Origin of the sequence: Bacillus sp. R86525 (assembly GCF_042466195.1) — a bacterium.
Taxonomy (GTDB): Bacteria; Bacillota; Bacilli; order Bacillales; family Bacillaceae_G; genus Bacillus_A; species Bacillus_A nitratireducens.
Window position 1 is genome coordinate 2476612 of record NZ_JAXHPX010000007.1, and the last position, 115343, is coordinate 2591954.

The window sequence follows — 115343 nt, forward strand, 5'->3', positions numbered from 1 at the left end:
AATTGCAAAAGGGCTTATGGAAAAAGCATTAAAAGATAGCCCGTTTGGTAGTATGGCTGAAGGGGATAGTGATGCCTCTGAAATGATGGATGCTATGCTGAACTATATGCCATTACGAGCATTAGTGAACTTTAGCGCAGGTGCTTTTACAGAAGAAATGTTGAGTGAAATCATTGGGCTATTGAACGATGCACAGATGAATCGATAAGTATGAATGAACTTTTTATCCCATATTAATGGCCCGGAAATGCCCGATTGGTTTGGGTTAATAATCAGTGGGGATGGACAAAATCCCACTGATTAAATTTTTACTATATATTTGAACATTCTTTGGTGAATTTTATTTCATTGTAGGACGTTTCTCCAACATGCAAAAAGGCAAATGAGAGCTAGTATCTCATTTGCCTTTTTTTGTACTTATTCTGCTAATGTAGAATGATATGCCTGTCTATCATCTTTAATCATCACTTATAAATATGAACGATGAGCTGGCCATGAACCTTGGAGTTTACGAAGTTGTATAATTTGTCCTGTATGATAAGCATCGTGCAAAAGGATATTCATATATTGTTGCCAAACAGGTAGAGAAGGACTTGGTTGATCCAGTTCTGCTTCTTGAAGGGATGTTAATGAATATTGTAAGGCATCATGTACTTGAAGCGTTCGCTTCACTGTTTGCTGCCAATCATCCTCATCATTAGGTCCACCTTGGACAAACGTGTCATCATTATTTTGTGGAGCAACAAATGTGTCATCTTGATGTAAGCGAGAAAGTAAGCGCTCTTTAAAGGTTAGTAAATGGTTTGCATTTTCCCAAATCGTATTACTGGCCTTTCCTTCTGGTTGCCAACATGCTTGTGCAGCGGTAAGATTCTTTAACGCTTCTGATATCGGTGGGTACCATTCTTCATCGTAAAAAACTTGTTTGACTCCATTTTGTAATATTTCTTTTTTACCCATTCATATAGCCTCCTTAACTATGAGATAGACCAACAATAAGTGTTAGATAAGTAGGTACGTTTCTAAAAGAACAATATGACGCCGTTGTAGCAATTGCAGAAATAAACTTATTCTTTCTAAATCATTTTTCTTACTGCAATAAATTCTCCTTTCTCATCAAGAAACCTGCCTCATAGTTGAACATGAAAAGTAACTGCAGCTTAAATTTTAAAAATTGCAGTGAAATAAATTTTGTAATGTTTCAAAATTCTAAAAATATAGAAGGTATAATTCGATAAATGTAGAATTTAATACATAGCAAATAAGGAGGGGATGAAATGGAAGTCTTTCACGTAACGAGTAGAAAAAGGGAAACGTACAATGTTCAAATGAAGTATTCGATACTTTTCGAATGTGCACTTGGCATTGCAGCAATTACTCATAAGAGGTTAATCGATACTCTTGAAAAGCCTCAAAGCGAATGGGAAGAAATTAAAAAATCTTTACCTCATGAAATGATAGAGCATTTGCAATTTGTCGAGAAGCACAATACATGGAAAGCGTTGCTACAGTTACTGTATGATGGAGATTTTACGGATTTATCTCAGTTTGTTCATAATATCAATTCGCTATCGGAAGTAGATTTTAAATATGTGTGCTTACCGTTTTTAGGAGAAATCCATCAAGAAAAAAGACATTTAGCAGCTAGCGGAGAAGTTTCAGCAGCACAAGAACTAATGGAATTAACACAGGAACATCAATTTTTCTCTGCGTATATTGAGTTTATATGTAATACAGATGTGCAAGTATTAAAAGGGCATTTAATCGCTGTTATGACAGGATGGTATGAAATTGTTATTAAGAAAGAGGAAGAGCAACTACTTTCTATATTAGAGCGAGATTATGAAGCGAAAAATGAAATGAGTAAAAAGATGAAACCGGAAGAGTTTGTCGAATGGGCAACAGGTGGAGTTATATACATGCCAGAACCAAGTGTGCATCATGTACTTCTTATCCCGCAAATCACATACAGACCGTGGAACATAGAAGCAGATATTGAAGACACGAAAGTATTTCATTATCCGGTCGCAAATGAAAGTATTCATCCGGAAGATCCATATGAGCCGAGCTATTTTTTAGTTCATAAACATAAGGCGCTCGGGGACGAGGCGAGATTGCGTATTGTAAAACTACTATTTGAACAAGAGCGTACACTGCAAGAAATAACGGAAAGATTACAACTAGGAAAATCGACAGTACATCATCATTTGAAACTTTTACGTTCAGCAAAGTTAGTTGATATTCATGATGGGAAATATGTGTTAAGAAAGAAAGCATTGCAGTCTTTAGCGAAAGAATTAGATGCATTTTTGAATAGATAATATACAACGAGAATGTACATAAAGGGAGGAATTTAATAGAAAAGTTGGTGAGCTATAGTGAAGAATGTATTGAAAAATCGTTCGTTCTTTTTTATGTGGATTGGCAGTGCAATTTCAGAATTAGGTGGGGCTTTTGGGACGTTATGTAATTCAATTCTCGTTTATGAATTAACAGGATCAAAAACAGCATTAAGTAGCATGTGGTTACTATATTTTATCCCGTCTCTCATATTGCAACTTATAAGTGGCCCATTTATTGATAAATGGAGCCGAAAGTGGATTATGATTTTTTCGCAATGGATGCGAGCTTCGGTTTTCTTATTGCCGTTAGTCATGTTAGTTACTAGTAGTATAGAAGTTTGGCATGTGTATGTCGTACAAATTATAATTGGGCTTATTACGCCGCTTTATACACCTGCAAGCCAAGCAATTACACCAAGCGTTGTAAGTAAAGAGCACCTTCAAGAAGCGAATGGATATATTGATGGAATGACCCGTCTTATGATGTTTCTTGCACCAGTATTAGGTGGTATCGTCATTAAATTTATTGGAATCAAATTAACAATAATGTTCGTATGTGTTTGTCTATTCATTAGTGGAGGATTGTTACTTTTCATAAAAGAAAAAAGGGTAAAGCAAGAATTGAGAAAAACGTGGCTAGAACAGTTTCTTCACGGTTTTACATATTTTTTCACAAAACCAATAATCGTTTGGCTCGGTGTCTTTCTTACTTTCGTGCAATTTGGGGTTGGGGTAACGATAGTTACAAATCTTCCTTATATAAAAGATGAGCTGTCAGCGGGGTATGCGGAGTATGGTTATTTTATGGCCGGTTTCCCGCTTGGCTATGTAGTTGGATCAATACTAGTTGGAAAAATAACATATAAAAGCCGGCGTATACTTATGCTTGGAGGATTGTTTTTAGGAGGACTAACATACATTTCTCTAGGGTTCAATCATAGTATAGTAATTGCGGTGTTCATTGAAATAATTGCAGGTATTTGTATTGCATTTTTCAATGTTCATAACACGACAATATGCCAACAAACTGTCCCAAATAATATGATAGGAAAAGTATTTTCAGTGCGACTATTTTTCATACGATCAGCTATGCCGTTAGGGGTGTTATTAGGAGGCATACTGAGTGAAATGTGGGGAGTGAGAACACTATACTTTATCATCGGTACGATTATATGTGTCACTTCTTTAATAGGGATATTGCTACCGTATTTTAAATTTTTAGATGAGTCGATTGAGGAGAAGTCAGCATAATTCTAAAAATTTGAAACTTTATAATTGAAAATAATTATCATAATCAATTATAATAGGAGAATACTAGTATTCGTATTACAAAGAGGGAGTGGGATATATGTTTATCGAAACGAAGACATTTACAGTAAAAGAAGGTACATCTAATATAGTTGTAGAGCGTTTCACAGGAGAAGGAATTATTGAAAAATTTGAAGGATTCATTGACTTAAGTGTTCTTGTGAAAAAAGTAAGACGCGGTGACGAAGAAGTTGTCGTAATGATTCGCTGGGAATCTGAAGAAGCATGGAAAAACTGGGAAACAAGTGAAGAACATTTAGCTGGACATAGAGCCGGTCGTGGTAAACCAAAACCAGATCATATCATTAAGGTTGAACATGGGGTTTATTATGTGAAATCATCAAAATCGGCTTATCAACAGTCGTAAAAATACATTTGTTTAATTATATTCTTTCAAATATATAACCATCTATCTGCTTATTGATAGATGGTTATTAACATTGAATAAAGAGAATGATTTGCATGTGATGTAAGAATAATTAACGGATAAGTTAAAACTAGAAATGTTATAATATAAATTCGATCAGTGAGTAAAATTAGGAGGAACAATAATGGTTCAATCGATAGTTCATATCGCATTAGTAGTAAAAGACTATGATGAGGCAATAGAATTTTATACAAAGAAACTAAATTTCACATTAGTTGAAGATATTTATCAGCCAGAAGAAAACAAACGGTGGGTGGTGATATCTCCTCCAGGTTCAGTCGGCACCACAATATTACTAGCTAGGGCATCTAAACCAGAGCAAGAGCCCTTTATTGGTAATCAATCAGGTGGTAGAGTATTTCTTTTCTTAAATACTGATGATTTTTGGAGAGATTATAATGAAATGATTTCAAGAGGAATAGAATTTGTGAGAGAACCGAAAGAGCAAGCATATGGAATTGTTGCAGTGTTTAAGGATTTATACGGGAATTTATGGGATCTGTTGCAACTAAAGGATGATCACCCAATTGCACAAAGAATTAATAGAAAGCAATGCGACTAAGCATTTCACAAGTATGTGAAAATAAAATAGAGCTTGGTATGTAAAAATTAGCAGTATTTATTATGGATATGTATGAGGAAAAAATATAATTCAAAATCGTTTAAAAGGTGTTTGCGTATTTTAGAAACTGAGAAATATCAATATATTCTTATAGGAATTATATTACGTGCTCAATAACTTGGAGGGTAAAAATGATAGAAAATCTTTCGTTTATTACATATGAAAACCATAAAGAGTTAGTACATAAAATTCTAAATGAATATATAGCTAGGAATGAAGAGAGTGGATTAATGCTCATCGGATCTATAGCAAGAGGTGACGCATACCCCGAATCCGATTTAGATGTATACGTCCTTTTAGAGAATGGACAAAAGAAAGATTTTCATTCTGAAAAGAGAGAAGGTATTTTAATTGAATATAAGTATGCAGACTTTAAAAGAATTCAATTAAACTTTAAAAATAATCCAATGGAATTATACTCTTTTCTAGAAGGAGAAATTTTATTTGATAGTAACGGTGAGTTGAAAAGGTTAAAGGAAATAGCTCAACATAAATATGAAAATTATTCTGTTTCTAGTGATAAAGTAAAAGGCATTTCTCATTGGTTACATAGTTCGCTAATTAAAATTCAGGCTGCTTTGAAAGCAAAAGATGAATTAAAAGCTTCATACATAGTTCACACATCAATGTGGACATTGCTAGAGGGAATATGGGCTATTAATAACAGACCAACACCTCCAGCTGGGTCTGCTTTAAGGTATATTCAAGCATTATCTATTAAACCGACTAATTTTGATGATTTACTTAATAAAGTGTTTTTAGGAGATACGACAGAGCGGATTTCTTCAGCAATTTCTTTGATTGAGTGGATTTTACTTAATTTGGAGAGTAAATAATAGGGCTATAACACTTGTCAACTTATATAGGTAAATCGATACTCCATGTCGAATTGTTCATATGATTGCATTCCTTTCGAAAAACGTTCTAAGCTATAGGAAAAAGCATAAGACTATAAAAGAGTCTTAGACGGTATATCTTTCTTTACATATGTAAGTGTTATCAATATGAGTATATATACCCTCTGCTTAAAAGGAGATGAGTAAATGAAGTTAAATCATATGAATCTATGTGTTGATGATTTATCAGAAGCGAGACATTTCTTTGAAACATTTTTTGATTTTCAATTTTTGGAGCAAAAGGGAAAGGCACTAGTAGTGATGAGTGATGAGAGTGGATTTATACTTGTGCTAAGCGATCCAAAAGCATTTAAGGGAAATAAGGAAGTTATGTATCCGGAAGCTTTTCATATTGGTTTTTTAGTGGATACTTCAAGTGAAGTTGATCATGCATATAATCGTTTAGTAGCTGGTGGCATTGAAATAGACAAGGAACCGTATGCAATGAGAGGTAGTAGTTATGGTTTTTATTTTACAATGTTTAATGGATTGTTAATTGAAGTGTCTTGCCTTGACTATAGAGAGGGTAAGAAAGTTCCAAAGCTTAATGGTGCTCATCAAGAGTAGTTGTTTTAAGATGTAAATATAGCCCCTATCCAGTTTGGAAAGGGGCTTGATCATTTTATTTGTATGATAAGTGAAAAACAAACTGTTAATAAACTAGAGCGTATTCATCTTAAAGCCAATATTGTATGTTTAAAATAAAGTTGTATAAAAAGGTCTATTTTTTAGAGGAATTGCTTATGCATAAAAGAACTCTAATTTTTTTGTGCTGTTGCTAGAAAATTTAGAGAATCAATCTTATTTTTGATGCGATGAGGTGCGAAACTATTATGAGTAGTACAGTGATATAAATAGGAGGTTCTCACTATGACAACTTCATATAAAGCTATGGCATTCCAGCTGAAAACGGAACGACTCGACCTGAATATGTGGGAGGAATCCGATGCAGTCTGGCTGAGAAAATTAATTGGCGAACGTGGTGTGGACATGCCAACCATTGACTCTGTTCGTAGCTATCTTATTGAGATGCGCAAGAAAGCAGCTGAAAATGGTATTTCTCTTCTCACTATCCGTAGGCGAGACGAAGGCGATTTCATCGGATACTGTGGCTTAATTATCGGTCGTTCAACGCTTGAAGAGCCGGAGATTGCATACGAGTTGTTCCGTAGTGCTCATCGCAAGGGTTATGCGACAGAGGCAGCATCCGCTGTACTGGAGGCTGCGATTGCTACGGGGCGCCAAAGACTTTGGTCGACTGTAGGTGCTTGGAATGTTGCGTCCTTCCGAGTACTAGAAAAGATAGGATTTGAGCGGCATCACAGTACGTGGGACGAGCGCGGTGAGATTGTTTGGAACGTACGCGATCTGTAGAAATCTGACCAAATTCGGAATAATAAAAATGTAAAAGAAAGCCCATATGTTAGGTTACTCAGTAATCTAACATATGGGCTTTCTTTATAGTAAATATTGATTTTGTATATATTTAAGTGTAATAGTCTGTCTTTTACCTTAATTTTTCACATCATCATAAAGTTCCAGCGCTTCTTTCACATTCAATCTATTTTTCACAATGCCATGAATTGCTTGAATCATCGCAGCTGGATGTTCGGATTGCCATATGTTTCGGCCCATGTCTACTCCGATTGCGCCTTCTTGGAGGGCGTTGTACGTAATGTTTAATGCGTCTTCGATTGAATCTAGTTTCGGACCGCCCGCGATTACGACTGGAGCAGGGCATGTGCTCGTTATTTTTTCGAATCCTTCGCAGTAGTACGTTTTAATAATGTCAGCTCCCATTTCAACACATACGCGGGAGGCAAGTGCTAGAAAGCGAGCTTCACGTTTTTGCAATTCTTTCGCAACGGCGGTAATGCCGAGTACTGGCAGTCCGTAATCGTGAGCTTCTGAAACTACGTTTGCGAGATTTGAAACAGTTTGTGTTTCATAGTCTGATCCAACAAAGACAGAAACACCAACGCCAATTGCGTTTTGTTTTACTGCTTCTTTTACAGGTGTAACAATTGTTTCATTCGCTAAATCTTTACCGACGACGGTTGCCCCGCCTGATACACGCATAACCATCGGTGTGTTGCAGTTTTCAGGTATACAGGAGCTGAGTACACCTCGAGTTAAAAAGAGGGAGTCTGTATAAGGAAGCAAGTTTTTTACTGTTTCTAACGGTTGTTCTAGTCCGTGAATTGGTCCTAAGAAATAGCCATGATCAATCGCTAACATTACCGCTCTACCATCAGGTAAAATTGTATTTAATCGATTTTTAAATCCCCAAGTCATGTGAAATCACTCCTTCGTTAATGTTGGATTTTCCGTTTGTACAGTATCTTTATTTGGTAAATGTGGTGACTTGATAAAGACAGCTTTAAAAGGTTTGTCAGAATGGTTAATTAGATAGTGAGATTCATGAGGGCGAACTTGTAAGACATCACCTTGTTTAATTGGGACTCTTTCATTATTTACATAGAAGTCTATTTCTCCTTCTAATGCATAAAAGACTTCCTCGCACGTTGTATGATAATGATTTTGAAACTCTTGCCCAGGCTGAATGACGACAAGCCCAAGATCAATATTCGGACCTTGTATTAAATATTTCGGGCCGTTATCACCGAAGCGATAGGAGAAATCATTTTCATTCGCTTTTAACATACATTTCACTCCTTTATGTAATATGTTACAGAGCACCGGGTGCAATCCACATATGTGAGGTGAGCCCTTTATCGGCTAAAGCGAGCTGACTGTTATACACAGTTTTCCATGTTTCATAGAATTCCTTATATAGTTCATGATTTTCAGTGACTGGCTCAAATGTTTTTTCCCACTGTACAAACTGTTCGGCAGTCTCTGCCATAGATGAATATATGCCAGCACCAACCCCAGCAGCAATTGCAGTTCCTAAAGCTGCTGCTTCTTTCACAACTGGTACTTTCACAGGAATTCCGAGTACGTCTGAAAGAATTTGTGGCCATAGTTTTCCTTTAGCAGCACCGCCAGCAAAAACGACTTCGGAAGGGAACGTACCTGTGAGATTTTCAATTAGTTTTAAGTTGCCAAGTGTAACGAAGGCCGCATTTTCTTCAATCGCGCGGAACATGTCTTTCTTCCCGCATTTGTCAGCATCTAAGCTTAAATTTAAAAAAGAAGGTGCGGCGTGCCGCCAAGAAATGTAGTTCATGACGTTTGAAAAAGTGGGGATAATCCCATGTGAGCCTACAGGTACTTCGTTCGCTTGTTCTTCTAATAATTCATAAGCATCTATACCGAGTTTTTCAGCAAGTTTCTTTTCTTCTTGGCAAAAAGCATCTCGAAACCATCTCATAACAAGGCCAGGGAAGAAAGCGATTGTTTCGTATTGCCATAGGTTAGGAATGACGTGGCAATTTACACGAATCGTCGCATTTGGATCAGTTTCTAATTTTGTTATATTTACCTCTTGTTGCCAAAAACTGCCCCCGCATATAAATGTTTGTTCAGGTTTTACAACTCCAGTTCCAAGTGATGCCATTTGTGCATCTCCGCCGCCAGCAACGACAGGAATTCCTTCATGTAATCCTGTTAATTCAGCACTGCGTTTTGTGATATTCCCGATAACTGTACCAGCTTCATTTACTTTTGGAGCAAAGGCTAGAGTAAGACCGCATTGCTCAGCAACCGAGTTATCCCAAACTCTATTTTGTAAATCGAATATACCGGACGTACATCCGTTTGAAGGATCAATTTGTAGTACGCCGCACAATTTATATAAAATCCAATCGTTTAACATCGTGAAAGAATGAATGTTCCTGTACACGTCTGGTTCATGTTTTTTAATCCAAAGTAAGCGAGGTAAAGCACATAATGAAAAAGTTTGACCGGATTTTTTATATAAATCCACTTCAATTTCGGAACGAATTTGTTTTAGTTCACTAACTTCTGCTGATGCACGTCCATCAACATTTGCACAAGCCCATATTTCTTGCCCGTTTTTATCGTATAAAACAAAGCCCTCACGCATACTCGTTGCACTAATACCTTTAATAGAAGAGGGGGACGTATTACTTTTTTGAAGAACATCCTTCGTACACTCTTGAACGAGTTTCCAGTTTTCTTTCACATCAAAATTCATAGAACCAGGGTAACGACTATCTGATTTATGAATCCATTCTTTTTGACTAACAGCAAGCTGATTTCCTTGTAAATCAAAAAGGACTGCTCGAATACTTCCTGTACCAGCATCGTAAGCTAATAAAGAGGACATTAAGAGTCACCTTCCTTTCTTAATAAGGAGAGGGCAGTTTCTTCATCGGTAATTAATGTATGAATGAATTTTCCTTTTAAGGCGCCGTAAATTGCATCTATCTTTTCTGTGCCGCCAGCTACACCAACGACATGCTTCATATTTTTAAGAACAGAGAGTGGTGTGCCAATAAGACGGTTATGATGGGGGAGTTCTAATTGTTTTCCGTCAGTATTATAAAATTGTCCTAAGATATCTCCGGCCCCGTTCTGACTACGTATATATGTCATTTCATGTAGCGTTAATTTTTCTTCTTTCACAATAGTGGCATCTTGAGATAAGCTTCCAATGCCAACTACTGCTGTATGGGCAAGTGAAGCGACGTGAAGCATATCTTTCACACTCGGCTCTGATAGAATACTTTGTGCCATTTCGTTAGTGGATGCTAGAAAAGGGGTAGGAATGATGTGAAGATCTCCTTGCATGTAGTTCAAGTAGTTTTGTTTTCTCGGAATATAATGGTTAACACCACCTGTAAGGGTAACGATTGAAAGATTCATAGAAGTTTCAAAATGAATGTTTTCTAGCATTTTACTTATCGTTTCGCCCCAGCCGATGCCGAGTAAATTTCCTTGTTGCAGATGAGTTTCTAAATATTGTGCAGAGGCTTTTCCGAATGATGATGCATAATCTTCAGTTGGTGTTGGAATAACGAAAGCATCTTTTAGATGGAATTTTTTCATAAGGTCACGTTCAATGCTTAAACAGTGTAAACCAGTACCTTTTACGTGAAATGTAACGACACCTTCCGTACGTGCTTTATCTAACAACCGAACAACTTTATTTCTTGAAATGTGGAGAAGTGAAGCTATTTCGTGTTGCGTTAGTTGATCTTTATAGTAATACCATGCTACTTTTGTTAACAAATTTTCATCAAAGTTCAGCTGTGACATGCTCTTCATCCCTTTCAACAATTGACCACTGCTTAAACATATGTGTTCGTTATTTTGTTTATTCCAGTTGAAACGATAAAGAGAAACTTTAATCAGTGTGGGGATTCATCCCCACACTGATAATTAGTCCAGTGAAAAAAGTGTTCTAGATATGAAAAAAGGAATATACAATGCTACAAAACAAGTAGAACAAAAAATCATTTTCTCAAAAAATGTTCTGCATAAAGGTAGGTGACATCATGTGGAGAACGTGCCCTTATTACAAGTTACAAAGATGAGTAAATCATTTGCAGATCAACTCGTATTAAAAGAAGTCAATTTACAATTAGAGCGTGGAGACGTATACGCTTTAGTCGGTGGAAATGGTGCCGGGAAATCAACGTTAATGAAAATATTAACGGGTTTGCATTCATACGATTCAGGTGAGATGTTTGTGAAAGGGGAAGTACAACAGTTTTCAAACACAGCAGAAGCGCATCAACATGGCATTTATTTAATACCACAAGAGCCCCTCATATTTCCTCATATGACAATTGAAGAGAACATTTGTATCGGAATGAAAGCGAAAAAGAAAGAGCTTCGAAATAAGATTAATAAGTTGCTAGAAGAATTAGGGTGGAACATTCAACTTCATGATCTAGGGTTATCGTTATCCATTGCCCAGCAACAATTAGTAGAAATATTGAGGGGATTAATAAGGGAAGCTGAGATTCTTATTTTAGATGAGCCAACATCGACATTAACAACTCACGAAATTAAGAGTCTTTTTGTGTTGATAAAAAGTTTAAAAGAAAAAGGAATTGGCATGATTTACATTACGCATCGTTTTCCAGAAATCTTTGAAATTGCGAATAAAGTAGCGATTTTGCGTGATGGTATGATTGTTAGCCAGGGAAATGTATCGAGTTATACATATGACTTGCTAATGGAGGGGTTATTGCCGAAAGGTTATAGACTTGAGGAGAAGAAAGAAATCGCAGATGAAGAAATAGAGCCTTCGGAAATAGTATTAGATGTCACGAATGCGTCTAGTTACGCGTTTCAAAATGTATCATTAACTGTACACGCTGGAGAAGTTGTTGGGATTGCAGGTATCGTCGGATCAGGTAGGACGGAATTAGCCGAATCAATATTTGGATTAATACCTTTGAAATCAGGTTCCGTCTTATTAGAGGGGAAATCCATTACGAAGTATTCGGTACATAAGAGAATAAAAGAAGGGATGGTGTATGTGCCGGAGGACCGGGCAGGGAATGGCATATTTTCAATTGCGTCTGTTAAGGAAAATATAACATCTGCATCTTTACACAGTATGAGTAGCTTCTTTTTAAATAACAAAAAAGAAAGCGCTTTATCCGAATCGTATATAAAACAATTTCGAATTGTTGTCCCTCATATAAATGAAGAGATGACGTCTTTATCAGGTGGAAACCAACAGAAGGTTGTACTGGCGAAATATCTTGCGTGTAATCCGAAGGTGATTATTCTTGATGAACCGACCCGCGGTATTGATGCGAAAGCAAGACTAGAAGTATACGAAACGATACAAAGTTTGAAGAGAGAGGGACTTGCGATCATATTAATTTCTTCAGATGTAGAAGAAATTGTTCAATTAGCAAATCGTGTATATGTCATGAGAAACGGAGAATTTGTTTCTCATTTAGAAAAGAAGGAAATTAGTATTGATGAAGTTACACGCCTTGCGTACGGAGGAAAGGGAGGTGTAACGGAGTGAAACGTGTATTTAAAATGCATGAGATGTCTATTATTATTTTATTACTTCTTTATATAGCCTTCGTTGGAGTAATGAATCCTAGTTTTATTCAGTTTAGCTCATTATCTTTAATGCTCAAATCAAGCGTTATTTTAGTTGTTTTGGCAATTGGTCAATCTTTCGTATTATTTACGAAAAATATTGATGTATCAGTAGGATCTATTATGGGCTTAAGCGCTGCGGTTTGCGGGATGTTGTTAACAGATGGATACAGTGCCTTTATTTCAATATTTGCGGCAATTATAATTGGTGCTCTTATTGGTATGGTAAACGGAATTGGCGTTACGAAATTTCGAGTGCCAGCTATCATTATGACATTAGGAATGCTCGGGATTATTAGAGGTGCAATGTTAATATTTACGGGCGGAAAGTGGATTGAAGATATTCCGAATGAGTATAAACAAATTTCTTCTATTATGATGCTCGGTATTCCGGTAACCGTATGGACCGTTCTTATCATATTGCTGCTACTATATTTCTTTTTAATGAAAGTACAAATTGGAAGATATTTTTATGCGGTAGGTGATAATGAAGATGGTGCAAGGCTTATTGGAATACATGTAGATAAAGTGAAAATATACGCGTTTATCATATCAGGCATAAGCGCTGGGCTCGCTGGATGCATATTCGTAATGAATATTGGGTTCGTTCCAAATCAAACAGGTACAGGGATAGAATTGCAAGTGATCGCCGCTGCTGTTTTAGGTGGTATTCATTTAAAAGGAGGAACAGGTTCTATATTTGGAGCGGCATTAGGTGCATTCTTTTTAGAAGTGATAAGCAGTTCACTTGTCTTTTTAAAAATACCTGCATTTTGGAATAGTGCTATTTCAGGATTTTTACTTTTACTCATCATTATATTAGATAGTGTCTTAAAAAAATGGAAGAAACTCCGACAATTAGAAGACAGGAGGGTGAATCTATGAGGGGAATACGTAGTTTGTATAGATGGGAAGGGGTTCTTTTCTTATTGCTTCTCGTAGAATTCATTTTCTTTAGTTTCATAAATAATGATTTCTTAAACATTAGTAACCTCCTTTTTAGCATGAACGATTTCCTCATTATTTCAATTGTGGCTATTCCGATGACATTTGTCATTGTAACTGGTGGAATTGATGTATCAGTAGGATCTATTATGGGGCTTACTTCGATTCTTATCGGCGTACTTTGGATGAATGGCATACCTATACTGTTGGCAGTTATCATGGCGCTCGTAGTAAGTTGTATAGCCGGCGGATTAAATGGACTTATTATAAAAATGACAGATGTAGAACCTCTTGTCGTTACACTTGGAACGATGTTTTTATATGCAGGAATCGCCCTTGTTATTTCAGGTGGTTCGGGGGCAGCGGGCTATGAAGGAATTAGTGGTTTACCAGATTCGTATGTGCAACTGGCAAATGGTAGTTTTATCGGTATACCTAATTTATTATGGCTCCTTGTCATTTTAACGATAGTATTTACGATATTTTTTCACCATACAACATACGGTCGTCACGCAAAACTAACTGGCGCAAATGAAAGTACGGCGAAATACTCCGGGATTCGAACGAAGAAAGTAGTGATTATTGCATACGTACTTTCTGGGTTAGGAGGTGGATTAGGAGGGGCTTTCTTAACAGCGTATTTCGGTTCTGCTCGTGCTGATATTGGAAGTGAAACGATTTTGCCAGTTATTACGGCAGTTGTTTTAGGCGGAACACTTATTACGGGCGGAAAAGGGAGTATTATTGGGACAGTACTAGCGAGTATTTTTATAGGGCTTATGCAGTACGGTTTGCAAATGACTGGCTTAACGAATGAACAATCCAATGTAGTAATTGGTATTATCCTTATTCTTTCAGTTATTATGAGACATTTCAAATTACATCAATTCTTAGCGGGGAAAAGACGGAATTTGCATAAGGGGGAAATGTCATGAAGAGAAAACTGGGGATTGTTATTATTATGTGTATTTGTTTAATCGGTTTAATCGCTTGTTCTAGTCAAACAGCGGATAAGAAAAAAGCAGATGTAAAATTTGCGTTCATTCCGAAATTAACAGGAGTTGGCTTCTTCACATCAGGCGGTGAAGGTGCAAAAGAGATGGGGGATAAGTTAGGTGTACAAGTGAAGTATGATGGACCGTCTGAGGCGAGCGTATCAGGGCAAGTAAAATATATAAACAATTTTATTAACCAAAACTATGATGCGATTATGGTTTCATCTACGTCAGTTGATGGTCTCTCGCAATCACTGCAACGTGCAAAGAAAAAGGGGATGACCATATTAACGTGGGATTCTGATGTAGATCCGAAAGACCGTTCATTTTATATTAGCCAAGGTACACCAGATCAACTTGCAAACTTATTAATTGAGATGACTTCCAAGCAAATTGGAGATAAAGGGAAAGTAGCATTCTTTTATTCTAGCCCAACAGTAACAGATCAAAACCAATGGGTAACGAAAGCGAAAGAAATTATTAAAAAGAAATATCCGAACTGGGAAATTGTAACGACGCAATATGGTGAAAATAATGCACAAAAATCTTTATCAGTAGGGGAGAGTATTTTAAAAACGTATCCGGATATTAACGCAGTAATATGTCCAGATGCAACGGCACTTCCAGCGATGGCGCAAGCGGCTGAGAACTTAAAAATGGATAAAAAAGTAGTCGTAACTGGATTTTCTACACCGAACGTTATGCGTGATTATGTAAAACGAGGAACAGTAGAGCAATTTGGTTTATGGGATGTTAAACAGCAAGGTGCACTCGCAACGTATGTTGCAAATGAAATTGTTGTAAAAGGGAAGAAGTTAAAAGTAGGGGATAGCTTTGAAGTAAAAGGAATCGGAAAAGTGAAAGTAGAACCAAACTCTATTCAAGGGTATGACTATGAGGCAGACGGAAATGGTATTATCGTATTACCTGAACGAGTTGTATTTACGAAGGATAATATTGATAAGTATAGTTTCTAGTTGAGAGCTAAAATGAACTTGTCGTTTCTTGTGGGTAAGTCGATATAAATTTATCTACTATTATTTATTCGCAAGACAAAGTAAAAAAAACGTCCGAATATATCGGACGTTTTTATTATGTCGTTTTTAAAATCTATTTATTAATTGTGAACAGCTTCTTTTTCATTTAACCCAAGTGTGCGTCCTGTTGAAGCGTGAAGCTCTTGGAACAGTCTTGGATTTTGCGTAAGTGACACGCCGTAAGAAGGGACCATTTCTTTGATCTTTGGCTCCCATTCTAGTATACGTTCTGGGAAGCACTTTTCTAATACTTCAAGCATAACGTGAACAGCAGTAGAAGCACCTGGAGAAGCACCAAGTAACGCAGCGATTGACCCGTCAGATGCACTTACAACTTCTGTACCAAATTGCAGTGTTCCTTTACCACCTGCATCAGTATCTTTTATTACTTGCACACGTTGACCAGCAACTACAATATCCCAATCTTCACTTTTCGCGTTCGGAATAAATTCACGTAATTCTTCCATACGCTTTTCGTGTGATAGCATAACTTGTTGGATTAAGTATTTTGTTAATCCCATTTCTTTTACACCAGCTGCTAACATCGTTAAGACGTTATTCGGTTTTACAGAACCGATTAAATCAAGATTTGAACCAGTTTTTAAGAACTTAGGTGAGAAGCCTGCAAATGGTCCAAACAGTAAAGCTTTTTTGTTGTCTATATATCTCGTATCAAGGTGAGGTACAGACATTGGTGGAGCACCAACTTTAGCTTTTCCGTATACTTTTGCATGATGCTGCTCTACAACTTTTGGATTTTTACATACCATAAATAGTCCACTTACCGGGAATCCTCCAATATGTTTTGACTCAGGAATACCAGTCTTTTGAAGTAGAGGTAGACTACCACCACCGCCGCCGATAAAGACGAATTTCGCAGTATGATGTTCGATTTTGCCACTATTCATATCGTGAACTTTTACTTCCCACAAACCATTCTTCGTGCGTTTAATATTTTCAACACTATGTTTGTAGTTTAGCTCAACATTTTTAGTTTTTAAGTAATCAAATAACATGCGCGTTAACGCACCGAAGTTAACATCTGTTCCAGAGTCAATTTTCGTTGCAGCCATCAGTTCATTAGAGTTTCGACCTTCCATAATAAGTGGAAGCCATTTTTTTAATGTGTCAGGAGCATCAGAAAATTCCATTCCTTGGAATAGAGGGTTTTTTGAAAGCGCTTCAAAACGGTTTTTTAGAAACTCTACATTTTTTTCCCCTTGCACCAAACTCATATGAGGTAGTGGCATAATAAAATCTTGTGGATTACGAATTAAGTTTTTCTTAACAAGATACGCCCAAAATTGTCTTGAAAGTTGAAATTGCTCATTTACTTTTACAGCTTTACCAATATCTATAGACCCGTCAGATTTTTCGGATGTATAGTTAAGCTCACATAGCGCAGAATGTCCTGTACCAGCATTATTCCATTCGTTAGAACTTTCTTCTCCGGCATTTGTGAGTTTTTCAAATACTTTAATTTCCCATTCAGGTGCCAATTCTTTAAGTAATGATCCTAACGTTGCGCTCATAATTCCAGCGCCAATTAAGATAACGTTTGTTTTTTGCTGCATGTTGCTCATGATAATCTCTCCATCCCCTATATTGGCAAAAAAGAGTAGGTGTTTTTATATCTAAGCCGTAAAAAGAAAACACCACCTAGGCCCCACCTAGGTATTTACCTTTTTTGTCTCAATTATATAACCATCTCATACTCTATTATAATAATTAATAGACTAAAATATCTAGTGTTATCTGATAATTTTAAACTATTTAACGCTTTATTTTGTAGAATTCTTCTGCCATAAGGGTAAAAAGCATTGTAGTAAAGCGGAATTTGGAGAAGAATTCCAGTTTGATGTTATCTCAAAAAAACTTACTAATACTTTTATTTTTAAGTTTTAATCTTTGGGAATTTGTAAGAATCTGTTTTTATTACATCTAATTTGAAAAAATAGAGTAAATAACAAATTAATGGTAAGATTATTCTGAAAATAAAACAGGAGGGATACCAATGCTTACAAAAGAACAAATAGCAAATTTATTTCGGAATTTTTCTGAGAATGAATGTAAAGGATCAAGTGATTTATACGAGTATTTATCAATAAAAATTTCTGAAGATGAGGAAGTTCTTGAGTTAGCTTCCTACGCACAACCTGGTCAACCAATCCCAAACGTATTATTAGGTGCAGTCCATTATTTATTGTTAAAAGGAAAAGAACACAGTTTAAAAAGGTATTATTATAGTTTAGTTGAAGATGCGGATACAAATTTTGAAAATGCCTTTCACCAATTTAAAGATTTTTGCCATGTATATCGTGAAGAAATAATTACTTTATTACAAACGAAACTCGTTCAAACTAATGAAGTAAGACGATGTGCCTATTTGTATCCAAGTTTCTGTTACATATTTAATAAAGTGAACAAACCGTTAGCGTTAATAGAAATTGGTACAAGTTCTGGATTACAACTATTTTGGGATCAATATCGTTACTCATATGGAATGGAAGAAGTGTATGGAAATACACAATCGAATGTTCATTTAACCTCTGAAATAAGAGGGGAAAATATGCCGTATTTGCTAAAACAAAGTCCACCTGTCGTAGAAAGAATCGGACTAGATTTACACGTGAACGATTTAAATAATGACGAAGACTATTTATGGTTACGAGCGCTTATTTGGCCAGAACATAAAGAAAGACTGGTACTATTCGATCAAGCAGCAGAACTTGTAAAAGAACAATCAGTGCAGTTAATTGAAGGAGATGGTGTAGTGCTTCTACCATCCATTGTAGATCAAATAAGAGAAGATGCTGTGATTTGTATTTTCCATACACATGTAGCGAATCAAATACCAGAAGATGTGAAACATACGCTAGAAAAACAAATTAAAGAAATCGGTGCAAATCGTGATGTATTCCACCTATATAACAACATGTGGGACCGTGACCTTCATATTGATTATTATATTAATGGAAACGAATATTGTGAAACGGTTGGGGAAACAGAAGGGCATGGAAGATGGTTTAGTTGGGGATTGGGGGATAAGACTTTATGCTAAAGTAAACCTAATAATTATGGGTTTCATCACCAAAATTCGTAATAAAAATAGCTGATGGAAGACACTCCATCAACTGTTTTTTACTTTTCATAAAACTCATTAGGTATCTAAGGTAAGCGTCAAATATTCCTCACCTACAAGTTGTAAATAGCCCATGAGATTCATCTTCTTACATCTAAGGATTTAAAGAAATTGGATTATTAAAACCTGACAGGTGTCAAAAAAGAACCTACCGGTTAATCAGCTATATTACTGGTTCAAGAAATTATTACTTCAAACGGAAGAGCCGAAGGAAAGTAAATGTTTAAAATGAATATATAATACATGCGAGAAAGAGCACAATTTGATAGGGGGGGCTTCCAAATGCATATGGATGAAAGAATGAATTTGCAGTTAACAAGCCAGGCTCTTCAGGTAATGAATAACGGAATTGCTGTCATAAGTCATGATGGAATCATCACATTCAGCAACCAACCATTCTGCAGCATGTTACATAAAAAAGAAAATGAAATAATAGGTAAGCATATATCAACGATTATTCCTGATCGTAAAAAGCTAGTATTGAATCAAAATGATAGTTTGTACAAGTACGAGTGTAAGGTGGGCAACCAAGTATTGATTATGAATGAATCCCGTGTATATCAGGGCGGGAGAGAAGATGGATCAATTGCCATTTTGGAAAACAAGGAAAAAAGTATACAATCCTTGGAAAGTATCATCAGTCGATATGAAAATGCCTTGAATTTACTGTCGGAGTGTATTCTAGGGGTAAATGAACAAGGGATTGTCAATTTTTTAAGTGGTTCTTATGCACAATTTTTAGGGATTGATGATCCAAAGGAAGCGATAGGTAAGCATTGTACGGAGGTTGTTGAGAATACGAGGATGCATATTATCGTGAAGACGGGACAGGTGGAAATTGGGCATATCCAGCGCATAAATAATCGGAATATTATCGCAACTCGCATACCTATTGTTAAGGACGGTGAGGTTATTGGTGCGATTGGTAAAATTATGTTTCATGATATACAGCAGTTTAAAGCTTTGGGGGATCAGATTAGTGCAATGGAATCAAAGTTATCTTACTATCAAACTGAATTACAGCGGTTGCAAGAAGGCAGGTTGTCCTTTCAAAGTATTATAGGAGAGAGTGCGAAAATGAAAGAAGTTAAAACGATGGCCTTGAAGGTTTCTAAAAGTCGGTCTACCGTTTTGATAAGAGGAGAGAGCGGTACAGGGAAGGAGCTCTTTGCGCATGCGGTACATCGTGCAAGTCCGCGTGCTAGGGGTTCATTTATTCGTTTGAATTGTGCTGCGATTCCGAGGGATCTTTTGGAGGCTGAATTATTTGGATACGAAGAGGGGGCTTTTACAGGAGCGAAAAAAGGTGGTAAGCCTGGGAAGATTGAGTTGGCCCATAAAGGAACGTTGTTTTTAGATGAGATCGGTGATATGTCTTTGGACATGCAGGTGAAGTTGCTACGTGTGTTGCAAGAGAAAGAGATTGAAAGAATTGGTGGTACGAAAATTCAAAAGATTGATGTCCGTTTCATTGCGGCGACACATCGAAATCTTCGTGAAATGGTGCAAAGAGGGGAATTTAGGGAGGATTTATATTATAGGTTGAATGTGTTTGCGATCGATATTCCTCCGTTACGAGAGAGAAAGGAAGATATGATACATATAATGGAATTTTTAATTCGGAAATTGAATGGGGAGCTGGGTAGTAGCGTTCTTTCATTGGATGAGAGAGTAAGGGATATATTCATGGAGCATGATTGGCCAGGGAATATTAGGGAGCTAGAGAATGTGTTAGAACGAGCGATGAATGTTATAGAAGGAATGATTATTCAAGTGCATCATCTTCCTGTCTATTTGCGGAAAAAAGATTTGGAAGAAGAGTTATATCATGAAATATTTACGGTGGATCAAGAGAAGAATGAGATGAGTTATTCACTGCAGGAGGAAGTGGAATCGGCTGAAAAACGGGCGATTACAAGGGCTTTGGAAAAGACAGTTGGAAATATAAAAGAGGCAGCCAAGCTTTTAGGGATTCATCGGGCTAGCTTATATCGGAAAATAGAAAAATATGGAATATAGTAAAGGGCAAACAGGCCCTTTTTTGTTTGGTTTGCAGTAATATATACTGTCTCTTTTTTGCAACACTTTCTTATAGATGCGACATGATCGTAATCATTTGTAGCGCAAGTGCGACATGTGAAGGTGGACATGTAAGGGAGACTTGGGGTATGTCACTGAAGGAATAAGGGAATAGAGAATGAGTCGATTTTTGGCATGTTTCTTGCTATATAAATAAAAAAGATTATAGCAAGAAGGGATGGAATTCAATGCTGGAAAATCACAGTTTGCCGCATTTTATTATGCAAAGTATTGAAAAAACACCAAGTAAGGTGTATTTACAATTTGAAGAACAAAGAGTTACGTATGAGGAGCTCTATCATCGAATTACAAAAGCTGCAGCGGGATTTTGTGAGCTCGGTATTCAAAAAGGGGACAAGGTTTGTATTATGCTTCATAATACTCCTGAGTATCTGGATGTATGGTTTGCTTTATCTTTTATGGGAGCAATTGTAGTGCCTCTGAATGTGCATTTAAAAGGAGAGGGCCTACAGTATATTTTATCTCACTCTGATTGTAAGCTAATTATCGTTGAGAAGGAATTTGTTCCTCAAATTGCTTCTTGTTTGTCTTTTACACAAAGGGACATTCAAATTGTTGCTTACGGAAATAATGAAAGCGTAATCATTACGAGCGATGGTAAAGAACGGCTCGTAATCGAATTGAAAGATGTACTGAATACAAATAATCATCACCTTCCAACTGAATTTGTTTCCTCCTCTTCTATTAACAGTATCCTTTATACCTCTGGAACGACTGGATTACCTAAAGGGGTCATGTTAAGTCATTCTGCCTATGTAAATTCTGCGCAGTCATTTGCCGCCTATATGGTTGGCGCAAGTTCAAAAGATGTCTTATTTACAGCGCTTCCGTTATTTCATATTAACGCCCAGGCTCATACAGTACTCGGAGCTATTTCTTCCAATGCGACGATTGCTCTTGGCAAGCGGTTTAGTGCTTCTAGATTTTGGGATGAAATTCGTGGTCATAGAGCAACCATTTTTAATTCTTTAGGATCTATGATTCCTATTCTCTGCAAGCAGCCAGAAAAGGAAAATGATAATGAAAATTTTGTAAGGGTGACAGCTTGTGCTGCTACGCCTAAGGAATTTTGGAAGCCGTTTGAGGAGAGGTTTGGCGTCCAGATTGTAGAGGGTTACGGATTAACGGAAACGACGGGTTTTTGTGTAACGAATCCATTGAATGCCAATAAGCCGCCTTCTATTGGAAAGCCTTATTCTTACGTAGAAACGAAGATTGTCAATGAGGATGGAAATGAAGCGCGGACTGGTGAAATTGGAGAGATTTTTATACGTTCCTTACAGGGACAAGCATTCATGGAAGGCTACTATAAAATGCGGGATAAAACAGAAGAGTCGATGAAGGAGGAATGGTTCCGTACAGGAGATCGTGGTTATCTAGACGAGGAAGGTTACTTATATTTTTGCGATCGAATCAAACAGTGTATCCGGAGGCGTGGAGAAAATATCTCCTCTTGGGAAATCGAAAAGGTAGTGAATAATCACCCGAAAGTACTTGAATCAGCGGCCATCGGTGTTCCATCGGAAGTGGGAGAAGAGGATGTCAAATTATATGTGATTGTAAAGAAAGGAGAAACGATGTCCCATGAAGAGATTATAGATTGGTGTCAAGAACGTATGGCTTACTTCATGGTGCCGCGATATGTTCAGTTTAGTGAAACTTTTCCAAAAACCGCGACGGAACGGATTCAGAAGTTCAAGCTGAAGGAGGAAGGAATCGGTACTGCTTGGGATAGTGAAAAGGTCGGCTATGTAATTAAAAGAACGAGTTGATGTGCTGACGGTAGTAAAAGCATCTCATTACATATTGGAAAGAAGGGATTGAATTGGAAAATAATCGGGTTGTTACATGGTCCAAAGAAAAAGGAATCGCGACAATCATCATTGATAATCCTCCTGTGAATGTATTGAGCGGTGATGTGGTGGAGCAACTGACGGTAGTGGTCGATGAAATCGAACGGGCTGATGAAGTGATTGCTGTACTTTTAACTGGAGTTGGAGAAAAGGCCTTTGTTGCAGGAGGGGATATCAAGTCATTTCCGGACTGGATTGGGAAAGGGAGTGAATATGCAGAGGGAAAATCATTGTGGCTTCAGAATCCATTAAATAAAATAGAAAGATTGTCTAAGCCTGTAATCGCTGCTATTAACGGATTAGCGCTTGGGGGCGGGTGTGAATTAGCTTTATCATGTGATTTACGGATTATAGAAGAACATGCTCAAATCGGGCTTCCGGAAGTGAAGTTAGGCTTGTTTCCAGGTGCGGGAGGAACGCAACGTTTGCCTCGATTAATAGGAACTGCAAGTGCGAAAGAAATGATGTTCACTGGTGAGCCACTCACTGCCGAAGTAGCTTGGCGAGTTGGTTTGGTGAATCATGTTGTCCCGCGTGGCGAATCGCTGAATAAGGCGAAGGAACTAGCCGTGAAGATGGCTCGATTTTCCCTTCCTGCTTTATCTTTGATGAAGCAATCTATCAATAAGGGATTATCTTCTTCTCTTGAGGAAGGACTAAAAATAGAAGCTGAGAATTTCGGACATGTATTTCAAACGAGTGATGTAAGAGAGGGAGTGGAGGCTTTTATAGAAAAAAGGGTACCACTTTTTCATCATAAATAAAAAGCTATGACAATAATATGCAAAAAGCAATGCCTGCCTTTGGCAGGCATTGTAACAATATATACAAACATAAAAGAATGTAAAGTTAAGAGAATCTATTTTATTGAGGGGGATTACGGTTATGGATTTACTGATTGTATTGCTATCGCTTGGCTTGCTTATATTTGTGGCTTACCGAGGATTCTCAGTCATTTTATTCGCTCCGTTATGTGCATTGCTAGCTGTGTTTTTAACAGAGCCGGAGTACGTTTTACCGTTCTTTTCCAATGTTTTTATGGTGAAGATGGTCGGATTCATAAAATTATATTTTCCTGTGTTTTTGCTTGGAGCGATATTTGGTAAAGTGGTAGAAATTACTGGAATAGCAGAAAAGATCGCAAAAATTATCATACGTTTTATAGGTGTGAAAAGAGCGATTCTTTCCATCGTGTTAATGGGAGCGATTCTTACATACAGTGGTGTCAGTTTATTTGTCGCAGTATTTGCGATTTATCCATTTGCGGCGCAATTATTTCGTGAGGCGGATATTCCGAAACGTCTCATTCCAGCGACAATTGCATTCAGTGCTTTTACGTTTTCGATGGATTCGCTTCCTGGATCTCCTCAAATCCAAAATGTTATTCCAACTACGTTCTTTAAAACAGATATTTATGCGGCTCCTACATTAGGAATTATAGGAGCATTGTTTATCTTTATATGTGGCATGCTGTATTTGGAAAGGTGTAGGAAGAAAGCTGCTGCTAAGGGAGAGGGGTACTTTGGTAAAGGCGGTGCCACTTCTGAACTTGCTGCCACAACTAGCGCACAATCGGTGCAAGCGCCAATTGCTTCCAGCGATGTTATTCCAGCTAGTTACTGGGTAGCTTTTCTTCCGCTTGTACTGGTTGGAGTGATGAATAAAGTCTTTACAGAATTCATCCCCGTTTGGTATACAAAGGGATTTGATTTTGCATCCATTGGTTTGAAGGAGTACGGAACGATTGATATGGGACAAGTCGTGGGTATTTGGTCAGTGGAAATGGCACTTCTTATCGGAATATTGGCTGCTATATTATTAAACTTCCAAGCGGTAAAAGAACATTTTCAATCTATTACAAGCGTAGGCGTAAGTGGTTCAATCTTAGCTGCTATGAACACTGCAGCCGAGTATGGATTCGGTGCCGTTATAGCAGCTTTACCCGGATTTGTCATGATCCAAAATTCTTTGACAGGGACATTTTCAAACCCTTTAATTAGTGGAGCGGTCATGACGAATATTTTGTGCGGTCTGACGGGATCAGGTTCGGGTGGAATGAGTATTACATTAGGTTTAATGGCAGAAAAATATATTGAAGCAGCAGCGAACTTTGATATTCCGTTAGATGTGCTGCATCGTGTAATTGCGATGGCAGCAGGAGGTATGGATACTTTACCTCATAACGGAGCAGTTATAACCTTACTTGCGGTTACAGGATTAACGCACCGGGAAGCTTATAAAGAGATTTTTGGTATTACGATAATTAAGACATTAGCCGTTTTCTTCGTTGTTGGAGTGTATATGATGTTTTCTATTGTATAGGAGGGAGGTTGATTGGCTGTTATAAATAACGCAGCCATCAAGTTTATATATAATGGTAAACAGAAACAGCCATCATTCCATGAAATGACGGCTGTTTGTATGTTTTCAATGAATTTCACAAAAAAAACTTCAATTGTAGATTGGAATTGAACTATCCACTTAGTTTAGAGGAGGGGGATAAAGCCCATGAATCATTATTACTTACGCTAGGTATGCTAGATACAGTTGTCGTTCAAAATGGCTCGTTATTAATCCCGTCTGTGCGCACTAAATTTAGTGATGATGCAAAAGTTACAGATGAGGATACAAAGCAAGCTCTTATCTCTTTAGTTCAAAGTGTAGTAGACGAAATAAGGGAATAATGATTTGTTTTATAAAAAAGGCAATACTACTGGTAGTTTATAAGTAGTATTGCCTTTTCATTTTCTTTTGTTTGAAATTTTGTACTATTGATTAGGAAATCATGTCACCTATTTTAAGGTTCAGATAAAATATATATTAATGTACGCTCGGGTTCACGTCTTTTTTCGTCTTGGTCAAATAAATAACTAAGCTCAAAATTGTTACGAGGAAGATTACGCTAGTTCCCACGGTACCGAGACCAAGACCACCGGAATTGTGGGGCTGTGATAAATAATCTCCAAAAGAGGCGCCAAAAGGACGAGTTAAAATATAAGCGATCCAAAAGGCCAACACTGCATTTAATTTGAAACGGTAGTAAGCGATGGATACAGCCCCAATTAATGCGGCAAATATGAGCGCTGAAATCAAGTAACCTAAGTTGAGACTCTCTGCTACGAGATCACCAGCTGCAGTACCTAATGCGAAGGTGAATAGGATAGCCGACCAATAGAATACTTCACGTTTTGTTGTGTAAATAGAGTGAATGGACAGTGTTTTTTCACTCACATACCAAGCAGCAAAAGTTGCCAGTAGCAAAAGAGTGAAAACGATGGTTGTAGTCTCTAAAGCGATTCCGAAGTTGTCCGTAAGATTGTCGGTGACCAGCGTGCCAACAACACTAATTAGCAAAACAGTGAGCCAGTAAACCGATGGAATATACTTCTTCAACCTGAACTGGAAGAACAGTGTTATAAACAAGAGAGCACTCATAACAAAGGTCGTTTTAGTCAAGCCGAAGTTCAAGTTGGTATTTAAGAAGTCCGCGCCTGTTTCGCCCACTGTAGTTGCCATGATTTTGATAATCCAGAAGAAAATCGTGACTTCTGGAACTTTGCTCAGCAGCTGCCAACCTCGTAATGAAACAGAATTGACTTCATCAGGAAGAGGGATATTATCTCTATTTTTATTTTGGTCCGGCTCATAATTTTTCATATATGATTCCTCCTTACTAGTTATTTATGTATAAACTGAGTGTAACTAATAAGAATGAGATTCAGATGAAATTAGGATGAAAAGAACATTAAAAAAAGATGAAAAAAGAAATGAAATACATCCAGCATAGAAAAAACGATTCTTCCCATAATTTTCATGGAAAGAATCGTTCCTTTTTTACTAGAAATATAAACTATAAATTTCAGTATTGACTATTAAAAGGGCGGAATACTTTGCGGGAAGTTGAAAATGTTTTTTGGGTCATATTTAGTCTTTACTTCCATTAACCGATCAAAGTTACAGCTGTAGTAAGCATCCGGCCAATCTTTAATGGAGAGGTCGGGTGTATTAACGTAAACGCCTTTTGTGTATGGTAACATTGCTAATCGGAAATCTTCGGTCCATCGAATGCTTGCGGCAGCACCTTCTTCTTGATCCCAAGTGGAGAATATTGACATGTTCGAAAGTGCTTTTCGATAAAAATATGCTGTAGAATCGTTCGATACGTCTGCTACGGCTCCGCCTAAGCCATGGAAAAATAGAGAGGTTGTTGCATGCTGGGGGGAATTGTTTAAAAAGTGATCGACGATCGTGAGTGCTTCTTCTGGCAATGGTGCATACAAATATGGACCTACACTTTTAAATGGTAAAGGCTCTATAGGCTGTGTTGCAGCGATTCGTGTTGCAGCTTCTACCCAAGGTATTTCATTTATAGTTACTGTTAATGGTAAACCGGTTTGTAATAATGGCTGTAGAAGCGCTTGCAATTGTTGGACTGGACCTAGGAATACTCCTTGCATCAATAACGATGGTTCCACCCCTGAAGACATGAAGAGGGTGCTTGTAAATCGCTTATCAGCGCAAGGAAGAGTGTATTCTTGCCAAGACTTTAGTACAGGTTTTAAATCTTTTAAACCCCAACTAATTTCCGCAAATCCCACTGTATTAATTTTATGTGTTCGAAACTTGAAGGAAGTACATATTCCAAAGTTACCACCACCTGCACCTCGATATGCCCAGTAGAGATCCGGATTATGATTAGCGTTGGCGCGTATAATACAACCGTTTGCATCAACCATCTCTAGCTCAATTAAATGATCAAGAGTTAATCCCCATGAACGGGAGAGTATACTATGTCCACCGCCTAATGTAACACCTGCAATACCAGGAGTAGGACAAACTCCACTTGGCACAACTAATCCCTCAGCCGCGAGCGTTTCGGTTAAAGAAAGGTTTCTCCATCCAGTCCCGATAGTAACAGTCCCACCATTATGATCTATTTCTAATTGCTTCATTTCACTTACATCAATTACAATTCCAGCATTGTTAACGGATAACCCTTCGTAATTATGACGACCAGAGCGCATACGCATAGGTACGTTATGCTGTCTCGACCAGCGAACTGCATTTCCTACATCCTGTGTATTTTGAGCAAAGACAATGATTAATGGGAATTTGTTGAAAAATGTGTTGAATTCCTCTCTAGCGGAATTATATTCTGGATTTCCGGGAGTTACGATACGTCCTGTAAGTTCAATATTTTGATTACTCATTAAAGTCTTCTCTCCTTGTCACAAAATAAAATATCTAAAATGTTATTCGTCAGGTGTAAAATCAAATAGAAAAATAGAACTGACTATACGTTATAAGTAAATGAATGAGTGAGGGTGATTATTCCTAGAATGGGATTTTCGGGTCTATCAGGGAATCGAGATAATAAATAAAAGGCAACACTACATGTATCTCAAATGCAGCATTACCTTAATAAAGTTAAATATATATACTTAAAATTTCCCCAGGTAATCCATCAATCTCACAAACTACATCTGATGTAAAACCAACGTTAATTAATATTTTTCGAGAGGGGATATTATTTGGATCGATAATTGCCTTTAGTACGTTTACATCTGTCTGTTTCGCTATTTCAATTAATCCTCTTGCAATATAACTACCATATTTTTTTCCCCAGTGCTCTGGCAAAATCATATACCCAATTTCAGCTTCTTTTACATGATCTTCATTCACTGTTACATGTCCAAGGCCGATAAATTCATTTGTTGCACTGTCATAAACTTTATAAGACCCAAACAGTTTATGTTTTTCATTGCGCCTTAACAATTTTTCATAGTCGTTTTGTGCCTCTTCTAGCGGAATAGCACGCTCTGTAATTTGTGCCATCACTCTTTCATTTGATACGAGCTGGAAGTATGGATTAAAATCTGTTGCTTCAAATTTTTTGAAATGTAGTTTATGCATCGGATTCCTCCAAACGAATTTTTAATTGTTCTTCAGAAAAGATAATCGACAGTTAAATAGTAATCTCTATTTGATTACCTTCAGGATCACCAATTACACTTTCATAATAGCCATCTCCAGTGAAACGTGGTCCATTTAATAAAGGATAATCTGCTTCTTTTAACGTTTTTGTTAGTTCATTTACACGTTCTTCACTACCAACAGAGAAAGCCATATGTGCATAGCCAGTTATATTTAGGTTAGGCTCGTTTTCTATGCCTTTCTTACGCATAATTTCAAGGCGTGCTCCAGATTCGAACGTAATAAAATATGATTCAAATTGTTTTGCTTCGTTTTGATATAAAGAGTTTGCTTTGCCGTTGAAATACTTCGTATAAAAAGTACGCATTAATTCTAAATCATTTACCCAAATTGCTATATGTTCGATTTTCATTGGTTTCACCAATCCATTCTGTATGTAAATTAAAAAATATGTACTCTGTAATAATTAGCGAAGGTGAACAACACTAGTTAGATGTTCACTGTATTAAATTTGCAATCATATTGCAAGAAATAAGAATGGACGTTAGGAAAAAGCGGATTGTAATGAAAAAATTTATTAATGGTATTAGATAATTTTTAAGTCATAACATGCATACAATGTCTAATTAAGTGAATTACGTACGTCAAAATTTCAAATAAGGAGGGACATTTGTGGGGCAATTTGGACAAATGGTGATTGTCGGTATTTCCATGTCTTTTATACTGTCTATTATGATATTAGGGTCTACATATTATAATCCTCGTCTTTGGTTAAATGATTATCCGAAAGATATTCAAAAAGTAGTTTTACCAAAATCGATAAATGAAAAAAAACAAATGTTTTATTTCGGAATTATTTACAATATTATTCTCTTTGGAACACCTTTTATTTCTACATATATACTACATCACCATGGGAAATTATTGTATATTGAGGCCTATTTACATTCTTTTGGGATTGTAATGATTTTCAATTTAGTAGATTTATTAATAATCGATTGGCTTATATTTTGCTGGATTACTCCGAGGTTTGTTGTTATTCCTAGTACTGAGGGAATGAAAGGATATAAAGACTATAAGTTTCACTTAAGAGGTGCAATAGCTGGAACGCCATTTTTAGCAATTGTAAGTTTATTTTTGGCAGGAATTGCGACAACTATCTAGTGTGAAATAGAAGGTCATGAAGAGTTTATAGAAGATAAGGAGATTTATAATGTATAGAATTAGAAATGAGAATTTGATAATATTGGAGTAGAAAGTTTTAAAAACAGTATATTAAGTGGTATTGATATACTGTTACAAATGTTTTGATACTCTGTGGAATTCCCTAATTTTATGGAAGAATTTCAAAGAGCTCAAAAAAACGTAATGGAGGCTAATATGAAAAAAGTAATTGGTGCAGCAACAGCAACGTTTTTTGGATTGGGGGCATTTACTACAACTGTTACCGCAGAAACGATCGTAACAGCAGATGTACTCAATGTACGTGAAAAACCGACTACAGAATCAAAAGTTGTCGAAAAAGTAAAAAATGGGCAAGAGTTAAAAGTCATAAATACCGAAGATGGGTGGTCAAAAATTGAGTTAAATGGTAAAGAAGTATTTGTAAGTTCAGAGTTTACAAAAGACATTTACCATGTAACAGCAAATTTGTTAAATGTACGTACTGAAGCAAACACAGAATCAGAAATTCTTGGCAGACTGAAACAAGATGATGTAATTGAATCAGCACATCAAGTAAAAGATGGATGGCTGCAATTTGAGTATAAAGGAAAAACAGCTTATGCAAATGTTTCTTTCCTATCAAGTACAGCACCAATTGAAAAGAAAGCTGAAGAGAAAACGAAACGAGTAGCGAAAGTACAAAAAGCAGTTAAAGCAAAGGAAGAAGTAAAAACGCAGAAAGAAGCAAAAGTACAAGAAATAGCAAAAGCGAAAGAAACAACAAAAGAGCAGAAAGAAGTGAAGGTAAAAGAAATAGCAAAGCCTAAAGAAGAAGCGAAAGTAACAGAGAGAGTAAAAGTTAAGGAAGAAACGAAAGCAGAAGAAATAGTAAAGCCTAAAGAAGAAGCGAAAGTAACAGAGAGAGTAAAAGTTAAGGAAGAAACGAAAGCAGAAGAAATAGTAAAGCCTAAAGAAGAAGCAAAAGTAACAGAAGAAGCAAAAGTGCAAGAAATAGAAAAAGTAAAAGAAGAAGCGAAAGCGCAAGAAATAGCAAAGGCTAAGGAAGAAGCAAAAGCACGAGAAATAGAAAAAGAAAAAGAAGAAGCAAAAGCACAAGAAATAGCAAAGGCTAAGGAAGAAGCAAAAGCACGAGAAATAGAAAAAGAAAAAGAAAAAGAAGAAGCAAAAGCAAAAGCAAAAGCAAAAGCACAAGAAATAGCAAAGGCTAAGGAAGAAGCAAAAGCACGAGAAATAGAAAAAGCGAAAGCAAAAGAAGCAACAAAGACACAAGAAGTATCTAAAAATAACACACAGTCTGCTAAACGTGAATTAACGGTAGTAGCGACAGCATATACTGCTGATCCAAGTGAAAATGGTACATATGGTGGACGTGTTTTAACTGCGATGGGTCATGATTTAACGACAAATCCTAATATGAGAATTATTGCAGTAGATCCGAAGGTAATCCCATTAGGATCTAAAGTATGGGTAGAAGGTTATGGAGAAGCTATTGCTGGTGATACTGGTAGTGCTATTAAAGGAAATCGTATTGATGTTTTAATGGGTTCAAAAAGTAAAGCTATGAATTGGGGAAGGCAAACTGTTAAAGTAAAAGTTCTATAATAATTATAGTTATCCAAATAGAAGTCAGTTCTCTTTATTGAGACTGGCTTTTATTTTTTGCCTTAATGTGATTCATTGAAAAAATTTGAAGGATATGTAAAAGAATAAAACCTTAATTTTGCTCCTGAGTACAGTGAGCAGTAAAAGTAACCCTTTTGAATTATTTAATCCTTATTTGTATTTCTGACAACCATATTGTTCTTCTATCACTATTAAAATACAATTAGATAAATAGGAGAAGAATATTCATAAAATAGTAATTGTTTTATTTAGTCTTATACTAGGGTTTATAACGTTCCAAATCCCTATAGTGTCAGAATGGATACAGAACTCAGTCTTTTTGTAAATTGTTATTATTTTATTATCGTATTCATACCAAAAAGATAACGGTGATAAGAATGAGAAAAATGATGATTAGCAACAATAGAAAATGTTTTACGTACCGAAAGTTATTAAAAGGTTAGTATCGAGGATCACCTTTATAAGCGAGAAGAGGATAGAATATGACAACAGAATTATATGGCGCACATTGCAATGAAATGAAAGGGTATAGAGTAATGGAAGGAAAAGATTCATATAATCATTATTTCGGTGGTCAAGATTGTGAATTACCATTGTGTAAGTTATGCGGTGAGAAAATGCATCAAATTTTTTGTTTTGATTTGAAAGATGAGAAACTTGCTGAACTTAAAAATGCTGAATTGATCGTATTACCATTCATCTCTTGCTTGAATTGTGCGATGGTGTGGGAGCCGCAATATTTTCAATTAAGTAATGGGGGCAAAACGGTACAAATAATAAAACAAGACAATACGGAAGAGTGGATTATGGAAGCTGAGGATAAGCTACCGGTCAATCTTCCAAAAACTAATGTAAAGTTAACGAATATGAAAAATGAGGATATACCTACTGATGAAGATAGTTACTGGGAAGCTTTTGACTTATTCGGTTCGGAATATATATGTAGATTGTTAGGAGCGCCTTTATATGGTGATGTTCCAGAAGATTTAGGATGTCCAACTTGTTCGAAAGAGATGAAATATGTTGCTACAATTACACAAGATCTTGAGGAACGGGAACTTATTTCAGTAGTTGATTTCCAGTTTGGGGAAATGAATATATATTATTATGTATGTAAAGATTGTTCCGTTATGAAAACTGAAATTCAAGGAACATAAAAGAATAAGACTGACATAAAAAGTCAGTCTTATTTTTGATGTGTCACATCATTAAGAATCGCATGAAAGATGTCTTTTTGAATGAAATCATCTGTAAAAATAGTTTCTTTATCAACTTCAATTGTATCGTGAGGATTATACCATTTACTTAATAAATCCTCGCTAAACTCATGCCGTTTTTCTCTTGTATTATGTCGTCTAATGGTTTCCTCTAGTGATAAATCGAAGTAATATGTATGTGCGTCGTCGTCAAAATAATGTATTAATTCTTTTAACATATCTCCATATCTACCGCTGTTTAGAATACCTTCTAAAATAACAAATTCACATTTTCCTTTTCCATACTTCGTAATTTCAAATAGTAAATCATGAGATAAGTTACCCATTGTGTCGTGCACTTTTAACATATCTCTACGCACGACATCTTGAGAGACTAGTAGTGTCCCTTGGCCAAAATGCTCTTGCAGTTCTTTTGCGATTGTTGTTTTGCCACTTGCGGAGTTTCCTCGAAGAATAATTAATGTTGATTTCAAATTCTCATCTCCAAATTGTTTTATTAAGCGTTTCTCGCCAGTTTATAGAAGCTATTGCTTTCAAAGTGATATGGGACATCGTAAATAACCTCCAGTTTATTTGTGGTTTGATTATAGGAACACTTTATTTTAAAGATACAATATTTTCTTGAAAAATAAACAGAATTATTGTAAAGTAATGATAATTAAAATTTATATTGTTTAAAAGCTATGAAAGGAAATAGTAACAAGTATCTTTTCTTTTAGAGAGTCGGTGGGTGGTGTAAACCGATAGAAAGCGCTTGTGAATCCGTCCTTGAGCGAAATGTGGAACCCTTCAATGTGAAGTTAGTAATCGTTTCCGGTTAAAAACCGTTAATTTTTTAAGTGGAAAGCTTTTATATTCTATGCTTTCAACTAGGGTGGCAACGCGGGTTAACTCTCGTCCCTTTTATAGGGACGGGAGTTTTTTGTGTTTTTTTAGTGAAATTTCCTATCTTAAAAGCTTAATGTGAACGAAGAAGATGACATTAGTCACTTATTAAAGGAGAGATAAGACATGTTAGATGTAAAAGTATTACGTGCTAATTTTGAAGAAGTAAAGAAAAAATTGATTAATCGCGGTGGAGAGTTTCTTGAATTGGATACATTTGAAGAATTAGATCAAAATCGTCGTGAACTGTTAGTAGAAGTAGAAGAATTAAAAAGTAAACGTAATGGAGTATCTGAGCGTATTGCGAAGTTAAAGCGTGAAAAACAAGATGCAAATGAACTTATTAGTGAAATGCGTGAAGTAGGAGAAAGTATTAAAACATTAGATGATGGGTTACGTAATGTAGAAGAGAAATTGAATTCTATATTATTGGCATTACCAAATATACCTAGTGAAACAGTGCCTATTGGAGCATCAGAAGATGATAATGTTGAATTACGCAAGTGGGGAGAAATAAACGAATTTTCATTTGAAGCAAAACCACATTGGGAAGTTGCTGAAAAATTAGGGTTACTAGATTTTGAACGAGCAGCAAAAGTAACAGGAAGCCGCTTCGTATATTACAATGGCTTGGGAGCACGTTTAGAGCGAGCAGTAGCTAACTTTATGCTAGATTTACATGTTGAAGAACATGGATATACGGAAGTAATTCCACCGTTTATCGTAAATAGCGATAGTTTAATAGGAACCGGACAATTCCCAAAATTTAAAGAAGATGTATTTACATTAAAAGACACAGAGTACTCTTTAATTCCAACGGCGGAAGTACCATTAGCGAACTATTATCGTGACGAAATATTAAATGGTGCAGAATTACCTATTAATTTTACTGCTCATACGCCATGTTTCCGTTCTGAAGCGGGTAGTGCAGGACGTGACACGAGAGGGCTTATTCGCCAGCACCAATTTAGCAAAGTTGAAATGGTTAAGTATACCAAGCCAGAAGAATCATACGATGAGTTAGAAAAATTAACTGCGAATGCCGAAAGGGTACTACAATTGTTACGATTACCTTATCGAGTTATCGTATTATGTACAGCTGATATAGCATTTCCAGCTGCGAAAACATATGACATTGAAGTTTGGTTACCAAGTTATGGGAGATATCGTGAAATATCTTCTTGCTCAAACTGTGAAGATTTCCAAGCGCGTCGTGCAAGCATACGTTTCCGTCGTACACCAGGTGCGAAACCAGAATTTGTACACACATTAAATGGTTCTGGGTTAGCTATAGGGCGTACAGTAGCAGCTATTTTAGAGAACTACCAACAAGAAGACGGCTCAGTTAAAATCCCAGAAGTATTGCGTCCATACATGGGGAGAGTAGAGGTAATTAAATAAGAAAGATGATGATGTAAAATAAAGTTTAGCAGTTTATAAAATACTAGCAACGAGGTGCTACATGTTGTTTCAAAACAATAATTTATCGGTTAGATATGTAATAGAAGAAGATGCATCTATCATCTCTAAATGGTTAACAGATCCAGAAGTCCTGCAGTATTACGAAGGACGAGATAATCCGCAATCTGTAGAAAAGGTACTTGCTCATTTTATACATAATCCTAACAGTAATGAAAAAAGATGCTTAGTAGAATTCAATGAAATACCGATCGGTTACATACAAATGTATCCTGTTGACTCTGAATGGAAAGCTTTGTATGGATATGAAAAATCGCAAAATATATGGGGCATGGACCAATTCATCGGTGAACCAGCATATTGGGGAAAAGGAATTGGAACAACCCTTGTTCAAGCAGCAATTACATACATTATGGAGAAAATGGGTGCGGAAGCAATCGCGATGGATCCGAGAGTAAATAATGAACGTGCGATAAAGTGTTATGAAAAATGTGGATTTAAAAAAGTGAAGATTTTAAAGGAACATGAGCTACATGAGGGGAAATTAGAAGATTGTTGGATGATGGAATATAAACAATTATAATGATTTATGAAAGGGCTTATACAAACAAAGGGAGCTGTGTAAAATGAAAAAAGCATTAATAGTAATTGATGTGCAAGCGGGTATGTATACAGCAGGAATCCCAGTACATAATGGGAAAAAGTTTTTAGAAACATTACAAGAACTTATTGGGGAATGTCGTTCAAATGGTATTCCGGTTATTTATGTTCAACATAACGGTCCAAAAGATCATCCGTTAGAAAAAGGGGCAGATGGTTGGAAAATACATGCGGCGATAGCTCCGCAAGAGGGTGATAGTATCGTTGAAAAGACGACACCCGATTCATTCTATAAGACGAACTTGAACGAAGTTTTGCATGAAAAAGGCATTGAGCACGTTATTATTTCAGGAATGCAAACAGAGTACTGTGTGGATACGACAACGCGCAGAGCATTTAGTGAAGGGTATAAAGCAACGTTAGTAAGTGATGCGCATAGTACGTTTGATACAGATGTATTACATGCTGAAGATATTGTAAAGCATCATAATGTTGTATTTGCATCATTTGCGGATGTTATTGCATTGAAAGATCTAAAAGTAGAAGCGTAAGTATTGGAGTGGCTGTCTCTCAATGGGAGGCAGCTTTTTTATTTGAGGATAGGCCGTCAAACATTGCCGATAAATCGATATTTTTTGTCAAATCGTTTATATAATTAGAGTTACGATAGATATATTCAAAAAACCGTTATTATAATTTCATTCACCGTATTGATGTCACAAAAAACAAAAAGGAGCGCCACATCGTCAAAAATTCGACTGATGAGATAGCTCCTTTTTTGCACCAGTAACTATCGCTTTACTTTTTCTTATCTTTATCCAACACATTCTGTTCTTCAGCAAACTCCGTACCATATGCAAATCTGCGATTAATACGAATATTATCGTTGTTATGACGAGTACGTGAATGAGAAAAGCGATGAACAATTACTTCAGATAATGTAAAGACGATGGCAGAAAGGATACTGCCCCAAGCAATTTGCATGTAGTTGTCTAATAAAATATTTCCGAAGATCCAAACGCTTAAATACGTAAGTAAAAAATTTGTCATAATGGCAGCAGAATCGCCAATTCGATTTAAAATGATTTTATCAACAAACATGTAAGAAACGATTGTGACAAATAGACTAAAAGAAATAATTTGGACGAACGTAGCAGGGAAAAATAAAGCTAATCCGATACTAAAAGCGATGAGACACGATATAAATTTAATTACTATTACAGTAAAATCATTCAACATTTACACCTCCGATTTATACATAGTTTTACAATAAATTCAGGAGTTCATACATTGGAACTGATTTATTTAGGTAAAACTTTTTCATGTTTGAATTTTTGTCTAAATATTAAAAAAACAGAAGAAAAATGTTATAGTAAAATGAGAGCGTATGACATTTTTAGGTAAGGGGGAATCCGGGATGTGGATAACTTCAGAAGTAGAAATTCCAGATGAGTTAATCGATCACCTTGAACAAGGGAAGTTAGTATTATTCGTTGGAGCAGGAGTTTCTATGAAGGGGAAATCAAACTTACCGAATTTCGATGATTTAGTTGATGAAATTTCGAAAGCTTTATATGTCGAAAAGCGTGAGATGACAGAACCCCACGATTATTATCTTGGTAAAATTGCGAAAACGAAAGATGTGCATCAAGTTGCAAGAGATCTCGTTAATATAGATAAATCAAAACCAAACCCATTACACTATGCTATTCCAAGGTTGTTCCCAGTAGATACGGATGTTCGTATTGTAACGACAAACTTTGATCAACATTTTACGTCTGTAATTGCTGAAATGAAAAGAGAGCTGAATATTTATTATGCGCCAGCTTTACCGACAGGGAGAGCGTTTAAAGGATTGGCTTACATACATGGAAATATAGAACAGGAGAAAGAAGCTTTAATTTTAACAGATGGTGATTTTGGAAGGGCTTACTTAACAGAAGGTTGGGCGAGACGATTTTTAGTTGATTTATTTTCAAATTACACCGTTTTATTCGTTGGTTATAGTCATAATGACCCAGTAATGAAATATTTAGCAACAGGTTTACCGCCGAGTACAAGGCGGTATGCTTTCGTCGCACAAGGTGACAATACATACCACTGGGAACATTTAGGGATAAGACCGATTGTGTATCCGAATAAAGCTAATAATCACCAGTCACTTGTGAAAGCGGTGAAACGATGGGCGGAATTAATGGGTGATAATTATATTACGAAAAGAATGCGTATTCGTGATATTGTAACCGTTCCTCCATCAGTAGAACAGGAGCAATTATCCTATATAAAACAATCAATAAAAAAAATCGAAACAGTTCGGTACTTTGTTGAATTTGCTCGTGATTACGAGTGGGTGGAATGGCTGGAAGCAGAGGGCAAACTAAGAAATTTATTTCAGCTTACAGCAAATTACGATGAAGTAGATGAATTACTTGCAGAATGGTTAGTGGAGCAATTCCTTTTTACTCATCAAAAAGAACTATTTCAATTGATTTTTAAAAATCATTCTAAAATATCCCCGTTATTGTGGCGAATAATTTGCACTTACTTGAACGAAACGAAAGAAACGATGGATCCTTTGTTGTTTGCAAAATGGACATTGCTTATATTAGAAACGGCAGAAAAAGATAGTAGCTCTATTGAAATGATTTCATACTTACTGCAAAAATGTTCTTTCCCAGAGCATAAAGAAATTGCTTTATTGTTACTAACGTTTATTTTAGATGGAAAACTTAAATTGAAGCGTGTAAGAAAATGGGGAAATGATACGCAAGAATCAATTGAACTAGAGGAATCGAGTCGTTTACCGGTGTCTAAATTTTCTCATGTGGAGCTAATTTGGAACGATAAGATGAGACCGCATATTACTTATTACGCTGTTCCAATTATGGTGATGGGATTAGAAAAGATGCGCCTGTTGTCATTAAGACAAACAGCACTGAAAAAAAGAAATAAGGATAATGTAGAGAGAGAGTTTTATCAAAATGACCTCGCATTTTTAATTCAAATTGTAAAAGAGTGTCTTACATATTTATGTGAAAACAACGAGAAAAAAGCGGATTATTATATTACAGAAATGATAGAAACAGATAGTATACTTCAGAAGCGAATCGCGATTGAAGCGATGAATAAAAATGTGTTCGTTACTGCGGATGTCAAATTGAAATGGTTACTACATGAAGGCCTTCTGCTAGATTTCACATATAAACATGAAGTGTTTCAACTGTTAAAGAATTATTATGCAGATGCTTTAGAAGAAACAAAAGAAGAAATGATTCAAACTGTATTAGAACATCTTGCAGAAGAGAGGGCGTTTGATGCTTGTCTCGTATTAGATTCATTATTTGCATGCGATGCGAATAGTCGATGCACGATAGAAGGATATGAATTAATGAAACAGAAGCACCCTCATTTTTCTTCTGATCGATACAGTGTTCCGAAGAAAGAATCTATTGAACAAAGCATTACTTGTAATGTAACAGCTGATGGATTACTACAGCTGAAAGACGAGGAAATAATGAAGCAAGTTCTGCAGTTTTCTCAAGATGGTGTTTTTGAGCAACGTCATTTTTTAGAGATGTTATCAAAAGCATGTAAATTGAATGTAGAGTGGAGTATTTCGTTTGCTTATCAACTAGTAGGCGTACATGAAATTAGTAATGAAGTTTGGTTTGTTTGTATTAGAGAATGGCGAAATAATAGGAATTTAACGAGTGAGCAAATTCAAAGGATTATTCCGTTATTGCAGAAGTTTTCTCGAAATACTACTTTTCATTGGCTAATTAGTAGTTTTCTATATGAAATTAGCAATCGATTAGAAGAGCTAGAAGAAAACAGTATACGGGTTGTAAAGCGCTTTGCTTTTTCAGTATTTCCACATGTTATGAGAGGGGAAACAGATTTTAAAATTGGAAAACAAGAGTTTTACAATGAGTCTATACAGCATCCTGTTGGAAAGATGACAGCTGTATTGCTAAAACTGTTAGCATACGATCACTTATATGATCGCAATGTATATGAATATTTATTTTTATTTGAGGAACAGGTAAGGGTTACTTCGGAAAGAACGAACTTTATGTTAGCTCGTTTAACAGCAGATATTACGTTTTTATACCATATTGAGAAGCAATGGTGTCGAAAATATTTATTACCTTACTTAGATTTAAAGAAAGAAAACGAGCTGACCAAATATGCGTGGGCGGGATTATGTTATACGCAAATTAATTTACCTCTATTTACAGAAATAAAGAGATATATTAAATATGCGGTAGAACATTTAGAGGTGCTGCATCCGTATACGAGAGAAGCATTTTTAAAATGGCTTAGCTTTGTATTTATTAAATGTGTACTGTATTGGGAGCAAAAAACAGATTGGTTATACCCACTCTTAATGCAAGTAAACGAAAATAATAAAATTAAATTTATGCAGTATGTATGCTACTACGTAAAAACGTTAAGTACAAAAGAACAACAAAAATTTTGGACAGCATGGCTAAGTGTATTTTTAAGAGAACGTCCGAAAATGGGTGTAATAACTACGAGAGAATATATGATGCTTTTACGTATTGTATTATGTATGGATGAGATTTTAGAAAAAGGACTTTGTATTATATCAAGTAAATTTCTAGGTGTAGAAGGGCAATGCAATCAAGAGGAAATGAAACAGTTATTTACTGAGATGCTTGAAAAGAAGAATAGCATGAAAGAATATAAAGGGCTTTATGCAAATGTCTTTTTTATTTTACTTCAAACACGTCAAGAAGCTGATTTACTTGAGAAGGAAATCATACAAATAAAAGAACAATTAATTGAGTATGGAGTAGAAAAACACGTATTAAAATTAATTGAAAATGAGATGATTCGTATCGGAATAGTAATGGAGAATTTGCAAGAAGAATTCTAGGGTGAAAGTGGAATTTTTAAAAAATAAATAAAAAGTTGTTGACAGTGTTTTAAAAAGCGTTCTATAATACGAATCATACTTATTCAATTTCAAAAACATTTGAATAAACAAAGTGCAATGAAGAGATCACAGTAGTGGTTAGTCTTACTGTAACAGAGAGCTGGTGGTTGGTGTGAACCAGTACAGGGATAATCATGAATTACAGTCTTGGAGCATCTTTTTCGTAGTAAAGATACAATTGTCTTTATGAAGAAAGAGCGGTCAAATGATCGTTAACAGTGAAGAGAGGTAGACGGAAAGTTAGTCTACAACTAGGGTGGTACCGCGATAAATATCGTCCCTACTGATTTATTCAGTAGGGACTTTTTGTATTTTGACGGTCCAACTTGAAAATATAATAAACATGCGTTGAAAGGAAAAGCAGTAGTTGTTGTTTCCCTGTAACAGAGAGCTGGTGGTTGGTGCGAACCAGTACAAAAACAAGAGCGAATTACAGTCCTGGAGCATCTTTTTCGTAGTAAAGATATGTATCTTTATGAAGGGAAAGACGGTCACATTGATCGTTAACAATGAAGAGAGGTAGACGAAATAAGTCTACAACTAGGGTGGTACCGCGATAAATATCGTCCCTACTGATTGAATCAGTAGGGCTTTTTTGTACAAAAAAGTGGCGTATTAACTAGTAGTTAGTGTCTTTATGGTAATTATTAGTTTAAAATAAGAAGAGGTATCGATTCCACTTTAAATTTGTATAATTAACCAGTTCTGAAAATAGAGAATTTTTCATTCTCTTACTATACTTTTAAAACATTAGAGGAGGATTTCCAAATGGCAAATCATGAATTAGATCAATTACGTAAACAGGTAGATGAAATTAACTTACAACTACTACACCTATTAAACAAACGCGGTGAAATCGTTCAAAAAATCGGGGAACAAAAACAAGTACAAGGTACGAAACGTTTTGACCCAGTACGTGAGCGTGAAGTGCTTGATATGATCGCAGAGCATAACGAAGGACCATTCGAAACATCAACAGTTCAGCATATTTTCAAAACGATTTTCAAAGCAAGCTTAGAATTACAAGAAGATGATAACCGTAAAGCGTTACTAGTATCACGTAAAAAGAAAAAAGAAAATACAATCGTTAATGTGAAAGGCGAATTGATTGGAAACGGAACACAAACGTTCATTATGGGACCTTGTGCAGTAGAAAGCTTAGAGCAAGTTCGCCAAGTAGGGCAAGCGATGAAAGATCAAGGGCTAAAATTAATGCGCGGTGGTGCTTTCAAACCGAGAACATCTCCATACGATTTCCAAGGTTTAGGAGTAGAAGGATTACAAATTTTACGCCAAGTAGCAGATGAGTTCGACTTAGCGATTATTAGTGAAATTTTAAATCCGAACGATGTTGAAATGGCGCTAGACTACGTTGATGTAATTCAAGTTGGAGCACGTAACATGCAGAACTTCGATTTACTACGAGCTGTAGGTAAAGTTAACAAGCCAGTATTACTAAAACGTGGGTTAGCAGCAACAATTGATGAGTTCATTAATGCAGCGGAATACATTATTGCGCAAGGTAATGACCAAATTATTCTTTGTGAGCGCGGTATCCGCACATACGAAAGAGCGACACGTAACACATTAGATATTTCAGCAGTTCCGATTTTAAAGAAAGAAACACATTTACCAGTTATCGTTGACGTAACACATTCAACTGGACGTAGAGATTTACTATTACCAACAGCGAAAGCAGCACTAGCAATTGGTGCGGATGCAGTAATGGCTGAAGTTCATCCAGACCCAGCAGTTGCATTATCAGACTCTGCACAACAAATGGATATTCCAGAATTCCATAGATTCATGGATGAGTTAAAAGGTTTCAAAAATAAATTATCTTAATTCCATATCATATATGCGCTGAAGAGGAAATAGTAGTGCTTATCTCACTGTTAAAGAGAGCTGATGGCCGGTGTGAATCAGTACAAAGGTAAGCATGAATTACAGCCTTGGAGCATCTTTCCCGCCAACTTTTGGAGAGAAAGACGGTCAAACGATCGTTAAAGAAGAAGAGAGGTAGACGAAATAAGTCTACAACTAGGGTGGTACCGCGATAAACATCGTCCCTACTGAGCGCTCAGTAGGGACTTTTTTGTACAAAAAAATAGTAAAGGGGCAAGAGAAATGAGATACATTACAGCTGGAGAATCACATGGGCCGCAGTTAACAGTTATTTTAGAAGGTGTACCAGCAGGTTTAACATTAACAGCGGAACATATTAATAAAGAATTATTAAGAAGACAAAAAGGGCATGGACGCGGAAGACGCATGCAAATTGAAACTGATACTGTTGAAATTGTAAGTGGTGTTCGTCACGGGATGACACTTGGCTCACCGATTACGTTAATCGTAAAAAATGATGATTTCAAACATTGGACGAAAGTAATGGGTGCAGACCCGATTTCGGAGCAAGAAAGTAAAGAAATGAAACGTACAATTACAAAACCACGTCCAGGACATGCGGATTTAAACGGAGCAATTAAATATGGCCATCGTGATATAAGAAACGTATTAGAGCGCTCATCTGCAAGAGAAACGACAGTTCGTGTAGCTGCTGGTGCAGTTGCGAAACAAATTTTGAAAGAATTAGGCGTGGAAATTGCAGGGCATGTTCTTGAAATTGGTGGGGTACAAGCGAAGCGTATTTCAAACTTACCAATTGAAGAAATTCAAACGATAACTGAAAATTCACCAGTTCGATGTTTAGATAAAGAAGTAGAACAAGAAATGATGAATGCGATTGATGATGCGAAAAGTAGCGGAGATTCTATAGGCGGTATTGTCGAAGTCATTGCAGAAGGAATGCCAATTGGAGTTGGTAGCTACGTTCATTACGACCGCAAATTAGATGCAAAACTGGCCGGTGCTATTATGAGCGTGAATGCGTTTAAAGGTGCTGAGATCGGAATTGGTTTTGAAGCGGCAAGACAGCCGGGAAGTAAAGTGCACGATGAAATTTTATGGGATGAAGAAAAAGGATACACGAGAAAAACGAACAATGCCGGTGGTTTAGAAGGCGGTATGACAACGGGAATGCCAATTGTCGTAAGAGGCGTAATGAAGCCAATTCCTACATTATATAAACCGTTAGCAAGCGTTGATATTGATACGAAAGAAGCGTTCCAAGCGAGTATTGAGAGATCTGATAGCTGTGCAGTACCAGCAGCAGGTGTTGTGGCTGAAGCTGTCGTTGCATGGGAACTTGCAGATGCACTAGTCGAGCAATTCGGAAAAGATCGCATGGAATTACTAAAGCAAAACATTACACAACATAATAAATATGCAAAAGAATTTTAATAAAAGGTGGGCTTAGCATGCAAGTAAAAGATCAACTATCATCATTACAACCGTACAAACCAGGAAAATCACCAGAGCAAATGAAAGAAGTGTACGGAGATCATTCATTTGTGAAATTAGCATCGAATGAAAATCCATTCGGCTGCTCCCCACGGGTTTTAGAAGAATTGCAAAAATCGTGGTTGGAACATGCTTTATATCCTGACGGAGGTGCTACAACGCTCCGTCAAACAATCGCAGAGAAATTAAATATTCAAATGGAACAAATACTTTGCGGTAGCGGTTTAGATGAAGTTATTCAAATAATAAGTCGCGCCGTGCTTAGAGCTGGAGATAACATTGTAACGGCTGGCGCAACATTCCCGCAGTACCGTCATCATGCAATTATTGAAGGCTGTGAAGTGAAAGAAGTTGCTTTAAATAACGGTGTATACGACTTAGACGAAATTTCGTCAGCAGTTGATAACAATACAAAAATCGTTTGGATTTGTAATCCGAACAACCCGACAGGCACATATGTGAATGAGCAAAAATTGACTCAATTCATTGAAAGCATTAGTGAAAATACGTTAATTGTCATTGATGAAGCGTACTATGAATACGTAACAGCAAAAGACTTCCCTGAGACATTACCGCTTCTAGAAAAACATAACAACATTCTTGTACTTAGAACGTTTTCTAAAGCGTACGGATTAGCTTCTTTCCGTGTTGGCTATGCGATTGGACAGGAAGAGTTAATCGAGAAATTAAATGTCGTACGTTTGCCATTTAACGTATCTTCATTAGCGCAAAAAGCAGCGACGATTGCATTTAATGATGAAGCGTTTATTGAAGAAATTGTACATGTTAATAAAGAGGGAATACAACAATACGAAAGTTTTTGTAAGGAAAACGAAATTCCATTTTATCCGTCGCAAACAAACTTCATCTTCTTACCAGTAGATAATGGTGGAGAGATTTATGAAGCTTGTGCACACGCAGGATTTATTATTCGTCCGTTCCCGAATGGTGTCCGTATTACAGTCGGCACAAGGGAGCAAAATGAAGGAGTGATTTCAGTGTTAAAACAACACTTTGAAAATAAGAAAAGTAAGTCTCGAGATGAGGCAAATGTGTAAAAAGGTAGTATTAATTGGAACAGGTTTAATAGGAGGTTCTCTCGCGTTAGCAATTAAGAAAGAGCACGATGTAACGATAACAGGTTATGACATATTTCAAGAGCAAGTAGAGCGTGCGAAAGAATTACATGTAGTAGATGAAGTAGCAGTAGATTTACAGCGTGCATGTGAAGAGGCACATTTAATTGTTTTTGCTTCTCCAGTTGAAGAAACGAAGAAGTTATTACACAAATTAGCGTCATTTCGTTTACGAGAAGATGTTATAGTGACCGATGTTGGTAGTACAAAAGGAACGATTATGAACGAAGCGGAAGCTTTATTTTCAAAGGAAGTTTCTTTTATTGGTGGACATCCAATGGCAGGTTCTCATAAAACTGGAGTTGAAAGTGCAAAAGCACATTTATTTGAAAATGCATTTTACATTTTAACACCGATGAACCACGTGCCAAATGAACAAGTGGAAGAGTTAAAAGGTTGGTTAAAAGGAACAGGCTCACATTTTCTCGTCTTAAATACAGAAGAACACGATTATGTAACAGGAATTGTTAGTCATTTTCCGCATCTTATCGCAGCAGGATTAGTAAAACAAGTTGAGAAACATGCAGGAGACAATCCGCTCATTCATCAATTAGCTGCTGGTGGTTTTAAAGACATTACACGCATTGCATCAAGTAGTCCGAAAATGTGGAGTGATATTGTAAAACAAAATCGTGGGCATTTATTGGAACTATTAGAAGAATGGATCTCAGAAATGGAAGAGTTATATAAGACTGTTTCTAAAGGAGATGCAGGTGAAATACAAAATTATTTTGCTGACGCAAAAGAATACCGTGATTCTTTACCAGTACGAAAGAGAGGTGCAATTCCTGCCTATCATGACTTATACGTCGATGTTTTAGATAAAGTAGGAGCTTTAGCTCATATTACGAGTATTTTAGCAGAAGAGGAAATTAGCATTACAAACTTGCAAATTTTAGAAGCACGCGAAGGATTGCTCGGGGTACTTAGAATTAGCTTCCAAAGAGAAGAAGATCGCATGAAGGCAAAGCTGGCGCTAGGAAAAGAAGAATACCAAACGTATGAAACAAATTAAAAAGAGGGTGATAACGTGAAAGAAACTACAATACAAACAGTAACTAACGGATTGAATGGCGCAATTACAATCCCTGGTGATAAATCCATTTCGCACCGTGCTGTCATGTTTGGCGCAATTGCAGAGGGAAAAACAACAATTAAAGGATTTCTTCCTGGTGCGGATTGTTTAAGTACTATTTCTTGTTTTAAAGAAATGGGAGTAGAGATAACGCAAAATGGAGAAGAAGTTACGGTAATTGGAAAAGGATTAGAAGGTTTGCAAGAGCCAAAAGCTGTATTAGATGTTGGTAATTCTGGTACAACGATCCGATTAATGTCAGGGATTTTGGCTAACACACCATTTTTCTCTTGCGTACAAGGTGATGCGTCCATCGCAAAAAGACCGATGAAACGTGTAACAAATCCATTAAAGCAAATGGGTGCAAATATTGATGGCCGAGAAGAAGGAACATTTACGCCGCTCACAATACGTGGCGGAGATTTAAAAGCGATTGAGTATACTTCACCTGTAGCAAGCGCACAAGTAAAGTCAGCTATTTTACTTGCAGGTCTTCGTGCAGAAGGTGTAACAACTGTTACAGAACCACATATTTCCCGCGACCATACGGAAAGAATGCTTGAAGCGTTCGGTGTAAAGGTAACTCGCGTGGGGAAAACTGTAAAACTAGCGGGTGGACAGAAGTTAACAGCAACAGATGTTCATGTGCCAGGTGACGTATCATCAGCGGCATTTTTCTTAGTAGCAGGTGCAATTATCCCAAATAGTAAACTAGTATTACAAAATGTAGGAATGAACCCAACGCGTACAGGTATTATAGATGTCTTAGAGAGAATGGGTGCTACATTTACGGTAGAGTCAATTAACGAAGGGGCATCTGAACCAGCTGCAAACATTACAATCGAAAAATCTTCACTAAAAGGAATCGAAATTGGCGGAGATATAATCCCAAGATTAATCGATGAAATTCCAGTTATCGCTTTAGCAGCAACACAAGCAGAAGGCATTACAGTTATTAAAGATGCACACGAGTTAAAAGTAAAAGAAACGAACCGTATTGATACAGTCGTTGCTGAATTAACGAAACTCGGAGCCCGCATTGAAGCAACTGATGACGGAATGATTATTTACGGCAAATCAACTTTAAAAGGTAGTGCAGTACATAGTCACGGAGATCATCGCATAGGCATGATGCTTGCGATCGCCGGCTGTATTGCTGAAGGAGAAACAACGATTGAAGATGCAGAAGCAGTAGGTGTATCGTATCCTACATTTTTTGAAGAACTGCAAACGTTAGCTAAATAAAGTGATGAGAAGCAGATATGCAATGTATCTGCTTTTTTTATGTTGGCTTTTTTCGTAAATAATGTTGCTTTATTGCATAAGAATTTTATCCTTATTGATTTTATGAGATTTTTACGCATAATTGTAACTAAGGGAGATGACTCCAAGTTGAGTAAACAGAATATCAGCACAACAGTTTCAGGGGATTTAATTGTTACCCATCTAATTGGCAAGATTAATACAGCTGATGTTTATGAATGGTTTAATGGCTTCGAGCAGGTTTGTCAGCAATTCATTTCCGAGGGTCGGAAATACAAATTGTTGGTGGACAGAAAAGGATACACGCCAGATCATTTTTCTGTTCAAAAAGCATGGAAAGATAAGTTCTTCAATGAAACCATTTTGAATCACAGTAAGGCAATTGCGTTTCTCCTTGAAGAAGGGGAGATAATGAATTATTTACAACAATCCAATACGAAAGAATCCGTAAAATTTTTCGATGAGTATGAACAAGCATTAATTTGGTTGAATGAATATCCAATATAAAACCTTTATTGAACCAGTTTCTCTCAATCAACTGGTTTTTTTTATGCCCCTAATGTTGCCGTTGTCTTAAGTTTCATCACTTTCAATGGTACCTCTTAGCTTCGCAAACCGAAGAGAACGCAAGGCGTTTAATATGTTATGCCGCCAATAGAAAGCAGTTGAAAAGAGCCTTTATGCTAGATTGTTTCTAAATCGATATCTTTTGTTGAAACATCCTCGTAATTTCACTTACCGAACTATAATAGTTTGAATTATGATATAATTCAAACTAGGAATGGAGGAGAAATATATGAACGTTATACAATTAAAAGAAGATAAGTTTAGAGAAGCATTACGTTTATCAGAATATGCTTTTCAATATAAAGCAAATGAAGAATGGATAGAGCAGAAAATTGCAAGAATGAAGGAAAGCCATCAAATATACGGTATTATGGAAGGAGAAGAGTTAGCTGCAAAGTTGCACTTAATTCCTTTTCATATTTACATAGGAAAAGAAAAGTTTAAAATGGGCGGCGTTGCGGGGGTAGCGACGTATCCGGAATATAGAAGAAGTGGATATGTAAAAGAGTTACTTCAGCATTCACTGCAAACTATGAAAAGAGATGGATATAGTGTATCGATGTTACATCCATTTGCCGTTTCATTTTATCGTAAATACGGCTGGGAACTTTGTGCGAATCGAATCGTATGTCAGATGACAAAGAGCGATTTAATAATTAAAAAACAAGTGAATGGTACAGTGAAACGTTTTAGTAAAGATAATCATCCAGAAGAAGTAGAGAATCTATATGAAACATTTGCAGAACGATTTTCTGGTATGTTAGTTCGCGGACGTAAATGGTGGCTACAAGCGGTGTATCATGATTTAACATTGGCGGTTTACTATGATGAAAATAAAACGGCGGCTGGTTACATTTTATACAAAATAGAGAATTCTAAAATGACAGTAAAAGAATTTGTCCCATTACATAATGAAGCGAGAAATGGCCTTTGGAATTTCATTTGCCAACATGATTCTATGATTAAAGAACTAGAAATGATACTAAGTGAGACAGAACCACTTCTTTACACATTACAAGAACCACGAGTAAAAGCAGAAGTAACTCCATATTTCATGGGAAGAATTGTAGATGTAGAACAGTTTTTCAAACAATATGAATGGAACTGGAACAACGAAGAGAAAGAAGTAATTTTACATATTACAGATTCATTTGCACCGTGGAATAACGTAACTGTGAAACTTGTAAATCATGAAGTAACAATTATAAAAGGTGGGACATTGAATAAAGGAATTAGCCTGGATATCAATGCGCTATCTACAATAATGTTTGGTTACAAGCGCCCATTAGAACTAAATGAGCTAGAATTAATTAGCGGAAGTGAAGAGGAGATACGAACATTTGAGAATGTAGTACCGATGCGTGAAGCATTTATTTATGATTTCTTTTAATTAATGTCATGTGCTATGTATGAGTAACAAAGTACTATAATGATAACCTTTATATTATAGTACTTTTCTATTAATAGAGTGAAATCATTATTTTAGGAGGAAAAATAGAATGATTAGGCAAGCTGTAGGTGCGATCGTATTCCAACACAGTGAATTTTTATTGGTACATAAGGTGAAAATTAGCGACATAGATGGAGAATATGCTATGTCAAAGGGGGAATGGGATTTTCCTAAAGGTGGAGTGAAACATACAGATAATGATTTAGAGAGTGCTATTTTGAGAGAGCTGGAAGAAGAAACTGGATCTACAAAGTTTAAAGTTATAAAACAATTTGAAGATAAAATTTGCTTTGGCTTTCCTGAAGAACTCAAAATGAAAATTGGCTATGAAGAGCAAGAAACTACTATGTTTTATGTAGAATATATAGGTGACAGAATAGATTTACATCCAAAAGATAATGAAATAAGTCAAGTTCAATTTTTTAAGATACAAGATGTATGGAGGGTTTTAAGTCATGATGATACAAAGAAATTTTTTGAAGGGATAACGCAAAAAATGTATTAATATCTTAATTGAGTGTGTTATTTGATAATGTTTCAATAGCTTATTTACACACTTGACTTTTAATCCATGTAATTTATAATTAAAAACGGAATGAATTTTCATTCCTGAAAATTGAGGTGAGAAAAATGGCTAAAAATAAGCAAGAGGATATTTTTGATGCTGCTATAAAACTTTTCGCAGAGCGTGGTTACGATGGTACGACAATTCCGATGATCGCTGAAAAAGCAAATGTCGGCGCTGGTACTATTTATCGCTATTTTGAAAATAAAGAGGCACTCGTTAACTCACTATTTTCAAAAAGCATGTTGCAATTATCTGAAATACTAAAAACTGATTTTCCTGTTGAAGCAAATATTCGTGAACAGTTTAGTCATATTTATAACCGTTTATTTGAATTTGCGAGAAACAATGTGGATGCTTTTCTTTTTACAAATTCTCACTGTGATAGTTATTTTCTTGATGAACAGAGTAACAAAATATTTGACGATTTTATAGGCTTCTTTATGAATATTATAGAAGATGGAATCGCAAAAGGTTTTCTCCGTCCATTGCCTCCAGTTGCTTTAATTATTATTGTATATCAACCGTTAGAAAAATTAACTAAAGTAATGGCAACAGGGCAATTAGAATACTCAAAAGAATTAGTAAAAGAATTGGAAGAAAGCTCTTGGAATGCTATTAGAATCATTTGATTCTATAGCTTTATAAGGACAGGAATGAACATTCATTCCTAAATAAATATAAAAACGATTACAGGAGATGATATATCTGTACAATTAAAGGAATGAATATTCATTCCGTATGTAGTGATTTTGATAGAATTGAAAAATAATTTAATAGGATGATAGGAATGAACGTTCATTCCTAAATGATATTTTCAAAAATAGGGAATGAATATTCATTCCCTATGCAACATGAAACTCTAATAACAGGAGATGATTCATTTGAGCAAACTAAAAAGTTGGAGAAGTTTATCTTTTCTATTATGGATAGTTATTACTATTACAATGGTCGTAACGATGCCTAATATGGATAAACTAGTGAAGGAAAAAGGGCAAATCACAATCCCTAGTACAGAACAAAGCAGTATTGCTGACAAGATGATAAAAGAAATGGATAAAGAAGGGGCTGAAAAGTATGAAATTATAGCCGTCTTTAATAGTGGAGATAAAAACGCATTAACGAATGAACAGAAAGAGGAAATAACAAAAACGATCAACGCCCTCCAAAATGAAAAAGAGCAATTAGGAATTAAGGAAGTAGTTTCACATTTAGATAATAAAGACCTGGAAAAACAATTAATTTCCAAAGATAATACGACTGTTTTAACGCAAATATCGGTAGATAAAAAGCATGGTGAAGTATCAAAAGTTGCAAATAATCTCCATAAAAAAGTACAAACGAAAGGAGTTACAACGTACTTAACAGGAAGTGATTTAATAGCGGATGATTTTCTTAAATCCTCTCAAGAGGGCGTGAAAAAGACAGAAGTTATTTCGATCATTTTCATACTTGTAGTATTAATCATTGTATTCCGTTCACCAGTTGTTCCGATTATTTCTCTTCTTACAGTTGGTGTTTCGTATTTAATTTCAATGGGGATTATTGCCCATCTTGTAGATCAATTTAATTTTCCGTTTTCAAACTTTACACAAGTGTTTGTAGTAGTCGTCCTGTTTGGAGTGGGAACAGACTATAACATTTTATTATATACAAGGTTTAAAGAAGAATTAAGTAAACAAGAAAATGCATTTTTGGCTACGAAAGAAACGTTTAAATCGGCAGGTAAAACCGTTTTATATAGCGGGATAGCAGTACTAATTGGCTTTTCATCTCTTGCTTTAGCAAGTTTTAAATTATATCAATCTACTTCAGCAGTAGCAATTGGTGTTGCAGTATTACTACTCGTATTAACTACTTTAAATCCATTTTTCATGGTGCTTTTGGGAAAAGGAATGTTTTATCCAGTTAAAACATTTAAAGGTCATGAGGATAGTCGCTTATGGGGGTTTCTTGCGAAAAATTCAGTAGCAAGGCCATTTGTCGCTTTAATTATTGTATTCGTGATATCGATTCCTTTCGTATTAAAATACTCTAACATACTTAATTACAATGATTTATTTGAAGTAGATAATAAGTATGAATCAAAGATGGGGATTAACGTAATAGAAGATCATTTTCCGCCTGGTTTTTCTTCACCAAGTACGTTAGTCATTCAATCGAACAACAAGTTAGATGAGGCGACTTCTCTACAAACTTTAGATGAACTAACTGATAAAATTTCGAAAGTTAAAGGAGTTTCAGAGGTATATTCACCGACGCGTCCAACCGGTGATAAGATAAAAGAATTATATATAAATAAACAAGCGGGAGAACTGAATACAGGATTAGGAGATGCCAATGGTGGCATAAAAGAAATCAATGATGGATTAACGGATGCGAAAGATAAAATGGGTAGTAATGATTCAAATAGTCTCGCAAATGTTCAAAAGTTAATTGATGGAACGAACGAGGCGAAAAACGGTGTATCAGCATTAGGAACTGCTTTAAATCAATTATCGAATGGCATAAACGACGGTGCAAAAGGAGCGCAGAAAATCGAGAGTGGTTTAGCTTCAGTAAACGAAAATATAAGTGTATTATCAAATGCAACTTCACAGCTTCATGCTGGTTATGCACAGTTAGAAAAAGGTTTAAGTTCTTACGATCAATATTTCGGAAGTATTTCTCAAGCGATTGATGGCGCGAAAAAAGGTTATGAACAAATTGAAATGTTAATGACTAATTTCATTCAAACGAAACCAGAATTAGCAAATGATCCGAACATACAGCAAACGTTAGGAATTGCTAAGGAGGCTCAAAAACAATTAAATATACTTTCAAAAGAATTAAATCAATTGGCGGTGCAGCATAAAGCAGCGATGAATTCATTTAAAGAAGCGAATCAATCGTTATTGAAAGTCGATAATGGTTTAAAAGAAATGAATAATGGTGTTAATGAGTTACAAAAAGGAACTACTGGACTGAAAAACGGATTAAACGAAGGGGCTACAGGTTCAAAACAAATTGCGAACAAATCAGCTGAGTTACAATCCGGATTAACGAAAATAAACGATGGGCAAGGACAGTTATTAACTGGACTGAAGGACCTACAAGAACAGATGGGGCAATTACAATCAGGCTTATCTAAAAGTACAGAAGGCCTTGGAAAAGTAAGTAACGGTCTAGGGGATGCTCAGAAATATTTAGGCGAACTTAATGAATCAAAAAGCTCTGAGAAATTTTATATTCCAAAAGAAGTTTTAGAGGGAGAAGATTTCCAAAAATCATTGAATACGTACATGTCACATGATAGAAAGACTGCTAAAATGACAATCATTTTAGACGTAAATCCGTATTCAAAAGAAGCGATGCCAATCATTCAAGAAATTAATAAAACGATAGACGGTACGTTAAATGGTACAGAATTAAAATCAGCAAAAAAAGCGATCGGCGGGACAACAGCTAGAAACGTTGATTTAAAAGAAGTAACCGGGCAGGATTTCTTACGTACTGCTACAATTATGTTAATTGGAATTGCGATTGTATTAATCGTAATTACTCGTTCATTCTTAAACTCAATCTTTATTATTGGATCATTAATATTAGCGTACTTTGCATCACTTGGTATTAGTGAACAAATTAGTGCACACTTATTAAACGTAGGGTCATTAAGCTGGAATGTTCCATTCTTTAGCTTTATTATGATTGTCGCTTTAGGAGTGGATTATAGTATTTTTGTAATGATGCGATACAATGAGCTAGAAGGGGATTCAGTAACGAAAATCGTAAATGCATCTCGTCACATAGGAGGAGTCGTATTATCAGCAGCATTTATTTTAGGCGGAACATTTGCTGCATTAATCCCTTCAGGTGTATTGACACTTATACAAGTAGCATCCGTTGTTGGTGTTGCACTGTTACTATTAGCTATCATTGTGATGCCAATATTGTTACCTGCATTAATAGGGTTAAAGAGTAAAATGAAGAATTATACGAAGAAATTAAGTAATAGAAAATAAAAGAATCCCCCTTTAAAGAGGGGGATTCTTTATTTAATAAACTTGTCCAGCACATCTTTATATTTTGCAAATTCTTCGTCTTTCATATCGCCATTCATCTGTAAAAGGACGTTACCTTTTTCGTATGTATGAGAGAAGAACAGAGGAGATGAGTTTCCTAATTCATCGTAATATTTCTTAACTTGTTCTAAGTCGTCTTTCTTTGTAATTTCGAATAATCTACCGCCTTTATCTTCACTGAGCGCAGGTACGATAATACGTTTTCCTTCTTTTCGAAGATTACCAAATTCTTTTTCTGGAAGTCCAGTTGGATTTTCTGCTTGTAGACCAGCACTCTTAAATTCAGAGATAATTGAATTTACTGTTAATTTTGTTTCTTTTTTTTCTTGTTTTGATTCAGTAGGTGTTTTTGCATTGTTATTACCACCGCAGGCAGTTAAAGTAGCTAAAGATATACATAACGCACCAATTATTAATGTTTTCTTCAAAAAAATCCTTCTTAAAGTTTATTTTATTTCTGTACAATCTTGTTTCGTTAAAAATAAGGATTTTATTCATGGATGAAAAGAGATGAATAGCAATCAATCGTTGCTATTCATCCATCTTCTACTATATAATAGCTATAGTCTACAATAAGTGAATCGTAATTTGCGGTTTTTAAGACAATCGGTGAGAAAACGCTAAAATAAGCGGTATTAGTAGGAGGACACAAATGATTACAGTAAGTAACGTTAGTTTGCGTTTCGCGGATCGCAAATTGTTTGAAGATGTTAACATAAAATTCACGCCAGGTAACTGCTACGGTTTAATCGGAGCAAACGGTGCGGGTAAATCAACATTTCTAAAGATTTTATCTGGAGAAATCGAACAATCAACAGGTGATATACATATTACGCCAGGTGAGCGTCTAGCAGTATTAAAACAGAACCACTTCGAATATGAAGAGTTCCCAGTATTAGAAACAGTAATTATGGGTCACACGCAACTTTATAAAGTAATGCAAGAGAAAAATGCCATTTACATGAAAGAAGACTTTAGTGATGAAGATGGTATGCGTGCTGCTGAACTTGAAGGTGAGTTCGCTGAGCTTAACGGTTGGGAAGCAGAATCAGAAGCTGCAATCCTTCTTAAAGGTTTAGGTATTGGTGAAGACGTTCATGATAAGAAATTGTCAGAATTAACTGGGGCAGAGAAAGTAAAAGTATTACTTGCTCAAGCATTATTTGGTAAACCTGACATTCTATTACTAGATGAGCCTACCAACCACTTGGACTTAAAAGCGATTCAATGGTTAGAAAACTTCTTAATGAACTTTGAAAATACAGTAATCGTTGTATCCCATGACCGTCACTTCTTAAATAAAGTTTGTACGCACATGGCTGATCTTGATTTCGGTAAAATTCAACTTTATGTTGGTAACTATGACTTCTGGTATGAGTCAAGCCAATTAGCTTTAAAATTAACACAAGATGCTAATAAGAAAAAAGAAGAGAAAGTAAAAGAGTTACAAAACTTCATTGCACGCTTTAGCTCAAACGCATCTAAAGCGAAACAAGCAACTTCTCGTAAAAAATTATTAGATAAAATTACATTAGATGATATTAGACCATCATCACGTCGTTATCCATTCGTTGGCTTTACACCTGAGCGAGAAATAGGAAATGACTTGTTAACTGTTGAAGGTCTTTCTAAAACAATTGATGGTGAAAAAGTGTTAGATAATGTGTACTTCACTTTAAATAAAGGTGATAAAGTTGCATTTATCGGTCGTAACGATATTGCGATGACAACATTATTTAAAATCCTTATGGGTGAAATGGAGCCAGATAGCGGTTCATTTAAATGGGGCGTTACAACATCTCAATCTTACTTCCCAAGAGATAACTCTAAATACTTTGAGAACAGTGACTCCAACTTAGTTGATTGGTTACGCCAATTCTCTCCACAAGATGAGTCAGAAAGCTTCTTACGTGGTTTCTTAGGCCGTATGTTATTCTCAGGTGAAGAAGTTAAGAAGAACGTTTCTGTATTATCTGGAGGCGAAAAAGTTCGTTGTATGCTATCTAAAATGATGTTAAGTGGTGCGAACGTAATCACACTTGACGATCCAACGAACCATTTAGATCTTGAGTCTATCACTGCATTAAACAACGGTTTAATTGCATTTAAAGGTACAATGTTATTCACATCTCATGACCATCAGTTCGTACAAACAATTGCAAACCGCATTATCGAAGTAACGCCAAACGGTGTAATCGATAAAGAGGCTACTTACGATGAGTTCTTAGAAAATGAAGAACTTCAAAAACAAGTAGATGCAATGTACAAAGGTCAATAATAAATGATGAAAACCCTCGCTCTCGTTATGAGAGCGAGGGTTTTTTATAATCTTTGATTTTATGAATTATGAATAATTATTCAAAAATAACTTTAGAGAAGGAAAGAGATTTTGATGTTACATATAGAGGAATGGCTGAAGTATGAATAAACTTGAAATACATGAAGAGATTTAATATACACCGAAAGAAACAAATGCTATCTATTGTGAATTTCATTATATTACATTAATGTTCCAGAACTGGAGACATATTTATTTGCGAAGCAGTGAATAAAGGTTTATAGTATGTGGAGTCATAATTAGTGGATGAGCCTTGGGAGAAAACAGGAAATGTTACAAATTTATTTTGTTAAATAGAAACCAAGGTCAAAATGTTTAGAAAGAAATAGTTGAATAAATAAAAGTTACAAATTATAATTACTAATATTCTTCATATAGTTAAACAAATAAAATCTATTTGAAGAAGAAAAATTGAATAGAGAAACAGACTTATACAAAATAAGCCTTGGATGATCAAAAGAGGTGGAGAGATGCAACAATTTTTATTAAAGAGTAAACGAGTATTAAGTAATCATTTTGGATTTTTCGTATTTGCCGTTATTTTACTTTGGTTAAAAACATATGCAGCATATGTGACAGAATTTAATTTAGGGATATCGAACACAATCCAAAAATTCTTACTGTTTTTCAACCCGTTAAGCTCAGCAGTTCTATTTTTAGGTCTAGCATTATTTGCAAAGGGGAAACGAGCTTATATTTGGTTAATTATTATTAATTTGTTAATGTCTATACTTTTATACGCAAACGTAGTATATTATCGTTTTTTCAGCGACTTTATTACGTTCCCGACATTAACACAAACGAATAACTTTGGGGATTTAGGTGGTAGTATTTTTGCATTGCTACACTTATATGATCCACTATATTTCTTAGATACGATCATTCTAATTGTTTTAGTCGCAACGAAATTTGTAAATCCTAAACCAATCCGTGTTGCGAAACATAAATTATCTCTAGTATTCGTAGCAGGTATTTTATTCTTTAGCGTTAACTTAGGTCTTGCAGAATCTGACCGTCCTGAATTGTTAACTAGAACGTTTGACCGCAATTATATCGTGAAATATTTAGGGGCGTACAACTTTACGATTTATGACGGTATTCAAAGTGCGAAAGCATCAACCGAAAGAGCATTAGCTGATGGAGATAATATGACAGAAGTTAGAAACTATCTTTCATCAACGTATGCAAGTCCAAATCCTGAGTATTTTGGTAAAGGAAAAGGAATGAACGTAATTTATATTCATTTAGAGTCATTCCAAAACTTTTTACTAAATTACAAATTAAATGGCCAAGAAGTTACACCGTTCTTAAACTCATTTACAAAAGATGCGAATACGTTATACTTTGATAACTTCTTCCATCAAACAGGACAGGGTAAAACATCTGATGCTGAGTTCATGTTAGAGAACTCAATGTTTGGATTACCGCAAGGATCTGTTTTTACAAATAAAGCTAATAACACATATCAATCAGCACCAGCTATTTTAGGTCAACAAGGATATACATCAGCAGTGTTCCACGGTAACTACAAAACATTCTGGAACCGTGATGAAATTTATAAATCATTTGGTTTTAATAAATTCTTTGATGCGTCATACTATGATATGAACGAAAAAGATGTAGTAAACTATGGCTTAAAAGATAAACCGTTCTTTAATGAATCGATTCCGTTATTACAAACGTTGAAACAACCGTTCTATACGAAGTTCATTACGTTATCGAACCATTTCCCTTATCCTATTGATAAAGCGGAAGCAACGATTGAACCAGCTAAAACAGGTGATTCATCAGTAGATACGTACTTCCAAACAGCACGCTATTTAGATGAGTCTGTGAAAGGATTCATTGATTACTTGAAACAATCTGGTTTATACGATAACTCAATTATCGTTATGTACGGTGACCATTACGGTATATCAGATAATCATAGCGCAGCAATGTCTCAAATAATGGGTAAAGAAATGAACTCATTTGAAAATGCTCAATTACAACGTGTACCTTTAATCATTCGCGTACCAGGAATGGAAGGCGGCGTACAACATCAATACGGCGGAGAAATTGACGTTCTTCCAACGTTATTACACTTACTAGGTACAGATACGAAAAATTATGTCCAATTCGGATCAGATTTATTATCACCAGAGCATAAACAAGTCGTTCCGTTCCGTAACGGTAACTACGTAAGCCCAACAGTTACTGCACTTAACGGCAAATACTATGATACAGCGACTGGGAAACCTGTAGAATTTACAGATGAAATAAAACAAAATGAACAAATGGTTCAAAAATCACTAAAATACTCCGATCAAGTTGTTAACGGTGACTTATTACGATTCTACACACCAGAAGGCTTCACTCCAGTAGATCGTTCTAAGTACAACTATAACCATCGTGATAAAAATAAAACGAAGGTAAAGACGACTGAAGACGGGGCAACGAAATAAATAATAAAAAATCCTACTCGTATGGAATACGAGTAGGATTTTTTATTTTAAGAGTTATTTCCGGATTTTTGGAGTGCTACTTTTTTAGGCATAAAACATGCAATTATTAAAGCTACAAAAGATAAGACTAGCATAAATACGTAGGCATCACTTGAGCTGAAGATAGAAGATAATTTTGTTACTTGCATAGCTGATATGCTTTCGTTCCCGCTAGATAAATGTGAAGTATATGAAGTGGATTGAATTGTATACACCGTGATGATAACTGCTGTTCCAATAGCACCTGCTAATTGGCGAATGGTGTTATTTACTGCTGAACCATGTGAACCCAGTTCTCTTGGTAAAGCATTTAAGCCTGCTGTATTTAAAGGCATCGAAATGAAACTTAATCCAATTCGTAGAATAATGGTACGAACCATTAAATACATATAAGTTGTGGATTCGGTCAAATCAATTACACCCCACATCGAAATAATGATACATATTAAGCCTGTAATAAAGAGTGGCTTTGCTCCGTATTTATCAAACATTTTCCCTGTGATAGGTGATAAGAAGGCATTAATCACAGCTCCAGGTAATAGAAGTAAACCTGATTCAAATGCAGTAAAACCTCGTCCGTTTTGCAAGTAAATCGGTAAAAGAATTAAATCTGCATACATAATCATCGTAATGAGTACGTTAATGACTGATGTAAGAGTGAAAATTTTATATTTAAATACGGATAAATTTAATAGTGGATCGCTAGACTTTATTTGACGTAAACAGAATAGAGTTGTAACGATTATTCCGATGATAATTGTAGTAATAACAACTGGATGATCCCATCCTTTGCTTCCTGCACTACTAAATCCGAATATAATACAACCAAAGCCAATCGTTGATAAAATGACACTTACGATGTCCAATTTTGCTTTTGCTGTATCTGCAACATTCATCAAATATTTAAGTGCAAGAATAATAACAATGCATACGAATGGAGCTAATCCAATAAATAGCCATCTCCATGATACATATTCAATGATAAATCCAGATAATGTTGGAGCGATGGCTGGCGCAAAAATTATGGCGAAACCGATGGTTCCCATAATACTGCCACGCTTTTCACTAGGGTATAAATATAAAATAACTGTCATCATTAGCGGCATTATAATTCCTGCCCCAACTGCTTGAATCATTCTTCCAGTTAACAGAATGCCAAAATTCATGGCGCATGCACACAGAACAGTCCCAATAAACAAAGAGAGCATTGAGCTAATAAATAGCTGCCTAGTTGTAAATCGTTTCATTAAAAATGCAGTTATTGGCACGAGAACACCATTTATGAGCATAAATCCTGTCGATAGCCATTGAATTGTTGCAGCCGTAACATCAAATACCTCCATTAAATTACTCATTGCCACATTTAATAGCGTTTGATTTAATGTTGATAGAAAACAGCCGGCAATGAGCACAACTAATATAATTTTTTTATTTCTTTCTGATATTTCCTTTTGCATCGGTTAACTCCTTTATTGTTTTCTTGATTTATCAACACTGTGTCGATAAAATTAATGGTAACAAAATAAATTTTCTTTGACCATGAACAGTTTTGTTGAAAATGTTCACTACTCGACATAGTAGATGTGCACTGTCGAGTAAGTAAAGAGAAAATCTATAAAGGAGTTTCAAAATGTCTACACCTAAAAAAGAAGATCCTCGTACAGTTCGTTCAAGAGAAATGTTTAAAAATGCTGTTTTTTCTCTCCTATGTGAGAATCCTAGTATTTCAAGCTTAACGGTTCAAAAAGTAGCAACAAAGGCAGGATTAAATCGAACAACCTTTTACTTACATTATCAAGATATTCAAGATTTATTAGAACAAATCACTAACGAGATTTTAAATGAGCTTTCTAATAAAATTGTTGATTTAATACATGCAAAAGATTTATCAGAAAAACAAAAGCTAATACAATTGCTTGATTATTTATATAAACACCGAAATTATTTATTTATCTTATTTAAAATGAATCAATTTGAGGAGCAATTATTTTTATTTTTAAAGCAATTAATAGAAACGAGAAGAGAGAATACGAAAAAGGATTTACCGGATGATTATGTTGCAGTTGATATTAAAACAGCTTCATTAGTAGGTATCATCATGTGGTGGATAAGGAATGGACTTCACTTTAGTTCAGATTATATTGCAAATCAAATTTATTTTATGTATAAAGGGTAATAAGTTAAAAATATTTTATATATTGCTACATTGTATTATTAAGTGTGACACCTAAAGAAAAAAGCAAAAAAGTCCATCTCGCTTCGTGTAAAGTAGAAGTTACTACACCACTTACTTACGTGGAAATCTGCCCATGAAGCGTTTCAAGAGAAACTGTCGCACTTAGGCTGACAAATTGTCTTTAAAATAAAGATATGTATTGTGTAATTTCGTATACCGTATGTATGTAATGAAATTTAAAAATAAAAGTACAAGTACAATCATTGCACTGTGCATAAACAAGAATTTGGACTTAATTTTAGAAGAGATACAAGATAAGATATTAATAGAAAGCGATTTCAAATTCTAATTTTGCAAAGTTAGTATCTATACTTGCAATTCTACTTAAGAACAAGTATAGAAAGGGTGTATATCATATATGATATTAGATAATCGAAGTATAAGTATTTTACAACAAATTATTCAAGCGGATAGCTATGTTTCTGTATCTCAATTAATGGAAGTCATACAAGTTTCAAAGCGAACAATTTATTATGATATGAAGAAAATAGAAGATTGGTTAGTTGCAGAGGATTTAAATTCATATGAATATATTCGCCCTTTAGGCTACTGTTTTGATAATGAAACGAAGCAAAGAGTGATAAAAAAGTTAAATGGATTTACAACAAGCCAATATGAATATTCTCCACAAGAACGAAAAATATTGATGGTTCTTTATTTACTAACAATGGAGAAAAGAATTCTATTAGAAGACTTAATAGAACTTGTGCAAGTCAGTCGTAATACTGCTCTTGCTGACTTAAAAAAAATAAAAGCAGAGTTAGTGAAGTTTAAGCTCGCATTAAACTTTAATCGTAAACATGGCTACAATATTATAGGGAATGAACATGGAAAACGAAATATATTAATCTTAAATCTTTCACAAATAATTTCAAAGCATGGATGGGAATATTTAATATCGCATGTGAAATATATTATGAATGATAATAAAAATGTAAAAGGTAATAAAGATCACGAGGAACTTCTTATAATAAAAAATATTTTATCAAATTGTGAAGAGCTTTTAGGGGTCCAGTACACAGATGAGGTACTTGAAAGTTTAAGCGTTTACATGTATTTATTCCGCAATCGTATTGTAAATGGAAAATGTGTTGAGATGGAAGATGCTGAAAAGGATGTACTAAGAGAAACAAAACAATTTGAAGCAGCAAAATATATTGCAAAACAGTTTGAAAGAGTATTTTTCGTGAATTTTCCAATAGATGAAATTTATTATATTACGACTCATTTGTTAGGAGCAAAAGTAAATGCTCAACAAAAAGACTTTGAAAAAAGTGAGATTGATGGAATACATTCAATGGTCGGATATATGATAAAGGATTTTCAACATTATGCTTGTGTTATATTTCAAGATTTTAAAGGACTTGCTTCAGACCTATATCTGCATATGAAACCGGCATATTATCGTGTAAAGTACGGGATTGAAATAGAAAATCCATTACTTTATACAATCCAGAAAAATTATGAAGAAGTATATACTCTTACAAAAAAAGTAATTCATCATTTTGAAGAATATGTTGGAAAAATAGTTTCAGATGATGAAATGGCATATATTACTATGCACTTTGGTGCTTGGATGAGGAAAGAGGGAATCGTTCCCATCCCAAGAAAAACCGCGCTACTTGTTTGTCCAAATGGTATTGGTACATCACGTATGTTGCAGTACCAATTAGAGCAAGTGTTTTCAAGTGTAGATATTTTAAAAGCCATTTCAAAGCGGGAATATGAATCAAATACATTTGATGTAGATTGTATTATTACTACAACTGAACTGGAGAAGGGGAAAATTCCTATCTTTATGGTAAATCCAATTTTGACCGATTCCGAAAAAGCATCGTTACTACGAAAAGTCAATGTAGCTTTATATGGCGAAAATCAAAATGATTCAGTTGATATGATGATGGGTATTATCCAAAAATACACAGACATTTTAGATGAAAAATCTTTGAAAAATGAATTGAGAGAGTTTATGAGTGGTCCGGTACATATTGATATGGAGGAGAGATATAAGCCTATGTTAAATGAGCTATTAACTAGAGAATTTATAGAGCTTGAGAATCACGTTGAGACGTGGGAGGAAGCAATTCGTGTTGCGTCGGAACCTCTATTACAAAGTGGACATATTTCTGAAGAATATATTTCTGAAATGATTGCGAATGTAAAGAAGTTAGGCCCGTATATTGTAATTGCACCTAAAATCGCTATACCTCATGCTCGTCCAGAAGCAGGTGTCAAAAAATTAGGGATGAGTTTATTACAACTAAAAGAGGGTGTGTTATTTTCAGAAAAACAAGAGCATGCTGTAAATTTAATTATTGTATTAGCAGCTATAGATAACGAGACACATTTGAAGGCATTGGCACAATTAAGTGAGATGTTATCTGAACCAACGAACATAGAAATGTTAATGCATTCAAATTCAAAAGATAAAATGCTAGAAATGATAGCTAAATATTCTAATTAAAGGGGAGATTGAAATGAAAAAAGTATTAGTTGTATGTGGAAATGGATTAGGAAGTAGTTTTATTATAGAAATGAATGTAAAGAAAATATTAACTGAACTTGGTATGCAAGCTGAAGTTTCACATACGGATTTAGCATCAAGTAAATCAGAACAAGCAGATCTATATTTAGGTGCGAAAGATATCATTTGCAACCTTGAAGATGGTACTCGCACAGTTGCTGGATTAACAAACATTCTAGATTTAAATGAAATTAAAGAAGCATTACAAAAACACCTGATGTAGAAACGGTGAAAGGGGAGTAGTGCTATGTTTGATTTAATAATGAAAGATATTTTGGGACAGCCTGCAATATTAGTTGGATTGTTTGCTATGTGTGGTTTACTATTGCAAAAAAAGAATTTTGCAGATACAGTTTCAGGAACATTAAAAACAATTATGGGCTTCGTCGTTTTAGGAGGCGGAGCCACTATATTAATAGGGGCTTTAGATGTTTTTGGTAAAATATTTGATAAAGCATTTCATATTAAAGGGATTATTCCAAATAACGAAGCTGTTGTTGCGATAGCACAGCAAACTTTAGGAACAGAAACGGCATTAATTATGGTATTTGGGATGATTGCTAATTTACTAATTGCACGATTTACAAGATTTAAATATGTATTTTTAACTGGTCATCATACCTTATTCATGGCATGTTTAATTTCAGCTGTATTTTCAACTACAGGGATGAAAGGCGCTTCACTAGTTATTAGTGGGTCTATTATTTTAGGATTACTTATGGTCATTTTTCCAGCTCTACTTCAACCGTATGTTAGAAAAATTACGGGAATGGATGATATCGCAATTGGCCATTTCGGTTCAGTTGGGTATTTAGCAGCAGGATTTGTTGGTAGTAAATTTGGAAATAAGGAAAAATCTACAGAACAAATTAAAGTACCGAAGTCATTAGGGTTTTTACGTGATACATCAGTTTCTATGTCATTAACAATGGCTGTGTTATTCTTTATTGTTGCACCATTTGCTGGGAAAAACTTTATCGAAACAGAATTAAGTAACGGACAAAATTATCTCGTGTATTCATTCATGCAAGCAAGCAATTACATTCGCTGCGGGTGTATATATTATTCTAGCTGGTGTCCGTATGTTGATTGCAGAAATTGTCCCTGCATTTAAAGGGATAGCAGATAAACTTGTACCAAATGCCAAACCAGCATTAGATTGTCCAACAATCTTCCCATTCGCGCCAAATGCAGTTATTATTGGCTTTTTAACAAGTTTTATTGCTGGATTACTATCTATGTTTATTCTTCCGTTTATCGGATTAAGTGTAATAGTGCCAGGATTAATTCCTCATTTCTTCACAGGGGCAACAGCTGCTGTATTTGGAAATGCAACTGGAGGAAGACGAGGAGCAATACTTGGAGCTTTTGTAAATGGATTATTGATCTCATTCCTACCAGCTATATTACTACCTATATTAGGTGGATTAGGATTTGAAAATACAACATTCGGTGATTCCGACTTTGCTGTTGTTGGTATTTTAATTAGTGAAATTGCGAAATTGCTAGGGAATGTTTTCTAAATAATAGAGCATAAAAAGACTTGAATTCTAATTATGAATTCAAGTCTTTTTATTTAAATATTAAAGTGTAAGAAAGTGAGGGGATTTGAATAAAGGAAATAGGGATTGGTTTGAAAAAAATGTGTTATGATTGTTTGTAAAATCTTTTGATTTTCCTTGAGGATCAATATTGAAACAGAAAAGCATATTTTTAAAATAGGATAAAATAAAAGGAGTTTATGCATGAATTTTCAAAATGAAAAAATATCATTACATTTAGAGGTTGTAAATTACCAATATAAAGATGCAATAGACGAGTGTGATAGAAATTGGTTAAGAGTAAAGGCGAACCTATCAGAAGAAAATAAAGTTTTTGAAACAATGGATCCTTTTTTACAAACATACGACTTACAGTACATGGTAAAATGGTTTGAATTTTTACCAAACCCTACATATAATGAACTAGATTTCATAGAACCAAATTTAGCGTTTGAATTTATGGGAGAAAAAGAAGGGAAGTTTCATATTGTTATTCGCTTATCACTGGAACTTAAACCCGCATGGTGTAAGGAAGAAGAGTACGAATTTTCTATCGGTATCACTCAAGGTGATAGGGAGAATATTATTCGTTCTATTGAAGAGCAACAAAGGAAATTTCCAAAACGATAATAAAAAAGACTTGATAACCTACTAGAGGAAATCAAGTCTTTTTATTACATACGATTATCATGCCAGAAGTTTAATGGGAAGTGTTCGTTCTCATTATAGGCTTCTAATTCATATCCTCTTTCTTTCAGCCCTTTAATAATACCAGGTACTGCTTTAACTGATTGTGGATGAATATCATGCATTAGAATAACTTCTGTTGGGTTTGTAGCACCATGTAGAACGTTTTCTACGATTTTAGCAGATGCAGCGTCTACTGGCATTTTGTTGTATTTCCAGTCTAATGAATCAATTGTCCAGTCCCAAACTTTTAAACCATTTTCGACAACTTTGTTGCGAAGGGCTTCATTTAAGCCTGGCATTGAGCCGTAAGCAGGGCGTGTTAATACTGGTGATTTTCCTAGAACACCAGCGATTAAGCCTTGGTCTTCTTTCATTTCATCAACGTAATGACCTTCTGTGTACAGCTTCTTGTAGTTATGAGTCATACTGTGCATCCCAACATAGTGGCCTTCAGCATTTTCACGTTTTACAAGATCAGGGAAAGCTTTCACGTTTGAACCAATTAGGAAGAATGTTGCTTTTGCATTTTCACTTTTTAACATATCTAAAAGCTCAGCTGTGTATTTTCCAGGACCATCATCAAATGTTAAGTAAGCAACTTTTCTAACCTGCCCATTATAGTGTTTTGGAGCTTCTTTTGGTGCTAGGGATGTTTGAATTTCACTTACAAGTTGAACAGATTTAGCTTCATCCTCTGTACTTGCTAGAGCGATATGTGTTGATCCGTAAGCAGCTTCGTATGTAAATAATACCCCAGCGCAAATCAACAGAGCCCTTTTCACTAAAGTTGTCATCCGAATTCCATTGTGCATAATTTTCCTACTCTCTATAAAAGTTCTACTCTACTATATTAGCAATTTTAGAGGGGGAAATGCAAAAAAACTTTTTTACAAGCGCAAAAAATTTTGTTAAAAAGTATGTAAGATTTCACTGTTTTGCAGGTTTGAAAAAATGAAACAAGAATTAAATGAATGGAACTGCATGTAAAATGGTTCATTCACGTTTTTTGTTTTAGAAAGGGAGGATAAGGATGAAAAAATTAGCTTGTTTACATGCTCATCATTCAAATATTGAATACATTGACCGAGTGTTGCAATCTTTTGAAATAGAAATACTCCATTTTGTAGATTCAATCTTATCACACAGACTAAAAATAGAACGAGAACAAGCACGAAATAATTTAAAAGATATTATAAAGTATATAGCTGAAAGTGATGTAGATACACTTTTAATAACTTGTACAGATTATATCACGTTATTAGATGAGAATTTCAAAATAGACATACCTATATTGAAAATTGATGAGCCATTCTTTGAAATGATTTGTCTGGTTGAAGAGCCACAGACCATACTATTTACAAATAACCGTACTGTTTCAGGAACGATGGAACGTTTAAGACTATACGCTCAGCAGAATAATAAACCCATACAAGTAAAAGTAGAAGTGATAGAAGGGATATTTGAGTTAATTATGCAAGGGCGTAAAGAAGAGCATGATGCTAAATTAGAAAAGTATTTATACGAAATTATGAAAGATAGAAATGAAGTGTTTTTAGTTGCACAATTATCGATGGTAGACGCTGCTACAAGGGTAGAAAATATAATAGGAAGGAACATAATAAATCCGTTGAATGCGCTAGTGGAGTATTGTATACAGAGTGTCAATGAGCTACCGTGTGAAAAATAAGGAAGAGAATGTTTTTTGTTTTAAAGAACATCAATAAAAATTTCACATACCGTATTTAAAAAATAAATATAGAAAAACAAAAAAAATAATGTAGAATATATCGTACATACATATATAAAGTCAACATAAAACATAAAAGAGGTGGGCATATGTTACTTGAAGAAGTAATGCAGCAACTAGAAGAGTATGGGACGGAACAAACTCGTAAGACGTATAGAAACCACGGAGCGAAAGAGCCGTTATTTGGAGTTAGTTTTGCGAATTTAAAATTGTTAAAAAAGAAGATAAAAAAAGATCATGATTTAGCAATTTCATTATGGGCAACAAAAAATATGGATGCAATGACATTAGCAACGATGATTTTAGATCCGAAGAAACTAACGTCAGAACAACTAAATAGATGGGTTCAGGATGTTGATTACTATTGTTTAATGGACGTTCTTATGACAGCTATATGTACGTCACCAATCGCGATAGAAAGAATGGAAGAATGGACGAAGTCTGATGAAGAATGGATTGGAAGAGCTGGTTGGTCATTATTAGCGAATATCGCAATAAAAAATAAAACGTTAGACGATGGCTTCTTCTTACCGTATTTAGAGGTGATTAAAGTACATATACATAATGAAAAAAACAGAAAAAGAGAAGCAATGAATAGTGCATTAATTGCGATAGGGATTCGAAATGAAGCTTTAGAGAAACAAGCAATTGAAATTGCACGTAAAATTGGAAAAGTAGAAGTTGATCATGGCGCAACGTCATGCAAAACTCCAGATGCAGAACCATATATTAAAAAGGCACGAGAAAGAGCTGAAAAAAGGAAAGTAAAATAAGAAGGGGTAAGATTATGAAACCAATTGAAGCGGCACGAAGCATAATTACATCACAATTTTCGAATTGTGATGTTGCTTTACTAGGGGGAAGTGTTGTTAGAGGAGAGGCTACGAAAACATCTGACCTTGATATTGTAATATTCGACCAAAGTTTGTCATCTTGTTATAGAGAATCTTTCTATAGTAATGGTTGGCCTGTTGAAGTATTCGTACATAATTTTGAAACGTATAAAACTTTTTTAAAAATGGATTGTGACCGCGGGAGACCTTCGTTACCACAATTAGTTTCAGAGGGGATTGCATTAAAAGGGGAAAATGAAATTGTTGAGAAATTAAAAAGAGAAGCGAGTGATTTACTAAATAAAGGACCAGCAAAATGGACCGAAGAAATGATGAAACAGAAGCGATATTTTATTACGGATACTTTGGATGATTTCATTGGTGCAACAAAGAGAGAAGAAGAATTGTTCATCGCCAATTTATTAGCTGATTTAGTACATGAATATGTATTAAAAGTAAATGGTCAATGGCTTGGAAATTCAAAATGGTTTATTAGAGTATTAAAAAGATATGACGAACAATATGCAAACCAATTTGTAGCAGCTTTTGATCATTTTTATAAAACAGGAGATAAAAATGAATTAATTAGTTTTATAGAAAAAACGCTAGATCAGTATGGAGGAAGAGTGTTCGAAGGGTTTTCTATCGGGAAATGAAAAGGGGATAGCCAAAATGAATGTACCATTCATTCAATTAAGAGATTTGACACAATACGATGTAGAAGATCGATATCAATGGTCATTAGATACAGAAGTAACAAAACATTTAGTTGTACCAGATCAATATCCACCGTTCACTCGTGAAGATACGAGAAGATGGATTGAAGCATGCATAAGTCGAGAGAATGGTTATGAACAACGAGCTATCGTTACAAAGGAAGGTCTACACATTGGATGGATAGACCTGAAAAACTTTGATCAAACAAATAAAAATGCTGAACTAGGGATTGCCATTGGAAATAAAGAATATTGGGGTAAAGGATATGGAATGGCAGCTCTATACAGCATGTTACAAATTGGCTTTTCTGTATTCGAATTAGAAAAAATATGGCTACGAGTAGACGAAGATAATTTACAAGCTAGAAAGAGTTATGAAAAAGCAGGATTTGTTTGTGAAGGACTAATGAGAAATGATAGATTACGTCATGGTAAATTCATTCATCGCTATCGTTATAGTATGTTAAAAGAAGAATATCAATCTTCATTTAATAGATTATAAAAATATTATGTCGACTAAAGGGGATAGGTAAATGATTCGATTACTTACGAAAGAAGATGCGGAAAAATATTGGGACTTACGTTTACAAGCTTTACAAGTAAATCCAGAGGCATTTGTAACAACTTATGAAGAGGCGATTCGCCAGGAAAATCCTATTAAGCGAGTGGAAAGTAATTTAACAGCTACTACTAGTTGTACATTTGGTGCATTTAATGAAGAAAATTATTTAGTTGGAGTTGTCACTTTACTAACAGAAGAGAGAGAGGCGTATAAACATAAAGGTCATATCGTTGCGATGTATGTAGATGCACAAAATAGACGGAATGGATTGGCGCGTGAGTTAATTGCAAATGCAATTCAAAGAGCGAGGGAAATAAAACTTGAGCAGTTGAACTTAGGTGTTGTATCTACAAACGAACCAGCAAAAAAATTATATGAATCAATGGGTTTTAAAACTTATGGAATTGAAAAGAGAGCTACAAAGATGAATGGTGTATATAGTGATTTCGAATATATGGTGTTGTTTCTTTAAAGAATACATATATAATAAAGATTTTGAATTTTAATTATATTCATTTTGCTGTATAGTATAACAAGAAACTAAACAAGGGGTTTTATAATGAAAGCTATTGCAGTAGGGATATTGGCATCGTTTTTCTTTGCCTTTACCTTTGTGTTAAACCGGTCGATGGACTTAGAAGGCGGGAGTTGGATTTGGAGTGCATCACTACGGTATTACTTTATGGTTCCAATGCTACTACTTATTGTCATGTATAGAGGGAACTTAAAACAACTCTTTCAATATATGAAAAACAATCCGAAAGAATGGTTGTTATGGAGTATTGTTGGATTTGGTCTCTTTTATGCACCGCTTAGTTTCGCGGGTGCGTTTGGACCGGGGTGGCTTGTAGCTTCAACTTGGCAAATTACAATAGTTGCAGGGATTTTGTTAACACCATTTTTTGCGGTAGACCCATTACATAAAAAACTTCCAATGAAGGAATTAGTAATGTCAGGTATTATTTTATTCGGTGTTGTTCTTATGCAAGTAGAACACGCTTCTTCTTTAGGGATTCGTGAAACCATTTTATGTGTAGTTCCTGTACTCATTGCAGCATTTGCATATCCACTTGGAAATAGAAAAATGATGCAAGTATGTAAGGGCGAATTAGATGTTTTCCAACGAGTTCTCGGTATGACATTAGCAAGTTTACCATTTTGGTTTTTACTTTCTGGTTATGAAGTATCTACAAGCGGTTTACCGTCAAGTAGTCAAGTTTTTCAATGTTTTATTGTAGCGATTAGTTCAGGTTTAATTGCAACAGTATTATTCTTCTTTGCGACAGATCTTGTAAAAGATGATCCGCAAAAATTAGCAACAGTCGAGGCGACACAGTCTGGTGAAGTTTTATTTGCATTAGTAGGAGAGCTGATCTGGTTATCGGCTCCAATTCCGTCTTCTTTATCGTGGGTTGGAATGAGTCTTGTAATTGTCGGAATGATACTTCATAGTTATGTAGCTGTAGTTGTGAAAAAAGAAGAGAAAATAACGGCATAAAAAGATTAGCTCTTTTTCAATAAAGAGCTAATCTTTTTTCATGAGAAAGGATGGAGATAGGATGTTACAACGTGTTGAGCATTTAGAAATAGATCCCATTAAAAAAGTATTAAAGCATGCGACCGGTCCGAGTGAAGCAAGCTTATTTAAAGCAGTTTCAATGTATAAAAATGATCGGGCAGTGCTATATAAATATGGGAATAAGGGTTGCATAGGTATAGCGCTAATTCATACAAATAGAGCGAGAATGTGTCACATAGCCGTTGATGAAAAATATCGTAATCAAGGAATTGCACTTCAAATGATTAAAGAAATAATTAGGGAATATGAGTTAACATATATTGAGGCTGAGACAGATACAGAGGCAGTCGGATTTTACAAGAAATGTAACTTTAAGATTGAAAGCTTGGGAGAGAAATATCTGGGGGTAGAGAGGTTTTATTGTTATTTAGAGAATGAATAAAATAAATAGCTCATCATTTGTGATGGGCTATTTCAAATTAGTATAAATTAAGATTGCTAGATTGAAAGTTTTTCATTGCGTTCACCTTTCTATATTTATTTCAAATTAATAAACCATAATTTAACTGTTTCCGATATGATAAGAACAATAGGAGTATAGTAATCGAAATGATTAAGTTAAAAATTAAGAAAAATATGATAATATATGTATGTATTAGTTTAAAGCAAAATGGGGGAACGATCGTGAAAATGAATGAAATAGTGGCGAGTACAAAACTTCCAAATACAATCGAAACAATAACAAATGATTTAAACGCATTAGGGATAAAAAAAGGAATGACAGTTATTGTTCATTCTTCATTAAGTGCGATCGGTTGGATATCTGGTGGGGCAGTTGCCGTAGTAGAAGCGTTAATGAAAGTTGTTACAGAAGAAGGAACGATAATTATGCCAACGCAATCTTCGGATTTATCCGATCCAAAACATTGGTCAAGACCACCTGTACCAGAAGAATGGTGGCAAATTATCCGGGAGAATGTCCCCGCATTTGACCCACGTATAACACCAACAAGGGCAATGGGAAAAGTAGTTGAGTGTTTTCGTACATATCCGAATGTATTGCGCAGTAATCATCCGCTCAGTAGTTTTGCAGCATGGGGGAAACATGCAGAGGAAATTATAGCGAATCATTCACTTTCCATAAGTTTTGGGGAAGAATCGCCCTTACGAAAAATATATGATTTAGATGGATACATATTATTACTTGGTGTCGGATATGACTCCAATACGTCCGTACATTTATCTGAGGTACGTACAGGTGCACGCGAGTTAATAAAGGTAGGAGCGCCTATAATAGAAGAAGGTGTAAGAGTATGGAAAGAGTTCGTTGAAATGGATTACGATTCTGACACGTTTGTAGAAATTGGAGTTGAATACGAACGGAAAGGAACAGTTACGCGTGGGAAGATAGGGAATGCGACTTGCCGTTTTATGAGGCAACGTGATGCAGTTGACTTTGGAACAGAGTGGTTTCGTGCGAAAAATCAGTAAGGGATGGTTATGATGAAGGGGAAAAAAGTATTAATTACGAGCGGCGGTTGTCTAGAAAAATGGGATCAAGTACGTGGACATACAAATTTAGCAAAAGGTACAATTGGAAGAATTATTGCAGAAGAGCTAATGACAAAAGGAGCAAATGTAATATATTTGCATGGCTATTTCGCTGAGAAACCAATGGATGTAAATAACCAATTAGAATTGCATCCATTTGAGGGGATTATTGATTTACAAGATAAGATGAAAAGTATTATTACACATGAAAAAGTTGATGCGGTTATTATGGCTGCTGCTGGCTCAGATTGGGTTGTCGAAAAAATTTGCGATCAAGATGGAAATATTCTTAATATGAACGGAAAGATTTCCAGTGACATCGCTCCAATTATTCATTTTCAAAAAGCACCAAAAGTATTAAAACAAATAAAGAGTTGGGATCCAGAAACGACACTCGTTGGCTTTAAACTGGAAAGTGACGTAAATGAAGCAGAACTTATTGAAAGAGCAAGCAAAAGGATGGAAGATGCGAAAGCGAGTGTAATGGTAGCAAATTCACCACATTCATTATATTCTCGCGGCGCTGTGCACCATGTTATTGGACAAGACGGTAATGTGAAGTTATGTAATGGGAAAGATGAAACTGCAAAAGAAATTGTCATTATGTTAGAGCATTTATGTAATCGTATCACTTCTAAGTAAATTTAAGCTTTTAGAAAGAGATCCAGTCGCATAGTATGTAATGGAGTTAATATTAAATTAGTGAGGGAACTTCTCCCTTACTGATTATTAAATCGAATCAATGGAATAGGCCATTAGCTGCTCGTAAATGTGTAATACATGTTATATGCATAATGAACATTTTGTGAGGAGTGGATTTTATGGAACATTTATTGAAGCAAGCTATTAAACTTAGAAATGAAAAGAAATATGCACAGTCTAAAGAGATACTTATAGGATTAACAAACTTTACGAGGGATGCAGAAGTACTATATCAATGCGCTTGGATACATGATGTAATGGGTCTTGAAACGGAGGCGGTTCCGTATTATGAACAGGCAATTGCGAACGGGCTTGATGGTGAATCCCTTTGCGGTGCATATATCGGTCTTGGCAGTACGTATCGTTGTATAGGGGAGTATGATAAAGCGATTACTGTATTAGAAGCAGGGATAAAGAAGTTCCCGGAAAATGACGTGATGAAAGTGTTTTTATCACTAGCGAAATATAACGTAAACGATCATGAATCCGCGATGAAATTATTGCTTGAAACGGTCGTAAAAGTAGACGAAGTAAAAGAATTTGAACGTGCCATTTCATTTTATAAAGACCATTTAAATGAGGTTTTTGAATAGAGGAGTGAACGTATGAATGTCACCATACCCCGGAAGAGAATGGGTGTTTGGTTTGGGCTTGTATCTTTAATTATGTTGTCAAACTATTTATTGTATGCCCTTCCAATTGTACCAGCTGCTCCGAAAGAAGTCGTGCTTGGTTCGTTACTAGATTTTATGTTTGTAATTCCAGTCATCACATATTTCTTTATTATATGGAAAAGGTATTCGTTAACGTATATGTTTCCTGTAGTTATAGCGGGATACGTGTTCGCAAGATTTATAATTCCTGGTGATTATTTACAAGCTTTTTCATTTGTTTCGTATGTAATAGTTGCTGGAGAAATTTTGTTCGTATGTTTTGAACTGTTTCTGATATATAAAATTATTAGGGTTCTACCTAAAATAATAAAACGATATAAAGAATATAGAAGTGAGTATTCTTCATTTTCTTATGCGATTGATCAAGCATTTGATGATACTATGAAAAGAAGTAAGTCAGTAAATATCATTCTTACAGAGTGTAAATTATTCTATTATGCTTTTTTATCGTGGCATGTAAAAGTATCAGAAAGTGAGTTCACATACTCATATCATAAAAAGACCGGTGCAATAGGTGTTTATATCATGATTATTCATGCAACTTTAGTTGAAAGTATCGGTTTTCATTATTTACTTCATCAATGGAATCCAGTAATAGCTTGGATTTTACTTATCTTAAACATATATGCGATGTTTTATTTTTTAGCTGAAATACAAGCGATGCGCAAAAATCCAATTATCGTTTCGGAAGAAAAAGTAATTATTCAAATTGGATTAGGAAAGAAAATCGTCATACCATTTACACAAATTGATAACATTGCGTTTTATAAAGGCGAACCTTTAAAGAAAGAAGAAGAGAAAAAGGTTCTTGACGCAACTGTTATGGAATTTATAAAGGAACCTCCAACTTTTGAAATAACGTTAAAAGAGCCAATTAAAGCGCAGTTGATATATGGATTTTCTAAAACAGTAAGTCGTGTTCACTTAAATGTAGATGATGAACGGAATTTTTATGATGTAGTTAAGGCAAAGTTAAAACATGAGTAAAGCTCCTAAATATCATCGTGCGTTTGGTGTATACGGCATTTGTATCGAAAATAATAGCATATTAGTAATCGATAAAATTAAAGGCCATACAAAAACCGATATGATTTACCTGGTGGTAGTTTAGAAGATGGAGAATCATTATTATCCGGACTTCATAGAGAAATTGAAGAAGAGACTGGGCTGAAAGTGAAAGTAGTAAAACAAATAGGTACAATTGACTTTCAATTTCCATCAAAATTCAAGGGGTACACACATGTACATCATATCGCAGTACTTTACGGCGTTGAAAAATGCGAAAGTGAATTCATAGCACCTGAACAATTTGAAGGACAAGATTCATTAGGAGCGAGATGGATCCCTATAGAAAGCGTTACAGAAGACAATTCATCTCCACTTGTGTGTAGTGCTGTGGAGTGGTTAAAAACGAATGAGCTTCCGTTAGAAGTTAAAAAATATGAATCACGGTTAGTGAAAAGCTCCTTCTAGATAAGAAGGAGCTTTTTTATGAATGGAAATTATATTGTCGTTTTGACAAACTTAACAAAATAAGCAACATCATAATTTTTAATTACTATAATAAATGAATGCAATTAAAAGCAGAACTGAATCATACAAGGGGAAACAGAGAACATGAATAGATTACGAACATTAGGAATTTAGATTATAGAAAAGGAAATCTGATATGCTTCTACAACAGTTGCTCACACTTGTGCATTACTAGAAAAGCAAGCGCGAAATATAGTTTTATTTCATAAAGTACAGTATCCTTTTACAATGACTGTGAACGATGTAAAACTAACAATCTTTAGAGGAAGTTATACAGTTGCGTGTTATAGGGAAGATCGTCCGTATAATTTCTAGAATGCATAAAATATATAAAATTTCATAGAAATAATTTAAGAATAATTGAATTTATCAGCAGAATCTAATTTTATGTGTTCCACGCTGACCTTTGACCACATTCATACTTTTGTAATGTTTGTCGTTGGCCTCACCAAGCCCCTATTCACGGTCATTACATCTGTCAACGCTATTTTTATTAACATGCTCAGAGTGGGATATAAAAAAACTCTCTTTAAACTAAAGTATAAGGGAGCAGACATTGACGGAATCATCATACATTTAACGAGAAGCTAAAACTATGATTAGCTTTCGTTCCTTAGACCCACTAACTATGATTCTTACACTGTTTTAAATTGAGAAGATAGCTTGCATGCATGCATGCACCTTCCTGGGTTTTGTAGTTTATCTTCTCCCAAAAGTAAATTATACAACTATTTAGGTGGCCCGGTAGTTTTCTTTCATTTCTATTTGTGCTGGCAAGGCTGGAATGGAGGTTTATATGAAAGTAGTAATTCTCGCGGGAGGTTTTGGCACTCGCATAAGTGAAGAATCGCATTTACGACCTAAGCCGATGATAGAGATCGGCGATGCACCGATTTTATGGCATATTATGAAGATTTACTCTCATTATGGCTTCAATGAATTCATAATTTGTTGCGGTTACAAGGGACATATGATTAAAGAATACTTTGCCAACTATTACATACACCGCAGCGATATGACATTTGACTTTACAGCCGAGAACAAGATGATTGTACATGCAAACGTTGCGGAGCCGTGGAAAGTTACCGTTGTTGATACGGGGTTACACACACAGACTGGTGGACGTATTAAGCGCATCGCGCCCTATATCGGCAATGAGCGATTTATGATGACTTACGGCGACGGGGTCAGTGACATTAATTTAACAAAACTCGTGCAGACGCACGAAAATTCAGGAAAGATTGTCACATTATCCGCGATTCAACCAAGTGGACGGTTTGGCATTCTTAACATCAACGACCGTGACGGGACAATAACTGGGTTTCATGAAAAGGCGCAAGAAGACGGTGTTTGGATAAACGCAGGGTTCATGGTGATGGAACCCGAAGTCTTTGATTATATAGATGGAGATTCAACGATTTTTGAGCGTAGCCCACTTGAGCGTTTGAGCGCGGATGGCAAGCTTGGTGTATATAAGCATAACAAATTCTGGTCCTGCATGGATACGGCTCGGGATAAAGGGATACTTGAAGCGGATTGGGCGAGTGACAATGCAAAGTGGAAAGTGTGGGTGGATTAAAGCATCAATCTTTTCGGTGATAGTGCGGAGATAGTATAAAGTACCGTATATGTAATTATGAACTGGTGGATGTCCGCCCCAAAAAAAATGTCACACTGGTGCCAAAGGGACTGCGGAATCGTCACTTATTTACAGCGTAACTAGTATAGAGGAATATAGCGTTTCGATATTTCACTTGACTATTATTTTGAAGACAAGGAATACCGAGAATTGCTGAAAACAATGCAATGATTATATATTTGTGTGCTGTGAACATGAGAATAGCTATTATGACACCATATTGTATGTGGGATAGGAGGAGGAGAAAATGCGTATTGCCGTATTTGGACTTGGATTTGTCGGACTGACCACTGCGCTCGGTTTTGCAGACAAAGGTTTTTCTGTGTACGGATATGACATTGACAAAGAGCACTGTGCAGAGATATCCCGCGGAAAAGTCCCGTTTTTCGAGCCGAGATTGGATTCCGCGCTCGCGCGGAATCTTGGAAAAACATTCAACTTAGTGAACAGTGCAATAGATGCAGCGTATAAGAGCGACATCTGTTTTTTCTGCGTTGGAACGCCGAGTCTACCTGACGGTAGTGCGGATTTGGAACATTTGCTCTTTGCAATTGACAGAGTTCTTGAAACAGTTTCCCAAGCCTGTGTGCTTGTCGTAAAATCCACGATTCCACCGGGAACGCTTAGCGAACGAGTTACGCCGTATGTCCGTGCGAAGGGGGCAAACAATCCAGTTGTGGTAAACCCGGAGTTTTTGCGTGAGGGTAGGTGTTGGGATGATTTTATGAACGCTGACAGAATTGTCTGTGGTGTGACTGACGATATGGCAAAGAGTGTGCTCACAGAGCTCTATATGCCGTTTGGCGCACCACTTCATTTTGTAGAGCCTAACACGGCAGAGTTTATTAAATATTTATCAAACTCCTTACTTGCAACGCTAATCAGTTACTCGAATGAGATGGCTCTACTCGCAGATGCAGTTGGCGGTATCGAAACGGCAAGGGCGTTTCGCATTCTGTATGAGGACAGCCGGTTTGCTGGCGCAGAAATCAGTACCTACATATATCCAGGCTGTGGTTACGGTGGGTATTGCCTTCCAAAAGACACAGCTGCCCTTGACGCTGTAGCATTAAGCCGGGGATTCACGCCGCGAATACTGGAAGGTGTAATTTCTCTTAATAATGAAATGCCGCACTTGACTGCTCGGAAAATTGCCCGTACGGCAGGCAAGAAAACTGAGAAAATCGGTATACTCGGTCTGTCGTTTAAACCAGGAACTGATGACGTTCGTGATAGCCCAGCGGTGAAGATCATCAGGGCGTTGATACGCGACGGTTATGTTAATATCTATACCTATGATCCACTTGCCATGCGGGAATTTCAAAACACGTACAGACTTGCCATTACTTATTGCAAGTCGGCGCACGAGGTGTGCCAAGCTTGCGGCACGGTCGCGCTTGTAACTGCTTGGGAAGAATTTAAAGGAATTGATAAGACCTTTTCGGATACATGCTTCGTCGATTGCAGATATTTCTTAGAAAATTGAGTGTTAATTGGACTGGAGTGGCAAAACATTTGGTATAGATAAGGAATGGTGAACAATATGCCGGATAACAGAATTCTACTAGATGATTTACGGCGTATCATGGATGGATTAACAGAGTACGAGCGCAGCGCTTTGAAAGGAAGGAAAATATTAATAACAGGCTTTGCTGGCTCTCTTGGGTTTATGCTGGTACAGTTTTTTGCCCAATATGGGCAAAGCCTTGGTGTGAAACGCATATACGTGCTTGATAATTATATTTTCAGAAAGCCCAGTTGGATTCATGCAATAGAAAGCTCCCCCCTGTTTACGGTGCACGAGGGCGACGTCACTCGAGAGGATTTTTCGTTTGCCGGCGACGCGGACCTTATTTTTCATATGGCGTCGCTGGCATCTCCCGTATACTACAGATTGCATCCAATTGAAACGATGGATGCCGATGTTGTCGGGCTTCGGCGCCTGCTTGACTTTTATAGTGGCAGAGGCATTTTCAATTTATTGTTTTACTCCACTAGCGAGATTTATGGCGATCCTGAACCTAAAATGGTGCCAACGCCAGAAAGCTATTGGGGCAACGTTAACAGCTCCGGCCCGCGCTCCTGCTATGATGAATCAAAGCGGTACGCCGAAACGCTCTGTTATAATTTTCATTATCAGAAAGGCTTCCCAGTGACGGTGTTACGCCCGTTCAATAGCTTCGGCCCCGGACTGCGTACAAATGATAAACGCGCCCCAGCGGATTTTGCGATGAATATTTTGCAAAATAAACCGATTGTCTTGTACAGCGACGGTAAAGCGACTCGTACCTTCTGTTATGCTTCGGATACCACACTCGCGTCACTGAAATGTGCGTTGTACGCGCGATACGATATCTTCAATATCGGTAACGACACGGAAGAAATGACAATTCTGGAATTAGCGGAGATATATCGTTCCCTTGGGAATTGTATCTTTGGATATAACGGGAGAATCATATTTAGTGAGCATACAGACAAACATTACAATCCGGACAGCCCACAGCGCCGCTGTCCGGATTTGAGCAAAATAAAAACAGTACTGGATTACACGCCATCAGTGGATACCCGTACGGGGGTAGAACGGTATTTGAGGTATTTAGAGATGAACGGAAATAATGAAAAAGGTATCATAAAAGAGGTGTAAATATGCGGATATCTGGGCAGAGGCCGCTTGTAAGCTTTATCGTAAGTGTATACAATTTAGAGCGTTATATTGGCGCGTGTTTGGACAGCATCATTATTCAGCCCTTTGATGATTATGAAATCGTTTTGGTCAATAACAACTCTACTGACAGGAGCGATGCTATTTGCAGAGAGTACGCAGTACATAATAAACAGATACGATATTACGCGCTAACTGGTGAGCCGCTTTTTGGCAAGGCGGTTATATACGGAACAAAGAAAGCACGGGGGCAATACATACATTATGTAGATGGCGACGATATGTTGGCCCCGGACGCATATGAGGAAATCGTAAAAATTTTACGAAACAGTGCTCCAGATGTGCTTTTCGGACGATTCAGTCCGGTTTTAGAGGATAATGTCATCAATTTTACTGATACAATTTATCAAACTAATCGTATTAACGGTCAAAGTAAAGATCAAGTTCTTAAATACTTAACTGAAGCTCAGCCGTTTAATGTAGCAACGTGGCGGCTGATTTTTTCACGAAAATTACGGGAGCATTATAATGTGCCCATAAAACGTTTAAAGACGCCATCAAATATTTATCATGATGTCTATATATCTGTCCGTACTTTGCTATCGGCACAATCGGTACACTACGTTGACACATTGGTTTACTTGTACCGTGTGCATTCGTCATCAATTACAAGGATAACTCCATCCAAGGCTATTTCGGAGTGCTTCAAGCTTTTGCTCTCCTTGTCGTTGTTGATGCGCCGTGTGGCAAAAACGGAACAAGAGCGCGGTTTTGTCCACGTCTATATGGAGCAATTTCGCTACCAACTCATTGCTGCGTTATGCACCATGAGTAATGAACAAATAAGCGAAAGCGCTGCTGAGATAGATAATTACTTGAACCGAAAAGATTTGAAAGATACAATCACACCCCCAGAAAGGAACGGTTGTTCTGAAATTAGTACTCTGTTATCAGAGGAGGCTACGGTGGGCCTTGCCCGTTTGCAGGTACAATACCGTAGCATAATCGAGCAAATAGCCAGGAAAGTTTTAGCTAAGGGGGGCAATATATATATTGCTCCAACCGGCCATATTGGTTTATATTTAAAAACTGCTTTTGAGGCAAGTGGCCTTTCTTTTTCTGGTTTTTTTGATAACGATTTACAAAAAAATGGAATGTTAGCTGATGGAGTTCCTGTTCGCCTCCCTACCGCTGTAACGAAGATAGTTGACGATAAGCCAATAACAATCTTGATTGTATCTGGATACCAAAATGTGAGGGAAGAACTTCGGAGACAGTTTATAGAGCTTGGTATTGACGAAAGCGATTTGCTTTTCGTTGAATTTTAACATCTGGAGAGGTGTCTATGCCATTTATTAGCGTTATATTGCTTACATACAACCGTGAGCAGTATCTGCCAGTTATGCTGGAATCCTTGCAGAATCAGACATTCAGTGATTATGAGCTGATTCTAGTCAACAATGGTTCAACCGATGGTACAGCGGAACTCTGTACTGGTTACGCGGAAGTGGATGCGCGGGTGAAACTATTAACAATTTCGAAAAACATCGGTGCATCGTATGGACGTAACAGCGGTCTTGCTGCCGCTACGGGCGAATATGTTGTATTTGTGGATGACGACGACCGATGCGAGCCATCGATGCTCTCGTTTCTCGCCGACCTTGTACGTGAAGAAAATGCCGATATTGCGATGTGCGGTAGCTATAATGATTTTGGGGATAGGCTAGAGCCATACTTTGTTTGCAATGGGAGGTTCGTTTTTGACCGATTGCAGGGATTACGAGAGCTATTAAAACGTCAGCTTTACAACGCCGCGCCGCCGACCAAGATCTTTAGGCGCAGTTTGTGGATGGGACTTTCATTTCCGGATAATGTACTGGTGGATGACATTCACGTTATCTACAAAGTATTTGAGCGGGCGGGGCGAATAGCTGTATGGAATATCGCGATGTATTATTTCAGGAAGCACTCGTCCAACATGACGGCGTTTATACACAACAAGCAGATGACTCCAGAGTTACTCGATGAGTATTTGGTGATGTATCAAACGAGGGCTGAATACCTATCAAAACGCGCACCGGAAATTGCTGAAGATATTGAAAAATCTTTGTTCGCTTTTATGCAAAGTATGTGTGAGAACATCACATCAAACCGCTTTAAGGGCTTTGAAAGGCAACTAGAATATATGACGAATTACCTAGCTCATAAGAGGCAGTAATATAATGAGGTCGCCAGAAGATATGCGAATCATCCGAATTAATATAGCCAGCGCCTGCACGCTGGCCGCTTTAAATTGCACACGCTTTTTCGGGAACTACAAGAAGTCCTTCTTTATGGACAAAGAAACATTCTGTATAAATGCACATAATCTATAATAGCTGGGAAAAACCCCCATGAATTCATGAAAAATATTTTTATATGATTAGGGGATGATGTTGCTTGAAAAAATGTATTTTCTACACATATGCATATAATGCGGAAAAAACGATGGCGCGTGCGATTGAAAGTGTTATTGCCCAAACTGAGCAGAATTGGGTGTGGTATTTATTGGATAATGCTGCGACAGATGGAACAGGAGAAATCATAAAACAATATGCTTCCAAAGATTCGCGTATTATTGCGCTTAGAAACAAGCAGAATCATGTTCATGAAAGAGGGCACAGCTGGACAGAAATTATTGAGAATTACGATGAAAGTGATTATTTCTGTTTTCTCGATGCGGACGATGAATATAAACCGAACTTCTTGAAGAGCATGGTGCAATTTATATCGAATTACGATCTCGACGTTGCCGCTTGTGGACATGATTTTATCGATGAAACAAGCAAGGATCTAATTGCTATTCGCAGATTGGGTCAAAACCTCATATTAGATACACCAGAAATGTTTAACACATATTTTTCGGATTATCATCAGTTTATGAGGACAGTATGGTGCAAACTTTACAAAGTATCGATTTTACGAAAATTTGATTTTTCACGTATGCCAGATATGCACTACGGTGCAGATACACTGTTTGCAATTGAAAACTTTCGTAATGCCAGACGTGTAGGTATCCTAGCAGACTCGTTACATAAATACTATATGAATCTACAATCTTCTTCGTATCAGTTGGATGCTACTCGTATTACTTGCGACCGTATACTTGACGATACAGCACGTGCATTTCTGATTGATAAGTGCGGATTCATCAGCCCACAGAACAACCAGTTTATTCATGCTGTCTACTATAACGGAATAAACGACACGATAACCGTTATACTTCAAGAAACCTTGACGAGCTATGCAAAACTACAAAGTCTGTATGATGTATTAACCCACAAAAAAACGAAAGAATTATTCCAACAAATCGATATTTCTGATGAAGAGCTGGATTTAAAGCTGCGTAAGCCAGTTATAAACTGGCTTCTTGCACAAAAAAAATATCGAGCCTACAAAAGCGCTGAAATGACTGTTGAAATACTTGTGACCATATATCCACACTTATCTCAATTTATTAAAAAAGAAACGCTGAAGTATTTACTATTGAAAATTCCTGATATGATCCCATATGTTCTACGAAAAGATTACAATAGCATTATTGAGCGTTTTCAGTCTTGGTATAAAACTTGTAATGTAGACGATCCTTCGTTAACTGAAATGGAAATTATTGCTTATCAAGCCGTAAATAAGCCGGATGACCAGCTACTTTTGCTTCTTTTAGATATCAAAAAGAAGCGACCTTTGTCGTTAAAAAAATTGAATATTAACTCGCAAATTGCTAATCTACTCACAAAGTATCCGTTGCTCCAAAATATCAATGCCGACTTAGTAGCTATTTTTCCGCATACGGTTCGTTGGATAATGAAGGGAGATCTTACCCGTGCGTTTGATGAGTATATTTCTACTTCACAGAGCACTGAAATACATGACGCTGACGCCGAAGCTTATATTTTGTTTGGTCAAAACTTGTCAGCTGCTGTAGAAAATGTCTGAGGCATTTGTATTTCAAAAAACATAGATATCCTATTTTCCAAAGGAATAGCAGTGAATCAAAATACAAATGAGTAGGGGTACCGAAATAGTACCTCTTTTGTTGTTTCAAAGGTTTCTTTAATATGATGTTATGTCAATCTTAGATGTATTCGATAAAATAAAAGGAGTTTCATTCTTTGAATGAGGATCTAATACATATAAGGGGATAAATGAATTAATTATGGTGTTTTTTGGTTTTTCGCTTATTGTACATGCATTCTTTTACCCTTAATTATTATTATGTAGAGAGATGTAAAAACATGTAATACGAGGTGAGTATTTTGAAGCGATTTGACAAACACAAATGTCATTTCCCATGTGCTTTTCCGCCTCTTGTTGTAGGTCCAACCGGTCCAACCGGTCCATGTTGCACAGGCCCAACCGGCCCAGCTGGACCAACGGGGCCAACAGGAGATCCTGGACCAACGGGACCGACAGGACCAACAGGCCCAACGGGATCAACTGGGCCGACAGGACCAACGGGATCGATGGGGCCAACGGGATCGACGGGACCAACGGGATCAACCGGACCGACAGGACCAACGGGATCAACGGGGCCAACGGGATCGACGGGACCAACGGGATCAACCGGACCAACGGGATCGACGGGACCAACGGGATCAACAGGACCAACGGGACCAACAGGATCGACGGGACCAACGGGATCAACCGGACCGACAGGACCAACGGGACCAACAGGATCGACGGGACCAACTGGAGTAGTTGCAGCTATTTTACAACCATTCGCAAATAGTAGTATTAATACGCAAACAATTGCTAGTGGGGGTCTTGTAGTACTTCCTACGGCCCCTGGACCAAATATACAGGTTGATGGAATAACTTATAATAACGTAGATACCTTTACAATAGTTACACCTGGTCTTTATTATCTTAGTGCTCAATTGAACTTTAATGTAGGCACAGCACCAAATTCTAATTTTGCAATAGCAATTAATGGTGTTCCTATTGCGCCAGCTTCAAATGCAAATGGTGCAGGTATGATTACAATATCACAAGTAGCTAATTATGCTGCTGGCACTACAATAAGTATTTTTAATAATTCACCAACTTCAGTAACTATAGAAAATGGTGTAAATACAACTGGAGCAGTACAAACTTTTAGTGCGGGTAGTTTCGTCCTGTTTCGATTTGCTGACGGGCCAATATAACGAATTAACCGAAAGAATTCTCCTTCCTCAAGGGAGTGCAAGGCGAGAGGTGGGAGATGAATTTCGATTTGATGTAGCAAAAAATCAAAGTAAACTCATTATATTTTATTTTCCTTGGAATACATGAATATCATAAGGGCATTCTCAGGGCACTATGGTTTAGTAACTTTGAATTTCTTGCACACCTTGTAGTATGTCGAAAAGCCGAAATCTAATCTCAGATTTCGGCTTTTCTTATATAAGGTATGAATAGTTCCGATACTTTTCAAGGTACGGGAAGTGTGGTGCGTATTTTGAAATCATGCGGTTTGGAAAAACGTCGGTTTACATACCTATGGTCCTGTTTTATAAAAACATTCGAATGTTTGAATGTATAGTGAATTGTACGCTTATAACAGCCTTGTTCTTTTCATTTGTTAAACACGAAAAGTAATATTGGGGCTCTGTCGGTTGTGAGAAAAGATGGTGCTCCAAACGTTTTTACGAGTCTTTTCATAAAAGCATAAACAGTGTGATATTCTCACTGGATACGGAAGGGAAGTATTTAGATTCCTATTTTAATATCGTAAAAAATACACAAATAACTGACCATCTGGTGTCTTCATACATTAACAGATATGATTCAAGAGTTGCTTTCCAAAATTATTATAGAGACTGTCACTATCTTTAAAGGAATGTATAAGAAATAAATAATCTTCATTAAAACCTAGTTGACTCATCGGAAATATTTGTATAATATGTAGTTAATTCCATAACATATTGCTGATTGGAAAAACCAAAGGCATTTCATCGATTGATGAAATGCCTTTGGTTTTTTTATTAGTTACATAATGGCTTAATTAATTGATCCAAATTAAGGAGGGTAAATGTGTGACAGTTTCGATTAAAGGGGTATCCAAGAAATTTGTGAAAGAAGCAGGAGGCGTTAAAGTATTAGAAAATATTAATTTTCAATTAGAGAAGGGAGATTTCGTTACTGTAATTGGTCCGAGTGGGTGTGGAAAAAGCACTCTACTAAAAATTGTTGCAGGATTAGACAATGACTTTGAAGGTGAAGTTGTTATAGATGGAGAGCAAGTATTAAAGCCAAGTAAGAAACAAGGATTTATATTTCAAGAGCATAGACTCTTTCCATGGTTAACAGTTGAAGAAAATGTCGCTGCAGATTTGTTGTTAAAGGATAAGTATGTGAAAGATAAGGTGAGAGAATGGATTGAAATCGTTCGGTTAGATGGCTTTGAAAAATCTTATCCGAAAGAAATATCAGGTGGAATGTCACAACGTGTTGCGATTGCGAGGGCTTTATTAAGAAATCCAAATGTATTATTACTTGATGAACCATTCGGAGCACTCGATGCATTTACGAGAAGTCATTTACAAGAAGTATTACTAAACATTTGGGAGCAGAAGAAAACGACAATGATATTCGTTACACACGACATAGACGAAGCAATTTATCTTTCAAACCGAATCGTTATTATGAGTGCAAAGCCGGGGGAAATACATAAAGTGATTGAAAATAATTTACCTTATCCACGAAATAAAACCTCTCAATCGTTCCAACACCTTCGAACGAAAGTGTTACATCAGTTTGAACAAGGTGGATTGATTCAAACGAGTATATAGGAAAAATGGTGATAATACATGTATAAAAAAATAAAAATGCTTTCTTTTACTTTAGCTATATCTTTATTTTTATTTGGATGTGAGAAAAGTACAGCAAGTAGTAAGAAGGAAGATGTAACTATACAAATTGGTATACAACAAGGATTAAGCCCACTATTACTGGCACAGAAAAAGGGGTGGTTTGAAGAGGAGTTTAAAAAAGAAGGAGTTAAAGTAAAATGGACAGAGTTCCAAAGCGGTCCTCCTTATTTTGAGGCAATCGCATCAAATCGATTAGATTTTGGTGAAGTTGGAAACTCCCCAGTTATTTCAGCACAAGCAGCAGGTATTGGTTTCACCGAAATTGCTAATACAAGTTATGCGAGAAAAGGAACTGGAATTCTCGTTCAAAAAGATAGCAAGATTACGAGTGTAAAAGAATTGAAAGGTAAAAAAATTGCAGTAGCAAAAGGAAGTAGCGCGTTTAATTTATTATATCGGGCATTAGATAAAAAAGGTATCGATAAGAAAGATGTAAATGTCATTCAATTGCAACCAGATGAAGCACAGCCTGCATTTGAATCAGGATCAGTAGATGCATGGGCAATTTGGGACCCCTTCATTTCGTTACATACGTTAAATAAAGGAGCGAAAGTTATCGCGGATGGTGAAACATTAAATGTTTCTTCACCTGAATTTTTAATTGCGCGAACAAAATTTGCAAAAGATCATCCAGAATTAGTTGAGAAATTCCTCAAAGTCTATGAAAAAGCAAGAGTTTGGCAAGAGTCAAATTTAGATGAAGCAATTAAAATTTACACTTCTGCAAAGAAGATAGATGCAGAAATTGTAAAAGAAGTGTTTAATCACGACAAACCAATTTTAGTTCCAGTAACGAAAGAAATAATAGCGGAACAACAAAAGACAGCGGATTTTCAATATAAGCTCGGTTCTATAAAGAAAGAAATTAAGACAGATAAAGTTGTAGATAATTCTTTCGTAGAAAAAGCATTAAAGGCGAAGTGAAAAGAGGTTTTGTAAATTGGAGGATACGAAAGCTGTTATTAAACCAACGAGCATAACGATTGAGAAAAACAAGGTAAAGAAAGTGCGGAAGACGAATTTGAAAGCAGTAATAAGGGCAATTACTATACCTATTATCATACTAATTATTTGGCAGTTAGCTGGCGTACTCGGTCTTGTTTTTAAAACAGTTTTACCAACGCCATTAGATATATTTCTAGCTTTTCAAGAACTTTTAAAAACAGGGGAATTATTTAGCCATTTAAGTATTAGTGTATTCAGGGCTGCGGCCGGTTTCTTTATCGGTGGGAGCCTAGGAATTATTTTAGGAACAATTGTTGGATTTTCAACGAGAAGTGAGCAATATTTAGATCCGTCTGTACAAATGTTAAGAACTGTACCTCATTTAGCTGTTGCGCCTCTATTCGTATTATGGTTCGGTTTTGGCGAAACATCAAAAGTGTTATTAATTGCGGACGGTGCATTTTTCCCTTTATACGTAAATGCGTTTTTAGGGATACGAGGTGTAGATTCAAAGTTATATGATGTTGCGAGAGTGTTAGAGTTTAGTAAAAGAAAATTAATTGCGAAATTAATTTTACCTGCAGCATTGCCGAACCTTTTACTTGGAGCAAGATTATCTTTAGGAGTTGCATGGGTAAGTTTAGTAGTAGCAGAACTGATGGGATCTACAGAAGGTATTGGCTATATGATTATGGATGCAAGGCAATTTTCCAATACAGACATCGTATTTGTCGGCATAATTATCTTTGCATTCGTTGGAAAGTTTTCTGATTCAATTGTACGTTTACTAGAAGTGAAGTTTTTAAGATGGCGAGATAATTTTAAAGGTGAGACGGGGAATTAACATATAAATTATTAGCGGTAATTAATATAGAGTTATTTGCTAGACATTTCAAAATAAAGAAGGGGTGTGTAAAGGTATGGAAATATTATGGTTTATTCCGGCTTATGGAGATGGTCGATATTTAGGAACGACAAAACGAGGAAGAGCAGCTGAATACGGTTACTATAAACAAGTTGCGCAAGCAGCTGATTATTTAGGATATACAGGTGTTCTACTTCCAACTGGTCAAGGGTGTGAAGACCCTTGGGTATTAGCTTCAGCTCTTGCTGCTGAAACAGAGAAGTTAAAATTTTTAGTCGCAGTTAGACCAGGACTTATGTCACCGACAGTTGCAGCAAGAATGACATCGACATTTGATAGAATTTCAGACGGGAGACTACTTATAAATGTCGTAGCTGGAGGAGACCCGGTCGAACTGCAAGGAGATGGACTGTATCTTGAACATGATGAAAGATATGAAGCAGCCGATGAATTTTTAAAAGTATGGAAAGCAACATTACAAGGTGAAAGCATATCTTTAGACGGAAAACATATTAAAGTTACAGATAGTAAAGTTGTATTTCCTCCAGTTCAAACACCGTATCCACCAATTTATTTTGGCGGATCGTCTGCTGCGGGTAAAGAAGTGGCTGCTGAACATAGTGATGTATATTTAACTTGGGGTGAACCACCAAAGCAAGTGAAAGAGAAAATAGACGAAGTAAGAAAACTTGCAGAAGAGAAGGGGCGTACGGTACGATTCGGCATCAGGTTACATATAATTGTAAGAGAAACAGGAGAAGAAGCATGGGAAGAGGCTGAAAAGTTAATTCAATATGTAGATAACGAAACAATTGAGCTTGCCCAAAAGACATTTGCAAGATATGATTCAGTTGGTCAAAAACGGATGACACATTTAAATAAAGGAACACGGGATTCGTTAGAGATAAGTCCTAACTTATGGTCTGGCATCGGACTTGTAAGAGGTGGTGCAGGTACTGCACTTGTAGGAGATCCACATACAGTAGCGAAAAGGATAAAAGAATATGAAGCGTTAGGAATTGAGACGTTTGTTTTATCGGGATATCCGCATTTAGAAGAAGCGTATGAAGTAGCAGAATTATTATTTCCATTATTGAAAGACGAAAAGGAACAAGACAATAAAATTGTTGGTGAAATGATAGCTGATGCATATGCCTTAAAAAAATAATGTAAAAAACCCGCAAGTATTTCACTTGCGGGTTTTCATCGTAAACTATTAGAAAATATGGTAAAATTAAATAGTAACTTAAGGTGCGGTTGGTTGTTCAATTATCACTTCTCCAAGTAGGAGGGGGGTGATAATTCGTGAGTGAAATTGCGTTGCTGCTGCAAGGTGGACTGTTTCTCGTTGCATTGTTAACGTTTATTGTCGTATTAATTGACAAGCTCAAAAAATAACAACCCACCTATGCCTATAGAAAGTGGGTTGTTGTGTTTGTACGAAACAAATAGGATAAATGAACAATCCAATCTGCTAAGTTACGTGGACTAGTGTGTAGCCGCACACTAGTCTTTTTTATTTATATACAGTTTTTAATTGTTTTATGTGATTGTATTGTTCTTTTCATACTCATTATAACACAGTGTCTTTTCATGAAGAAAGGAGACCGTATGTTCTGGTGGCGATTAAATAGAACGTGTAGTTTCTTTAAATAGCCCATCCATATACTGTTTTAAACTTTCCACCAAAAATCCTTTTTTGTCTACATTATTTACACCGACAATTGGTGATGGAAGATTATATCTCTTTTCTGATAAATGAACAACAACATCAAAAATATCAAATAGGCGAATGAAGCAGAAAAGACCGTCTTTATCACTAAGTAAAATAAAGTAATGGTTTTCGCTCGTTGTATTTAATGTATTCCATAAAGAACTTTTGCTTAAGTCACGAACGATACTCTTTTCCTTTAATTCCATGAAATCGGCATTTAATAGAATGTTAGAAATATCAATCGCATCTGAATCGTCAAAGTAGCCATCAATTGTTTGGACAGCAAAAGTATAGGCCATTTTTAATACACTCATTTTATATTTACGGTTATCTAAAAGCAATTCACGTTGAATAGAACTAGCTACTTTTGTTACACGCTCTTCTTTCCAAATCTCATTATGTAATGAAATATCGTGCTTTTTACATAGTTTCATAATTAATGCATTAGAATAAAGTATTTCATCACTTACTTCAACAACATCCGTTTCAGCGGCCGCCAGCTCCTCACCATGTTCATTCGTATAGAGAGGGGAGTCGATTTGTTTTTTCATTTGCTCAATCTTATATTGACTTAGCTTATGCCTAATTAAAGGACGGTCAACATTTGTTGTCATATGTTCATGACAGGAATCACAAATGGAGTTTGTGAAATAATATCCACATAATATCTCTGGTATGACATATTGTTCACTAAGTTCTTTCGTATCTTTTCTGCAAATGATGCATTGTGTCATATTTATCACCTTTACCTACAAATTTGTATGTAATCTCATTGTAGTGTATTTAATGGTATTTTGGAATATTGTAAAGGAAAATATTATGTAAAATTCATGTTTATTTTGGTACAATGAAAAGAAGTGCTAGTTTAAAGGAGGATGTTTTTTTGAAATCGAAAGTGCACTTTTGGACATTAGAAGTGCTGATGGTTGTAGGAATTATATTTATTTGCACAAAAATATCGTTTCTATTTCAACCGATTGGTATCTTCATATCAACATTATTTTTCCCAATTTTAATCGCGTTATTTTTATACTTCATTTTTAATCCATTGTTAGTCTTTTTGGAGAATAAAAAAGTACCGAGAGGTTTAGCGATTTTACTATTGTATCTTTTTATCATCACATTAACTGGAGTTGCTATTGGAGTAGTCGTTCCAACCATCTCACAGCAGCTAATGGATTTAGTGAAAAACATGCCGACTTATATAAAAGAGGGAAAAGTATACATACAAGATCTATCCCATCATAGATTATTTGAATGGCTATCTACACAAAACTACGTCTCCATTGAGACAATTGAGAAAAATGCAATTGAATATTTAAAGGAAATACCAAACACGCTTACGTCGAGTGCAACAGCTTTATTTGGTATTATCACGAACGTGGCATTAGTTATTTTTACAGTACCGTTCATTTTATTTTATATGTTTAAAGATGGACATGCATTTCCAGGAAAAGCCGTTAGTGTATTACCAGAGTCTTACCGTGAAGAAGGACTTCGTATCATAAAGGAAACGAACGAAACATTATCTGCATATATTCAAGGGCAAGCGCTCGTTTGTATGTTTATTGGTGCCTTTACATTTACTGGTTATTTAATCATCGGTTTACCGTATGCTTTCGTTTTAGGGATTATCGCAGCACTTACAAACATTATTCCAAATTTGGGCCCGTTTATCGGAGCAGCACCAGCTGTTATTGTCGGTCTGTTCGTTTCTCCGATGCAAGCTCTATACGTAATTATCATTGTAACGATAGTACAGCAGTTTGAAAGTAACATCATATCTCCACGTATTATGAGCTCGAAATTAAACATTCACCCGTTAACGATCATTATTCTAATTTTAGGGGTAGGTAATTTCGCTGGAATTATCGGAATGATTTTAGCAGTGCCAGTTTATGCGGTAACGAAAACAGTTGTTTCGAACTTAGTGAGATTGTTTAAGACGAAACGAAGTAATCGGAAATAGAAAAAATTAGGGAAGATACACCGCTGAAAAGTGGTGTATCTTTTCAAATTTTTAGAGTGTATGAAATGCATATTATATATTTTTTACACATCAAATTAACTGCAACGCATGTATAAAGTATTCCTGTTAAACTACGTGGAATCCCTCTGAACTATCCAAATCATTTCTTTACACCGCGTTATTAACATCATAATCGACTCCTTTCGTTTCTAATATAATTTCAAATAATTATAGGTGAGTGTAGTACTTGCTTTTACGATCACGAATTTCATCTATAATCTTTTTATACTGTTTCTCTTGTTTTACTTCATCTGCAGATATAGTTTCTTTTTGAATCGTAATGGTTAAAAAGAAAAGGTGAAACTTCATACATGAATTCCTCCTTTCGAATCGGAATTACAGGTGACTACAATAGTGACTTTGTCGTTCTTTGACGTTGTCCATAGCCCGTTTAATTTGTTGTTCATGAAGCATATCAGACTTAGAAAATTTATTTTTTTGAATGGTAATCGTTAAATAGAATACTTTGAATTTCATTGGATTATTGCCCCTCTATCATTTATTTAGTAAAGACGGTTGTAATAAGAGGACTGTCGCTCTTTTACTTCGTTCATAATATTTTTGATATGTTGTTCGTGAGAAATTTCATTTTTTGAAAGTTTACGTTTTTGAATGGTAATCGTTAAAAAGAAAGCCTTAAATTTCATTCGGAAATTACCCCTTTATTATTTAATTAGTAAAGACGATTGTAATAAGAGGACTGTCGTTCTTTTACTTCGTCCATAATATTTTTAATTTGTTGTTCACGAGAAATTTCATCTTTTGAAAGTTTACGTTTTTGAATGGTGACTGTTAAAAAGAAAGCTTTAAATTTCATTCGGAAATTACCCCTTTATAATTTAATTAGTAAAGACGATTGTAATAAGAGGACTGTCGCTCTTTTACTTCGTCCATAATATTTTTGATATGTTGTTCGTGAGAAATCTCATCTTTTGAAAGTTTACGTTTTTGAATGGTAATCGTTAAAAAGAAAGCTTTAAATTTCATTCGGAAATCACCCCTTTATTATTTAATTAGTAAAGACGATTGTAATAAGAGGACTGTCGTTCTTTTACTTCGTCCATAATATTTTTAATTTGTTGTTCACGAGAAATTTCATCTTTTGAAAGTTTACGTTTTTGAATGGTAATCGTTAAAAAGAAAGCTTTGAATTTCATTAGGATATTGCCCCTTTAAAATATATTTTTAATACATTTGTGTATAGTACGAACTTTTGATGTCCGTTATTTTATCCATAGTTTGTTTTAATTGTTGTTTACGAAAGATTTCAGCTTCAGATAAAGTTTTTTTCTGAAGTGCAGTCGTAAAAAAGAAAATATGAAAAGTCATAAGCGAATTCCTCCTTTCGAAAAGGAATTACAAGTGATCGCAATAATGTGCTTGGCGCTCCTTAACACGATCCATTGCTTTTTCAATTTGTTCATTATGAAGCATTTCAGCCTTTGAATGTGTGTTTCTTTGAATCGTAATACTTAAAAACAATACGTTAATAGTCATCGAATGTTGCTCCTTTCTTAAAAAAATAATGTAAGAGACTAAAAAATCGCACAAAAAAGCCACAGGAAGATATAGTTCTCCTATGGCTAGGCGTGAAAAAGCCACAGGAAAGTATACGACCTCCTGTGGCGAATTTATGAATTAATAGAAATAAAGTACGATTTTCAATTCTCCGTTAGGGTGGTCGAATTCATATTCAATTGTCCGAAAAACAAAGGTGCAGTTAACGCTAAAGTTAAAGCATGTAATTGTAATTTCATCATTTTATTCGACCTCCTTTTAGAATATTTTTCTTACGTTAGTAAGTATATACAATTAATGGATAATTGTAAACATAAAAATTGAAAATTTTTAATTTTGATTAAAATGCGTATGTTTTAAAGGATTTTGAGAAGATGTATGGTAATTAACGAAATATCGATAAAAATGGGGGATGCTAAATGAAATATATGCATCGTAATGTGGTTGTTATGCTAACAATTTTTTTATTTATTACTGCTTGTTCTAGCGGGGAAAGAATAAAAGAAATATCCGATGTTGAACCTGATGATTTTAAGAAATATGCTGGGACATACGTTGGTAATAACTCAGATGTGGTTGCAATTGTTAATCATTTACCCGGTGGTGAAACATTTCAAAGTATAAGTTTGGAGAATGAAAGCATAAAGGTGAACTATGGTGCAAAAGGGAATGGAGCTCTTACAGAAGATATGGTTGCGACGTATTGGCTTGATAGTAAGGATACGATGAAGAAGAATTTTCTCTTTAACGTTATTTATCTAGCGATTTTAGTACCAAATGCGAAAAGTTACGAGTTTCAAGTAGAAAACAATAATTTCACGATAAAAAGAGAAGAAATACTATCAATCCTGTATGGAAAATTTGATGATTTTCCAAAAGAAAATGATATATGGGATAAAAAGAAAGTAGTAAAGTTCCTTAATGATAATAACGAAAAAATTAGACTGCTTATAAATGATAAAGATTTTCGGAAATCTTTATTTGCTAAATATCCAGTGCAGCAGTTGAAATGATGGGAGGAGAAAAGGTGGAGTTAGTATACAAAATTACTTATCATAGAATGCAGAATCATTATTTATCTAAGTTCGTACAGGCAATTAGCCTCGTTAGTGAAGAAGATTTGTGGAAACAAGGGGATTCTGTCAATTCAATTGGTGGAATCGTACTGCATATTTGTGAACATATACAGAGAAATACTAGTCGTTATAAAAATCCAAATATAGTTTTTGAAAAGGGAATCGAGGAGTATTTTCCAGTAAAACGACAAAGTATTGAAGTTTTGCTACAGTACGTTGAAGAAGTATTTGGTGAATGGGGAAAAGCATATATACAAGTTAGGGAAGAAAAAAGACAAATTGATCTTCATAGTTTATTACATTTAGTGGAGCATACAAGTTATCATTTAGGGCAAGTAGTAGATCGTACAAAGTCTATAAAGAAACAACAATTTAACTTTTGTCAAAATGGTATAAATGAAAAGAATTTGAGAACAAGAGTTGAAACTTAAAAATTTTGGAAAGAGAGTCATTCGTACACTGATGACTCTCTTTTTTGTGAAAGAAATTTATGGAAATAAATATTTTTATGTGCTATGGTTAATTACATAAGTAATGAACCTATGAACCTAAGGTGGTGAAATTGTGAAACCTACTCTGGAGCAAAATAAATTAATATACATACAAATTGCAGAAACGATTGAATCTGATATTTTAAAAGACATATTACTTGAAGAAGAACAAGTTCCATCAACAAATCAATTTGCGAAGATGTTACAAATTAATCCGGCTACAGCAGCAAAAGGAGTAAATCTACTAGTAGATGAGGGGATTTTATATAAAAAGAGAGGGATCGGGATGTTTGTTACAAAGGGAGCAAAAGAAGTCGTACTAAAAAAAAGACAAAATACTTTTATGACCGAGTATTTACCTAAAGTGTGGGAAGAAGCAAAAGTACTAGAAATATCAAAAGACGAATTGATGGACATGATACACAAAATTACGAAGGAGGGGAAAGAGGGATGATTGCACTTGAAACGAAAAACTTGTCTAAAAAATATAAAAATAAATTAGCTGTTAACGGAGTAACTATTTCAGTGGAAGAGCATAAAATATATGGTTTGCTTGGAAGAAACGGAGCGGGGAAAACGACATTATTAAACATACTTGCTGGTCAAATTATTTCAAGTAGTGGAAGCGTAGCTGTATTTGGTGAAAATGTTTTTGAAAATAGTAAAGCGATGCGAAATATTTGTTTCGTAAAGGTGAAAGAAAACATTAATTTAAGTAGTAAGGTAAAAGATGTTTTTTATTTGTGTAACATGTTTTATGAAAATTGGGATCAAGAATATGCTGAGGAACTTATTAAAAAATTTCAATTGAATGCAAAAGAAAAATATTATGATTTATCCCATGGTATGCAAACAATTGTTGGTATTATTAAAGGTTTAGCTAGTAGAGCACCAATTACTATTTTTGATGAGCCGACTACCGGTTTAGATGCAGCACATCGAGAGTTGTTTTACGAATTACTATTGGAAGATTATAGTGAATATCCACGAACAATCATCTTATCAACACATTTAGTTGAGGAAGTGTCCCATGTTATAGAAAATGTAATCATATTAAAAGAAGGATCATTAGCTGTTCAATCCTCTGTGGAAGATTTTTTAGAAAAAGGACACATAATATCAGGACATAAAGATAAAGTGACAAATTTTTTAATGGGGAAAAATGTTGTAAAACAAGAGTTGTATGGGAATAAAGAGATTTCTGCGATATGGGGAGATCTTTCTGCTAGAGATTATGAGCTGATAGAAACTGAAGGGTTAGAAATAGACAGAGTAACACTGCAAAAACTATTTATTTATCTAACAGATAATGAGGTGAAATGAAAATGCTTTTAAAACAATTAAAGTTACATATGAAATTTCATTATAAGGCTATTCTTATCTTTTGGTGTGTGGCATTACTTATAAAATGGACAACAACTGCAACTGATATAAAGGGACTAAAGGTAGCATTTTTACATGATATCTTCAATAATTCATCTATTGCAATTGCAATATTTATTGTGGCAAGTGTTTTTCTTGTTCAAGATGACATATTTCGTACAGTTGTCTCATTTGGCGTTACTAGATTACAATTCTTTATTGGTTCAGTATGTTTTATCATATTACAATCAATAATTTTTTCATTTCTACAAGTTTTGCTGTTACAAGGTACATTTTATGAAACGAAACATATAAATTTAGGAGCACATACAATCGAACAATTCTTTGCACAGTTCGTGTTCTATCTATTATTAGCTAGCTTATTTCAATTAACAACTATTTTTCAGAAAAGATTTAATTGGATAGGCTTTGCTTTTAGTGTGATTTTTTTCTTGGGGTTGACGAGTACAATTTATGGTAAGGTAGGTTTGAAAGAATTGGTATTTATTGATAGTAAATTGTTACTTGATATACCCAATTTTATATCAATTTCGATAGTGCTTATTTTAATATACTTTATAATTAGCGCTCTATTTATTCGTAAAGTTTCTTTTGAGGATACGATTTAAGCACAAATACTTTAAGAGAGAAGGAAGACTGTATGGGAGATACTTCTTCACTAATAACCGTCTTTTTATGCGTGGCACTGCTAATTTTTTGGCGACGATATCGTTCTATGTATAAGCCAATTAAGGGGACGGGAAAACGTATTTTGTGGCCATTACTATTTTTAACACCGGGTATTTTATTGTTTTTTGGTCCAGTACATCCAGCTATATTACAAGTGACTATAGCAGCATCCATTGGGGTGATTTTCGCAATCCCACTTATAGTTCTAACAAGCTATGAGCGAAGAGAAGACGGAAACATTTATACGAAAAAAAGTGCTGCCTTTTTAATTACTTTTATCGGAATTGTTATTTTAAGATATGGTTCAAGACAATATATTGTTGACTTAGATCAGCAAACAATAGGTTTATTATTTTACGTAGTTGCAGTATCGTATATTATTCCGTGGAGAATTGCTTGTTATATAAAGTTTAGGAAAGTTTGGCGAGAAAATAATAATCATGCTATATGAAAACTTCTCATTTGAGAAGTTTTTTATTTTTATATGTAAGTGAAATAACTTGTTGAAGTGCAAGCTACCATGCAATATGATAAATATAAAAAATTGAGGAGAGTGGGGGATATAAAAATGCGTACAATTTTACTTTTTCTAAATAACATGTCAACTGATGAGATAGAAAGTATGAGAGAAATACACGATCCTTTATTTGGTTTAATTCCTCCCCACATAACAATTGTATTTCCTTTTGAAGGTAATATTTCAAATGATGAATTGAAATCACATATTTCGAATCTGGCAAAAGGGATAGGTACAATTGAGATTAAGTTTGCAAGTGGTGTAACTAGTATAGGAGGCTATTTATTTTTAGAAATTGAGCAAGGAAAAGAACAAATAGAAAAACTACATGATAAATTGTATACAGGCCCCTTATTACGATTTTTGAAAAGAGACATTTCATACATACCACATGTAACAGTTGGGAGAAAAGATAGCGCGGAGTTAGCAGCTGAAATAGCGAAGGATATTCCTAGTTTTCATGAGAAGTTAAATTGTGTAATTGATAGAATTAGTGTGGAACGAATTGGTGAGAATGGAGAATCAATTATTGAATTTGAAGTACCATTGCAAAAAAGCTGACAAAAGTCAGCTTTTTTATTTCGAACTATGAAGTAAAGCACCAATTGCACCACTATAACCGCCGTCTTGTAAAAAGACTGGTATTTTGTTTTGATATTCTGTATAGCTACTAATAATATTTTGAAGATATACGTTATTACATAGAGTAGAACCGATGAAAATAATATGGTCAATATTTTTCGCTTCGGCGAATTGAAGACTTAATGCTGTGACGACTTCACCGACAAGTCCTTGAACGGTAGCTAGTATATCTGAACTACTATAATTTGAGTCTGTAATGGCCGCTTTTCCAAAATTGCTAGCAGTTAAGTTGTTATCAATAGGGGAGAGAATACCGCCATAAATATCTCCAACCGTAATATCTAGACTTTTTCTTGATCCTATATTCGTAAGCGGTAGCACATCTTCAAAATGATCTATATTTGTCAATAGTTTTGAAAGACCCATAATTGTTCCGCCGCCAACTCCAGTTCCACCAGCGCGAATGTATTGTTTGTCGTGAACGTAGTGAATGGAAGTACCTGTACCGATATTTGTTAGGACAAAGTTCTGTATAGCACGTTTTTCTTCTTTTAGTATGAATTGTACGCCCCCTAATGTAGCTTCGAACTCGTTTAATTCTACTACTTTAAATGAACCTGAAAGTAGTTCTTCTAACTGTTTAGCTTTGCCACCTGTAATGCATAATTGTGTAATTGAATTATGACTTTGCAGCCATTCTTTAACTCTTTCTTGTTCATATGAATAAAATTTTTCGAAAACTAATTTGTTCATTTCGTTAAAGTAAGCAATTTTTGTTAATGTTCCCCCAGCATCAATACCAACAACATTCCGCATTTTCCTACCCCTTACTATGTGATCTGTTTAATCAGCTTGATATATTAATAGCTTTTCAATGGTAACGATTGATTGACCGTTTACAGAGGCAATTCCTTTCCCAAGAACAAAACCTCGTCTGTTACGTGTTAATTCATAATGTAAATCAAGTTTATCACCGGGATACGCATTTTCATGAAATTCCACCCCATCTAAAGAGGAGAGGAAACCAAGACCTCCAGATTCACCTGTACTGACAAAAGCACTAAGTTGAGCCAGTGCTTCTACAATTAGCATATGAGGCATATAGTTTTGATTTTTATTAATAAACCACTCGTTATTTGTGATCAGTTTGTATCCTGTAGCTGATTGAGATTCTTTAACATTTGTAATTTTATCGATCATTAAAAATGGATAGCGATGGGGAAGAGTATCTTTAATATTCATATCGTACCTCCAGGAATAATAATACCCCTGCTACAGTTAAGCAGGGGAGTTATCATTAATTTTTAACTAATTCATTTACTTTTTCAAGAGAAAAAATACCACTATTTCTAATGTTTTCAACAACTTGTTGTAACACTTCTTTATCTTGAACGAGTGCAATACGTACAAAGCCTTCTCCGTGAGGCCCAAATGCATGACCTGGTGTAACAACGACATTCGCACGATCCATTAATGCATAAGCGAAATCTATAGAAGTCCAGCCTTTCGGAATTTCAGCCCAGACGAACATACTACCAGCTGGTTTATCAACATTCCAACCAAATGTTCGGAATCCATCAACTAAAGTATCTCTACGTTCTTGATAAATACCGCGATTTTTTTCGCAAAACGAAGCGCCATTTCTTAATGCAGCTGATGCTGCTTTTTGAATTGGTAAAAACACTCCGTAATCTGTATTTGATTTAAATTGAGTAAGTGCACGAACAATTTCTTCATTTCCAATCATATAACCAATACGGCTACCTGCTAAACTATAACTTTTTGACAAAGAGTTGATTTCTACGCCAACTTCTTTAGCCCCAGGTACAGAGAGGAAGCTAATTGGTTTATTACCATCAAAATAAAATTCAGCATAAGCAAAATCATGGACAACAATAATATTATGCTTTTTCGCGAATGCGATTACCTCTTTAAAGAAATCTTCATGAGCCATCGCTGGAACTGGATTTCCTGGGAAGTTCAAAATCATCATCTTCGCTTTATCAGCAATTTCTTCAGGGATAACTTCTAAGTTAGGTAAGAAATCATTTTCTTTCTTTAATGGCATGTAGTAAGATGTTGCGCCGGCCATTTGAATTCCTGTTTCATAAGCCGTATATCCTGGGTCAGGAACTAATATAATATCTCCCGGATTTGCAAAAACCATCGGTAAATGAACGAGTCCGTCTTGTGAACCCATTAATAATAAAACTTCTTTTTCAGCATTTAATATAACGTTATGAGTGTTGTTGTAATATTCAGTTACAGCTTCGTGAAATTCTTGTATGCCTGTTAATGTGTATCCATAGCTTTCTTTTTCACTCGCCGTATGTACCATTGCTTCTCTTACGAAATCAGCAGGAGGCATATCGGGATTCCCGATACTTAAATCAATCATTTTATGACCTGCTGCAATTTTCTCTTTTTTATAGGCCCCTAATTCACTAAATATAGAAGATTGGAATGCTTTCATTCTAGTTGCTAACGTGTAAGTCATCAAAACCCCTCCTAAAAACAGTGTTTTCTTTCTGCATTTTTAATTATTCTGAAAACACATGTTAACATTTTATCATTTTTTTATGAAAATTAAAACGATTGACAAATTTAGAGGGAGGATAATAAGGGGAAAATAAAAATAACGCAGAAAATATTTCTACGTTACAAATGAATATTAATTGTTTGTTTTTTTATATGTACATGTTTTTTCAGTTGTAAAAAAGTATACATTTAATTTATTATCGACAACTTTTAAAGATTGATCCGATGTAAACGAGTTACCATAATCAATACGATACACGTTAGAATTTTTAACAAACGATCCTTTAAATAAATCCTCTTTTTTATTTGTTGTTTGCATTTCCACTAAATTGTGAATAACTTTTTCTTTCTTTTCTTCTTTTACAACTGTTTCAAATTTATAATATACAGGGCATTCACCTTTTTTATTATCAATGACTTCCCAAGAGCCGTATATATCATTATTGCTACATCCACTAAGTAGAACGATTAATATAGGGAAAATAAATAGAAACTTTTTCATTGTGTACTCCTTTCTTATTAGTTTTTATAAACGTGCGAATACGATAGGAATATTGTAAAAAATAAAGTTTAAATTTTTATAAAGAATTATTAAATTTCACATAAAAATTTGGAGAAAGGTGAGATTTTCAAAATAAAAAGGCATGAATCTAGTGTAATGCCAGATTCATGCCTAGTACTCTATCTTATGTTATGTTTTTTGAGGATAAATGAAGCGGAGAGAAGAATGACAATTCCATTTACAATATATACATTTACAATAACGAAGACTAGGTTAGCTGATCCCAAACCACCTTTATCGAATATAGAGGTGAATGCTGTAGTAGTCAAAAAGATAATGGGAGTTAACAATAAAAATAGGAAACCTGCAACAATCCTTCTTTTAAAGTTATTTTGAGATAAGGAAATGGCTAAAAAATTAAGGACGCCAAACAGGATCAATGAAAAAAGAAGGATAATTAATAATTGGATGCCATCAGACATTTCCACAGCTCCTTTTTGAAAAATCTATAATTTATTTTATTCGAAAGTAGTAGGGGATAATCCTTTAAATATTTGAACTACATAAAGAGAATAGATTTTAATCCTTGAAATTCAAAAAGAATGGACCCAGTAAAATACGGGATCCATTCTTAAGAAGTATTAGTTTTATAAATTCGCAGATTGTGACGTTTGTTTTTCAAATTGTTTCTGCTTAGATAAGGAAATAAAAATAATCAACAACGAAATGACTCCGAAGATGAGAACCATATATTGTAACCCAATCGTATCTAAGAAGAAGCCAGTTCCAAGTAAGACAATTTGGAACATAACTCTCTCAAACATATTACGGAATGAGAAGAGGCGACCGTGATAGCTTTTTTCTACTTTCGTTTGGAAAATTGTCGACATAATAGGGAAGAAACAGCCGACACTAAAGCCAAACAAACCAAACGATGTAAGAGCCATCCATTTTATATCGCTAAAGAACAATGAAAGGTGTGCAAAAGCGGTACAAACAGCGAAGAAATATAACAATTTTTCAGGTTTGAAATGGTCAGATAAACGTTTAATAACGAAGGCACCTAACATAAATGCGACACCTTCAATTGTATATATAAATCCTTTAATCGTTGGATCATGTTGCATTTCGCTAATGTTAATAACCATTAAATTGAATCCAGCTATAAATAATAGAGGGATAATACTTAATATAAGTGCTGTAAAAGCAATAGGAATTCCTTTTAAAATACGAAATACTTCCATAAAGCTATTATCTTTAGCTGATTCTTTACTTGATGTAGTTGACTTTTTATCTTCAAATTGTAGGAAGAACGTTGAGAGGAATAATAAAGCGTATGCTGCCATTGAGAAGGCATACATATACTGTAAACTCATTACAACTAAAAGAATTCCACCTAGTGAAGTACCCGCAATACGAGCGATTGTACCAACATTCATATGTACACCGTTCATCTGTAATAACTCATGCTCACGAACGATTAGAGGAATTACAGATTGTAATGCAGGGAAATAAAATGCAGCTGAAATTTGAAGTGCAACCATAAATGCAATCATGAATGCGATGCTTTCATATTGAATGGCGAAAAACATGAAAATAACACTAATAACACGACCGAATCCAGCGTAAAGAAGAACTTTCTTTTTTTCATATTGATCAATGACACGGCCAGCCATTGGGCCAACTAGAACTCCAGCTAACAGTCCGATAAATAATATAACGGATTTCATAAAATCAGAAGGGACGTATTTTTGCATAAATTCAAGATTACCAAGAATACCAAGCCATAACCCTAGACCAGCAATAAACTCCCCAATTAACACAATCCAAACATTTTTATTACGCCACATAATGTAAAACCTCTCCGTCTTTTAAAATGAAAAACTCGTATATAAAACCTCCTTATTTTATGTATTATTTTTAACGAACTTTTTTAGAGTCAGAGTCTATATTACGTGTTTCATTAATAGATTTCAATCTTTTTGATTTGTAAAAAAATGATGAATTAAGTGATACAATGGGTAACTAAAAATACAAAAAATTCACAAGTAAATTCAAAGGGAAGGTAAGTGTGGGGAAAATAAAAAAAGTAAGAACGCAGATAATACGTCTTACTTTTCTCAAAAAACCAAAATAGATTAAATTAGCAACACTTATGATCTTGTCCAATAGCTAAACCACTAAAAGACAGAGGACCAACAATGTCTGCACTTGCACCACTAGTAAGGTTTTCTACAGTTAATGAATATTCGTGAGTCCCGCAGCTAACATTTTGATCTATAGCTTGAAATGTTTGCGCGTAAAATTGCTCAGAATCTGTAGATTCAATTCCTACTTGAGCGTTGAAGATTTCTGTATTGTCACGGAAAATTCGGAATAAAATTTGTGAAATCTCAGTTATACCTTCAACCCCAACTGTAGCAATTAATTCTACTCGATTATTACGTGCATCTCTTCTTGAAATTTTTAATTTAATATTTGCTAGAATTGCTTTTTCTGGGGAATGGGGAATTGCAAAAGTTGTTTCACCGGTTTTATTTAAAGGTTGAGTAGCTTGATAATCAATGATATGAGTCATATTCGTCACCTCCTCATATACTAGAATATGAAGGTAACGATGAATTAGCTTGGACATATACTATAAGATTTTAAGTGAATTGAGGAGTAATGTTGAATAAAGGGAGATAATATAAAAGCATCAAGAAAAAATCCCAATTATGAGAGTCATTTTTTGATGCTTTTCATACTTTAGGCAGAATATTCTTCTTTACGTACTTCGAAGAATTCATTCCGGCGTAAGTAATTAAAAATTTTTTCCGAAACCTCTTCTTCATGAGACACTAAGAATCGATGATCAAAAGCATAGAAAGATTGACCTTTAATTAATTTTACGTAGTATATTTTACACGCCTCCTTTAAATTAGGATTCTTAAATACTTTATATTATGATGACCTATCTGGTTGTTAATAATACTTAAAGTTTCAAAGGGGAGAAGTATAAATACAAAAAACATTGAAATAGCTTACAAATCTGTAATGTTTTTGTCACCTTTGCCGATAGTTAAAATTAACCAATATCTCCTATACTACAAATAAGTTCCATAAAACAAGGGGGTAGAAAGATGGAGGAAGTAATTGGAGAAGTTGTAGCAGGGATTTGTGAATTTGTAGTTGAGGTAACGGCAGATGCTATTGGGAATTTAGTTTCCGGAAATGATGAGGAAAAAGAAACATTATAATAGTTTGTAAAAGTATAAAGATGATCAAAATATAAAGGCTGATTTCTAAAGGGAAGTCAGCTTTTTTATTTTTTACATTACATTAACAATATCCAAACATTCATCTGTTACGATATTAGTGAAACCAATACAGGAGCTGATCGAGATGAATATACCGAATTCTAGATTTGATGTACCTGATTCTAGTACGATTGTGGAGAATATAAATGAAAAAGAATATCAATTTATTGTTCGTGAACATCCACTTGTAGGAAAGATTATAGCGCTATTTGAAAATGGGAAAGAATATGGTTTAATTGATAAGCAAATTGCAAGTAGGCATAAATTTATTAGGACAGAACTTACTAAGTTGGAGCATTTTAACCTAGATATTCTTTATGGTAGTCCTGGGTGGATATGGATTGGCATGGATCAATATGGATTGCATGCAAGAGAGGCTACTAATAGCGAAGTAGAAGTCTTTGTGAAGTTACAGGGGGATATAAATTATTTAGACGTGTAAGAAGATCTTCAAATATAAGAGATACATTGTGAGGTTGTGGGATAAGTTCTCATAACCTTTTTAAATAATAGAGGTAAACTTTTTTGATAAAAGGATCTAATATAAGAGACGAGCCTAAAAGAGGATTTGAAATTATATAAAGAGAACTTATAAATTAAATATAATATTTTATAGAAAGAAGATGATAAAAATGAGCAAAGAAAAACTTGTGAAACAACAGTTTGGTAGTAATGCAGAGAAGTATGTGCAAAGTAAAATTCATGCAAAAGGACCGGATTTACAATATGTAGTTCAGCAAGTTGAAACTCGTCATAATACTCGTCTTCTTGATATTGCTACTGGTGGTGGACATGTTGCTAATTTGTTAGCCCCAATGTTTAAAGAGGTAGTCGCTCTTGATTTAACAGAAAAAATGTTAGAAAAGGCAAAAGGTTTTATAGAAGGGAACGGGCATGAAAATGTATCATTTGTAGCAGGACATGCAGAAAGGTTACCATTTGCTGAAGAATCTTTTGATACAATTACATGCCGAATTGCAGCACATCATTTTGTTGACCCTTCGCAATTTATTTTTGAAGTACATCGAACGTTAGAGGATGAAGGATTATTTATATTAATTGATAATGTTTCACCAGAAAATAATGAGTTTGATACATTTTATAACTTTATCGAAAAGAAACGTGATCCAAGCCATGAACGAGCTTTGAAAAAAACAGAATGGATTACTTTATTAGAAAAACATGGTTTACAAATGCAGTCATGTCTTACTTTTGACAAAAAGTTTGATTTTGACTGGTGGTGCGATATGATGGATGTGCCTGTGCAAAAGCGCGTAAAGTTAACAGAATGTATGATGAAAACATCAAACGAAATGCAGGAATTCTTCAACATTCACTTTGATAATAATAAAGTAGAGTCGTTCTATACTGAAATGGCACTGTTCGTTTGTAAAAAAAGTTCAACATTAAAAAGATAAATTTCTTGCAGACTTTCTGAAGTACGATATACTTAGTATAGAGAAAATGAGAATTGAGGAATAGCAATAATGATTCGTGTACGTATTGAAGGAACTGAGGAAGAAATGCTTGAATTTTTGCAAAGAATGCCTGATATTCCTGGGTTTGAAAAAACACATATGAGAGAACCGAGAAAAGGGAATAATCCGAAATATGATTCAAGCAAAAGTGTACTAGCATATTTATCTTATAAAAAGATTGAAGTCGCCAATAAGTAATAAATGGGCGGCTTTTTTAATTATCTCTGTTTCACCGCCTTGTCTTTTTCGCATAATAATGATAGTAGATTATGCTGGAGAGGGGTGAGAAAAGTTAATAAAAAAATAATCTTTTTCGGAGATTTTGGAATTGATGATGCAGTAACGTTAATTTATGCGAATAAAACATGCAAATTAGATATTATAGGTATTGTTGCAGAGTATGGAAATGTCTCAAGAGAAATTGTTACCGAAAATGTATATTTTTTAGAAAAGTACTATGCTACAGAAGTAAAGATTATCGAAGGTGCCAGTAGACCAATGACAGCTGAAGAACCTTTATTTTTCCCTGAAATTCATGGAGATCACGGTTTAGGTCCAATCATTCCACCGAAAATGAGAATTTGTGAAAGAGAAAATTTTTGTGAATTGATTAAATTAATTGAGCCTTGTCCAGAAGATATTATAATAGTGGCGACAGGACGATTAACAACACTTGCAACATTATTTTTATTGTACCCCAATTTAATGAATCGAGTATGTTCTTATTATATAATGGGTGGTGCTTTTCTTTTTCCAGGAAACGTTACACCAGTATCGGAAGCTAATTTTTACGGCGATCCAATTGCGGCGAATATCGTTATGAAATACGCGAAGAATGCTACTATATATCCGTTAAATGTAACACAAGAAGCTCTTATTACTCCTGAAATGGTCGATATTATTGATAAAGAAGGAACAGGACAGGCGAAACTTATTAAACCAATGATTGATTTTTATTTTGAAAACTTTTATAAAAAAGAATATCCAGGTATTGCTGGGAGTCCGATCCATGATTTACTTCCGTTCATTTCTTTTATAAATGATAATATTTTTGAATATAAAAAATCAGCAGTTTGGATTAGTACGACGAATGATGTAACGAGAGGTCAAAGTGTAGCTGACTTTAGAAAAATTGCTGAGCCAACACGATTTGATAATCGGCCGATACAAAGAATCGCCGTTGAATTTAATTATCAATCGTTTAAAGACGAATTTATGAGAACAATATTGAAGCCAGATTGTCCTTAATAGGCTAAGCAGATTTGAATGATTTTCATAAGACGAATAACTTACGAAAAATGAAACATAACTAATGGTAAGCAATTGTTTCAGTTTTTATTTATATTGGTTAAATATATAGGAGGTAATGATATGATTTGGTATTTAATCGTTGGTGGTATATTAGGATGGTTTGCAAGTTTAATTACTGGAAAGGATGTGCCGGGCGGTGTAATTGGTAATATTATTGCTGGTATTATCGGTTCTTGGCTTGGTTCGTTATTACTTGGTAAATTCGGTCCTGTTATTGGTGGCTTTGCAATTATTCCAGCTTTAATCGGTGCGATTATTTTAATCTTCATCGTGAGTTTTCTGTTACGAGCAATCCGGAAATGAAGATAGGTGGGCTGTTTACATTTGTAAGCAGTCCATTTTATATGTTATGCTACTGTTATACAATCAGGAGGTGTCAGCATTGAAATCATTCACAGTAAATTTCCATCAAGAAGATAATGCAAAAGCGACAACAGTACATAAATTAAGTGAAGAGGACTTCAATAAAGCAACAGAAAAAGGTACTCGTCATCTATTTGATTTAGATACAAACGTTGGCTTCTTTGTATTCTTTGATGCAGAAGATGCAGAAGGAAATGATCAATACTTAATGTTACAATATGAAGGAGATCATGAAGAACCAAGTGCTTGCTACGGATTTGATTTAAAACTATACTATCAATTTTTAGCATTATACTTAAATGATCTTGAATTCCAAGGTGAAACAAATGAAGAAGAGGAAGAGTATGGTCCAATTCATCATTTAGCGCACTTACTTTACCATATCGTTGAAGACGGTAAATCAATCGAAGTGTAAATATACATATTTTGAAGCTGTCCTTAAATAGGACAGCTTTTTTAATTATATAAATAGGCAATCTTAATGGAGTTCTAATGGCACCAGATGGTTTGAATAAAATATAGAAAGAAAAAATATTAAACCAGCAAGGAATGAATATTTACTTCCAGCTGTTTTTTTGTATTTAAAGGAGCTTTTGTGACAGATTATTTTAAGTTATTAATGAAGGATATAAAGAGTATGGAGAGAAGGTGTATACAAGGAGATGAATAAGATGATTCATAATACAATTCCAAGGTTTTTGAAGCTTTTGGAAAAAGATAATATAGGATTACATGACTTGAACAATTATTATGATATGTATCCAGAAGCCTTCGAAGAATATTTTAATTATCACTGTCCTAAGACAGAAGAACGTCTTTCTAGTGCAATTAACAAGTATCCTGAAAAACTAGAAGACATTCGTATTATTTCGGAAATTTTACCGTCTATTATTCAAGAAATGAGTGAGGAGTATCGTATTCAATTTGGTTTTAATATAGATTTAACTTTTCATCTATTTGTAGGTGGATTTGGTTCTAATGCATTTGTAGAAAGAGATATTATTGGGGATATATTTCTTGCGGCAGAAAAATTATCTCCTGAAAGGGAGCATCTTTGCGTTATCGTTGCACATGAAATCGGACATATATATCATAATTTCGTATTGCAAGAGAGTGGAATGGATTGGACTAAAGCACAATGGACTGATGCAGCGGTTAGTTTATATCGTGAGGGAGTCGCGACATATTTATCGCAAAGAATAGCGAAAGGATTAAGTAAATCAGTCTATTATTCATATGATAATGATGGAGACGACTGGTTGTTTTGCTATGAAGAACATAAAGATCAAATTAAGAAACATTTTTTACAAGATTATGTTAAAGGATGGACAGATGAAAAAGAGAAAGAATGGTTCCGTTTATCAGGAGGGAACTATTTCGGATACAACCGACTCGGTTATTTTTTAGGAGCATCATATATAGAGTATATGGTCCGTACTTTTGGAGAAACCGAAGCACTTACTTTTTGGGGGGAAAATAATTTGAGGAGTAGTGTAATGGAATGGTTACAAAAGTGAATATGTTGAAGAAGGAGGCTGAAAATGATGAAAGTATATATGAAAGTACTTATATTTTTCCTAACTTTAACGTGTGTAGCGGCTTTAACCGCATGTGCTAACGCTGAGGAAAAGAAGCAAACTAATTCAACATCAGAAAATAGTACGGAAAAAAAGAGCGATACGTCAGAAACGAGTAAAAAGAATGAAGAGACTGCTCCCAAAAAAGAGAAAGAACCTGTGGAAAAACCAAAAGGTCAAGATTCAGCAAAACCTTCAACAGATTCTAATTCAAAAAATGTAGCAATTAATCAAAAATCAATTAACCATATTAAAGATTTATTTGAGCAAGCGAAAGAAGGAAAAGTACCTAATGTTCCATATGCAGCGCATACAGGAGATATTGAAGAAATAGAGAAGGCGTGGGGGAAAGCTGATAAGACGGAGCAAGCAGGAAACGGGATGTATGCGACGTTTACAAATAAAAATGTTGCATTTGGCTTTAATAAAGGATCACAAGTCTTTGACGTGCGATCTTACCATTCAGAACTTAAAGTGATTACGTTACAAGAAATCGAAAAGGCTTTAGGAAAACCAGCGTCTGTTAAAGTCAACGGTAATGATAAAATATACAATTATAAAGTAAATAATCAGTTTGAGTTGAAATTCGTTATTCCGAAATCTACTGGTAAAGTAGATCACATTTCTGTGTTCTCACCGGAGGATAGTATTAATAAAATGGCAGGTTAAGTAAAAGAGCTGTTCCTATAGGGACAGCTCTTTTACTTTGTTTTTTTCTAACGATTGAACAAAAAAAGCTTGAATAATACCGCCAATTATTAATAAGAAGGCACAAATATAAAATAGAGTACTGCCGCTAAAGGTGCTTAATAATAGTGCACCTACAAAAGGCCCGCAAGTTCTTGAAATATCCCAATGTATACCGTAAATAGAAAAGTACAATCCACGTCTATGACTTGGAGCCATTTGTGAAACGAATCGTAGTAAATGATTTAAAGCAATACTTTCTCCAATTACTAAAAAGAGTAGTGTTAAAAATAATGACCATATGGTTGTGGAATAACCGTAGCCAATCGCAGCTAACGTATAGCAAGAATAAGAAATAACAATGATTTTAGGCATAGAAAATCGTTCAGACCATTTCACAAGGGAAATTTGGAGAATAACTTCCATGACAGCTTTACAAGTTGAGATAAATACAAGTATGAATAGAAAATTTGGAAATACACTTTCAGCGAATATGCGATAATTCGATTCGGTTTGAGCGTAGAAAAAACTAATAGGAATTGTAGAAACCATGAGCCCAAATACAGCATAATGCTTTGAAATAAATTGTTTTGGCGAATATACTTCTTTAGTTTTATTAACGTTTTTCATGAGTGGAGCTGTTTCAGGAAGCTGCGTCCAAACGAGAATGGCATATAGGGTAAGAGCTACACCTTGCAAAATAAATAAATACTCAGGGTGACTAGTATAGAAAAAGGCACCGATTAATGGACCAATTACAGAGCCGATTGCTCCCATCGTTTGCAGAACAGCAAATATTTCTGCCCGCTGTTCTTCCCTCGTTAAGTCAGCGATTTGAGCGCGCTGTGCCGGAATATATAAAGAGCGACCAATACCATTAACTACATACAATAAGGCGAAAAAGGCGACCGTTTCAGCAAAAACGAATCCACTTACGGCGAAAGCTTGTAAAAGTAATCCGAGTAACATGATTTTCTTTCGGCCGTATTTATCTGTTACACCCCCAGCGATTAATGTAAATACAATATCAGCGAGTGGCTGTAATCCGAAAAGAAGCATTGTAACTATGACATTACCATTTAAAGCTTTATTAACGTGAACAATAAAAATGATAGCTAGCATCGCTTCAGTCGTTCGGACTAACAATTCACCGAACAACCGAATGAGGATTGGCCTGTTATAACGTTTTAAAAGATGATTCATTTCTAATTCCTCCTTTCTATATTAAAATGATAAGATGGAAGCTACAAATGAAAAAGGGTAGAATGAAAGGGGAAGATTTTTCATCTTTTAGGGGGGCGTTTTATGAGCATTTTGGAGCAATATATGAACCTATGGCTCCAGTATGGAAAAGGGAGAGCTGAAGGGGAGCAATTAGAAATAACAATACAAAATATATCCGAAACATTATTTTGTACAGAGCGGAATAGTAAACTAATCATAAAAAAATTAGAAGAATTACATTGGATTGTGTGGTTTCCTGGCCGAGGAAGAGGGAATCGTTCAAAGTTGTTATTTCAAAAACATCCGCTTTCTTTAATTTTAGAAAGAGGAAAAGAAATAACGAAACAAGGGGACGTAAAAAGCGGAAGTGCATTTATTGAAAGATATAGCTCGCATTTTCCATTACTGCAAACGCAATTTCAAACGTGGATTGATTCGATATTCGGTTATCAAGTCGAAAGGACATCTAAAGGGAGAAGAGATGTGCTACGTTTGCAAGTCCAAATGAACCTAGATATTGCATTAGACCCTGTATACGCTACGATGCGTTCGGAATGTCATATGGTAAAACATATATACGATACATTAGTGTATGTAGACGGAAATACAAACAATGTAGAGCCAAGACTTGCGTTTTATTGGGAATATGATGACCAGAAATATATGTGGACCTTCTACTTACGAAAAGGTGTTACATTTCATAATAGAAAAGAACTAACCGCTTATGATGTTGAACAGACATTTAAACGATTTATGAAAGTGAAAAATAATCCGCATGCTTGGATGTTACAACACGTTGAAAGTTTACATATTCTTGATGACTATATTGTGCAGATTCGTTTATCTACAGATAATAAGTTGTTTTTATATGCTTTAAGTACAGAACAGTGTTCTATTGTAAATGAAGATGAAGACGGGAAGTTAATTGGTACTGGACCGTTTCGGTTATGTGAAAAGAATGAGGATGTATTTGTACTAGAAGCACATGATTATTATTTTCGAGAGCGACCTTTTCTCAACCGAATTGAATTATGGAATGTAGAGCACAGTGTTAATACGTACGATGTTTTAGCGAAAGCACGATATAAAGATATAGAAAAGCATCATAAAGAACTAACTCGACTTGAGTCGAATGTAACATACATTACGTTAAATACTGCAAAAGAAGGACCCATGCAAGATATGATATTTCGAAAAGCTTTATATAAAATCATTCATAGCAAGGCGATTGTTGCGGAATTACAAGGAGCACGCGGAGAGATAGCCGAAGAATTAGTGCTAACAAAGAGTGGTACAATACATATAAATGAGGACATAAATACGCTTATTAAAGAAAGTTCTTACCGTAATGAAACATTGCGACTATACACATTTACAGGACAAGATCATGTTGAAGACTCCAATTGGATACAAAAAGAGTGTGCGAAATACGGAATTATAATTGATATTGAATTTCTTGAAACAGAAGAGTTGTTGCAAATAAGTACGATACAAAAGGCTGATATTATGCATGATAGTGCGACAATTAGCGAGCGTATTGAAGAGAGTTTACTATACATGTTTCTTACAAAAAACAGTTTTATTCATCAGCAAAGCAATATAAACTTTAACGAAACATTGCAGCCGTACTTTATGGAGAGTAAAGTAGAGAAACGAGTTACACTGTTACGCGATATTGAGGATACACTGTTACGTCAAATTCATATCATTCCTTTGTACCGTAACAAACAGCAAGTAAGTTCACACGAAAAAATACAAAATATAATAATTAATTCACAAGGTTGGATTGATTTTTATGAAATATGGTTTAAGCCATGATATATAAGGGTTCTTACGCATTTTTCATGAGATGTGTAAGAGCTTTTTTTGTGTGCAAGACATGTTTGTTTTACGCATTGTTACGCTATTTGCGATAAAAGTCCATTTACAGCGTAACAGTGTTATGTTACATTGTTATCAGGAAGGAGTGTTATACAGTTGAGTACAGATTTAATTTCAAAAAAAGATTTATTAGAACTAACGGGTATTTCATACGGACAGTTATATAGGTGGAAAAGAAAAAATTTAATACCGGAAGATTGGTTTGTACGGAAGTCAACGTTCACAGGTCAGGAAACATTTTTTCCGAAAGAAAAGATATTAGAACGTATTGATAAAATTCAAACGATGAAAGAGGATTTATCACTAGATGAATTAGCAAATATGTTTTCACCGAGCGTGACAGAAATTCATTTAACAAAAGATGATTTGTTACGTAAGGGTATTGCATCAGAGCCAGTTTTACAATTCTTCATAGAACAAACGAATAAAACAACAGAATTTCAATTTGTAGATATTCTTTATGTGTATATGTTAGAAGAATTACTACAATCGGGAGAGATTAGTTTAGAAGAAGGAAAAATGGTCTTGCAAGTTTTACGTGAAAATTATGAAGCAATTAAACATAAAACTTGTGACTTAATCATCGTCCGAAAGTTAGGGATTTCTACATGTTTATTAGTTACAAATGTGGACGATTTAATTTTTGAAAAAGGCACCAAAATTGTTTTACGCGAAGCGATTATGAAATATACCGAAGCATTAAAAGCTAAACTGTTGTAGTGGAGGAGAAAGTATGCGTACAGATAATTTGATTATAAATGGTTACGGTTCATCGAATGGCGGCGAGTTTCATAAAGTGCAATTAAATGGAAAAGGTACTGTTAATGGAAATATTGAATGTGACCAATTTGAATGTAACGGTTACGGTGCAGTTACTGGTAATTTGAACAGTAGCAATGCAAGAATTAGTGGATCAGGTAAAGTTGATGGTACAGTTCATGCAGAAACGATGCGAATTGATGGGAAAGCTACAATTACGCAAGATGTGAAGGCGAACAGTTTAAAAATTGCAGGAAAAGGTACGATAGGTGGAAATGTCACTGGTGAAGAATTTAAAGTCAACGGTCAAGCGACAATTGACGGTAATTGTGAAGTAGATACTTTTTCTTCAGAAGGACAATTTACAATTGGCGGATTATTAAGCGCCGATGAAATAAATATTAATATTCACGGCACATGTCGAGCGAAAGAGATTGGTGGTCAAACGATTAAAGTAAAGCATAGACTAAGTACTTTTAGTAGACTCTTTAAAACAGTATTTGGTTTACAATTAGAAGCTGAACTATTAGAAGGTGACAATATCGATATTGATTATGCTCACATAAGAACGGTAAGAGGAAATAATGTTACAGTGGGGCCGAACTGTGAGATTGAACTCATTGAATATACTGGTGTTCTTACTGTTGATAAAAGTGCAAATGTAAAAGAAATTAAGCAGATTTAATGGGGGGAGAAGTAATATGGAACATCAACATAGTCTTACTGTAAATGGTTCTGGTAGTTCAGCAGGCGGGGATTATAATAAAGTGAAGATTCGCGGAGAAGGAACAATTTCAAATGATATGAGTTGTAATGAATTTAAAACGTACGGCACGAGTGATGTACGCGGTAATATGAAAGTTAAAAACTATATCGTATATGGGGATAGTGAAGTACAAGGAAACGTAGATGCGGAATGTATAAAAATATATGGCAATACACAAATGCATGGTGATGCTCATATTGAAAAAACAAAAGTAAGAGGTATGATTGAAGTAAAAGGAAGGTTTTCAGGTGATTTTGTAGATGTGAAAGGTGCTTTAAATGTGAAGGGAGATATTGAAGTAGAAGAATTATCAATAACTGGTGGTCTTGAAAGTGACGGATTACTTAATGCTGAAAATATTGA

General features: G+C 35.3%; 117 protein-coding genes, 5 pseudogenes and 4 other annotated features (2 of these 126 only partly in view). Of the genes and pseudogenes, 88 read left to right on the forward strand and 34 right to left on the reverse strand.

Features of this window, described 5'->3' with window-relative positions:
- Nucleotides 1-208: the 3' end of a glycoside hydrolase family 3 C-terminal domain-containing protein gene (locus tag SJY24_RS15270; RefSeq protein WP_377865270.1), read on the forward strand. 2084 nt of this gene lie to the left of the window's left edge; the window shows 208 of its 2292 coding nt (coding positions 2085-2292); its start codon lies off the left edge, out of view; it ends in the stop codon at nucleotides 206-208.
- A 260-nt stretch (nucleotides 209-468) separates the two neighbouring features.
- Here SJY24_RS15270 and SJY24_RS15275 read toward each other — a convergent pair whose 3' ends face one another.
- Nucleotides 469-960, reverse strand: coding sequence for a DinB family protein (locus SJY24_RS15275; protein ID WP_377865271.1), 492 nt, complete (start codon nucleotides 958-960; stop codon nucleotides 469-471).
- Between the two features lie 317 nt (nucleotides 961-1277).
- On the opposite strand from SJY24_RS15275, the gene SJY24_RS15280 reads away from it, so the two are divergent.
- From SJY24_RS15280 to SJY24_RS15310, 7 genes are all read left to right on the forward strand, one after another.
- The gene (locus SJY24_RS15280; RefSeq protein WP_377865272.1) at nucleotides 1278-2321 is read left to right on the forward strand and encodes an ArsR/SmtB family transcription factor; all 1044 of its coding nucleotides are present in this window, start codon (nucleotides 1278-1280) and stop codon (nucleotides 2319-2321) included.
- Between the two features lie 57 nt (nucleotides 2322-2378).
- Entirely contained in the window at nucleotides 2379-3593 is a 1215-nt protein-coding gene (locus SJY24_RS15285) for an MFS transporter (protein WP_377865273.1), read from the forward strand.
- A gap of 97 nt (nucleotides 3594-3690) precedes the next feature.
- Nucleotides 3691-4017 (forward strand): heme-degrading monooxygenase HmoA, encoded by a 327-nt coding sequence (gene hmoA / locus SJY24_RS15290; RefSeq protein ID WP_000469495.1) that lies wholly within the window; start codon nucleotides 3691-3693, stop codon nucleotides 4015-4017.
- A 184-nt stretch (nucleotides 4018-4201) separates the two neighbouring features.
- Entirely contained in the window at nucleotides 4202-4639 is a 438-nt protein-coding gene (locus SJY24_RS15295; protein WP_377865274.1) for a VOC family protein, read from the forward strand.
- A gap of 191 nt (nucleotides 4640-4830) precedes the next feature.
- On the forward strand, nucleotides 4831-5535 hold the full coding sequence (locus tag SJY24_RS15300; protein WP_377865275.1) for a nucleotidyltransferase domain-containing protein: 705 nt from the start codon (nucleotides 4831-4833) through the stop codon (nucleotides 5533-5535).
- Nucleotides 5536-5742: 207 nt separating this feature from the next.
- Nucleotides 5743-6162, forward strand: coding sequence for a VOC family protein (locus SJY24_RS15305; protein ID WP_377865276.1), 420 nt, complete (start codon nucleotides 5743-5745; stop codon nucleotides 6160-6162).
- A 303-nt stretch (nucleotides 6163-6465) separates the two neighbouring features.
- Nucleotides 6466-6969: a GNAT family N-acetyltransferase gene (locus SJY24_RS15310; protein WP_377865277.1), complete on the forward strand. Its 504-nt coding sequence runs from the start codon at nucleotides 6466-6468 to the stop codon at nucleotides 6967-6969.
- Nucleotides 6970-7107: 138 nt separating this feature from the next.
- Here SJY24_RS15310 and lsrF read toward each other — a convergent pair whose 3' ends face one another.
- Genes lsrF through SJY24_RS15330 form a run of 4 tightly spaced genes read right to left on the reverse strand, consistent with a single transcriptional unit; the run spans nucleotide 7108 to nucleotide 10779 of the window.
- Nucleotides 7108-7890: a 3-hydroxy-5-phosphonooxypentane-2,4-dione thiolase gene (gene lsrF, locus SJY24_RS15315; protein WP_105585063.1), complete on the reverse strand. Its 783-nt coding sequence runs from the start codon at nucleotides 7888-7890 to the stop codon at nucleotides 7108-7110.
- Nucleotides 7891-7896: 6 nt separating this feature from the next.
- On the reverse strand, nucleotides 7897-8259 hold the full coding sequence (locus SJY24_RS15320; RefSeq protein ID WP_000909986.1) for a cupin domain-containing protein: 363 nt from the start codon (nucleotides 8257-8259) through the stop codon (nucleotides 7897-7899).
- 25 nt (nucleotides 8260-8284) lie between these two features.
- Complete coding sequence (gene lsrK / locus SJY24_RS15325; protein ID WP_377865278.1) at nucleotides 8285-9847, reverse strand: autoinducer-2 kinase; 1563 nt, start codon at nucleotides 9845-9847, stop codon at nucleotides 8285-8287.
- A complete protein-coding gene (locus SJY24_RS15330) occupies nucleotides 9847-10779 on the reverse strand; it encodes a sugar-binding transcriptional regulator (protein ID WP_377865279.1) in 933 nt (310 codons plus the stop codon). Before SJY24_RS15330 ends, lsrK begins: the two co-directional genes overlap by 1 nt.
- Nucleotides 10780-11020: 241 nt before the next feature.
- On the opposite strand from SJY24_RS15330, the gene SJY24_RS15335 reads away from it, so the two are divergent.
- The 4 genes from SJY24_RS15335 to lsrB are packed head-to-tail and all read left to right on the forward strand — an operon-like array spanning nucleotide 11021 to nucleotide 15511.
- Nucleotides 11021-12514 carry a sugar ABC transporter ATP-binding protein gene (locus SJY24_RS15335; protein WP_377865280.1) on the forward strand — a complete coding sequence of 498 codons (1494 nt, stop codon included), beginning with the start codon at nucleotides 11021-11023 and terminating at the stop codon, nucleotides 12512-12514.
- Nucleotides 12511-13479, forward strand: a complete 969-nt coding sequence (locus tag SJY24_RS15340; RefSeq protein ID WP_377865281.1) for an ABC transporter permease subunit — start codon at nucleotides 12511-12513, stop codon at nucleotides 13477-13479. Before SJY24_RS15335 ends, SJY24_RS15340 begins: the two co-directional genes overlap by 4 nt.
- On the forward strand, nucleotides 13476-14474 hold the full coding sequence (locus tag SJY24_RS15345; RefSeq protein WP_377865282.1) for an ABC transporter permease: 999 nt from the start codon (nucleotides 13476-13478) through the stop codon (nucleotides 14472-14474). Before SJY24_RS15340 ends, SJY24_RS15345 begins: the two co-directional genes overlap by 4 nt.
- Nucleotides 14471-15511, forward strand: a complete 1041-nt coding sequence (gene lsrB, locus SJY24_RS15350; protein ID WP_377865283.1) for an autoinducer 2 ABC transporter substrate-binding protein LsrB — start codon at nucleotides 14471-14473, stop codon at nucleotides 15509-15511. The genes SJY24_RS15345 and lsrB overlap by 4 nt, the downstream gene beginning before the upstream one ends.
- Before the next feature lie 140 nt (nucleotides 15512-15651).
- Here the strand turns inward: lsrB and SJY24_RS15355 are convergent, their stop codons facing one another.
- On the reverse strand, nucleotides 15652-17154 hold the full coding sequence (locus SJY24_RS15355; RefSeq protein WP_377865284.1) for a malate:quinone oxidoreductase: 1503 nt from the start codon (nucleotides 17152-17154) through the stop codon (nucleotides 15652-15654).
- Between the two features lie 431 nt (nucleotides 17155-17585).
- On the opposite strand from SJY24_RS15355, the gene SJY24_RS15360 reads away from it, so the two are divergent.
- The 7 genes and pseudogenes from SJY24_RS15360 to SJY24_RS15390 form a co-directional block, all read left to right on the forward strand.
- Entirely contained in the window at nucleotides 17586-18632 is a 1047-nt protein-coding gene (locus SJY24_RS15360; protein WP_377865285.1) for a DUF2332 domain-containing protein, read from the forward strand.
- 363 nt (nucleotides 18633-18995) lie between these two features.
- Complete coding sequence (locus tag SJY24_RS15365; protein WP_377865286.1) at nucleotides 18996-20732, forward strand: sigma 54-interacting transcriptional regulator; 1737 nt, start codon at nucleotides 18996-18998, stop codon at nucleotides 20730-20732.
- A gap of 248 nt (nucleotides 20733-20980) precedes the next feature.
- Nucleotides 20981-22585: an ATP-dependent acyl-CoA ligase gene (locus SJY24_RS15370; protein WP_377865287.1), complete on the forward strand. Its 1605-nt coding sequence runs from the start codon at nucleotides 20981-20983 to the stop codon at nucleotides 22583-22585.
- Nucleotides 22586-22638: 53 nt separating this feature from the next.
- A complete protein-coding gene (locus tag SJY24_RS15375) occupies nucleotides 22639-23430 on the forward strand; it encodes an enoyl-CoA hydratase (RefSeq protein WP_377865289.1) in 792 nt (263 codons plus the stop codon).
- Between the two features lie 121 nt (nucleotides 23431-23551).
- On the forward strand, nucleotides 23552-24988 hold the full coding sequence (locus SJY24_RS15380) for a GntP family permease (RefSeq protein WP_377865290.1): 1437 nt from the start codon (nucleotides 23552-23554) through the stop codon (nucleotides 24986-24988).
- A 12-nt stretch (nucleotides 24989-25000) separates the two neighbouring features.
- Complete coding sequence (locus SJY24_RS15385; RefSeq protein ID WP_377865291.1) at nucleotides 25001-25138, forward strand: hypothetical protein; 138 nt, start codon at nucleotides 25001-25003, stop codon at nucleotides 25136-25138.
- An 11-nt stretch (nucleotides 25139-25149) separates the two neighbouring features.
- Nucleotides 25150-25350: pseudogene (locus tag SJY24_RS15390) on the forward strand (flavoprotein); the annotation flags it as partial.
- 136 nt (nucleotides 25351-25486) lie between these two features.
- Here SJY24_RS15390 and SJY24_RS15395 read toward each other — a convergent pair.
- The 4 genes from SJY24_RS15395 to SJY24_RS15410 all read right to left on the reverse strand — a co-directional run bounded on the left by SJY24_RS15395 (nucleotide 25487) and on the right by SJY24_RS15410 (nucleotide 29012).
- The gene (locus SJY24_RS15395; RefSeq protein WP_377865292.1) at nucleotides 25487-26323 is read right to left on the reverse strand and encodes a COG4705 family protein; all 837 of its coding nucleotides are present in this window, start codon (nucleotides 26321-26323) and stop codon (nucleotides 25487-25489) included.
- 215 nt (nucleotides 26324-26538) lie between these two features.
- The gene (locus tag SJY24_RS15400) at nucleotides 26539-27876 is read right to left on the reverse strand and encodes an FAD-binding oxidoreductase (protein ID WP_377865293.1); all 1338 of its coding nucleotides are present in this window, start codon (nucleotides 27874-27876) and stop codon (nucleotides 26539-26541) included.
- 217 nt (nucleotides 27877-28093) lie between these two features.
- Nucleotides 28094-28579 carry a GNAT family N-acetyltransferase gene (locus SJY24_RS15405; RefSeq protein WP_377865294.1) on the reverse strand — a complete coding sequence of 162 codons (486 nt, stop codon included), beginning with the start codon at nucleotides 28577-28579 and terminating at the stop codon, nucleotides 28094-28096.
- 52 nt (nucleotides 28580-28631) lie between these two features.
- Entirely contained in the window at nucleotides 28632-29012 is a 381-nt protein-coding gene (locus SJY24_RS15410) for a VOC family protein (protein ID WP_377865295.1), read from the reverse strand.
- Between the two features lie 260 nt (nucleotides 29013-29272).
- Between SJY24_RS15410 and SJY24_RS15415 the strand changes: the two genes are divergently transcribed.
- The 3 genes from SJY24_RS15415 (at nucleotide 29273) to SJY24_RS15425 (ending at nucleotide 32565) form a co-directional block, all read left to right on the forward strand.
- Entirely contained in the window at nucleotides 29273-29764 is a 492-nt protein-coding gene (locus SJY24_RS15415) for a nitroreductase (protein WP_377865296.1), read from the forward strand.
- Nucleotides 29765-29980: 216 nt separating this feature from the next.
- The gene (entB, locus tag SJY24_RS15420) at nucleotides 29981-31387 is read left to right on the forward strand and encodes a cell wall-binding protein EntB (protein ID WP_377865298.1); all 1407 of its coding nucleotides are present in this window, start codon (nucleotides 29981-29983) and stop codon (nucleotides 31385-31387) included.
- Between the two features lie 503 nt (nucleotides 31388-31890).
- Nucleotides 31891-32565 (forward strand): hypothetical protein, encoded by a 675-nt coding sequence (locus SJY24_RS15425; protein WP_377865299.1) that lies wholly within the window; start codon nucleotides 31891-31893, stop codon nucleotides 32563-32565.
- Nucleotides 32566-32594: 29 nt separating this feature from the next.
- On the opposite strand, the gene SJY24_RS15430 is transcribed toward SJY24_RS15425, so the two are convergent.
- A complete protein-coding gene (locus tag SJY24_RS15430; protein ID WP_377865300.1) occupies nucleotides 32595-33098 on the reverse strand; it encodes a kinase in 504 nt (167 codons plus the stop codon).
- A gap of 201 nt (nucleotides 33099-33299) precedes the next feature.
- Nucleotides 33300-33530 (forward strand) — a binding site (T-box leader).
- Between the two features lie 106 nt (nucleotides 33531-33636).
- On the opposite strand from SJY24_RS15430, the gene serS reads away from it, so the two are divergent.
- From serS to SJY24_RS15445, 3 genes are all read left to right on the forward strand, one after another.
- Complete coding sequence (gene serS, locus SJY24_RS15435; protein WP_377865302.1) at nucleotides 33637-34911, forward strand: serine--tRNA ligase; 1275 nt, start codon at nucleotides 33637-33639, stop codon at nucleotides 34909-34911.
- 61 nt (nucleotides 34912-34972) lie between these two features.
- Nucleotides 34973-35512 carry a GNAT family N-acetyltransferase gene (locus tag SJY24_RS15440; protein ID WP_377865303.1) on the forward strand — a complete coding sequence of 180 codons (540 nt, stop codon included), beginning with the start codon at nucleotides 34973-34975 and terminating at the stop codon, nucleotides 35510-35512.
- Between the two features lie 43 nt (nucleotides 35513-35555).
- On the forward strand, nucleotides 35556-36080 hold the full coding sequence (locus SJY24_RS15445) for a cysteine hydrolase family protein (protein WP_377865304.1): 525 nt from the start codon (nucleotides 35556-35558) through the stop codon (nucleotides 36078-36080).
- Nucleotides 36081-36327: 247 nt separating this feature from the next.
- Here SJY24_RS15445 and SJY24_RS15450 read toward each other — a convergent pair whose 3' ends face one another.
- Entirely contained in the window at nucleotides 36328-36765 is a 438-nt protein-coding gene (locus SJY24_RS15450; RefSeq protein ID WP_098498622.1) for a YndM family protein, read from the reverse strand.
- Between the two features lie 151 nt (nucleotides 36766-36916).
- Between SJY24_RS15450 and SJY24_RS15455 the strand changes: the two genes are divergently transcribed.
- From SJY24_RS15455 to SJY24_RS15505, 11 genes are all read left to right on the forward strand, one after another.
- Nucleotides 36917-40429 carry a DUF4020 domain-containing protein gene (locus tag SJY24_RS15455; RefSeq protein WP_377865305.1) on the forward strand — a complete coding sequence of 1171 codons (3513 nt, stop codon included), beginning with the start codon at nucleotides 36917-36919 and terminating at the stop codon, nucleotides 40427-40429.
- 108 nt (nucleotides 40430-40537) lie between these two features.
- Nucleotides 40538-40774, forward strand: a binding site (T-box leader).
- A 54-nt stretch (nucleotides 40775-40828) separates the two neighbouring features.
- Nucleotides 40829-41063, forward strand: a binding site (T-box leader).
- Nucleotides 41064-41257: 194 nt separating this feature from the next.
- Nucleotides 41258-42334 carry a bifunctional 3-deoxy-7-phosphoheptulonate synthase/chorismate mutase gene (locus tag SJY24_RS15460; protein ID WP_001273571.1) on the forward strand — a complete coding sequence of 359 codons (1077 nt, stop codon included), beginning with the start codon at nucleotides 41258-41260 and terminating at the stop codon, nucleotides 42332-42334.
- Between the two features lie 9 nt (nucleotides 42335-42343).
- Nucleotides 42344-42563 (forward strand) — a binding site (T-box leader).
- A 53-nt stretch (nucleotides 42564-42616) separates the two neighbouring features.
- Nucleotides 42617-43789, forward strand: coding sequence for a chorismate synthase (gene aroC / locus SJY24_RS15465; RefSeq protein WP_377865307.1), 1173 nt, complete (start codon nucleotides 42617-42619; stop codon nucleotides 43787-43789).
- A 17-nt stretch (nucleotides 43790-43806) separates the two neighbouring features.
- Complete coding sequence (hisC, locus tag SJY24_RS15470) at nucleotides 43807-44907, forward strand: histidinol-phosphate transaminase (protein WP_377865308.1); 1101 nt, start codon at nucleotides 43807-43809, stop codon at nucleotides 44905-44907.
- Nucleotides 44900-46000, forward strand: a complete 1101-nt coding sequence (gene tyrA / locus SJY24_RS15475; RefSeq protein ID WP_377865309.1) for a prephenate dehydrogenase — start codon at nucleotides 44900-44902, stop codon at nucleotides 45998-46000. Before hisC ends, tyrA begins: the two co-directional genes overlap by 8 nt.
- Nucleotides 46001-46015: 15 nt before the next feature.
- The gene (aroA, locus tag SJY24_RS15480; RefSeq protein ID WP_377865310.1) at nucleotides 46016-47305 is read left to right on the forward strand and encodes a 3-phosphoshikimate 1-carboxyvinyltransferase; all 1290 of its coding nucleotides are present in this window, start codon (nucleotides 46016-46018) and stop codon (nucleotides 47303-47305) included.
- Between the two features lie 39 nt (nucleotides 47306-47344).
- The gene (locus SJY24_RS15485; protein ID WP_377865311.1) at nucleotides 47345-47830 is read left to right on the forward strand and encodes a SpoIIAA family protein; all 486 of its coding nucleotides are present in this window, start codon (nucleotides 47345-47347) and stop codon (nucleotides 47828-47830) included.
- 289 nt (nucleotides 47831-48119) lie between these two features.
- Complete coding sequence (locus SJY24_RS15490; RefSeq protein WP_377865312.1) at nucleotides 48120-49280, forward strand: GNAT family N-acetyltransferase; 1161 nt, start codon at nucleotides 48120-48122, stop codon at nucleotides 49278-49280.
- Between the two features lie 109 nt (nucleotides 49281-49389).
- Nucleotides 49390-49845: an NUDIX domain-containing protein gene (locus tag SJY24_RS15495; protein WP_377865313.1), complete on the forward strand. Its 456-nt coding sequence runs from the start codon at nucleotides 49390-49392 to the stop codon at nucleotides 49843-49845.
- Between the two features lie 125 nt (nucleotides 49846-49970).
- Complete coding sequence (locus tag SJY24_RS15500; RefSeq protein ID WP_001107286.1) at nucleotides 49971-50537, forward strand: TetR/AcrR family transcriptional regulator; 567 nt, start codon at nucleotides 49971-49973, stop codon at nucleotides 50535-50537.
- A gap of 252 nt (nucleotides 50538-50789) precedes the next feature.
- Nucleotides 50790-53906 carry an MMPL family transporter gene (locus SJY24_RS15505; RefSeq protein WP_377865314.1) on the forward strand — a complete coding sequence of 1039 codons (3117 nt, stop codon included), beginning with the start codon at nucleotides 50790-50792 and terminating at the stop codon, nucleotides 53904-53906.
- Nucleotides 53907-53935: 29 nt separating this feature from the next.
- Here SJY24_RS15505 and SJY24_RS15510 read toward each other — a convergent pair whose 3' ends face one another.
- A complete protein-coding gene (locus SJY24_RS15510) occupies nucleotides 53936-54376 on the reverse strand; it encodes a stress protein (protein ID WP_377867260.1) in 441 nt (146 codons plus the stop codon).
- 242 nt (nucleotides 54377-54618) lie between these two features.
- On the opposite strand from SJY24_RS15510, the gene SJY24_RS15515 reads away from it, so the two are divergent.
- The gene (locus SJY24_RS15515) at nucleotides 54619-56244 is read left to right on the forward strand and encodes an ABC-F family ATP-binding cassette domain-containing protein (protein ID WP_000633871.1); all 1626 of its coding nucleotides are present in this window, start codon (nucleotides 54619-54621) and stop codon (nucleotides 56242-56244) included.
- A 530-nt stretch (nucleotides 56245-56774) separates the two neighbouring features.
- Nucleotides 56775-58748, forward strand: coding sequence for a lipoteichoic acid synthase (gene ltaS, locus SJY24_RS15520; protein WP_377865316.1), 1974 nt, complete (start codon nucleotides 56775-56777; stop codon nucleotides 58746-58748).
- Nucleotides 58749-58795: 47 nt separating this feature from the next.
- On the opposite strand, the gene SJY24_RS15525 is transcribed toward ltaS, so the two are convergent.
- Nucleotides 58796-60244: a DHA2 family efflux MFS transporter permease subunit gene (locus SJY24_RS15525; protein WP_377865317.1), complete on the reverse strand. Its 1449-nt coding sequence runs from the start codon at nucleotides 60242-60244 to the stop codon at nucleotides 58796-58798.
- A gap of 173 nt (nucleotides 60245-60417) precedes the next feature.
- On the opposite strand from SJY24_RS15525, the gene SJY24_RS15530 reads away from it, so the two are divergent.
- The 5 genes and pseudogenes from SJY24_RS15530 (at nucleotide 60418) to SJY24_RS15550 (ending at nucleotide 65718) form a co-directional block, all read left to right on the forward strand.
- Nucleotides 60418-60963 (forward strand): TetR/AcrR family transcriptional regulator, encoded by a 546-nt coding sequence (locus tag SJY24_RS15530; protein WP_377865319.1) that lies wholly within the window; start codon nucleotides 60418-60420, stop codon nucleotides 60961-60963.
- A gap of 418 nt (nucleotides 60964-61381) precedes the next feature.
- The gene (locus tag SJY24_RS15535) at nucleotides 61382-63487 is read left to right on the forward strand and encodes a BglG family transcription antiterminator (protein WP_377865320.1); all 2106 of its coding nucleotides are present in this window, start codon (nucleotides 61382-61384) and stop codon (nucleotides 63485-63487) included.
- A gap of 13 nt (nucleotides 63488-63500) precedes the next feature.
- Nucleotides 63501-63770: a PTS sugar transporter subunit IIB gene (locus tag SJY24_RS15540; RefSeq protein WP_000757313.1), complete on the forward strand. Its 270-nt coding sequence runs from the start codon at nucleotides 63501-63503 to the stop codon at nucleotides 63768-63770.
- 24 nt (nucleotides 63771-63794) lie between these two features.
- Nucleotides 63795-65070: pseudogene (locus tag SJY24_RS15545) on the forward strand (PTS ascorbate transporter subunit IIC).
- 222 nt (nucleotides 65071-65292) lie between these two features.
- Entirely contained in the window at nucleotides 65293-65718 is a 426-nt protein-coding gene (locus SJY24_RS15550) for a WapI family immunity protein (RefSeq protein ID WP_377865321.1), read from the forward strand.
- 44 nt (nucleotides 65719-65762) lie between these two features.
- On the opposite strand, the gene SJY24_RS15555 is transcribed toward SJY24_RS15550, so the two are convergent.
- Nucleotides 65763-66590, reverse strand: coding sequence for a peptidoglycan-N-acetylglucosamine deacetylase (locus tag SJY24_RS15555; RefSeq protein ID WP_088009509.1), 828 nt, complete (start codon nucleotides 66588-66590; stop codon nucleotides 65763-65765).
- A 218-nt stretch (nucleotides 66591-66808) separates the two neighbouring features.
- On the opposite strand from SJY24_RS15555, the gene SJY24_RS15560 reads away from it, so the two are divergent.
- The 19 genes and pseudogenes from SJY24_RS15560 (at nucleotide 66809) to SJY24_RS15650 (ending at nucleotide 85099) form a co-directional block, all read left to right on the forward strand.
- On the forward strand, nucleotides 66809-67465 hold the full coding sequence (locus tag SJY24_RS15560; RefSeq protein ID WP_377865323.1) for an aspartate/glutamate racemase family protein: 657 nt from the start codon (nucleotides 66809-66811) through the stop codon (nucleotides 67463-67465).
- A 149-nt stretch (nucleotides 67466-67614) separates the two neighbouring features.
- Complete coding sequence (locus SJY24_RS15565) at nucleotides 67615-68298, forward strand: DNA alkylation repair protein (protein WP_377865324.1); 684 nt, start codon at nucleotides 67615-67617, stop codon at nucleotides 68296-68298.
- Nucleotides 68299-68312: 14 nt separating this feature from the next.
- Nucleotides 68313-69014: a nucleotidyltransferase domain-containing protein gene (locus SJY24_RS15570; RefSeq protein WP_377865325.1), complete on the forward strand. Its 702-nt coding sequence runs from the start codon at nucleotides 68313-68315 to the stop codon at nucleotides 69012-69014.
- 16 nt (nucleotides 69015-69030) lie between these two features.
- A complete protein-coding gene (locus tag SJY24_RS15575) occupies nucleotides 69031-69576 on the forward strand; it encodes a GNAT family N-acetyltransferase (protein WP_377865326.1) in 546 nt (181 codons plus the stop codon).
- 31 nt (nucleotides 69577-69607) lie between these two features.
- Entirely contained in the window at nucleotides 69608-70108 is a 501-nt protein-coding gene (locus tag SJY24_RS15580; protein ID WP_377865327.1) for a GNAT family N-acetyltransferase, read from the forward strand.
- Between the two features lie 87 nt (nucleotides 70109-70195).
- A complete protein-coding gene (locus tag SJY24_RS15585; protein WP_071746297.1) occupies nucleotides 70196-71134 on the forward strand; it encodes a DMT family transporter in 939 nt (312 codons plus the stop codon).
- Between the two features lie 61 nt (nucleotides 71135-71195).
- Entirely contained in the window at nucleotides 71196-71597 is a 402-nt protein-coding gene (locus SJY24_RS15590) for a GNAT family N-acetyltransferase (protein WP_377865328.1), read from the forward strand.
- A gap of 248 nt (nucleotides 71598-71845) precedes the next feature.
- On the forward strand, nucleotides 71846-72646 hold the full coding sequence (locus SJY24_RS15595; protein WP_377867261.1) for an AAC(3) family N-acetyltransferase: 801 nt from the start codon (nucleotides 71846-71848) through the stop codon (nucleotides 72644-72646).
- Nucleotides 72647-72658: 12 nt separating this feature from the next.
- Nucleotides 72659-73348 (forward strand): phosphopantothenoylcysteine decarboxylase domain-containing protein, encoded by a 690-nt coding sequence (locus tag SJY24_RS15600; protein ID WP_377865329.1) that lies wholly within the window; start codon nucleotides 72659-72661, stop codon nucleotides 73346-73348.
- Nucleotides 73349-73527: 179 nt separating this feature from the next.
- Nucleotides 73528-74001, forward strand: coding sequence for a tetratricopeptide repeat protein (locus SJY24_RS15605; RefSeq protein WP_377865330.1), 474 nt, complete (start codon nucleotides 73528-73530; stop codon nucleotides 73999-74001).
- Nucleotides 74002-74013: 12 nt separating this feature from the next.
- The gene (locus tag SJY24_RS15610) at nucleotides 74014-75069 is read left to right on the forward strand and encodes a hypothetical protein (protein ID WP_377865331.1); all 1056 of its coding nucleotides are present in this window, start codon (nucleotides 74014-74016) and stop codon (nucleotides 75067-75069) included.
- Nucleotides 75062-75555, forward strand: a pseudogene (locus SJY24_RS15615) (NUDIX hydrolase). The gene SJY24_RS15610 and the pseudogene SJY24_RS15615 overlap by 8 nt, the downstream one beginning before the upstream one ends.
- Before the next feature lie 856 nt (nucleotides 75556-76411).
- Complete coding sequence (gene rfbF, locus SJY24_RS15620) at nucleotides 76412-77194, forward strand: glucose-1-phosphate cytidylyltransferase (RefSeq protein WP_377865332.1); 783 nt, start codon at nucleotides 76412-76414, stop codon at nucleotides 77192-77194.
- A gap of 307 nt (nucleotides 77195-77501) precedes the next feature.
- Nucleotides 77502-78740, forward strand: coding sequence for a UDP-glucose dehydrogenase family protein (locus SJY24_RS15625; protein ID WP_098216688.1), 1239 nt, complete (start codon nucleotides 77502-77504; stop codon nucleotides 78738-78740).
- A gap of 57 nt (nucleotides 78741-78797) precedes the next feature.
- On the forward strand, nucleotides 78798-79898 hold the full coding sequence (locus SJY24_RS15630; protein ID WP_377865333.1) for an NAD-dependent epimerase/dehydratase family protein: 1101 nt from the start codon (nucleotides 78798-78800) through the stop codon (nucleotides 79896-79898).
- 2 nt (nucleotides 79899-79900) lie between these two features.
- The gene (locus SJY24_RS15635) at nucleotides 79901-81244 is read left to right on the forward strand and encodes a glycosyltransferase family 2 protein (protein WP_377865334.1); all 1344 of its coding nucleotides are present in this window, start codon (nucleotides 79901-79903) and stop codon (nucleotides 81242-81244) included.
- Between the two features lie 17 nt (nucleotides 81245-81261).
- Nucleotides 81262-82134 carry a glycosyltransferase family 2 protein gene (locus SJY24_RS15640; protein WP_098417262.1) on the forward strand — a complete coding sequence of 291 codons (873 nt, stop codon included), beginning with the start codon at nucleotides 81262-81264 and terminating at the stop codon, nucleotides 82132-82134.
- A gap of 221 nt (nucleotides 82135-82355) precedes the next feature.
- Entirely contained in the window at nucleotides 82356-83891 is a 1536-nt protein-coding gene (locus SJY24_RS15645; RefSeq protein WP_377865335.1) for a glycosyltransferase family 2 protein, read from the forward strand.
- A gap of 320 nt (nucleotides 83892-84211) precedes the next feature.
- The gene (locus SJY24_RS15650) at nucleotides 84212-85099 is read left to right on the forward strand and encodes a collagen-like protein (RefSeq protein WP_377865337.1); all 888 of its coding nucleotides are present in this window, start codon (nucleotides 84212-84214) and stop codon (nucleotides 85097-85099) included.
- A 152-nt stretch (nucleotides 85100-85251) separates the two neighbouring features.
- Here the strand turns inward: SJY24_RS15650 and SJY24_RS32075 are convergent.
- A pseudogene (locus SJY24_RS32075) lies at nucleotides 85252-85607 on the reverse strand (DDE-type integrase/transposase/recombinase); the annotation flags it as partial.
- An 18-nt stretch (nucleotides 85608-85625) separates the two neighbouring features.
- On the opposite strand from SJY24_RS32075, the pseudogene SJY24_RS15655 reads away from it, so the two are divergent.
- The 6 genes and pseudogenes from SJY24_RS15655 to SJY24_RS15680 form a co-directional block, all read left to right on the forward strand.
- Nucleotides 85626-85788, forward strand: a pseudogene (locus SJY24_RS15655) (ribonuclease FAU-1 family protein); the annotation flags it as partial.
- A 181-nt stretch (nucleotides 85789-85969) separates the two neighbouring features.
- On the forward strand, nucleotides 85970-86725 hold the full coding sequence (locus SJY24_RS15660) for an ABC transporter ATP-binding protein (protein WP_377865338.1): 756 nt from the start codon (nucleotides 85970-85972) through the stop codon (nucleotides 86723-86725).
- A gap of 18 nt (nucleotides 86726-86743) precedes the next feature.
- The gene (locus SJY24_RS15665) at nucleotides 86744-87730 is read left to right on the forward strand and encodes an aliphatic sulfonate ABC transporter substrate-binding protein (protein ID WP_377865339.1); all 987 of its coding nucleotides are present in this window, start codon (nucleotides 86744-86746) and stop codon (nucleotides 87728-87730) included.
- Nucleotides 87731-87746: 16 nt separating this feature from the next.
- Nucleotides 87747-88595 (forward strand): ABC transporter permease, encoded by an 849-nt coding sequence (locus tag SJY24_RS15670; RefSeq protein WP_377865340.1) that lies wholly within the window; start codon nucleotides 87747-87749, stop codon nucleotides 88593-88595.
- 76 nt (nucleotides 88596-88671) lie between these two features.
- Nucleotides 88672-89784, forward strand: coding sequence for an FMNH2-dependent alkanesulfonate monooxygenase (gene ssuD / locus SJY24_RS15675; protein WP_377865341.1), 1113 nt, complete (start codon nucleotides 88672-88674; stop codon nucleotides 89782-89784).
- Nucleotides 89785-89921: 137 nt separating this feature from the next.
- Nucleotides 89922-90014 (forward strand): putative holin-like toxin, encoded by a 93-nt coding sequence (locus tag SJY24_RS15680; protein WP_001289319.1) that lies wholly within the window; start codon nucleotides 89922-89924, stop codon nucleotides 90012-90014.
- Nucleotides 90015-90242: 228 nt separating this feature from the next.
- Here SJY24_RS15680 and SJY24_RS15685 read toward each other — a convergent pair whose 3' ends face one another.
- Nucleotides 90243-91064, reverse strand: a complete 822-nt coding sequence (locus tag SJY24_RS15685) for an HNH endonuclease (protein ID WP_377865342.1) — start codon at nucleotides 91062-91064, stop codon at nucleotides 90243-90245.
- Between the two features lie 149 nt (nucleotides 91065-91213).
- Here SJY24_RS15685 and SJY24_RS15690 point away from each other — a divergent pair, with 149 nt between their 5' ends.
- Entirely contained in the window at nucleotides 91214-92299 is a 1086-nt protein-coding gene (locus tag SJY24_RS15690) for an AI-2E family transporter (RefSeq protein WP_000837890.1), read from the forward strand.
- A gap of 228 nt (nucleotides 92300-92527) precedes the next feature.
- Here SJY24_RS15690 and SJY24_RS15695 read toward each other — a convergent pair whose 3' ends face one another.
- From SJY24_RS15695 to SJY24_RS15730, 8 genes are read right to left on the reverse strand one after another with little or no spacing between them, the layout of a single operon-like run.
- Nucleotides 92528-92668: a YrzI family small protein gene (locus SJY24_RS15695; protein ID WP_377865343.1), complete on the reverse strand. Its 141-nt coding sequence runs from the start codon at nucleotides 92666-92668 to the stop codon at nucleotides 92528-92530.
- Between the two features lie 27 nt (nucleotides 92669-92695).
- Complete coding sequence (locus SJY24_RS15700) at nucleotides 92696-92836, reverse strand: YrzI family small protein (RefSeq protein WP_377865344.1); 141 nt, start codon at nucleotides 92834-92836, stop codon at nucleotides 92696-92698.
- Nucleotides 92837-92862: 26 nt separating this feature from the next.
- Nucleotides 92863-93006, reverse strand: coding sequence for a YrzI family small protein (locus SJY24_RS15705; RefSeq protein ID WP_377865345.1), 144 nt, complete (start codon nucleotides 93004-93006; stop codon nucleotides 92863-92865).
- A 26-nt stretch (nucleotides 93007-93032) separates the two neighbouring features.
- On the reverse strand, nucleotides 93033-93176 hold the full coding sequence (locus SJY24_RS15710; protein ID WP_377865346.1) for a YrzI family small protein: 144 nt from the start codon (nucleotides 93174-93176) through the stop codon (nucleotides 93033-93035).
- A gap of 26 nt (nucleotides 93177-93202) precedes the next feature.
- Nucleotides 93203-93346, reverse strand: coding sequence for a YrzI family small protein (locus SJY24_RS15715; RefSeq protein WP_242400442.1), 144 nt, complete (start codon nucleotides 93344-93346; stop codon nucleotides 93203-93205).
- 26 nt (nucleotides 93347-93372) lie between these two features.
- Nucleotides 93373-93516 (reverse strand): YrzI family small protein, encoded by a 144-nt coding sequence (locus tag SJY24_RS15720; protein ID WP_128854339.1) that lies wholly within the window; start codon nucleotides 93514-93516, stop codon nucleotides 93373-93375.
- A gap of 28 nt (nucleotides 93517-93544) precedes the next feature.
- Nucleotides 93545-93688, reverse strand: a complete 144-nt coding sequence (locus SJY24_RS15725; RefSeq protein ID WP_000142704.1) for a YrzI family small protein — start codon at nucleotides 93686-93688, stop codon at nucleotides 93545-93547.
- 27 nt (nucleotides 93689-93715) lie between these two features.
- On the reverse strand, nucleotides 93716-93856 hold the full coding sequence (locus SJY24_RS15730; protein ID WP_377865347.1) for a YrzI family small protein: 141 nt from the start codon (nucleotides 93854-93856) through the stop codon (nucleotides 93716-93718).
- Nucleotides 93857-94296: 440 nt separating this feature from the next.
- Here SJY24_RS15730 and SJY24_RS15735 point away from each other — a divergent pair, with 440 nt between their 5' ends.
- The 7 genes from SJY24_RS15735 (at nucleotide 94297) to SJY24_RS15765 (ending at nucleotide 98574) form a co-directional block, all read left to right on the forward strand.
- Nucleotides 94297-94890 (forward strand): DUF4825 domain-containing protein, encoded by a 594-nt coding sequence (locus SJY24_RS15735; RefSeq protein ID WP_377865348.1) that lies wholly within the window; start codon nucleotides 94297-94299, stop codon nucleotides 94888-94890.
- A gap of 14 nt (nucleotides 94891-94904) precedes the next feature.
- Nucleotides 94905-95384, forward strand: a complete 480-nt coding sequence (locus tag SJY24_RS15740) for a DinB family protein (protein ID WP_377865349.1) — start codon at nucleotides 94905-94907, stop codon at nucleotides 95382-95384.
- A gap of 133 nt (nucleotides 95385-95517) precedes the next feature.
- A complete protein-coding gene (locus SJY24_RS15745; protein ID WP_000805182.1) occupies nucleotides 95518-95898 on the forward strand; it encodes a GntR family transcriptional regulator in 381 nt (126 codons plus the stop codon).
- Entirely contained in the window at nucleotides 95895-96767 is an 873-nt protein-coding gene (locus SJY24_RS15750; RefSeq protein WP_377865350.1) for an ABC transporter ATP-binding protein, read from the forward strand. Before SJY24_RS15745 ends, SJY24_RS15750 begins: the two co-directional genes overlap by 4 nt.
- Nucleotides 96764-97435 (forward strand): DUF4052 family protein, encoded by a 672-nt coding sequence (locus tag SJY24_RS15755; RefSeq protein ID WP_377865351.1) that lies wholly within the window; start codon nucleotides 96764-96766, stop codon nucleotides 97433-97435. The genes SJY24_RS15750 and SJY24_RS15755 overlap by 4 nt, the downstream gene beginning before the upstream one ends.
- Before the next feature lie 32 nt (nucleotides 97436-97467).
- On the forward strand, nucleotides 97468-97947 hold the full coding sequence (locus tag SJY24_RS15760; RefSeq protein WP_377865352.1) for a CcdC family protein: 480 nt from the start codon (nucleotides 97468-97470) through the stop codon (nucleotides 97945-97947).
- Nucleotides 97948-98064: 117 nt separating this feature from the next.
- A complete protein-coding gene (locus tag SJY24_RS15765) occupies nucleotides 98065-98574 on the forward strand; it encodes a 2'-5' RNA ligase family protein (RefSeq protein WP_377865353.1) in 510 nt (169 codons plus the stop codon).
- A gap of 15 nt (nucleotides 98575-98589) precedes the next feature.
- Here the strand turns inward: SJY24_RS15765 and coaW are convergent, their stop codons facing one another.
- From coaW to SJY24_RS15805, 8 genes are all read right to left on the reverse strand, one after another.
- Nucleotides 98590-99411: a type II pantothenate kinase gene (gene coaW, locus SJY24_RS15770; protein ID WP_377865354.1), complete on the reverse strand. Its 822-nt coding sequence runs from the start codon at nucleotides 99409-99411 to the stop codon at nucleotides 98590-98592.
- A 27-nt stretch (nucleotides 99412-99438) separates the two neighbouring features.
- Nucleotides 99439-99837: a 3-hydroxyacyl-ACP dehydratase FabZ family protein gene (locus SJY24_RS15775; RefSeq protein WP_377865355.1), complete on the reverse strand. Its 399-nt coding sequence runs from the start codon at nucleotides 99835-99837 to the stop codon at nucleotides 99439-99441.
- A 55-nt stretch (nucleotides 99838-99892) separates the two neighbouring features.
- The gene (locus tag SJY24_RS15780) at nucleotides 99893-101092 is read right to left on the reverse strand and encodes an LL-diaminopimelate aminotransferase (protein ID WP_377865356.1); all 1200 of its coding nucleotides are present in this window, start codon (nucleotides 101090-101092) and stop codon (nucleotides 99893-99895) included.
- 174 nt (nucleotides 101093-101266) lie between these two features.
- Entirely contained in the window at nucleotides 101267-101635 is a 369-nt protein-coding gene (locus SJY24_RS15785) for a hypothetical protein (RefSeq protein ID WP_377865357.1), read from the reverse strand.
- Between the two features lie 179 nt (nucleotides 101636-101814).
- Nucleotides 101815-102117 (reverse strand): hypothetical protein, encoded by a 303-nt coding sequence (locus tag SJY24_RS15790; protein WP_377865358.1) that lies wholly within the window; start codon nucleotides 102115-102117, stop codon nucleotides 101815-101817.
- A gap of 165 nt (nucleotides 102118-102282) precedes the next feature.
- On the reverse strand, nucleotides 102283-103485 hold the full coding sequence (locus tag SJY24_RS15795; protein WP_002013379.1) for an MFS transporter: 1203 nt from the start codon (nucleotides 103483-103485) through the stop codon (nucleotides 102283-102285).
- Between the two features lie 293 nt (nucleotides 103486-103778).
- A complete protein-coding gene (gene exsC / locus SJY24_RS15800) occupies nucleotides 103779-104213 on the reverse strand; it encodes an exosporium protein ExsC (protein WP_377865359.1) in 435 nt (144 codons plus the stop codon).
- 170 nt (nucleotides 104214-104383) lie between these two features.
- Nucleotides 104384-104536: a YqbF domain-containing protein gene (locus SJY24_RS15805; RefSeq protein ID WP_080001761.1), complete on the reverse strand. Its 153-nt coding sequence runs from the start codon at nucleotides 104534-104536 to the stop codon at nucleotides 104384-104386.
- A gap of 483 nt (nucleotides 104537-105019) precedes the next feature.
- On the opposite strand from SJY24_RS15805, the gene SJY24_RS15810 reads away from it, so the two are divergent.
- The 8 genes from SJY24_RS15810 to SJY24_RS15845 all read left to right on the forward strand — a co-directional run bounded on the left by SJY24_RS15810 (nucleotide 105020) and on the right by SJY24_RS15845 (nucleotide 110332).
- Nucleotides 105020-105376 (forward strand): hypothetical protein, encoded by a 357-nt coding sequence (locus SJY24_RS15810; RefSeq protein ID WP_377865360.1) that lies wholly within the window; start codon nucleotides 105020-105022, stop codon nucleotides 105374-105376.
- Between the two features lie 190 nt (nucleotides 105377-105566).
- Nucleotides 105567-106352 carry a class I SAM-dependent methyltransferase gene (locus tag SJY24_RS15815; protein WP_377865361.1) on the forward strand — a complete coding sequence of 262 codons (786 nt, stop codon included), beginning with the start codon at nucleotides 105567-105569 and terminating at the stop codon, nucleotides 106350-106352.
- Nucleotides 106353-106421: 69 nt separating this feature from the next.
- Nucleotides 106422-106610: a DUF3970 family protein gene (locus SJY24_RS15820; RefSeq protein WP_000621876.1), complete on the forward strand. Its 189-nt coding sequence runs from the start codon at nucleotides 106422-106424 to the stop codon at nucleotides 106608-106610.
- Between the two features lie 84 nt (nucleotides 106611-106694).
- Nucleotides 106695-107660, forward strand: a complete 966-nt coding sequence (locus SJY24_RS15825; RefSeq protein ID WP_377865362.1) for a nucleoside hydrolase — start codon at nucleotides 106695-106697, stop codon at nucleotides 107658-107660.
- Between the two features lie 123 nt (nucleotides 107661-107783).
- Complete coding sequence (locus tag SJY24_RS15830) at nucleotides 107784-108026, forward strand: GlsB/YeaQ/YmgE family stress response membrane protein (RefSeq protein ID WP_000638425.1); 243 nt, start codon at nucleotides 107784-107786, stop codon at nucleotides 108024-108026.
- A gap of 79 nt (nucleotides 108027-108105) precedes the next feature.
- Nucleotides 108106-108501 carry a cytosolic protein gene (locus SJY24_RS15835; RefSeq protein WP_071746243.1) on the forward strand — a complete coding sequence of 132 codons (396 nt, stop codon included), beginning with the start codon at nucleotides 108106-108108 and terminating at the stop codon, nucleotides 108499-108501.
- A gap of 256 nt (nucleotides 108502-108757) precedes the next feature.
- Complete coding sequence (locus tag SJY24_RS15840) at nucleotides 108758-109603, forward strand: aminopeptidase (protein WP_377865363.1); 846 nt, start codon at nucleotides 108758-108760, stop codon at nucleotides 109601-109603.
- 24 nt (nucleotides 109604-109627) lie between these two features.
- Nucleotides 109628-110332, forward strand: coding sequence for a YjgB family protein (locus SJY24_RS15845; protein ID WP_377865364.1), 705 nt, complete (start codon nucleotides 109628-109630; stop codon nucleotides 110330-110332).
- A 15-nt stretch (nucleotides 110333-110347) separates the two neighbouring features.
- On the opposite strand, the gene SJY24_RS15850 is transcribed toward SJY24_RS15845, so the two are convergent.
- Entirely contained in the window at nucleotides 110348-111553 is a 1206-nt protein-coding gene (locus SJY24_RS15850) for an MDR family MFS transporter (protein ID WP_377865365.1), read from the reverse strand.
- Between the two features lie 102 nt (nucleotides 111554-111655).
- On the opposite strand from SJY24_RS15850, the gene SJY24_RS15855 reads away from it, so the two are divergent.
- The 4 genes from SJY24_RS15855 to SJY24_RS15870 form a co-directional block, all read left to right on the forward strand.
- Nucleotides 111656-113392 carry an ABC transporter substrate-binding protein gene (locus SJY24_RS15855; RefSeq protein WP_377865366.1) on the forward strand — a complete coding sequence of 579 codons (1737 nt, stop codon included), beginning with the start codon at nucleotides 111656-111658 and terminating at the stop codon, nucleotides 113390-113392.
- Between the two features lie 159 nt (nucleotides 113393-113551).
- Nucleotides 113552-114175, forward strand: a complete 624-nt coding sequence (locus SJY24_RS15860) for a YhbD family protein (RefSeq protein ID WP_377865367.1) — start codon at nucleotides 113552-113554, stop codon at nucleotides 114173-114175.
- A 13-nt stretch (nucleotides 114176-114188) separates the two neighbouring features.
- A complete protein-coding gene (locus tag SJY24_RS15865; RefSeq protein ID WP_377865368.1) occupies nucleotides 114189-114899 on the forward strand; it encodes a bactofilin family protein in 711 nt (236 codons plus the stop codon).
- Nucleotides 114900-114915: 16 nt separating this feature from the next.
- On the forward strand, nucleotides 114916-115343 hold the 5' portion of the coding sequence (locus SJY24_RS15870; protein WP_377865369.1) for a cytoplasmic protein. It continues 280 nt past the right edge of the window; the window shows 428 of its 708 coding nt (coding positions 1-428); the start codon lies at nucleotides 114916-114918; its stop codon lies beyond the right edge, outside the window.

Coding starts and splice junctions, on each gene's coding strand:
- SJY24_RS15275 (WP_377865271.1), bottom strand. CDS start 960: ATGGGTAAAAAAGAAATATTACAAAATGGAGTCAAACAAGTTTTTTAC.
- SJY24_RS15280 (WP_377865272.1), top strand. CDS start 1,278: ATGGAAGTCTTTCACGTAACGAGTAGAAAAAGGGAAACGTACAATGTT.
- hmoA (WP_000469495.1), top strand. CDS start 3,691: ATGTTTATCGAAACGAAGACATTTACAGTAAAAGAAGGTACATCTAAT.
- SJY24_RS15295 (WP_377865274.1), top strand. CDS start 4,202: ATGGTTCAATCGATAGTTCATATCGCATTAGTAGTAAAAGACTATGAT.
- SJY24_RS15300 (WP_377865275.1), top strand. CDS start 4,831: ATGATAGAAAATCTTTCGTTTATTACATATGAAAACCATAAAGAGTTA.
- SJY24_RS15305 (WP_377865276.1), top strand. CDS start 5,743: ATGAAGTTAAATCATATGAATCTATGTGTTGATGATTTATCAGAAGCG.
- SJY24_RS15310 (WP_377865277.1), top strand. CDS start 6,466: ATGACAACTTCATATAAAGCTATGGCATTCCAGCTGAAAACGGAACGA.
- lsrF (WP_105585063.1), bottom strand. CDS start 7,890: ATGACTTGGGGATTTAAAAATCGATTAAATACAATTTTACCTGATGGT.
- SJY24_RS15320 (WP_000909986.1), bottom strand. CDS start 8,259: ATGTTAAAAGCGAATGAAAATGATTTCTCCTATCGCTTCGGTGATAAC.
- lsrK (WP_377865278.1), bottom strand. CDS start 9,847: ATGTCCTCTTTATTAGCTTACGATGCTGGTACAGGAAGTATTCGAGCA.
- SJY24_RS15330 (WP_377865279.1), bottom strand. CDS start 10,779: ATGTCACAGCTGAACTTTGATGAAAATTTGTTAACAAAAGTAGCATGG.
- SJY24_RS15345 (WP_377865282.1), top strand. CDS start 13,476: ATGAGGGGAATACGTAGTTTGTATAGATGGGAAGGGGTTCTTTTCTTA.
- lsrB (WP_377865283.1), top strand. CDS start 14,471: ATGAAGAGAAAACTGGGGATTGTTATTATTATGTGTATTTGTTTAATC.
- SJY24_RS15355 (WP_377865284.1), bottom strand. CDS start 17,154: ATGAGCAACATGCAGCAAAAAACAAACGTTATCTTAATTGGCGCTGGA.
- SJY24_RS15360 (WP_377865285.1), top strand. CDS start 17,586: ATGCTTACAAAAGAACAAATAGCAAATTTATTTCGGAATTTTTCTGAG.
- SJY24_RS15365 (WP_377865286.1), top strand. CDS start 18,996: ATGCATATGGATGAAAGAATGAATTTGCAGTTAACAAGCCAGGCTCTT.
- SJY24_RS15370 (WP_377865287.1), top strand. CDS start 20,981: ATGCTGGAAAATCACAGTTTGCCGCATTTTATTATGCAAAGTATTGAA.
- SJY24_RS15380 (WP_377865290.1), top strand. CDS start 23,552: ATGGATTTACTGATTGTATTGCTATCGCTTGGCTTGCTTATATTTGTG.
- SJY24_RS15395 (WP_377865292.1), bottom strand. CDS start 26,323: ATGAAAAATTATGAGCCGGACCAAAATAAAAATAGAGATAATATCCCT.
- SJY24_RS15400 (WP_377865293.1), bottom strand. CDS start 27,876: ATGAGTAATCAAAATATTGAACTTACAGGACGTATCGTAACTCCCGGA.
- SJY24_RS15405 (WP_377865294.1), bottom strand. CDS start 28,579: ATGCATAAACTACATTTCAAAAAATTTGAAGCAACAGATTTTAATCCA.
- SJY24_RS15410 (WP_377865295.1), bottom strand. CDS start 29,012: ATGAAAATCGAACATATAGCAATTTGGGTAAATGATTTAGAATTAATG.
- entB (WP_377865298.1), top strand. CDS start 29,981: ATGAAAAAAGTAATTGGTGCAGCAACAGCAACGTTTTTTGGATTGGGG.
- SJY24_RS15425 (WP_377865299.1), top strand. CDS start 31,891: ATGACAACAGAATTATATGGCGCACATTGCAATGAAATGAAAGGGTAT.
- serS (WP_377865302.1), top strand. CDS start 33,637: ATGTTAGATGTAAAAGTATTACGTGCTAATTTTGAAGAAGTAAAGAAA.
- SJY24_RS15440 (WP_377865303.1), top strand. CDS start 34,973: ATGTTGTTTCAAAACAATAATTTATCGGTTAGATATGTAATAGAAGAA.
- SJY24_RS15445 (WP_377865304.1), top strand. CDS start 35,556: ATGAAAAAAGCATTAATAGTAATTGATGTGCAAGCGGGTATGTATACA.
- SJY24_RS15455 (WP_377865305.1), top strand. CDS start 36,917: ATGACATTTTTAGGTAAGGGGGAATCCGGGATGTGGATAACTTCAGAA.
- SJY24_RS15460 (WP_001273571.1), top strand. CDS start 41,258: ATGGCAAATCATGAATTAGATCAATTACGTAAACAGGTAGATGAAATT.
- aroC (WP_377865307.1), top strand. CDS start 42,617: ATGAGATACATTACAGCTGGAGAATCACATGGGCCGCAGTTAACAGTT.
- hisC (WP_377865308.1), top strand. CDS start 43,807: ATGCAAGTAAAAGATCAACTATCATCATTACAACCGTACAAACCAGGA.
- tyrA (WP_377865309.1), top strand. CDS start 44,900: ATGTGTAAAAAGGTAGTATTAATTGGAACAGGTTTAATAGGAGGTTCT.
- SJY24_RS15485 (WP_377865311.1), top strand. CDS start 47,345: ATGTTGGCTTTTTTCGTAAATAATGTTGCTTTATTGCATAAGAATTTT.
- SJY24_RS15490 (WP_377865312.1), top strand. CDS start 48,120: ATGAACGTTATACAATTAAAAGAAGATAAGTTTAGAGAAGCATTACGT.
- SJY24_RS15495 (WP_377865313.1), top strand. CDS start 49,390: ATGATTAGGCAAGCTGTAGGTGCGATCGTATTCCAACACAGTGAATTT.
- SJY24_RS15500 (WP_001107286.1), top strand. CDS start 49,971: ATGGCTAAAAATAAGCAAGAGGATATTTTTGATGCTGCTATAAAACTT.
- SJY24_RS15515 (WP_000633871.1), top strand. CDS start 54,619: ATGATTACAGTAAGTAACGTTAGTTTGCGTTTCGCGGATCGCAAATTG.
- ltaS (WP_377865316.1), top strand. CDS start 56,775: ATGCAACAATTTTTATTAAAGAGTAAACGAGTATTAAGTAATCATTTT.
- SJY24_RS15525 (WP_377865317.1), bottom strand. CDS start 60,244: ATGCAAAAGGAAATATCAGAAAGAAATAAAAAAATTATATTAGTTGTG.
- SJY24_RS15530 (WP_377865319.1), top strand. CDS start 60,418: ATGTCTACACCTAAAAAAGAAGATCCTCGTACAGTTCGTTCAAGAGAA.
- SJY24_RS15535 (WP_377865320.1), top strand. CDS start 61,382: ATGATATTAGATAATCGAAGTATAAGTATTTTACAACAAATTATTCAA.
- SJY24_RS15540 (WP_000757313.1), top strand. CDS start 63,501: ATGAAAAAAGTATTAGTTGTATGTGGAAATGGATTAGGAAGTAGTTTT.
- SJY24_RS15550 (WP_377865321.1), top strand. CDS start 65,293: ATGAATTTTCAAAATGAAAAAATATCATTACATTTAGAGGTTGTAAAT.
- SJY24_RS15555 (WP_088009509.1), bottom strand. CDS start 66,590: ATGCACAATGGAATTCGGATGACAACTTTAGTGAAAAGGGCTCTGTTG.
- SJY24_RS15560 (WP_377865323.1), top strand. CDS start 66,809: ATGAAAAAATTAGCTTGTTTACATGCTCATCATTCAAATATTGAATAC.
- SJY24_RS15565 (WP_377865324.1), top strand. CDS start 67,615: ATGTTACTTGAAGAAGTAATGCAGCAACTAGAAGAGTATGGGACGGAA.
- SJY24_RS15570 (WP_377865325.1), top strand. CDS start 68,313: ATGAAACCAATTGAAGCGGCACGAAGCATAATTACATCACAATTTTCG.
- SJY24_RS15575 (WP_377865326.1), top strand. CDS start 69,031: ATGAATGTACCATTCATTCAATTAAGAGATTTGACACAATACGATGTA.
- SJY24_RS15580 (WP_377865327.1), top strand. CDS start 69,608: ATGATTCGATTACTTACGAAAGAAGATGCGGAAAAATATTGGGACTTA.
- SJY24_RS15585 (WP_071746297.1), top strand. CDS start 70,196: ATGAAAGCTATTGCAGTAGGGATATTGGCATCGTTTTTCTTTGCCTTT.
- SJY24_RS15590 (WP_377865328.1), top strand. CDS start 71,196: ATGTTACAACGTGTTGAGCATTTAGAAATAGATCCCATTAAAAAAGTA.
- SJY24_RS15595 (WP_377867261.1), top strand. CDS start 71,846: ATGAATGAAATAGTGGCGAGTACAAAACTTCCAAATACAATCGAAACA.
- SJY24_RS15600 (WP_377865329.1), top strand. CDS start 72,659: ATGAAGGGGAAAAAAGTATTAATTACGAGCGGCGGTTGTCTAGAAAAA.
- SJY24_RS15605 (WP_377865330.1), top strand. CDS start 73,528: ATGGAACATTTATTGAAGCAAGCTATTAAACTTAGAAATGAAAAGAAA.
- SJY24_RS15610 (WP_377865331.1), top strand. CDS start 74,014: ATGAATGTCACCATACCCCGGAAGAGAATGGGTGTTTGGTTTGGGCTT.
- rfbF (WP_377865332.1), top strand. CDS start 76,412: ATGAAAGTAGTAATTCTCGCGGGAGGTTTTGGCACTCGCATAAGTGAA.
- SJY24_RS15625 (WP_098216688.1), top strand. CDS start 77,502: ATGCGTATTGCCGTATTTGGACTTGGATTTGTCGGACTGACCACTGCG.
- SJY24_RS15630 (WP_377865333.1), top strand. CDS start 78,798: ATGCCGGATAACAGAATTCTACTAGATGATTTACGGCGTATCATGGAT.
- SJY24_RS15635 (WP_377865334.1), top strand. CDS start 79,901: ATGCGGATATCTGGGCAGAGGCCGCTTGTAAGCTTTATCGTAAGTGTA.
- SJY24_RS15640 (WP_098417262.1), top strand. CDS start 81,262: ATGCCATTTATTAGCGTTATATTGCTTACATACAACCGTGAGCAGTAT.
- SJY24_RS15665 (WP_377865339.1), top strand. CDS start 86,744: ATGTATAAAAAAATAAAAATGCTTTCTTTTACTTTAGCTATATCTTTA.
- ssuD (WP_377865341.1), top strand. CDS start 88,672: ATGGAAATATTATGGTTTATTCCGGCTTATGGAGATGGTCGATATTTA.
- SJY24_RS15685 (WP_377865342.1), bottom strand. CDS start 91,064: ATGACACAATGCATCATTTGCAGAAAAGATACGAAAGAACTTAGTGAA.
- SJY24_RS15695 (WP_377865343.1), bottom strand. CDS start 92,668: ATGAAGTTTCACCTTTTCTTTTTAACCATTACGATTCAAAAAGAAACT.
- SJY24_RS15700 (WP_377865344.1), bottom strand. CDS start 92,836: ATGAAATTCAAAGTATTCTATTTAACGATTACCATTCAAAAAAATAAA.
- SJY24_RS15705 (WP_377865345.1), bottom strand. CDS start 93,006: ATGAAATTTAAGGCTTTCTTTTTAACGATTACCATTCAAAAACGTAAA.
- SJY24_RS15710 (WP_377865346.1), bottom strand. CDS start 93,176: ATGAAATTTAAAGCTTTCTTTTTAACAGTCACCATTCAAAAACGTAAA.
- SJY24_RS15715 (WP_242400442.1), bottom strand. CDS start 93,346: ATGAAATTTAAAGCTTTCTTTTTAACGATTACCATTCAAAAACGTAAA.
- SJY24_RS15720 (WP_128854339.1), bottom strand. CDS start 93,516: ATGAAATTCAAAGCTTTCTTTTTAACGATTACCATTCAAAAACGTAAA.
- SJY24_RS15725 (WP_000142704.1), bottom strand. CDS start 93,688: ATGACTTTTCATATTTTCTTTTTTACGACTGCACTTCAGAAAAAAACT.
- SJY24_RS15730 (WP_377865347.1), bottom strand. CDS start 93,856: ATGACTATTAACGTATTGTTTTTAAGTATTACGATTCAAAGAAACACA.
- SJY24_RS15735 (WP_377865348.1), top strand. CDS start 94,297: ATGAAATATATGCATCGTAATGTGGTTGTTATGCTAACAATTTTTTTA.
- SJY24_RS15750 (WP_377865350.1), top strand. CDS start 95,895: ATGATTGCACTTGAAACGAAAAACTTGTCTAAAAAATATAAAAATAAA.
- SJY24_RS15755 (WP_377865351.1), top strand. CDS start 96,764: ATGAAAATGCTTTTAAAACAATTAAAGTTACATATGAAATTTCATTAT.
- SJY24_RS15760 (WP_377865352.1), top strand. CDS start 97,468: ATGGGAGATACTTCTTCACTAATAACCGTCTTTTTATGCGTGGCACTG.
- SJY24_RS15765 (WP_377865353.1), top strand. CDS start 98,065: ATGCGTACAATTTTACTTTTTCTAAATAACATGTCAACTGATGAGATA.
- coaW (WP_377865354.1), bottom strand. CDS start 99,411: ATGCGGAATGTTGTTGGTATTGATGCTGGGGGAACATTAACAAAAATT.
- SJY24_RS15775 (WP_377865355.1), bottom strand. CDS start 99,837: ATGAATATTAAAGATACTCTTCCCCATCGCTATCCATTTTTAATGATC.
- SJY24_RS15780 (WP_377865356.1), bottom strand. CDS start 101,092: ATGACTTACACGTTAGCAACTAGAATGAAAGCATTCCAATCTTCTATA.
- SJY24_RS15785 (WP_377865357.1), bottom strand. CDS start 101,635: ATGAAAAAGTTTCTATTTATTTTCCCTATATTAATCGTTCTACTTAGT.
- SJY24_RS15790 (WP_377865358.1), bottom strand. CDS start 102,117: ATGTCTGATGGCATCCAATTATTAATTATCCTTCTTTTTTCATTGATC.
- SJY24_RS15795 (WP_002013379.1), bottom strand. CDS start 103,485: ATGTGGCGTAATAAAAATGTTTGGATTGTGTTAATTGGGGAGTTTATT.
- exsC (WP_377865359.1), bottom strand. CDS start 104,213: ATGACTCATATCATTGATTATCAAGCTACTCAACCTTTAAATAAAACC.
- SJY24_RS15810 (WP_377865360.1), top strand. CDS start 105,020: ATGAATATACCGAATTCTAGATTTGATGTACCTGATTCTAGTACGATT.
- SJY24_RS15815 (WP_377865361.1), top strand. CDS start 105,567: ATGAGCAAAGAAAAACTTGTGAAACAACAGTTTGGTAGTAATGCAGAG.
- SJY24_RS15820 (WP_000621876.1), top strand. CDS start 106,422: ATGATTCGTGTACGTATTGAAGGAACTGAGGAAGAAATGCTTGAATTT.
- SJY24_RS15830 (WP_000638425.1), top strand. CDS start 107,784: ATGATTTGGTATTTAATCGTTGGTGGTATATTAGGATGGTTTGCAAGT.
- SJY24_RS15840 (WP_377865363.1), top strand. CDS start 108,758: ATGATTCATAATACAATTCCAAGGTTTTTGAAGCTTTTGGAAAAAGAT.
- SJY24_RS15845 (WP_377865364.1), top strand. CDS start 109,628: ATGATGAAAGTATATATGAAAGTACTTATATTTTTCCTAACTTTAACG.
- SJY24_RS15850 (WP_377865365.1), bottom strand. CDS start 111,553: ATGAATCATCTTTTAAAACGTTATAACAGGCCAATCCTCATTCGGTTG.
- SJY24_RS15855 (WP_377865366.1), top strand. CDS start 111,656: ATGAGCATTTTGGAGCAATATATGAACCTATGGCTCCAGTATGGAAAA.
- SJY24_RS15865 (WP_377865368.1), top strand. CDS start 114,189: ATGCGTACAGATAATTTGATTATAAATGGTTACGGTTCATCGAATGGC.